We start from the raw sequence: 115343 nt of genomic DNA on the forward strand, positions 1-115343 counted from the left end.
TACTAACACTGTAGAACTGGCTACAGAAGTGTAATTTAATGATTCAAACCATAAAATAAAATGAAATGATAAAAATACCCCTGCGATTGATGAAAAGATCCAATCGCGTTTTGACAGCACTTTTATTTCATTTTTATATTTCATCAAAAACCACGGGAGCATAATCATTATCGAAAACAGCATACGGTAAAAGGCAATAACTCCAGCATCTGCACTTGAAAGTTTTACAAAAATCGCAGAAAGGGAAACAGAGATTACCCCAATAATAATAGGGATATACGGGTGGATTGGTGGTTTTTCCACTAAAATCCCTTCTTTCTATAATATATTATCTAATACGAAATATTTTGCGATACCTCATATCACATTATCAAACTATACCTTATTAAGAATTATTTTTCGAGAGGATTTGAATTCCATTTAACATGAAGGAGATGTTTGGATATGGAATGGTTAGCGAATGATAAATTTACGTTAGAAATTTTATTAAAATTATTAATTGCGGCTACACTAAGTTTAATTATTGGTATCGAAAGGGAATTGAAAAAGAAGCCAGTCGGTCTAAAGACCAGTTTAGTTATTGCAACGTTTAGTTGTTTACTTACGATTATCTCAATTGAGACTGCCTATTCAACACCTGCACGAGACGATATTAACATTACGATGGATCCATTGCGATTAGCTGCACAAATTGTAAGTGGTATTGGTTTTTTAGGTGCTGGTGTTATTTTGCGTAAGGGGAATGACAGTATAACGGGTCTTACAACAGCAGCAATGATTTGGGGAGCAGCCGGAATCGGAATTGCCGTAGGAGCTGGCTTTTATATTGAAGCTTTTATTACTGTGATTATTGTCGTACTGGGCATTGAACTACTGGCACCTTTTCTGTTTAGATTCGGTCCAAAACGTCTAAGAATGCGTGAAGTATCTTTAATTATCAATACCGACCAAGCAGATAATATAAAAAATCTCGTGGATTATTTGAGGGAGCATGATATGTATATTGATAATATTTCAATCAGGGATGTACCATTTTCTGATAAGCTGTTGCACGAAATCGATATACGATTGTCGACCGTCGAAACGAATCATACAATCGAACTTTACAACCGGCTGCGAAAGTTGGATTATGTAAGAAATATTAAAATAGAATATTTAGATTAACGGAGGAAAACGCAATGGGAGAACTATTTAAATTACTCAAGGATGGTAATAAACCGTCATTACTCGCTGCATTCGTCAATACATTTTTAGGAACGATTAAAGGAGTTGCGTTCTTCTTTACTGGAAATGTTGCGATGTTCGCCGAAATGATGCACTCTTTCGGGGATGCTGCAAACCAATTTTTCGTATTCATAGGCTCTGCCCTAGCAAAAAAGGCTCCTACTCCAAAATTCCCGAATGGTTACGGACGTATAGTTAACTTAGTCTGTTTGGGCGCCGTTTTAATTGTAGCAATCCTTTCATATGAAACAATTAAAGAAGGATGGCATCATTTTATGCATCCTGCAACGGAATCTTCAGGAGTTTTGATTGCTCTTGGTGTATTGGCAATTGGTATTATTCTAGAAGGTTTTGTTTTAAATAAAGCCGCAAAAGAAGTGCTTCATGAAGTTAGCGTAGAACCTAAAGGGATAATAATATTCCAGTCTGCAAAATATTTAAAGCGTGCAAAACCAGCGACAAAGCTTGTATGGATGGAAGACTTAGTGGCGACTTCAGGTAATGTCCTGGCGTTTTTAGCAATTATTATAGCATATTTCACCGAATTTTACCGATTAGAAGGATTTATTTCAATGGTAATCGGTTTAATGATGTTTTACGTAGTTGGCCGTGTCTTTTTAGATAATGCACGTGGGGCAATTGGAGAAACTGATGAGGAAATGCTTGTGCATATCGGAAATCTTGTGATGGAAGATCCTCATGTAACAGATATCGCACGACTTGAAGTAATTAAAGAAGGCGAATTCTTACATGTTGAACTTATTGCGGAAACAGATCCAAGTTTGTCTCTCGCCTATTTAGATGATGTACGCGATCATTTAACTACACTGCTGTTAAACCAAAAAGGTGTGACAAAAGTTACGTTGGCGTTCGATGAGGATAATGGAGAACGCAGCTGGACACATATCGCTACAAAACCCGAATCAGAAAAAGGCATGATTTAATTGAATCAAGTAAAAAGGAAGCTGGTCCCACTATCCGACCGCTTCCTTTTTTTCAAGTTCTTATAAAGACATTTCTAAAATTTTGCGTACATCCTCTGCTTCAAGTTTATTGAAGTTGCCGAATGGACCATATACTAGGCAATGCTCAACCATTTCTTCGAAGTGTGTAGCATCAATTTCATAGTCAGCTAAGCGATTCGGGGCACCAAGAGATGTCCAAAACGCTGATAATGCTTCAATACCTTCCAAACCAACTTGTTCCTCTGATTTGTTTGTCGGATCAATATTGAATACATTTACAGCTAATTTTGCAAAACGGGAAGGATTCACCTGTAAATTATGCTTCATCCAGTTCGGGAATAAAATAGCTAAGCCGCTTGCATGTGCAATATCGTAATATGCTGATACCGCATGCTCAATATTATGCGTTGCCCAGTCACCGCGTGAGCCTAATGCCAGGAAACCATTTAGGCCGATTGTTCCTGCAAGCATTAATGTTTCACGATGCTCATAGTTAGACGGATCTTTCAATGCTTTCGGTGCAACATCGATCAGCGTACGTAAAATCCCTTCGCTCATTTCATCTGTAATCGGTGTGTTTGTAGCATTGTTGAAATACTGTTCAAAGATATGAGACATTGTATCAACAACACCATTTACCGTTTGGTTTGCCGGCACTGAATAAGTATAGGATGGATCTAAAATCGAGAATTTCGGGAAAGTTGCCGGGCTACCCCAACCATACTTCTCTTTTGTTTCTAAGTTCGTAATAACCGAACCTGAGTTCATTTCAGATGCTGTCGCTGCTAATGTCAGGACTGTTGCTAATGGTAATGCTTCAGTTGCCATAACTTTTCTAGTTACGATATCCCAGGCATCCGCCTCCACTTTTGCACCTGCTACGATTAACTTAGAGCAGTCAATGACCGAACCGCCCCCTACCGCCAACACGATATCAATCTGATTTTCTTTACAAATTTCAATACCTTTACGTGCTGTTTCTACACGAGGGTTTGGTTCGACACCTGATAACTCAAATACATTCATGTTCAAGTCATTTAAAATGGCCATAATATCATCGTATACACCATTCGATTTAATACTTCCCCCACCATACACGATTAATATATTTTTTCCGTATTGCGGAAGTTCTTTTCTTAAATGTTCAATACTCCCTTTACCAAAATGAATTTTTACTGGATTATAAAATGAAAATTCGTTCATCATTAGTTCCCCCTATTTTCAAAAAAGTCCCACTCCAATAATAGGAGTGAGACTTAATAATATAATGTTTATACCCATCCACGGAAGCGAGAGGCCTCGGCAGTGCGGCGAACACCAACCATATATGCAGCCAAACGCATGTTAATATTACGGTTTTGAGCTGTTGTATAAACATTTTCAAATGCAGCAATCATTTTTGAATATAATTTTTCACGTACTTCTTCTTCCGTCCAATAATAACCCATATTGTTTTGTACCCATTCGAAGTAAGATACCGTTACACCACCAGCAGACGCTAAAACATCCGGAACAAGCAAAATACCGCGCTCTGTTAAAATTTTAGTTGCTTCAGCTGTAGTTGGACCGTTCGCTGCTTCTACAACGATGTTTGCTTTAATTTGATGTGCATTGTCCGCTGTAATTTGATTTTCAATAGCAGCAGGCACTAAAATATCGCAATCCAGTTCCAAAAGCTCTTTGTTTGAAATTGTATTTTCAAACAATGTAGTAACCGTTCCAAATGAATCGCGACGATCTAATAAGTAATCGATATCCAAACCGTTCGGATCATGCAACGCACCGTGTGCATCTGAAATACCAATAACTTTCGCACCTAAATCACTCATAAACTTCGCTAAGAAACTACCTGCGTTACCGAAGCCTTGAATAACCACTCGTGCGCCTTTAATATCAATATTACGTTTTTTTGCAGCTTCTTCGATCACAATTGTAACACCTTCTGCAGTTGCACGGTCGCGACCTTGTGAACCGCCAAGAACGATTGGTTTACCTGTAATGAATCCTGGCGAGTTAAATTCATCCATACGGCTGTACTCATCCATCATCCAAGCCATAATTTGAGCATTTGTAAATACGTCTGGTGCCGGAATATCCTTCGTCGGGCCAACTACTTGACTAATGGCACGAACATAGCCGCGGCTTAATCGTTCAATTTCACCCATTGACATTTCGCGTGGGTCACAGATAACGCCACCTTTCCCTCCGCCATATGGAAGGTCAACAATACCGCATTTTAACGTCATCCACATCGAAAGCGCTTTCACTTCCTCTTCCGATACCATCGGGTGGAAGCGTACGCCACCTTTTGTTGGACCTACTGCATCATTATGTTGTGCACGGTAACCAGTAAATACTTTTGTCGTACCGTCATCCATTTTTACAGGAATACGCACAGTCAACATACGAAGTGGTTCTTTCAGTAATTCATACATTGCTTCGTCATAGCCTAGTTTATTTAATGCCTCATGAATTACTTCTTGAGTTGATGTAAATAAGTTCAAATTTTCAGCCATTTTATAATTCGCCTCTTTAAATTTTGATGTATTTGGGTCTTTCCGCCAACATTGTAACATACTTTATTCAGAGTTTGTTAAATATTTAGCCACATTTTATACACTTTTAACAATTCCTTTGATAATTAACGAAGAAAGCGCTTTTTTCATGAAATTTGCTCAAAACTGACCTATTGTCTCCATATAAAAAACATGTCCAACTTATTAAAAATAAATTGAACATGTCCTGCTTAATGTCCAGATTGTTCGATCCAATCTTTCAATTTTTCCTTTAAAATTTGAAATCCATCCGCATCCACTTCATCGACCCGATCTTGTAAAGAACGCCGTGGCGGCATATCCCTTCTTCGGTGGAACGGTACTTCCTGCAGCTCGCGTATCGATAAGCTTATTTTTTTTTGATCTGTATCCACATCCAGAACTTTAACTTCTATTTCATCCCCGACGGATAAAAAATCACTTACATCCTTCACAAAACCGTATGTGATTTCAGAAATATGCACAAGTCCCTGCGTATATTCATCTAAAGCAACAAAAGCTCCGTATGGTTGAATTCCTGTCACTTTACCCGTTAGCACGTCACCCACTTCAATTTTTTTTGTCATACGTTGTTCCTACCTTCTTTTCGTATATACGTAAATGTCATGTTAAATTATAACATATGAGACGAGCTGTAACAAAGAATCGCTTTAATCTAGCGTTTTTAAGTCATTAAATAAGAGTCTATCTAAAAAAATGTAAAAATTTCTTCTCCTTCAATTTGCAGATTCAATAAATTCAAAAAACTTTTTGCTAAATACGTGAATCGTACTGTAAAATGAGTACTTGCATATATATGAGGAGGGTTTTTTTTGTCATCTAGAGATCAATTTACATCTAAGATAGGATTCATACTTGCGGCAGCAGGAAGCGCAATCGGTCTTGGCGCGATTTGGAAGTTCCCCTATATGGCGGGCACGAATGGCGGTAGTGTATTTATTATTTTGTTTGTTCTATGTACTATTTTAATTGGTTTACCGATATTAATTGCAGAATTTATGATTGGACGACGAGGTCAAAAAGATCCGATCACATCTTTTAAAGAGCAGGCTCCAAATAAACCATGGTTTATGATCGGTTGGATTGGCCTTGTTGCATGCGGGTTAATATTATCCTTCTATAGTGTTGTAGGTGGTTGGATATTAAGCTATATACTTCGGGCTGTTAGTTTTTCACTTACAGGTCAAGGGGTAAATTTCAGCACTTTGTTCACGGATATTATTTCAAACCCATGGGAAGTATTAATCGCACAGGCTGCTTTCATGCTTTTAACATTATTCATTGTACAAGCTGGAATAAAAAACGGGATTGAAACAGCAAGTAAATGGATGATGCCGATTCTATTCTTATTTTTCATTTTACTGTTTATTCGTTCTATTACATTGGATGGTGCGATGGAAGGCGTTAAATTCATGTTCGTTCCGGACTGGTCATACCTAAGCGGCGATACTTTAATGTTAGCGTTAGGTCAAGCGTTCTTCTCTCTTAGTATTGGAGTTGCGGCAATGATAACATACGCATCTTATTTATCTAAGAAAGAAAAAATTGTAACTTCCGCTGTAAATGTTGCGAGTATGAATATTGCGATTTCTTTATTGGCAGGCCTTGTTATATTTCCTGCAGTATTCGCATTAGGCTTTTCTCCTACAGAGGGACCTGGCTTAGTATTTATAATGATCCCAGCGGTTTTTGAACAATTGCCATTTGGCGGATTTTTATTGCTGGTATTTTTCATCTTACTCCTGTTTGCAACAGTTACATCAGCGATTGCATTACTGGAAGTGGTCGTTTCAATCGGTATTCGAGAAAAAACAGCTCAGCGTAAAAAAGCCTCTTGGTTATTAGCATCGATTATTTTTATTGTCGGTATCCCCAGTGCTTTGTCATTCGGAATTTTATCGGACATCACCATTTTCGAACGGTCTATTTTTGACTTTGTTGATTATGTAACAAGCGCGATTTTAATGCCGATCGGTGCCTTTTTAACTTCTATTTTTGCCGGATATTATTATTCAAAGAAAATTTCTCGTGAAGAAATGCAGGCATCCCCAATTGTTTATAATTGCTGGTTGTTTATTGTACGTTATGTAGCCCCACTTTCAATTGCGGCTATCTTTATTAATAAAGTTTTCTTTAGTTAAACTTGAAAAACTTGTCCGATTTAAAAATCGGACAAGTTTTTTTTATAATTTAGAGGACTTTATAAGTTGTTGTTCATATGATAGTAAACATATACGGGGAGGAGATGGGAAATGAAATTGCAGTTTCAGGAACAGATGAAAACTTTACGTTCGGAAAAGAATTTATCAATTGAAGAGCTTTCATTACGAACACAAATCAGTATTGAAAAACTGACAGCCTACGAAAACGGTGAGCAAATTCCTTCAACCCAAACCATACTAATTTTATCAACTATTTTGGAAGTTCCGGTTTTGAACTTAATTGACGGACTACATTAAAATGCGGGCGACCTCAGCTTACAGGTCGCCTGCTTTTTATATAATACACTTCGCTTCGAATTTTACGGCAATTAATTTATAAGCGATTGCAACACATTGCTCGAATGGAATCCATTGTTCAAAAGAGTATTCATAAACTCTTTGAATGACTTTTGCCAATGTTGTTGGATCGTCAATATTTTGAAGTGCAGCGACAACATCTGCCGTTTCAGTAGAATAACTATCGGTACCGTAGCTAAAAGGGTCCCACTGTTCCAATAAATGTACACATTTTTGATTCATTTCAATATTATCCATTTGATTCACCTAACTACCTCTTATAATAGTAAGTATGATACCATAATTTGAAAGAAATCATAAGAAAAGAGGATTCAAATGTCTATTTTTAATAAAGTTCATGATCGTCGCGGTTCCGCATCTGTAAAATGGGATATGATGAATGTCGTTTACAATCTGAAAGATAATACTACAGAACTACTGCCGATGTGGGTAGCAGATATGGACTTCCCTCCACCTGCAGCTTTAACAGAAGCACTAAAGGCTCGATTGGAGCACCCTATTTTTGGCTATACATTTGCTGACAACGATGTAAAAAATGCAATTGTTCATTGGTATAAAACGCGCCACCAATGGACGATTGATCCTAACACAATTATTTTCCAGCCTGGTGTTGTGCCAGCAATCGCGACCATTATCGAAACCTTTACAGAGGTTGGTGATAAAATCGGTATGTCCACTCCAGCATACCCACCATTTACCAATGTACCGGCTGCTCAGAAACGTGAAGTCGTAACATGTGAATTAACTGAACAAAATGGTCATTATACGATGGATTTTGCTGAGCTTGAAGAAATATTCCGCGCCGGTATTAAACTATTTGTTTTATGTAATCCGCATAACCCGATCGGTATTGTTTGGAGCCGTGAAGAGCTGGAGCAGTTAGTCGCACTATGTGTTCAATACGATGTCTATCTATTATCCGATGAAATTCATGCGGATATTTCAATACAAAAATCATATACGCCTGTATTAACGTTAGCGAATGCAAACGAGGCAAAAATTATCACATGTATTGCACCAACAAAAACGTTTAATATTGCCGGAATTCATGCCGCAATGATTGTTGCATCAGACCGTAAACTATTTACGGCAATCGAGAAAAATACACAGGCACACGGTAATTTAGGTTTAAATACATTTGCTTCGACTGCTGTAAAGGCTGTCTATTCAGAAGGAGCAGCGTGGTTGGACGATCTTCTTGTTTATATAAAAAACAATATGGAATATGTTGCGAAAGAATTGAACGCTATTGAAGGACTTGATGTGGAAATTCCCGATGCGACGTATTTAATGTGGATTGACTATCGTAAAACAGGGATTGAAGAAAAGGAACTAATGGCACGACTTCTATCAGTAGGACTAGTTGCGCTAGATCCAGGGACAAAATATGGGGAAGCAGGAAGAGGCTTCTTACGTATCAATGTAGCTTGTCCATTCGAACTGTTGCAGGACGGGGTTGAACGCATTAAAAGAACGATGGCAACATTTGAATAATGAATCAAAGGGGCAGCCTGGAAATATTAATTTCCGGACTGCCCCATTTTTATTACATCATTTTGATTATTGCTTTTGATATTCCTCCTTAGCGTTTTCTTTAGCGATACGCGCATCACGTTCTTTTAATGCGCGTTCTTCCAAAATTTTAGCCTGTGCTGCTTGGCGAGCAGCGATGCGGCGGATGAACCGGAATGTAACAAAAACAATAATCAGTAATATAGCGAATTCAATTGCAGCTGGAAGATAAAGTGATTTGTCTTCCGGGAAATATAAAAAGCCACCAGAGAAATTCATTAAAAATTGGTTCACTAGCCCACACGTCCTTTAAAAATTAGTCAATTACTGTGATTGACTCAATCTTAACATCTTCTTTAGGCTTATCGTGCATATTTCGGTCAACTTTAACAATATTGTCAACAACATCCATACCTTCAACAACTTGGCCAAATACTGTATGTTTGCCGTCTAACCACGGTGTACCGCCGTTTTGTTTGTAAAATTCTACTTCATCTTTTGACCAGCCGCGCACTTCCATCTGTTTTAACATCGATACTTCAACTTGTGGTGCTTGAACGATAAAGAATTGAGAACCGTTCGTACCAGGGCCCGCATTTGCCATAGATAATGCGCCGCGGATATTCATTAACTCAGGCACACATTCATCTTCGAATGTGCCGCCCCAAATAGACTCGCCGCCCATACCAGTACCAGTTGGATCGCCACCTTGAACCATGAAGTTCGGAATTACACGGTGGAAAATAATACCGTTATAGTAACCTGATTTTGCATGACCTAAAAAGTTTTCAACTGTTTTTGGTGCGTGCTCCGGGAATAATTTAATTTTGATTGAACCCATAGTTGTGTTCATTTCTACCATTACTTCACCTGGATTTAGTTCTTTCGATAATTGTGGAAACATTTTTGTCTCTCCTTTAAATAAAATGTGGAATGGATGGGTATAGGTATAGAACCAAACTTCCCCTTTAATACCAAGTCCCAGTTTACCATAACTCTAATATTTTAAGCCACTATGTTGCGAAGGACTTCCTTCGTATTACGAAATAAGCTATACTATATTTTAATAAAAAAGGAAGAATGTGATACTTTTGAAAAATATGCGACATAATTTCATCATCATTTTAGTAGCAAACTTTATTGTTGCAGCGTCTGTTACGATGATTATGCCGTTTTTATCTTTATATATTGATACGCTCGGTGATTTTTCCGATGACTATGTCCAAACATGGGCGGGCATAATCTTTGCGGCTACATTTATTACCGCATTTTTAATGTCCCCGATTTGGGGGAGAATTGCTGACAAATACGGGTACAAGCCTATCATGATCATCAACTGTTTTGGTGTGGGGTTAAGTATCTTTTTAATGGGCTATGTTCAAAATGTCGAGCAGTTTTTTGTATTGCGACTTGCAATGGGTGTTGTAACAGGCTTTATCCCTACTTCCATTGCATTTATCAGTAAACATACCCCAAAGGAAGTTGCCGGAAAGACGCTTGGGACATTGCAGATGGGAAGTGTCGGCGGGACATTATTCGGTCCTGTATTAGGAGGCTTGATGGCAGATACTTTTGGCTTTAAATATACATTTCTCATTACCGCAGTCACAATTACAATTGCAGCAACTATTATCATTTTCGGAATTCATGAACCGGCCATTATCCGAAAAGTTAAGAATGCCATTTATTCACGGAAAAACGTAATTTGGGCCATTTTCCATCACCGCCTCATATTAAATGTTATGTTCGTAACTTCTCTCATTCAGATCGGGAACTTTAGTATTCAGCCATTGCTGTCCCTATACGTATCTGAACTTACCCCTTCTCAGGAAGTAGCAATGCTCGCTGGTGTTACATTCAGTGCTGCAGGGCTTGGTAATATATGTTTCGCTAGATTTTGGGGGAAATTAGCTGACCATTATGGTTATGAACGGATTTTATCGTACTTGTTAATATTGGCTGTTATTTTCATCATTCCGCAGGCTTTCGTTACAGAGTTATGGCAGCTGATCATACTACGGTTCTTATTCGGAATTATATCCGGCGGTCTAATCCCGATTACATCCGCGCTTATTCGCCGTGAAGCACCGATTGAAGTACAAGGTGAAATTATGGGCTATAACCAGAGTTTCCGTTTCCTTGGCAATATAATCGGGCCGGTATTAGGCGGGGTTGTAGCAAGCCTAGGAGGAATCCACTCCGTATTTTATACGACCGGCCTGCTATTTTTTATCGGCTTTGTCATTATGTCTTTTTTGAAAAAGCTCCCAGTTCAGTATATGGACGAGATGTTAAAAAAACATGGTTAAATGTTCAATGTTTATATGGTATCCTTAAAAAAACAACAGATGATTACGCATGATACGTTTTCATTTTGTTGTTTTTATTTTGGACAATTTTATTGAAGATCCTAGTTAGGGGCCAATCATCCATGAAACAACTTTTCGGCTACATTGTCATTTTATGTAGCATTCCTATACTTCTCCTAATCGGTAATGCGGCTTGGAAGGAAATGGCGAAAGCGGAGCAGTATGAACAATTAATCAAGCGATCTATTGAACTTCCTGAAGTAACTTCTACATCGCCCATCACTTTATATGATGCAAACAGTAAAATTTTTAGTGAAGAATATACTGAATGGTCACAGCCACTTGCGCTGGATGAAATTCCTGAAATCGCAAAACAGCTATTTATATTCAGTGAAGATGAAAGTTTTTATCAACATATCGGTTTTGATGTGAGTGCAATCGCCCGTGCACTCATCGCAAATAAATCGGAACAGTCAATCCAACAGGGCGGTTCCACCATTACACAACAGCTTGTCCGCATGCGTTATTTAACAACAGACAAAACATATGAGCGGAAATTAATGGAGCTTTTTTACGCCTACGAAATTGAAAAATCTTTTTCAAAAGACGAAATCTTTGAAATGTACTTAAATGAAATGTATTTCAGCAATCAAGTATATGGAATCGGCGCTGCGGCAACTTTTTATTTCAATCGGCCGTTATCAAAACTTTCTATTGCCGAAATCGCTTTTATCTCGGCTATTCCGAACAATCCCTCATTATATGATCCGGTCGTGCATTTTGAAAATACAAAAAGCAGGCAGGAACGATTAATCGATAAACTAACCGAACATCGGGTTATTACAGCGGATGAGGCAAATACATTTAAAAATGAACCGATCCAGTTAAATATAAAGCAAAAAGCCCAGCAATATCCGAGTTACAGTACATTCGTTTTACAAGAACTGAAATGGCTGATTGCCGAACAAACGGGTTACCGTGAAAAAATCGACAATACGTCAGATAAATTGGAAAAGGAGTTTCTACAGTTAGAATTGCAGAAAAAAACAGAAGCTATTTTACGTCAAGGAGTTCATGTATATACTGCGCTACAACCTGATAAACAGCGGCAGGACGAGGCAGCCATTAATCAAATTTTACCGAAAACGGATTTACAGGCGAGCGCAACGATTATTGATAATGAAACACGCGAAGTGATCAGCATTTTTGGCGGAAAGAATTATAGAAAGCATGACTTGCACCGTGCATTCCAATCACCAAGACAGCCGGGTTCTGCATTTAAGCCGATCAGTGTGTTTGCTCCTTACTTTGAAGAAACTTCCGCTACGCCTTATTCGATCGTAAATGGCGGTCCGTACTGTGTCGGGAATTTTTGCCCGGACAACTATGGACGCATTTGGTACAACAACATTACAGTGGAAACCGCATTCAAAAACAGTATTAATACAAGTGCTTTACGTTTGTTTAATTCCATAGGGGTTGATACAGCATTTCGTTATATTAACCGCTTCAATTTCGAATCGATCATAGAAAAAGACCGGACATTTGCCGCAGCATTGGGCGGATTAACATATGGTGTGACTTCACTGGAAATGGCCGATGCATACTCCAGCTTTATCGATGGCTATTACCTGCCTGTCCATAGCATTCGGAAAGTAACGGATTTAACAGGGGAAACGATTTTTAGCTGGTCGCACAAACGGGATGAAATATGGTCTGCATCGACAACGAAAACGATGCGCAGCCTTTTGAATGAAACGGTGGCTACCGGTACCGGGCGAGGTCTTTATAGCTCATCCGGCTATATCGGAGCCAAGACCGGAACGACGAATGAATTTAAAGATTATTGGGTTGCCGGGTTGACGAATGATTATACGGCAGCTGTATGGATCGGTTATGATCAGCCTCGTTCAATGGAAGCAATCGAACGCGCAAAAATTCATTTTTCTATATTCAATGCAATAACAGAATAAAAAAAAGCTTGTTAGTTTTAAATAGCGCACCTCCCCCGCTAAATCCTAACAAGCTTTTTTTATACTATGCGAACGGTAAGCTCGCGAGAATCCCGTTGTACAGCTTAATAACGGCATAGACGACAAGAGCCAGTAAAAGAAACCAGGTAAGTACTTCAAAAAAGATTAAACCGATCACACCTGCAATGGACATGTACTGACTCTTCTTATAAACGTTATAAATAAAATAACAAAAAATCGTGAACACAAAAATGCCGACTAAAATTAGTAAGGATTGACTTCCAATTACCGAAGCAAATGCTCCAAAAAAGAAGATGACATATCCACCGCGTGCTGCATGGATCGTTTGCCCTTCTTTATCTTTTGAGAAGAACAGCATTCCAAGCTCATGAATCGTTTCCCCGATCAGCTTCAATGCTGAAAAAATCATGAAAAATAGTAGTACAAATACAATCAGTAATACGAAACGCAGCTCCAGATCCGATAAAAATTCACGCATTCCATTATAGACGCCGATTGCATGAAGCAATTGTAGTGATTCTGATATGGCTAACATACTGAAAGAAAAACTGAATAAAATGATTGTAATGAATGGTAAGTAGCCATATAAATATGGATTTTTCATAATTTTGGTCCCTCAAAACTCGTAATATTTCTCTTTCTCATCATAGCTAACTATGAGGGGACGAGCAAGCCTCTCCTTATCAACTTCCGCATACTTACCAGTAGCGTCTCGGATAGCGCGGATAATAAGGTGGATAGTAGTAATTAGGCGGATACGGTTGATAATACGGCGGATATGGTCCGTAACGATTATTCAATGAACCTCCTAAAAAACCTCCTAAAAAGCTCCCTAAAAACGGAACCCCAAATGGATATCCGAATCCAAAACCTGGATTATAGCGATTAACCATGTTCATGTCCTCCTCCCTTATGAATAGTGTATTCATAATTATGAGAGCCGCTAGTCACCCGCCTAAAAATGAAAAAGATGCTTTGCAAGTTTTTCCTTGCAAAGCATCCAGGAGGATTAATTAGTTATCGCGTAATTCTACTAATGCTGCCAAAGTACGTACCATTGCGCCTGTGCCGCCTTTTGGTCCTAATGCATGCGGTGCATCCGCATCAGATGTCCCTGCTATATCAAGATGAACCCAAGGCGTACCCTCTGCAAACTCTCCAACAAAGCCACCGCCGAAAATCATATGGCCGTCACGACCCGGCGAGTTATTTAAATCTGCAACTTCCGATTTACGGATACGCTTTTTATCGCTTTCTGTTAATGGTAAGCGCCATACAAACTCGCCTGTTTCAAGCGCCGCACCCATAAACTCTTCGAAAAATTCCTCGTTATTTGTTAAAGCACCTGTTTTATCTTTCCCTAATGCTACAATTACGCCACCAGTTAATGTTGCAACATCGATTAAATAGTTGGCACCTTGCTGCTTTGCATATGTCATGGCATCTGCCAATACTAAACGGCCTTCTGCATCTGTATTTAATACTTCCACTGTTTTGCCGTTGTACATTGTAATGACATCATCCGGCTTAAATGCATCCCCTGATACCATATTGTCTGTAGAACCGATGACAGCAACGACATTTTGTTTCGGACGAGTTTCACCGATAATGCGCATTGCACCAAGAACTGCAGCAGCACCGCCCATATCACCTTTCATGCCAACCATGCCTTCACGCGGTTTTAATGAGTAGCCGCCTGTATCGTATGTTACCCCTTTTCCGACAAAGCCGATGACATCTTCCCATTCAGGTTTTCCTTGGTATTTCAGTGTAATTAAACGTGGCTCTTCTACAGACCCTTTATTGACAGATAAAATACCGCCCATACCCAATTCTTCCATTTGGGCTTTATTTAATACTTCGACTTCTAAGCCATAAATATGGGCAAGCTCTGTTGCATAGTCTGCTAAGTCACTTGCTGTCAGTAAATTAGGAGGTAAGTTGATTAATGTACGCGCTTCATTTACAGCATCCGCATAAATTTTCCCGACTTCAAAATTTCCAATGACATCTTCCATATTTGCTTCTGTCACAAATTGAATTTGATCAAAATACGTATTCGGCTCATTTGAAGACGTTTTATAATTTTGTACGGAATAATAACCTAAATTCAAACCTTCACCAGCTAAATACGCGACTTCCGCTTCTTCCAACTGATCTGTTGTAAAAGATTCTACCCAAACTGCCGCGTCGCTTACTTTTGCCGCTTTCAATTCTTTACCAACAGCTGCAAATACCTCACGTAATTCGTTTGCTGTTATATTTTTGCGTTCACCGATACCGACAAAGTAAATACGTTTAAGTGAAGAATGACTGCCCGAATACGGCAATTTCGTAATTTTTTTAACGTCCGACGAAATTTCGCCTGCATGAAGCCATGTGTCAATGACATCTCCATAAAATTCACTAAACGCTGACCAGTTTTTCATTTGCTCACGATGCTTTTGTACTCCGATAATCAATGTTTCAGAAGTTTGTGTTTCAAATGTTTTAGCTGCTGATTCAATATTCATAGTTTAAAACCTCCTAATGTATAGTTTTATTATATACAAAACTGTTTAATTCGGGTAACGAAACATCCAATAATTTTTATTTTTCTGTGAGTTTAAATTCAAACGTATGTAGGGAAAATGATATAATTATAGCAATGAGGAGAAAGTAGGTGTAATTATCGAACTTCTACAAAATACGCCACTTTGGCTTGGGGTTTTTGCGATTATTTTTGCGCAAGTTTTAAAAGTACCGATTCATTTTATCATAACGAGAAAAGTGGATTGGAGCTTGTTGACATCTACTGGCGGAATGCCGAGTTCCCATTCTGCAGCTGTGACAAGTGTTGCTACGGCAGTTGGTATTGAGACCGGATTCGATTCACCGACTTTTGCTGTTGCAGCGATGCTGGCAGGAATTGTCATGTACGATGCGAGTCATGTACGCTTTCAGGCTGGACAACATGCTGCGGTTTTAAACGAACTGCGCCACGATCTTCGGTTGTTTTTTGATGAAATTAAGCGCTGGCCGGAAATGAATGAGCAAGAAAAAATAGAGGATTTAAAAACATTATTAGGTCATAAAAAAAGTGAAGTATTCGTCGGAGGATTTGCAGGGATTGTTTTTGCTGCTTTATGGTACACCATTCAAATATTATAAAATAGGAGTTATGTTAAAGGTCAAACCGGCTTTAACATAACTCCATATTTTTTTGCAGGCAATCCGCTGAAGTAACCTAAAACATGCGATATCCTGCTTTTCGCAGTGCAATCATGACAAAGCCGGATACGATTGCCCCGCCAAAACCACCTGCTAAGATGATGATATCAACGAGCTGTAATGCCTGAATTTTATCGATTAAAGCCGGAAATGCTGTCCCCGCTTTAAAGAAATAATCTAAAAAACTTACTTCATCAATGATAAAAACTACGACAACCGGATAGACAATTGCCATCAACCATGTCATCCGCAATAACATATTCAATAAAAAGCCGATTCCGAAAAACATGACAAAAAATAATACGACGGAAATGATTACTTGTACTAACGAAACATCATTCATGTTATGTATACCCCCATTAATCTATCATAATTTTACATGATATAACGGGTCCTTTCAATTCAACATCCAAAATAACGTATAGAATACTAATATTGTCAAAATTCCTTCATAAAGTAAATAGTTTTATTTTTTGAAAAACAGATGATATTCGCTATAGCCAAATACATCTCCCGGGTTCACACCTTCAATAATCGGGTGAATATGTTGTGCTGCATGCTGGTTAGCCATTTCTCTGAGCATGACCGATGACAGTTCATGATGGATAATCTCATTTGGTGCCATCCAGCATGCTTCACCGATTTCTCTTTCCTGCAAAGTAAATGGCTGGTCATTACCGACTGGCTTACAATAAAAAATCGCCATATTGTCACTAATATCATTCAAAATTACACCGGAACGGAAACCCACTAGTCCCTTTACTTCACAAACAATTCCCGTCTCCTCCAACACTTCACGCGTGACAGCATTCGTAACGGTTTCGGCTGGCTGGACAAATCCTGCCGGTAGGGACCATGCCCCTTTTAGTCCCCCATATGTTTTTTTGACGAGCAGCCACTCTCCTGCTGAATTTTCTACAATTGCAGCCACTCCAAGCCATACTTTTCCACGATCCTTTTTCATTAACATCAATCCCCTTTGCTATGCTGATAAGGTCCGGTATCTAGTCTCCCGCTTATCCTTTTCTCCCGGTTTAATAATTACTACCTGAATGTGGGATAAAAAAACTTGCAAAGGATGCGTTATACACTCGTTTGCAAGTTTGAAGTTTGTTTATATAAATTTAAATTTCCCTTTTTTCAATGTTAAGCCGACACCGCCGACTAAATATAATGCGCGGTCGTCTACGACTTTCTTTAACGCGGATGCAGGTTTACCTGTAAATTTACGACCGAATGCTGTTCCGATTGCATCTTCCTGACCTAATGAACAAACAGCCCCCTTATCATCGTAAACAAATACTTCTGTCGGTTCATCATTCATTATATGTTTAATATTTTTCGCAATAATAGCACCTTGTTGCATCGCAATTTGAGCTGTTGGCGGATAAGGTCTGCCAGTTTCCTCATTCAGTAAAAATGCACAGTCTCCTACGATAAAGACATCGTCAAAGCCCGGTGCGCGCATATCTTCATGAACTGCAATACGTGCACGGTTTGATTCAATACCGGAAGACTCGATTAAAGCATTTCCACGTACTCCCGCAGCCCAAACAACGGTACCGGCTTTAATGAATTCCGTGTTTCCTTCATCCTTTTTAATTTTCACACCTTCTGCAGTTGCTTCCACAATAGGTGTACCGATTAAAAATTCCACACCTTTTTTACGTAACTGTTCCTGTGCATAATTGACTAACTCCGGATCAAATCCTGGTAATACAGTCGGTGCTGCCTCTACGCAAAGAAGGCGTACTTTTTCCTGTGGGATATCAAATTCTCTGCATAGTTCAGGAATCCGGTTACCGAGCTCCCCTAAAAATTCAATTCCTGTAAAACCGGCACCGCCTACGACAATCGTAAGCTTACTGTCGTCTTTTACTTCACCCAAAATCCAAGAAGCAAACTGATATTCGATATGCTCACGGACTTGGCGAGCGGTATTAATATTCGTCAATGATAATGCATGTTCCTTCAGGCCGGGAATTCCGAATGTTTCCCCTTCGAATCCTAAGCCGATCACTAAATAATCATACGTAAACTCACCGGCAGATGTCTCTACTTTCTTTGTGTTGACATCAATGTTTTCTACATTTGCGATGACAAACGTTACATTGTCATTAATCACTTTTGAAATCGGATAACGTGCTTTATCCGGTGAAATCGTACCTGCCCCTACTTCATGCAGCCAAGTTGTTTCATAATGATAGTCGTTTTTGTTCACTAAAATAATTTCTGCTTCGTGTGTATTGATTAACTTTTGAAGATTTACAATTGTAGTTAATCCCCCGTAACCCGCGCCTAATACTAAAATAGTCGGTCTCTTCATTCAATCAAACCCCTTCATTTTAATGAACCGGCGCTATAAATCTATTGGCTATTTTTATAGAACGCCAGTAAACGGTTTATTACTGAAATACTAACATAATAGTAGCGTTTTTCCTGCGTGATTTCAAACAAATGGATATGATACGTTCCGTCAATTTACAATATTATATTCATATAAATAATCGTATTTAATGTCAATGAACAAAAATTCTTCATTCGAAATGGCCATTGAATATGTTCGTGTCAACTCGCCTGTTTCAATATCACTGTATACAGAGGACAGCTCGCCTTTATTGTCTTTTGTCATTTTAATAATGTTCAACAGGAAATAAGGACGCCAGCTCCAGTTTTTTCCGATAATTTCTTCTTGCTTTTCCCATTGTTCGTCTTTCCAACGGATATTCGGAGATGTTTGGAAACCATTACTGTCGCAAATATAAATACGAAACGCGCATTTTTCCAAAGCCTTTGCCAGCTGCATTAGTTTATCAATTTGTGAAGTGGATGGATTGATCTGATCGACTGTTGAACAAATTGTCCGTTCAAGACGCTTCATTTCCTCATATTTATGCAGAAGCAGCTTTTTCTCCGTTGCTATAAACTGCACACACTCTTTGCGGAAACGTTCTTTTAAAGAATCGCGCACTTGCAGCTCCTTATGCGGCAGTTGCAAATAAGGGCCTTTGAAATAACGAGTCCCGTTTTTCCATCCATGCTGTAACTGGTACACCGTTTCAATATTTTCGACTAATAATTGCGTACCCATCTTTACAGCGAGTGTTCGGATAGTTGAAAACGCATGGTTTTGCGAACCCCATAAATTGTAGTTCAACTGACCAACATTGATTTTAAGAATAGCAGGTTCGAGTAGTAATATATTTTCAAGCTGAGTTTGCGAGCCGACATCTGCCAATGCAATTTTAACACCGTATGTTTTGATATATCGAATTAAATGCTGAAGCTGGTTCAACTCCCCCTCAAAAAGATGTTCCGTCATGACTAACGTAATATTCGGAAGATTCGATTCAGCAACTGTTTCTTTCAGCATCGAAAAATAACTTTCTCCAAAATCCAGCAAAAGCAGTTCGGGATTGCATGGGATATATAAACCGACATCATCAATTAAATGAGCAACATTTTGTAATGATCTGCGGACAAAGATTTGCTCAATTTCTGCTCTAATTTCTGCTGGTACGTCCTTTTCATATGTAAACTGCTCGATATTAATCATTTCTTTTTCATTTTCACTTTCCACTTGGCCTATCGCTTCATAAGCCACGATGCGATGTCCATCTGCACTATAGATTGGCTCATATAAAATTTCGATTTGATCTAGCTTATCCAGTAATTCTAAAACACTCATTTAAAAAAGCCCCCTAGCAGTATGGTGATAACTCTATAATAATTCAAACCTTATAATAATACAAAACGACATATTAAAACATAGTTATTTTATAGGAAATATAAGTTTTAATAGTTAAAATAATTTAATTTCATACGATAGTGAAAAAATTTCATTTTAAATACTAAAGGGACACCCTAATTCGGATGATACTATATAAATAAAATTTAATAATGCAAACGTATTCCTGTTATGTTAGAGTTAAGCAAACTAAATGAGGTGCTTACTTGGATGAGCTGGCGAGAAGGAAATGTTTAGAGGAAATACGGCTCCATAAGGTACGCACTAAGAAATTACGAATATTGATCACTAATACTGATAATATTGAAGTTAAAATGCAGTTAACTAAAGGATTACTTTGGCATATTAAGCGAAAACGAGAGTTAAGAAAAATGCTGATAGATGATATTGGTTCAGATTCATAAATAGGTTGATCGGTAAGTTCCGTAATATAAAAGCAGTTTTTTTATTTACTACATATAACTTTCAGAGAGAACACAAAGAAGCGACCAACAACGAGAATAAATCGTTGTTGGTCGCTTTGTGTTTTTTTATGCTAAATAAATTTAAAGTTTAAATTCTCTTACTAATGTATTAAGTTCTTCTGCTAAATTGGCAAGATGTTTCGAACTTCCTGCTACCTCTTCCATTATACTGCTTGTTTGTTGAACAGAAGCGGATGTTTGTTCAATGCCCGCTGCAGATTCTTCAGATACTGATGCAATTTCTACAACAGAACTGTTCATCTCCTGTGTACTTGCTGAGATTTCTGATAAATTTTTACCGATAGTTGTAATACTATTTACCATTTCAGTTACAGCAACACTAATTCCTTCGAAAGTTTCTCCCGTTGACTCAATTTGTGTTTTCCCGAGTTCGACTTCTTTATACCCAACTTTTAGTGAGTCAGACACAATAAAAGTTTCTTTTTGTATATTGTCTACAATTCCTGTGATATCTGTTACAGAATTGGATACTTGTTCAGCCAGTTTTCTTACCTCATCAGCAACTACTGCAAATCCTTTTCCATGTTCGCCAGCCCTTGCAGCTTCAATAGCAGCATTTAAAGCAAGAAGATTTGTCTGATCGGCTACATCCTTAATGACGGTAACTAGATTAGATATTTCCTGTGATTGCTTATCCAACCCTGCAACCTTTTCGACGGATTCATTTACAATGGAATGAATTTTTTCCATCTGTTGAATCGATTGTTTCATTAACTCTGCTCCGTCATTGGTCATACTTAGAACGGCTTTTGAATTTCCTTCTATTCGTAACCCACTTTCATTTGCCTCTTGGACTGTTTCTGCAAAAGTATTCATTACCGAAGCTAAATCACTTGCATTATTAGCCTGTGTTTCAGAACCAGCAGCTAATTCTTGAACAGTAGATGCCACTTGTTCTGATCCCATTTTCACTTCATCGGCAGATTGAGATAGTTCTTCACTATGACTAGTTAATGTCTCTGAAGTTTCGGAAACTTTTTTCATTGAATTTCTAAGATTGTTATGTAATAAATTCATAGCATCTGCCAATCTACTTATTTCATCTTTTGATTTAATGAGCAATAGTTCTTTCGTTAAATCACCATTTGCAAGATAAGCCATCTGTTCAGTTACTTTTATAATTGGTTTAGTAATTAGATTTGCAGAGAACCAAATGATGATAACTCCTAAAATGATTGAAATACCACTAACAATAAGAATAATATTAAACAACTCAGTAGCAGGCTGATTAAAATCCGTCATATAGGTACTGGCGGTCACTACCCAATCCCAGTTTGGATCCACTTTCGAATAGGAAACCTTCTCTTCAATTTGCTCTTTATTATTTGGTAATGCTGAATTATAAAAAGTAAAACCACCGCCGTTATTGGCTATTTTAATCATCTCTTGAGCAAATTTTATACCGTTTTCATCTTCATCATCCCATGCACTAGCGCCCTCTTTAGATGGATGTGCAATTCGAGTTCCTTCTTGACTATATACAATCATATAGCCATTTTCACCTAGATCTATAGAAGCATTAATATTTCGGGTCCCATCCCCATTCTTCTCACCTAGAATAATCCCCTTTACTTTCTCTTGAGCACTTTCAAGGGAAATTGTTCCTTTTGAAACTTCCGAATTGTATGCTTCGATTGTTGCAAGTGTAAATTCAACACTGTTTTGCAAGTTTGTTTTACCTATTTGCTCTAAACTGGTAGAGCTTTTCTGGTAACTTGTCATTCCTATTACTATCATTGGAACTATCAATAGTAAAATAGAAATTCCAATTAATTTTGATTTAATAGATGAGTGAAATTCAGGTTTAGATTTAGCTTGTTTTTTCAATTAATATACACCCCTTGTATTTATAGAACTATCATTTCATTTTGTTTTGCAACTAATTAAATCCCCCTATTTATAGCATTAATTGACTATTAAAATCCCCCCAAAGAAGAGTATTAATTACTTCTCCACAACTAAAAAACATGGAAAAAAGTACTATTTATAATTCCCGAATGTTATTTTAACCTAAATTTTTACTTAATCCAACATATTTTTACATAATATACTCTTTCAGATGTTTATTTTCTTTTTTAAGCACAAAAAAAGCCTCCTTGATTTGTCATGTTTAATAACATCACAAATCAAGGAGACTTGTTATTCACAATCCATTATTCACATGGTTGCTCTACTGCAGGACGTGCTGCCGCTTTAAAGCTTGTGCCGCAGCCGCATGAAGCAAGTGCGTTCGGGTTGTCGATTGTGAAACCGCCACCCATTAATGATTGTTTAAAATCGATTTTCGTGTCTTGTAAAATACCCGCATCTTCTTTTGATACGATAATTTGAATGCCGTGTTGGCTGTCTACGAAGTCGTCATCATTAATTGTTTGCTCGAATGCCATTCCGTATGAAAGTCCACTACAGCCTCCGCCTTTTACGGCTACACGCAGGCTCGCATTTTCTTCTTCGTTTTGAACCATCATTTCTTTGACTTGAAATGAGGCCGCTTCTGTTAAAATGATTACTTGTTTTTCACTTGCCATTCCAGTCACCTACTTTCTTTTATTTATCATATCAATTGTAAAACCTATCTGACAACAAAACTGCTCTACCTGATTATATTCCTGCATTGAGTAAAAACTTTCAAGGAAAAAATACCTAAAAATTTCACATCAATTCGGTATATTAATCACATTTTTAAATTTTCCTTGCTATAATAAAGGAACATAATTAAATGAAAGGTATGAACCTTTATGGAAATTTCCCCATTTTACGAAAAGACAGTGAACTGTATTCATTGCAAGAAAAATTTTTCTACACTAAAAGTTCGTACCAAGTCCATAAAAATAGAGCATACAGCATCCGACTTTCAACCAGTCTATACAGACAATTACGTGAATGCATTATATTATAATGTATTTGTTTGTCAGCATTGTGGGTTTTCGTTTACGGAAGACTTCAGTAAATATTTTGCTCCAGGTGTGAAAGAACAAATCAATGAAAAAATTTGCAGTCATTGGGTACCGCACAGTTTCAGTAATGAACGTTCTATTTTTGAGGCCATTCAAACATACAAACTGGCATTGTTTTGCGCAACAATAAAAAAAGAAAAATTTGTTATTACATCAGGCTTGGCATTGCGGTTGGCGTGGTTATATCGATCATTAAAAAATAATATACAGGAACAGCGCTTTTTAAAAATGGCACGCGATCATTATATGGAAAGCTATTCGACGGAAGATTATGCTGGCTCAACAATGTCCAGTGTACGGATAGTGTATATGATCGCCGAGTTGTCCCGTCGCCTTGGCGATTATGAAAATGCAACACGCTTCTTTTCACGTGTAATTGAAAGTCAACGTGTAGGCGGAGAAGCTAAACTCGTTAATATGGCAAAAGAGCAATGGGAATTAGTTCGTCAAGAGCGCGGTAAAATAGCCCAATAAAAAAGAGCTGCCAAGTAAGTAAAAACTTTCTTGGCAGCTCTGTAGTCTTGAATTAGAAAACTTGTTCTACTTCGACGATACCCGGCACTTCTTCTAAAAGAGCACGTTCGATACCTGCTTTTAATGTGATTGTAGAACTTGGGCAGCTACCGCATGCGCCTAATAAACGCAATTTTACGATACCTTCTTCAATATCTACCAATTCACAGTCTCCGCCGTCACGTAATAAAAACGGACGTAATTTATCTAAAACTTCTTGTACTTGTGCATATTGTTCTGTTTCTGTCATTTTGCTCGACTCCCTTCATTAAAATCATTATAATGTGAAGGAGCAAAAAAATCCATTATTGAATCACGAAAGGTTGGAATTCCTATGTCACAATCTCATCCAGTTATAGAAGTATTCGGCGCTGACATCATCTGTGCCAGCTGTGTAAATGCACCATCTTCCAAAGATACATATGAATGGCTCCAAGCTGCAATTTCACGAAAATATCCGGAACAGCCGTTTACTATCCGCTATATCGATATTGAAGGTGTAATTGATAATGAACGTGATCAAGATTATGCAAACCGTATTCATGAAGATGAATTTTTCTACCCTTTAGTTTTAGTAAATGATGAAGTAGTTGGTGAAGGCTATGTGCAGATTAAGCCTGTATTTACAGCGCTAGAATCGGCAGGCTTTGTACCAACTGAAGAGTAAAAATATTAACATAACAAAAAATTCAATTTTCTCCTCGAGGAAATTGAATTTTTTGTTTTAAAGTCAAATTGAATTCCTTTACAGGGATGATCAATTTTTAGTTTTCGTTTTGCTTTTTATAGTACCAAAGCAGACCCGACTTCATAAGGCGTGCAATGCGTCCTGTTACCGTTGTATCCGCCAGATGAACGAAGCCTTGCTTTTTCCCAAGGGAGCCCATAAAGCCTTTCATTTTGATTTCTGAAAGCTTTTCTGGAAGCGGCTCGCCTTTCCAGCGCATTTTTAAGACTTTAACGATACGTTCGCCTTGTTCTTCTGCCAATTGCGCTGTTGGAGGTAAATGTGAAGAAGCACAATCTCCAACTACAAATACATTTTCATCCCCAACTACATGATAATGATCCGTAATAATCGGACGATTGAATTTATCTTTTTCAACATCCAGTTCACGAACGATTTTCACAGGCTGTACACCAGCTGTCCATACGATTACGTCAGCTTCAATTACTTCATCATGGTTGTATAAACGTCCTTCTTCAACGCGCGTAATATTCGATTCTGCGATTACATCGACGTTATGTTTAATAAACCAGGACTTGATATACTCACTTAGCTTTTCCGGGAAATCACGTAAAATACGGTGAGAACGGTCAAATAATTTAATTTTTAAATCAGAACGGCTTTCACGTAGTTCACTCGCAAGCTCGATTCCTGAAAGACCTGCACCAATAATGGCAACCGTTGAACCTGGAGCCAATCCGCATACTTTTTCGAAAGTTTTACGTGATTTGGCGATTGTTTGAATACTATATGTGAATTCATCGGCACCCGGCACTCCATGGTATTTATCAATACAACCTAAACCAATTACAAGCTGGTCATAGGAAAGCTCCTCGCCGTCACCTAAATAGATTTTTTTATCTTCACGGTCGATACGTACTACTTCTCCGTAAACGCATTTTAAGCGCTCATGTTCCGGAAACGCAACTCGGATTTCCTTATCTGTTGATGTACCTGCAGCAAGTGCATAGAATTCTGTTTTCAAACTATGGAATGGTGTACGATCAACCAATGTAATTTCTACATCCGCTGGTAAGCTTGGCAATAGACGAAGTAGAATTCGCATATTTCCGTATCCGCCACCTAATAATACTAACTTTTGCATAGCATATTCCCTCATATCTGTAAGTAATCAATTACGAAGCTGCTAGGCATCATAATTGTGTTCACAAAGTTTCCATAAGTATTATAACTGTTTGTGATAAGTTTCACAATATATTAAATGATATTTTGTGAATAAATTCACATAAGTTAATGATGCCATTTCATTATAAAGGATCGCAAGGATTTTCAAACATCAGCCGAAAGTTATTAAATCAGAGAAATTGACGTTTTCAGCAAAAAAAAGTAGGATTGCTAATAGTGAGGTGACAACATGTTAAATCCATTAGTCGAATTTTGCATTAGTAATTTAGCAAATGGTGCGCAACAAACATATGAACAACTGGAGCAAGATCCTGATATTGATGTATTGGAATATGGCTGCTTAAGCTACTGCACAAAATGCGCCGAAAACTTTTATGCTGTTGTGAACGGGGATATAGTTGAGGCGGATACTCCAGAAGAGCTGACGAAGCGCATTTATGAATATATAGAAGAAAATCCGATGTGGTAAACGACCCACACCGGATTTCTTTTTGTTTATTTAATAAGTTCCAACAAATTTTCTACACAATAATTAGGCAACTTTGCTTGTTTTTTTACAATCTCAGTAGGCGTAACACCCGTATTGACATGAATTGTATCACAACCGAAGTTTATCCCACACAAAATATCGGTATCATAGTTGTCCCCGACCATGACCATTTCACTCTTTTCAAAGTGATGCTCTTCAGCAATGATTTGCAGCATTACCGGTGATGGTTTCCCAACAAAGGTCGGTGTAACCCCGGATACATTTGCAACTAATTGAACAAATGATCCATTCCCGGGAGTAAAACCGGTTTCGTTCGGAAATTTAATATCGCCATTTGTTCCAATAAGCTGTGCGCCATTCTGGACATAGTCACATGCTTTTACAAGTTTCTCATACGAGATTTGACGGTCAATGCCCATTACAAGAACATCGCTTTGTTCATCGGTAATTTCTAATCCTTGCTCGATTAAAGCAGTACGAATGCCCAATTCACCGACTACATTTACTTTTTTATTACTACTCATTTTTGCAACATAGGCTGCCGATGCAAGTGAACTTGAATAAATATGATCAAGGGGTGCATCCACGCCAATATCTTGTAAAACTTGCTGCAGTCTTTCACGGGTTTTCGATGAATTGTTCGTTAAATAATACGGCTCAATTCCCTCGCTCTGCAGTAAATGAACAAATTTTACGGCAGAATCGATCGCTTCTTTCCCACGATAGATTGTCCCATCCAAATCAAAGCAATACGCTTTATATAGGAACATTATGCCTGATCCTCTGGTAAGAATGCTGAAACTGGTCCTAATTCATTCGTTAAGTAATCGTGAACTTTTGGTGAGAATTGCTTTAGTATATTTAAGTTTGCTGTTAATACATTTAAAATTTCTTCACTATCTACAGCGATAAATTCACGAACGATCATTTTGCGTAAGCCGACAACCGTTTTTAATGGTGCATCCATCTCTTCTGTAATCACTTTTTCATCAACGAAAATATCGATAATGTCTTCGTAACTTCCAGGGTCACGCATAATAAAACCGTCAATCACCAGGTTTCCTACATCCATCATCGCTTCCATTACATTATGGGCGATACGCTGTAATGCCAGCTTATGAATATCATCTGCCAACCAGTTTTCTGTCGATTCAAAGATTGCCAATAATTCGTCCAAGTGTGCTAAGTTGTTTGTAATTTTATTTCTATCTACGAAGTACATAGATAAAGCCTCCATTCAATCAATAAAAGTTGATAGTGTTTTCCTTTATATAGTACCATATTCTTTAGAGATGGAAGGGGTACAAAACAAAATGGAAAGATTTTTCTTATATGATGATGTAGAAGATACAAAAACGCGCTTCGTCAGCTTTGCCGGAAAAACACAGCGTTATGATTTAGCCATATTACAAAGTAGTCGCTTTTTCGGAAAAGTGCTCGTCCTTGATATTCAGTTTGGGCGTTTTGCCATCATTGGAGCAGATGATGTGGAAGAGCCAGGTTATTTAGAGCATGTATATAACCGTACAGAAGAAGAGACGGAAGACTTACGAGAATACTTGCGTGAACTATTAAGCTAAAAAAGAGGGGGCGCTATACAACGCCTCCTCTTTTGTTCGTTATTCAACTGTTTCTACTGGCTCTTCTGCCTCAGTTTGTTGTGCGATTATTGGTTCCTTCTTTTGCTCTGGTGCACGGCCTGTTTTATGAACTATAAAATAGGCGCATCCAAAATTACAATATTCATACAAATAGTCTTGAATCGTGCTAATTTTTGTATCAAACGTGGATTTTTGATTTTTGTCATCAAAAAATCCTTTTAAACGTAGCTGACCGTAACCCCAGTCCCCTACAATATAATCATATTTCGTCAATATATCTGAGTATCGTGCGATAAATGCATCTTCTTGAAAGCCTTCCCGCACATTTTCGATCACTTCATAAGCATACCCATCTGCAATAATCAAACTAGACACCACCTATCTATTTCCATGTTAATGAATATTGAAGATGAAAGCAATATTCACAACAAATTTTGTAGGTAAATATGGTGAAATCAGCAATAGTCCGTCTTTCACCAAGTATTATTATACTCGCCAAAATAAGTTGAACGTCTATTTTTTACAATGTAACACTTGATTGTTTTGCTGCATTCACTTGTTCATCCGCATGGTAACTACTGCGTACTAATGGACCTGCCTCACAATGACTGAAGCCTTTTTCCATAGCGATTTTACGCAGCTTGCCAAACTCGATCGGAGAGTAATATTTTTTTACTGGCAAATGTTTTTTCGTAGGCTGTAAATATTGACCGATTGTCATAATATCAACATTGTTTGCACGCAAGTCATCCATTACTTCATAAATTTCCTCTAATGTTTCTCCTAAGCCAATCATTAAAGAAGATTTTGTCGGAATAGTTGGCTGCATTTCTTTTGCTCTGCGTAAAAATTCCAGTGAACGGTCATATGTCGCTTTTGCCCGAACACGTGGTGTCAAACTGCGTACTGTTTCGATATTATGGTTTAAAATATCCGGCTTTGCATCCATCAGAATGCGTAAACTTTCTTCACGGCCGCTTAAGTCGGATGGTAGTACTTCAACAGAAGTTAACGGACTTTTACGGCGAATTGCACGCACCGTTTCCGCCAATACTTCCGCGCCCCCGTCTTTCAGATCATCACGTGCTACCATTGTAATAACAACATGTTTTAAGTTCATTAACGCAACGGAATCTGCAACGCGTTCCGGTTCCGCCAAATCCAATTCATTAGGCAATCCTGTTTTAACTGCACAGAAACGACATGCCCGCGTACATACAGAACCTAAAATCATCATTGTTGCTGTACGACGCTCGCCCCAGCATTCGTGAATATTCGGGCAGCGAGCTTCTTCACATACCGTATGCAAATTATTGTCTCGCATTAATTTTTTTAATGCTTTGTATTCGTCATTGGTATTTAGCTTAATTTTTAGCCACTCTGGTTTGCGTAAGTGCTCTTCCCTCGGATTAGTTGGTTTACAAGATGTCATGTCATTTACTCCCCTCACTCAAATGCTACGATGTTTCTGATGTCAGATTATCATATTAACTACTTTCCAACAACAGAGTATTCTTATAATTTTAATTTATCATAATTAAGTTACTATTCGTAAGGGATTGGTACTTCAATAGACGGCTGTGCTCCTTCACCTGCACTGTAAATATGCGGCACTGTCCCTCTTACTAAACCGATTGCAATTGGAATTTTCTGTTCGACCGATGCAGACTTACTGGCAAATGGTACAATAATCTGGACATTAACACCAATCAGTAAATTTACTTCTACAATTGCATTATTTATGCCAAATTCACTTACTGTTGACTCAACATTACTATTTACATTACCAATAATGTGAAAGCGAATCGGTATTTTAGGTCCTAAATTTCCGATAATCGGAAGGTTTAATGCCTGCCCTAACGGTACGAAAAATACGATTCCGTCTCCTGCTTCCATTTTACCTACGTCATATTCCACATTTTCCAAATTTGGCAAATGTGATAAATCTCCATTTTCGGCCTGTTCTAAATACTCTTTTACTAATGTTGTCGTTTCTGCACGCACTTGGTTAATTATTTCCGTATTAAATTTTGTCGTAATCATATCGTCTGACTGTGTGGGTAAATCAACGATGACATCATTTACATCAAGTACACTGGATGTTCTGGAATTAATTGCTTTACTCACGACATACGAAGCTACTTTATGCGTTTGGACTTCCGCGTACTGCAAATAGGTTGGCATTAATCTGCCGTTCATGACATATATACTAAGACAAACCATGCCGATAATACTGACGATGACGATCGTTACGACATTATGCATTTTGCCTTTTTTCCTGCCATAGGAATTCCACTTTCTTTTACGAAAACGCAAAAAAAATCCTCCTTCCCATAAAATATGAGAAGAAAGATTTTTTATTCAATATTTCCCTCAAAATCCACATCAACTTTTTTAATATCGATTGTCGGGTAATCACTTAAACATAGTTCATATGTAGCGCCCAGCATTTTGCCGTTTTCTTGAAAAATACGGATCCAAGGTCGTGTCACATCAACAAGATTTTGCTTCGATACAATTCCACGTCGGCCATCTGTGAGCAACACAATTGTACCATTTGCATAGTGGACTACGCTCCGTCTGAATGCCTCCATTACCTTTGCATCAAAAAGCTTCCCATCACCTTTGTCAATGATTGCAATCGCTTCTGAAGGCAACATTTTCTTTCGGTAAATGCGATTCGATGTCAATGCATCAAATACATCTGCAACAGCGATGATTTTTGCAAACGGATGAATTTCATTGTTAATAATCCCCCGTGGATAACCGCTTCCATCGATTCGTTCATGGTGTTGGAAAGCGCAATGTGCTACGAGCAATGATACTGAATGTAAGTTGCGTAATAAATCAAATCCGTAGCGTGCATGATTCTTCATCTCTTCATATTCTTCATCCGTTAAGTTGCCCGGCTTTAGTAAAATATCAGGTGAAATAAGCAGCTTCCCCACATCATGTAAAATTGCCCCAATTCCAATTAATCGTATATCTTCGTAAGAATAGCCCATTTCTTTAGCAATTGCGATTGAATACAGTGCTACTTGGAATGAATGCTGATAAATATATTTATCATATAAATACGCATCTGTCAGCACCATTAATACTTCCTCGCTATTTACGATGGCATTCATAATATCATCGACAATTAAGCCAATCACTTTGGACTGTTGATCCAGTACATAGGATGCCTGATCCCGTTTAGCTTTTTTTACATTTTCGAATGATTTAGTCATATTTTTTACGGCTTCCATTCTTTTTAACGGAGCAATCGTTTCTTCTATTTCAATTCCTGCTGATAGTTTATCATCAATGTATAAATAATGAATATTCAGCTCTCGCAGCCTTTCAATAATTCGGCTTGTTACAACGACGTTTTTGTGAAGCAGTGGATGGCCGGCTTCATTCCAGATAGTCCTGCCGACTGTCATACCTTCTTTCAAAACATTTATCGATATTAATCGCATCTATATTTATTTCTCCATTCTACTATTACGTTCATTATATAATTGGAAAGAGGGGTTTTGGAAGATTACTGAAACTTTTTCATACAATAATTTTTAAAAACATCCCGGATAAATTCCGGTAGAAGATATTGTTTTTTGGCATATTTAAAGCTAGGGAAAAAATACCCGAATGTAAAGAGATCCAGTGTTGCTAAACGGTAGATCCGATCCGGTTCCATAAGTTTCCCGTTAATATATAATTCGCGCTGCTTCGTCATCTCAATACCATAATTCAATATTTTCCCGAAAATAACGCCTCTAAAGCCAAGACCTTTTAATTCAAGACGTGGCCAATCTTCGTTTTCGGATTGAGTAAAAATTTCTTTTAATTCATTACCTGTTATTTGCACAACACATATATTTATCGGATGGGGAAAAATTTTATGAATATCATATGTAGAAATTAGCCCTTTGCGTAGTGGTTCGACAAAAATTCCAGCATTGAACATGACACAATCCGCTTCTGTATAATCATACATACACTCTGCAAATAAATCCGATAATTGGGAACGATGGAACCATTCTTTATTGTAGGGTTTCGTTAATGTAAAAATAGGTTTTTCCAAAATAGCCTTTGCTTCTTTTTGAAGATTGGACAACCACTGTTCTTCTTCTTCAACTGTTGGTAAAAGAGCGTTTTCAAATAGGCGATCCGATTTTTCTACTACCTTCCGGGACGCGTGGTCAAATTCCACCGTTAACTGACCAGTATACTGGCCAAATTTCCCGCCTCCTGTTAAAAGGACGTTATTTTCCACTTGACCTTTTTCAAACACATGATGTGTGTGCGAACCGAAGATCACATCGATAATCGGACATTCCTGTGCCAGCAATTCATCTTCAGTTATCCCTAAATGTGATAAACAAACGATTATATCCGCCTGTTTTTTTAATTCAAAGGCCAGCTTTACAAGCTCTGTACGCGGGTTTGTTACGTTCCACCCAAGTTCCTTATAGAAAAGATCAAACGGGGCTGTCGCAGCTATTACGGCTATTTTCGTGCCGTACTGGGTAGTCAATATTGTGTATGGCTTCATCCAACTTGGATTTTCTTCTGACTGGGAATATAGATTTGCGACAACTACTTCGAACTGTGCGTCATCATATAATTGATAGAGCAAATTATAGGAAAGCGTTATACCTTCATTGTTTCCAATTGTCACAACATCATAATCAGCATCGTTTAACATTTTGATATTACCTTTACCTAGTGTTGCCTCTGTATATAAATTCGAACGATCCAAATGATCCCCTAAATCGACCAGAAAGCTCGTTTCGCCTTTTTCGGCCAGTATTTGACGTTGTATTTGAATAAACGACTGACTGCGCTTCCAGTACGTAAAATGACTATGCAAATCATTCGTATGGAATATATGAATTATTTCTCGCACTTTTGCATTGCCACCTCACTCTTCGTTATTCTTCAAAAAGACCTAATTGCTTTGGTGCTAAACCATCAAATTCAAGATCAAGAATTTGCTGCATTCGTTTTGCGTTTTTTGCGGCATGCCCTCCGGAATTATTATTAAATAATACGAAGACATGTTTTGATTGGCGAGCCAGAAATTTTATTTCTTCTGCAAGTTTTTGCAGTTCTTCTTCATTATAATCATATAAAAAACGTACTTTTCGCCAGTTCTCTCCATGGCCTATATTTCGCCAGCCATGTACATTGCGCCCATGGATACGTATGAGCACTTTCTCATCAGTAGCAATTGGAACAAAGGGGACCGAGCCGCTTCCTGCTTGCGGTTCATCACAGACTGTATGAATCAATTGATGGTCTCTTAAAAATTGCACTGTCTTCTCTCTCATTTGAGGGCTGTACCAAGTTTGATTGCGAAACTCAATAGCAATAGAATACCCTTGTAATTGTTGCTTTATATATCGGATATATTGAACATTTTTACCTTGGCAGTCAAACCAAGGAGGAAATTGAACAAGAACCATTGCAAGCTTACCATGCTTTTTAAATGTATCTGCACAATTCCGGAATGCGTTGAACATATCATTTTTCGTCTCAAATGGCAGTTCATCGCGTAAATGACCTGTCATGCCCTGATAAGCCTTCACGACAAATTGAAAAGTATCCGGGGTATCCTTGCACCATTTCTCAACATTTGCCGGTGATGGTATTGCGTAAAAGGATGTATCTAATTCTACGACAGGGAAATGCCCGCTATAATCAAACAATTTATCTTTTGCGGCAGTAACTTCACTATATACTTCCGGGTGATCTCCCCAACCAGTTAAGCCGATTGAAATCATCGTTCTTCACCTCTCTAGCATTGTATAATACCTTACCCGTTTCGATGTTCATTCATTGCAAAACACTACATTTCCTATCATAATAATAGAAAAAAGGAGGACAAGTTTATGCATATTTTACAATCAACTGAGGAATTTGAGCAATTTAAAAGCAGTACAGCCGTAATTTTCGAATTTACAGCGGACTGGTGCGGGGATTGCCGTTTTATTGATCCGTTTATGCCGGAAGTTGTAGAAAAATTCCCGGAGTATACATTTGTTAAAGTAGACCGCGATAAGTTTTTAGATTTATGTATTGATTTAGGAATTATCGGCATTCCTAGCTTTTTAGCTTATGAAAACGGCATCGAGCTTGGACGTTTCGTCAGCAAAGACCGTAAAACTCAACAGGAAATTGAAAGTTTTATTTCTAATTTAAAATAGAAAAAGCTTCAAACGCATTAATAGTCGTTTGAAGCTATTTTAATATTATTTAATAATACCTTCATGCTCTTCATTTTTCATAACCTTACCGTTCTTCTTTTCCCCTAAAGCCCAAAAAGTGAGTACTACCGCAACTACCACTACAGTACCAGGAACCCCTAAAGCTATTGGCCAAAATAAGTTTTCCATTTTGTCGCTCCTTTATATCATTCTCTAAATCCATTATTCCATCTAATACAATTATTGTAAATGAATACTCCACGCTTTCTGAAATCTTTCTAGTAAACCTTTGTATTTCTTCACGAATTCAACACAATTATATACAAAAAAAGCACCTGACTCCAACTTAGGTTGGAGACAAGTGCCTCATAGATTATTATCCGATTGAACCTTCCATCTCGAACTTGATTAGACGGTTCATTTCTACTGCGTATTCCATTGGTAATTCTTTTGTGAAAGGCTCGATGAAGCCCATTACGATCATTTCTGTCGCTTCTTCTTCAGAAACACCACGGCTCATTAAGTAGAATAATTGCTCTTCAGATACTTTTGAAACTTTCGCTTCATGCTCTAAAGATACATTATCATTTAAGATTTCGTTGTATGGAATTGTATCAGAAGTAGATTCGTTATCCATGATTAATGTGTCACATTCGATATTCGAACGTGCACCTTTTGCATTTTTACCGAATTTTACTTGACCCATGTAAGTTACTTTACCACCTTGCTTAGCAATCGATTTAGAAACGATTGTTGAAGATGTGTTTGGTGCTAAGTGAATCATTTTCGCACCAGCGTGTTGGTGTTGGCCTTTACCTGCAATGGCAATTGATAATGTCATACCACGTGCACCTTCACCTTTAAGAATACAAGCAGGGTATTTCATCGTTAATTTTGAACCGATGTTACCGTCGATCCATTCCATTGTACCGTTTTCTTCAACAACTGTACGTTTTGTAACAAGGTTATAAACGTTGTTTGCCCAGTTTTGAATCGTTGTGTAACGGCAGTAAGCGTTCTTTTTAACGATGATTTCTACTACAGCCGAGTGTAGAGAGTTTGTTGTGTAAACAGGCGCTGTACAACCTTCTACGTAGTGTACAGAAGCATCTTCGTCTACGATGATTAGCGTACGCTCGAATTGACCCATGTTTTCAGAGTTAATACGGAAGTATGCTTGTAATGGTGTATCTAATTTAACGCCTTTAGGCATATAAATAAATGAACCACCAGACCAAACTGCAGAGTTTAATGCTGCGAATTTGTTATCTGTATAAGGGATTACTGTACCCCAGTGTTTTTTGAAGATTTCTTCGTTTTCTTTTAATGCTGAGTCAGTATCTTTGAAGACAATCCCTAAATCTGTAAGGTCTTGCTTCATATTGTGGTAAACTACTTCAGATTCATACTGAGCAGATACACCTGCAAGATATTTTTGTTCAGCTTCCGGAATACCTAATTTATCGAATGTCGCTTTGATTTCTTCAGGTACTTCATCCCAAGAACGTTCTGTTGCTTCAGATGGTTTTACGTAATACGTAATTTCATCGAAGTTTAATGATGCAAGGTCACCACCCCATTGTGGCATTGGCATTTCATAGAATTTTTCAAGAGCTTTTAAGCGGTAGTCAAGCATCCACTGTGGCTCTTCCTTCATACTTGAGATTTCACGAACGATATCTGCTGTTAGTCCACGTTCAGAACGGAAAATTGATACGTCCTTATCATGGAAGCCATACTTGTAATCGCCGATTTCAGGCATTTTTTTAGCCATGTTGTCTCCTCCGTTCATCTAATGAGAAGTGCTAAAATGTGCATGACACACACTTTAGCCTTACTACTATTTATTTCTTTTCGTTGTTAACGCCTTTTTCCATTGCTTTCCAAGCTAATGTAGCGCATTTAATACGTGCCGGGAATTTTGCAACACCTTGCAGTGCTTCGACATCCCCAAGATCATATTTTTCATCGTCAAAGTCTTCGCCCAGCATCATTTTCGAGAAAATATCCGCCAATTCCAAAGCTTCGTCCAATTTTTTGCCTTTAACGATTTGAGTCATCATCGATGCTGAAGACATGGAGATTGAACAGCCTTCTCCATCGAACTTTGCATCTTCCACGACACCATCGTTCAGCTTCAATGTTAAATGGATACGGTCACCGCAAGTAGGGTTATTCATATCGATTGTCACACTGTTTTCTTCAAGAGCCCCTTTGTTACGAGGGTTTTTATAATGATCCATTATTACGGAACGATAAAGTTGATCTAAATTATTAAAAGACATCGCCAAAATACTCCTTCGCTGAGCGCAATCCTGCAACTAAACGATCAACATCTTCTTCATCATTATACATGTAGAAGCTTGCTCGAGCTGTTGCTGTTACTTGAAGCCATTTCATTAAAGGTTGGGCGCAATGATGTCCCGCACGAACTGCGATGCCACTCATATCCAATACTGTCGCTACATCGTGAGGATGCACGTCATCAAGATTGAATGTCACGACTCCGCAACGTTTCATCGGGTCACGTGGACCGAAAATCTGAAGACCATCAATCGTTTCCAATTGATCCATTGCATAGCCTGCCAACTTATGTTCATGCGCTGCAATATTGTCTAAACCGATTTCCTCTAAAAAGTCGATTGCAACACCTAAGCCTATTGCACTTGCAATAATTGGTGTGCCGCCCTCGAATTTCCACGGTAACTCTTTCCATGTTGATTCATATAAACCTACGAAATCAATCATTTCTCCGCCAAACTCTACTGGTTCCATTTCTTCAAGAAGCGCTTTTTTACCATATAGTACCCCAATACCAGTAGGGCCACACATTTTATGTCCTGAAAATGCCGCAAAGTCAACATCCAAATCTTGAATATCTACCTTCAAATGCGGAGCTGCCTGCGCTAAATCCGCAACAATTACCGCGCCATTTTCATGAGCAATTTGTGCAACTTCTTTAATCGGGTTAATTGTACCTAATACGTTCGAAACATACATCATAGAAACAATTTTCGTTTTTGGCGTTATTGTTTCACGTACTTTTTCTAATGAAATTGTACCGTCTGCTTCCAGGTCGATATATTTCAATACCGCCCCTTTTTCTTTTGCAAGCTGTTGCCATGGAATAATGTTTGAATGGTGTTCCATGTACGTAATGACAATCTCATCACCTTCTTGCACATTTTGACGACCATAGCCTGCAGCAACCGTATTAAGTGCTGTTGTTGTACCACGAGTGAAAATTACTTCTTGTGTTGAACTAGCATTAATGAATTTACGAACTTTTTCACGCGCACCTTCATAAGAATCCGTTGCACGATTTCCAAGTGTATGCACACCTCGGTGAACATTTGAGTTATCTAAATTATAGTAATTTGTGATTGCTTCAATTACTTGAATCGGCTTTTGAGATGTAGCCGCACTATCCAAATAAACTAAAGGATGTCCATTGACTTCCTGATTTAAAATTGGAAAATAACTTTTAATATCATTAGGTATCATTATCGAACTTTCCTTTCGATAACCTCCGTCAGCTGCTTTTTAACGCCTTCGATTGGCAATTTAGCAACAACTGGCGCAAGGAATCCGTGAATTACAAGGCGCTCTGCTTCTGCTTTAGAAATACCACGACTCATTAAGTAGTAAAGTTGAGTTGGGTCAACGCGTCCAACAGATGCAGCGTGTCCTGCTGTTACATCGTCTTCATCAATTAAAAGAATTGGGTTTGCGTCACCGCGTGCGCCTTCAGAAAGCATAAGTACGCGAGACTCTTGTTCTGCATTTGCTTTTGTACCACCATGCATAATATGACCGATTCCATTAAAGATTGACTGTGCTGAATCTTTCATTACACCGTGTTTTAAAATTTGACCGTCGGAATTTTTACCCCATTGACGGATTAATGTTGTGAAGTTAAGTTTTTGATCTCCGCTACCTACAGTTACCATTTTGAAATCTGAAGTAGAGTTATCGCCAATTAAGTTCGTTGTATTTTCATAAATTGTATCTGAGTTTGTCATTAATCCTAATGCCCAGTCAATTTTTGCGTCGCGCTGTACATGTCCACGGCGGTTTACATAAGCAGTATAGCCATGAGCCAAGTTGTCTACTGCACCGAATGTTACTTGTGCATTATCTTTTGCGATTACTTCTGTTACAACGTTTACTTGACCATGTGCTTCGTCAAATGTAGAAATATAAGTTTCAACATAAGTTACAGCCGAAGATTCTTCAGCTACTACTAACACGTGGTTAAATAATGAAGCTTCTGCATTGTCATTTAAAAATACAACTTGAAGAGGTGCTTCAATTACAACGTTGCGTGGAACATATATGAAAATACCACCATTTACTAGTGCTGCATGGTAAGCCGTTAATTTATGCTCATCCACTTTTACAGCAGTTGTCATAAAGTATTTTTCCACTAAATCTTTATGATCGCGGATTGCTGTTTGGATATCTGTGAAAATTACACCTTTGTTTTTCAGTTCATCTGAAATTTTAATAAACGCTGGTGTGTTGTTGCGTTGGATATACAGGTTTTCTTGTGTTTCAGTATCTACTACTGATTTCACCTCTACAGGTAGCTCTTCCAAAGAATTGAATGGAGCACTTTCTACTGTATGGTTTGCGAAATCAATGAAGTTCCACTTGTTAATGTTCGTTCTGTCTGGTTTTGGTAAGTCAAGCGCAGCAGCTTTTTCCATTGCGCTCACACGGAAATCAGCAAATGATGCTGGTTCAGCATGTTTTTGCGAGAACGAGCGTACTTCTTCTGCTGATAACGCTAATTTTGTTTCAACCGTCATCTTCGTCGTCCTCCTTTATTATGCTTCTGTTACTTCTTCTGTATCTTCAATACCTAGTTCAGCTTTAATCCACTCATAACCTTCTGCTTCAAGGCGTTGTGCTAATTCAGCACCACCTGATTTTACAACTTTACCTTGCATCATTACGTGAACATGGTCAGGTGTGATGTAGTTTAATAAACGTTGATAGTGAGTGATCATTAAGCAGCCAAAGCCTTCGCCGCGCATTTCGTTAATACCTTTAGAAACTACTTTTAATGCATCGATATCTAAACCAGAGTCGATTTCATCTAAAATACCGAAAGTTGGTTTGATCATCATCATTTGTAGAATTTCGTTACGCTTTTTCTCACCACCAGAGAAACCTTCATTTAAGTAACGTTGTGACATTTCTTCAGGCATTTCCAGGAATTCCATTGTTTTATCTAATTCACGGATGAATTTCATTAATGAGATTTCTTGTCCTTCTTCACGACGAGCGTTAATCGCTGAACGTAAGAAGTCTGCGTTTGTTACACCAGGAATTTCAGATGGATATTGCATAGCAAGGAATAAACCAGCTTGTGCACGCTCATCTACTTCCATTTCTAATACGTTTTCGCCATCAAGGTAGATTTCGCCTGATGTTACTTCATATTTTGGGTGACCCATAATTGCAGAAGCTAATGTCGATTTACCAGTACCGTTAGGACCCATGATCGCATGTACTTCGTTTGTATTGATAGTAAGATTTACACCTTTTAAAATCTCTTTTCCGTCGATTTCAACGTGAAGATCTTTAATTTCTAATGTTGACATTAAATTACCTCCAAATATTCATTTGCATACTTTCTGTACGCCAAATTAAGTTCATTACCAATCTTACCCGAAATGAATGTTGGTTGCAAATAGTTTAGAATGATTTTAATTAAAAAATGTCTATCATTCTTGTAAAACGCTTTACTGCAGTTTATTTCTACTATTTAAATAGTAATAATTCAGCTTTCCATTTTTTCAATAGCAATCCATTAATTGAGAATCAATTTCACTTATTGAAATGATTGATTCTTCTTTTCTCCAAAAAAATATATAAAACACCATTCTGCTTTCAAAATGGTGTTTTATATCATCCTATTAACTTTTTACTAACATTTCATTTAAATAATAATGAACACTAGCAGCAACTCCGCGTCCTTCTTTAATCGCCCAAACGACAAGACTTTGGCCACGGCGTGCATCACCGGCAGCAAATACGCCTGGAATATTTGTTTCATAGTCTTTAACCGATGCACGGATGCGGTTATTCGTTAGTTCTACTCCGAAATGTCCAGGTGTTTCTTTTTCGGCACCTTCAAAGCCGATTGCGACAAATACATGCTGCGCCGGCCATACTTTTTCAGTTCCAGGCAATTCTTTAAAGTAATGAAAGCCATCTTCGCCCAGAATTTTTTCCATTTGAATAGTATGAAGCGCTTTTACATTCCCCTTACTGTCTTTCTCTATTTTCGTAGTTTGAATACAATATTCTCGCGGATCACGGCCAAATTTCGCACCAGCTTCGGCATAAGCATAATCCATTGTATAAATGTTCGGATCTTTTGGCCACATTGTTTCATCTGTACGTGTTGTGGCTTGTTGCGGATGTTTCCCGAATTGGTATACAGATCGGCATTTTTGGCGAAGTGCTGTTGCTACACAGTCAGCACCTGTATCTCCGCCACCAATTACGATGACATCCTTCCCTTCCACATTTAACGCCTGATTATCCGCAAAGTCGGAATCCAGCAGGCTTTTCGTAACATCCGTTAAATAATCCATTGCTAAATGAATGTTGCCAGCATCGCTTCCTTCTAAATGAAGTACTCTTTGTTTTTGTGCTCCCGTACATAAAATAACAGCATCAAAATCAGCTTGTAATTGCTCCTTCGTTATTTCTTTTCCGATTTCTGTGTTGGGCACAAAATCGATTCCTTCTAATGATAATAAATGGACACGTCTTTCAATCACATCTTTTTCAAGCTTCATATTCGGGATTCCGTACATTAATAATCCGCCAAATCGGTCGGAACGTTCGAACACCGTTACTGAATGACCTAGTTGGTTCAGTTGGTCTGCTGCTGCTAAACCTGCAGGACCCGAGCCGACAATCGCCACTTTAAAGCCCGTACGCGATGCAGGGATACGTGGTGTGATCCAGCCATTTTCAAATCCTTTATCAATGATCGTACGTTCAATCGATTTAATCGCGACAGCTGGATCCGTAATAGCAAGTGTACACGACCCTTCACATGGAGCAGGGCAAACACGGCCAGTAAATTCAGGGAAATTATTCGTCATATGCAAACGTTCCAACGCTTCTTGCCATTTCCCTTTATAGACTAAGTCATTCCATTCAGGGATGACATTTTGAATCGGACACCCTGCTGCAGTACCGCGAATTTCAATCCCCATATGACAAAATGGCGTTCCACAATCCATACAGCGTGCACCTTGTGTCTGTAATTTTTCATCAGATAACCTGCTTGCATATTCGCCCCAATTTGAAAGTCGCTCTAGTGGTCGTTGCTCCTGAACTTTCTCTCGTTTAAATTCCATAAAACCCGTTGCTTTTCCCATACTAGAAACCCCCTCTTATTTTGTGCTCACAAGCTTTTTCTGACTAGTCGTCACTTCCGTAAATGCCTGCATTGCTGCATCGTCTTTTGTAGAACCAGTTGCAGTGTAGTGGTTTATTTTATCAACCATAATTTTATAATCTGTTGGCACAACTTTAACGAATTTTGGAACAAACTGCTCCCACTTTGCTAAAACGTCCAATGCGTAGGAACTATCCGTTTCTTCCAAATGTTGAATAATTAATTGGCGGACAGATTCAATTTCCGCTGGGTCTGTCAGTTTTTCAAAGTGAATCATTTCCGTATTGCACTGCGCTTTGAACTTTTCCCCATCACTCGGCAGAATATAGCCGATACCACCGGACATTCCGGCACCAAAGTTTTGACCGACATCCCCTAATATAACGATTTTACCGCCTGTCATATACTCACATCCGTGATCCCCAATTCCTTCAACAACGATTTCAGCACCTGAATTACGAACACCGAATCGATGGCCAGCACGCCCATTAATAAATGCCTTACCGCTCGTTGCTCCATATAAACAAACATTTCCGGCGATAACGTTTTTCTCCTGTTCACCTTTAATCGGTGCAATCGCTGTCACTTTTCCTCCTGACAATCCTTTACCGAAGTAATCATTGACATCCCCAACTACACGCATCGACATTCCTCTTGGGATAAAGGCGCCAAAACTTTGACCAGCATGGCCTGTAAACGTTAAGTTAATTGTGTTATCCGGCAGACCTGCTTCACCGTATTTCCGGGAAATTTCACTGCCGACAATCGTTCCCATTACTCGGTCTGTATTTTTAATCGAATAATTTAACTCGATTCGCTCGTTTCCTTCGATTGCTTTTGAAACTTGCGGTAATAACTCTTGTAAATCAAAACTTCCCTCAATATTATGATTTTGCTGATGCTGTTTAGTGCGTGTTCCTTGGATTTGATGAAGCAGTGCCGTTAAATCGAGCTGACTTGCTTTCCAATGTTTTGCTGTGCGATCTGAAATTTGCAAAACATCTGTACGACCTACCATCTCTTCCACAGTACGGAATCCTAGAATACTCATATATTCGCGCATTTCTTCAGCGACAAAACGCATATAATTGACGACATGATCAGCTGATCCCATAAATTTCGCACGGAGTTCCGGGTTTTGCGTTGCTACACCTACCGGACAAGTATCCAGATGACAGGCACGCATCATGACACAGCCTAATACGATTAACGGTGCAGTCGCAAAACCGAATTCCTCTGCCCCTAAAAGTGCTGCCATCACGACATCTTTTCCCGTCATTAGCTTGCCATCCGTTTCCAATGTCACTCGGTCTCGAAGTCCATTGAGCATCAATGTTTGATGCGCTTCCGCTAAACCAAGCTCCCACGGTAAGCCCGTATGCTTAATCGATGTTTTCGGCGATGCCCCTGTACCTCCGTCATAGCCAGAAATGACGATGACGTCCGCTGCACCTTTTGCAACACCTGCAGCAATTGTACCAACACCCGCTTTTGCTACGAGTTTCACAGAAATTCTTGCATGACGGTTTGCATTTTTTAAATCATGAATTAACTGAGCCATATCCTCGATTGAATAAATGTCGTGATGCGGCGGTGGTGATATTAAACCAACCCCAGGAGTGGAACCGCGCACATCTGCTACCCAAGGATAAACTTTATTGCCAGGCAGTTGCCCGCCTTCCCCTGGTTTCGCCCCTTGCGCCATTTTAATTTGCAGCTCATCGGCATTCACTAAATAATGCGATTTCACACCAAATCGTCCTGATGCAATTTGTTTTATTGCACTGCGCTTGTTATCACCATTTGGTTCGATTGTAAAGCGGGCCGGATCTTCCCCACCTTCACCTGAATTCGAACGTGCACCTAGACGGTTCATCGCTACCGCCAATGTTTCATGCGCTTCTTTCGATAACGAACCAAATGACATGGCCCCTGATTTAAATCGTTTTACGATGGAATCCACTGATTCAATTTCTTCCATAGGGATTCGGCGTTCATTCTTTTTAAAGTCGAATAGATTACGTAAAAATCCAATTCGTTCTTCATTAGCCATTTCTGCATACATCCGGTACAATCCAAAATCATTTTTACGAGTCGCCCATTGGAGTGTATGGATAGTTTTCGGATTAAACGCATGATGCTCTCCGTCCGCACGCCACTGGAAATCCGAACCTGATTGCAGTTGGGCTGACATCGATTGCATCGCTTCCTCATGGCGGCGTTTTGCTTCTTCTCCGATTGTCTGTAAGTCAATGCCGTCAATTTGTGAAGCCGTACCTGTGAAATACTCGTCGATCACTTCTTTTGAAATCCCGACTGCCTCGAACACTTGGGCACCGCGATAAGATTGAACTGTTGAAATTCCCATCTTCGACATCACTTTAACGACACCATCCGCTGCACCTTTTCGGAATTTTTGAATCGCTTTTTCAAACGGTACAGATAAATGACCATTTTCAATTGCCTCATGAATTGTTGCATATGCTAAGTACGGGTGAATGGCGTCAACACCGAAGCCGATCAATGCAACAAAATGATGAACTTCCCGAACTTCCGCACTGTTCACAATAATGCTCGCCTTCGTACGTAGACCGATTCGCACTAAATATTGATGGATTGTACTCGCTGCTAGAAGAACGGGCATTGTTAACTGCTTAGCATCATCCATATAGTCAGACAGTACAATAATTGTCTTACCTCCAAAAATAGCAGCTTCCGCTTCCGTTTTGATTCGGTTAAGTTCACTTTCTAAATTTTCGGTAAATTTTAACGAGATTTCCGCTACTTCAAAATGTTCTTCGTTATTATTTACAATCTGCTCATATTCTGCAGTTGTTAACACCGGCGTTTTCAGCAGGAGGCGACGTGCATTTTGCGCATTCGGCTGTAATAAATCACCTTCCGCTCCAAGCAACGTCATTGTCGATGTCACGACATGTTCGCGAATAGAATCAATCGGCGGGTTTGTCACTTGTGCAAACAGCTGCTTAAAGTAATTAAATAATGATTGTGGTCTATCTGAAAGAACAGCTAATGGGGTATCGTTCCCCATCGAGCCAAGCGGATCTTTTCCTTCATTTGCAAGAGGTACAATATATTTTTGTACATCCTCAAATGTATAGCCGTGAATTTTCTGGCGTAATGTCAGCTCATTTATTTCAGGTAACTGCTCACTCTTCGATTCAAGTTTGATCATATTTTCTTCCAGCCATGCTGCATAAGGTTTTTCTGCTGCAACTTCGGATTTCAGCTCCGCATCCGAAATAATTTTCCCCTGCTCTAAATCAATCAACAGCATACGACTTGGACTTAATCGATCTTTATAAAGAATGTCTTCTTCAGCATAATCGACAACCCCAGTTTCGGAAGAGAAAATAACATGATCGTCTTTCGTCACATAAAGCCTTCCTGGACGCAAGCCGTTACGGTCTAAAATGGCCCCAATCTGTTTGCCGTCCGTGAAGCAAATAGCAGTCGGTCCATCCCACGGTTCCATCAAACTTGCATGATATTGATAAAACGCTTTACGGTCTTCATCAATGCGCGGATTTTCTGTCCACGGTTCCGGAATCATCATCATCGCTGTCTCAGCCGGTGAACGTCCAGCCAATACAAAAAATTCAAATGCGTTATCAAGCATTGAAGAATCAGATCCCGTTGTATCGATTATCGGTAAAAGTTTTTCAAGGTCCTCTCCAAACGCTTCAGATACGAACTGTTGCTCACGTGCACGCATCCAGTTAATATTGCCACGCAATGTGTTAATCTCCCCATTATGGATAATATAGCGATTCGGATGGGCCCGTTTCCAAGATGGAAATGTATTCGTCGAGTAACGTGAATGCACGAGTGCCAATGCGGATACGAAGCTTTCGTCCTGCAGATCCACATAAAATTCACTTACTTCTTCTGGTGAAAGCAATCCTTTAAATACAATCGTCTGACTTGAAAGACTTGGAATATACAATTCGTACTGCTGCTCTGTCGCCCAATGTTCGAGCTGTTTGCGAATGACATACAGTTTTCGTTCGAACGCCTTATTGTCGTTTTCGTTAGAACGAATAAATACTTGGCGAACAACCGGGGCAGTCGATTTAGCAATATCACTTAAATTTTCTTTATTTGTCGGAGCAGTTCGCCAGCCGATCAGTTGCTGATTTTCCTGTCCAATTAATTCATTCATCTTTTCTTCAATTTTTTGGCGTTCGTTTTCATTTTCCGTGAAAAAAATTTGTCCTACACCATATTCACCCATTTCAGGTAAATTAAGTTCCGCGCAGTTTTGTTGAAAGAAAGCATGTGGGATTTGAACTAACAGCCCTGCTCCATCACCTGTCTTGCCATCTCCGCCACGTCCAGCACGGTGTTCTAAACGACATAACATTTCTAGCCCTTTTTTTACAATCTGATGTGAAGGTATTCCTTTTATATTTGCATACATGCCAATTCCGCATGCGTCATGTTCAAATTCAGGATTATATAACCCTTGCGCTTCTGGTAACTGATGAAAACTCATATCCATTCCCCCTCATTCTTTCAATACCGTATTTACATTTTAAAGTTTTCGAAATAATATAAACAATATATAGTTTGGATATAAACAATCTACTTTTTAGATGAATGGGGTGGAAATAGTGGAATTAAGACAGTTACGTTACTTTGTAGAGGTGGCAGAACGCGAGCATATTTCTGAAGCTGCGGAGCATTTACACGTTGCCCAGTCTGCAATCAGCCGACAAATTGCCAACTTGGAAGAAGAACTTGGAACACCGCTTTTTGAACGAATCGGGCGTAACGTAAAGTTGACGCCAGTTGGGAAGATTTTCTTGGAACATTGTATTACCGCACTCAAGGGAATTGATTTTGCTGCAAAGCAGGTAGAAGAATATTTAGACCCGGCAAAAGGTACGATTAAAATAGGTTTCCCTACAAGTTTGGCAAGCTATGTATTGCCGACCGTCATTTCTGCATTTAAAAAAGAATACCCGGAAATTTCTTTTCATCTACGCCAAGGGTCCTATAAATATTTGATTGATGCAGTCAAAAATCGCGAGCTGAATTTAGCTTTGCTTGGACCATTACCACCAAAAGACGAAGCAATCAATACAACAGTGCTGTTCAGCGAAAACATCCATGCTTTGTTGCCCGCAACACACCCACTAGCGAAAAAAGAATCGATTAACCTTGTTGATTTGCGTCACGATCAATTTGTACTCTTTCCTGAAGGTTATATTTTAAACAAAGTTGCCGTTGATGCATGCCGCTCTGTAGGCTTTATGCCGAATATCACTACCGAGGGAGAAGATATGGATGCATTAAAAGGGCTTGTGGCTGCAGGAATAGGTGTGACACTTTTACCGGAAAGTTCACTCTATGATTCAACACCGCGCATGACCGTCAAAGTGCCGATCACCATACCTAATATAAGACGTACAGTCGGCATTATTGCACCAACATCAAGAGATCTTGCCCCATCCGAACAAGTATTTGTCGACTTTATATCAAATTTTTATTCACGATTAACACGATTCCAATAAAAGGCTTGGATAGAAGTAGAAGTTTCATTGGATATGGAGAAATCCCATTTTAGGAAAGATAATTTTATGAAACGAAAAAACCATTTTCTCCCCAATGGAGAAAATGGTTTTTGGATTATTTTTATTCGCCTGAAACTGGTACTACAGAGCCGCCCCACTCTTCGACGATAAAGTCTTGAACTTCTTTCGAGCGTAATGCATCTACTAATGCTTTAATTTCTTTTGAATCTTCATCGCCAGATTTTACTGCAATGATATTTACATAAGGTGATTCACTAGACTCGATTGCGATTGAATCTTCCAATGGATTAATGCCGTTATCGATTGCGAAGTTTGAGTTGATCAATACCGCATCCCCTTCTTCATTTTCGTACATTTGCACTAATAATTCAGCCGCAGTGTTTGCATCGAATTCGAAGTTTTTCGGATTATCTACGATGTCTTTTATCTCTGCTTTTGTTTTATCAATACCTTCTGCTAATGTAATTAAACCTTGTGCTTCAAGTAATGAAAGCATACGTCCATGGTCTGCCACTGAGTTAGAAAGTAAAATCGTTGCACCTTCAGGAAGTTCTTCTAAAGATGAATATTTTTTAGAGTAAATACCGATTGGCTCGATGTGAATACCGCCAGCATTTGCAAAGTCATAATCGAAATCTGCTTTTTGTGCTTCGAAGTATGGAATGTGCTGGAAGAAGTTCGCATCTAGATCACCGTTATCTAAATCTTGGTTTGGAAGTACATAATCTGTATAAGGTTCGATTTCAAGCTCAATACCTTGTTCCTCTAATATCGGTTTAACTTTTTCAAGGATAACTGCGTGTGGTGTATTCGATGCACCAACTACTAATTTTTCATCTTCTCCTCCACATGCTGCTAATGCAAGTACTGAAGCTCCTAAAATAACGCTTGATAATAACTTTTTCATTTGTTTTACCTACCCTTTTTTATTAGTTTGTTTTCGGCCCATCGAAACTTTTTCTATATTCTGATTATTTTTCGTATAGACGCGCACTTTTATAAAAGTTTGCGTCCATATTGTTTCGATGCACCAATATTTATAATTACGGCCTTACGAGCCACTAACTATCGTTTGTCCACTCTTGCTGTGATGAAATCCCCAATATATTGAATGATGAATACGACTACTAAAATCAATACAGTTGCCATTAAAGTCACATCTGTTCGGTTACGCTGGAAACCATCAAGGAATGCCAGGTTTCCTAAACCACCCGCACCAATGATACCGGCCATTGCTGTATACCCTACTAAAGCGACAGCTGTAACAGTAATACCTGAAATTAATGCCGGTAAGCTTTCCGGAATCAGCACTTTCCAAATAATCGTAGAAGTTTTCGCTCCCATTGAGCGAGCCGCTTCTATAACACCTTTATCAATCTCTCTTAATGCAATTAACACCATGCGCGCATAAAACGGTGCTGCACCGATAATAAGCGCAGGTAATGCTGCATTGGCACCACGGATGGTTCCAAGTAAAAACTTCGTAAATGGAATTAATAAAATGATCAAGACGATAAATGGAATCGAGCGGAAAATATTCACGAATGACCCTGTCAAAAAGTGTACAATTTTATTTGCCCATAATTGATTGTCGCTCGTTAAGAATAAGACAATACCAATTAGAAGTCCTAGTATAAATGTGATGACTGTCGCAACAGCCGTCATATAAATTGTTTCATATGTTGCTTCGAGCATTTTACCCCAATCTACGTTCGGAAATAATTGATTAAACATGCTCAATCACCTCCGCCTGAATTTCTTGCTTCGCTAAAAAGCTTAATGCTTCCGCGACTGCTTTTGGCTCGCCATCGATATGAATAAACAATGTACCAAACGAACCGCCCGTTGTATTTGAGATTTTGCCATGCACTATATTAACAACTACGTCAAATTGCTTAATCATTTGTGAGATGACAGGCTGTTCTGTCGTTGCCGCTGCAAATGTTAATTTAGCGATTTTGCCTTCTGGATAATTGGCTAAAATCTGTTCCAGTGATGCTTGCGTTTCTTGTGTTTCACCAGAAGCTTGCGACACGAAGTTTTTCGTAATCGGTGCTTGCGGATGTTGGAACACTTGTAATACATCTCCCTGTTCCACTACTTTTCCGGCTTCCATAACAGCTACTCTGTTACAGATTTTACGGATAACATGCATTTCATGTGTAATGAGTACAATTGTAAGTCCGATGTTTTTATTAATATCAAGCAACAATTCCAAAATTGAATCCGTTGTTTCAGGATCAAGTGCTGAAGTCGCTTCATCACATAAAAGCACTTCCGGATTGTTTGCCAACGCACGGGCAATGCCAACACGCTGCTTTTGACCGCCTGAAAGTTGAGAAGGATACGCTTTCCCTCTTCCTTTTAAACCAACAAGTTCAATTAACTCTTCTACTCGTTTTTCACGATCAGCTTTTGAAACACCTGCTATTTCAAGTGGAAATGCGATGTTTTCTTCAACGGTACGTGACCAAAGTAAATTGAAGTGCTGGAAAATCATACTTATTTTTTGACGTGCTTCTCGTAATTTAGCCCCGGAAGCTTTTGCAATATCCTGACCACCTACAATGACAGAACCTGTCGTTGGCTTTTCCAAACCGTTCAATAGGCGAATCATTGTACTTTTACCGGCACCACTGTAGCCGATAATACCGTATATTTCTCCTTTGTTGATCGATAGGCTTACATTATCAACTGCCGTAAGCTTACCATTTTTCGTGTTATACACTTTTGTAATATTTTGTATATCAATCATCGGTTGTACTCCTTCTAAATTGAAATAACCTTCCTGCTATTTCAAAATCATGTTCTTTTTTTCATCCAAAACATCCGCTGAATGAAAAAAACCTTTCTACCAAGACAAGTAGAAAGGTTTCACATACATTTATACGGTAAACCGTTCTCTCATCTTTCAAAGTTTACACTTTGTGTGAATTGGCACCTTTGCGTAATCGCTGGTTGCCGGGCTTCATAGGGCACTTCCCTCCACCTCTCTTTATAAGAGCAACGTTATTAAGTTTTATTATTATGAATGTTACTTTATCACGACAAAGTGACTACGTCAATTACTTTTTTAATATTTCATACAAAAACGGTACGGATTTAAATGCATAAATTTTATTCGTTAGTTCTCCGTTGTCTGAAACGATTAAACAAGGTACACTTTCAATTTTCAGTTCATAAGGTAAATCCCCTAAATAATTGATATTTGCCATACCAAGCGGGAGATCTGGTAGTAATTTCTCAATTACTTCCAACATTTTTTCCGATACTTCACATGTGCCGCACATAGGCGTATATAGGAAAAATGCTGTCTGATCATATTGTTGTACGTTTTGTTCCCATTGCTGTTTCGTCCATTGTTCCATTATACTGTCATCCTTCTTTTACTAAAAATTTTGCCCGTAGTAAAATATCCCTTAAGATTTTAGTAGGTGTTTTTTCTACTTCAAAATATTCGTGAGGTATGATTAGCTGTTGTGCTTCAGGATATGCACGGTTCATCAGTTTACGTAACTTTTCACCGTTTTTATCTGCATCAAACATAGTGATAATTTCATCTTGCTCATAACCTTCCAATAAATCAATCAAATTGACTTCGCTTATTGTGCCATTTGTACAAATAATTGTCACGTCCTCTGCTAAAATCGGGATTAATCTCAACTTATCGGCACGTCCTTCGACAACAAGGCATTTTCCCATACGTACACGCTTCCTTTCAAAGTCACCTTTATGTATAGAATAACAAAAAAACACTAAAACCTTACTATAGAAGGCTTTAGTGTTTCATATTATTGTTCGATTAATGCAGTGTAAGCATCTGCGTCTAATAATTCTTCAACTTCCGCTTCACTTGTTAACTCAACAGTAACCATCCATGCATTTCCGTATGGAGATTCATTAACGTATTCTGGGTTGTCCAGTAATTCTTCGTTAATTGCAACTACTTTACCAGAAAGTGGTGCATATAGTTCAGAAACTGTTTTTACAGACTCTACACTACCGAATGGCTGATCCTTTGAAATCTCATCGCCTACTTCAGGTAATTCTACGAATACGATATCACCTAATTCAGATTGTGCGAAATCCGTAATACCGATTGTTGCCTTACCGTCTTCAATTTTTACCCACTCATGCTCTTTTGAATAACGTAATTCTTTTGGTGTGCTCATTCGAAAACCTCCATGTTATATGTAGTACATTCAAGTTCATTTTGCCATATTTCGTTCGGAAATACAATGTGAATAACTGTTTATTTCCAAGTTTCTAAGAAGTCAGACTCCTTAAATCCTAAAGTTAATTTTTTTCCATCTGTTACGATCGGTCGCTTAATTAACATACCATCTGATGCCAATAGCTCTAATTGCTCATCCTCGGACATTGTCGCTAATTTATCTTTAAGACCTAATTCCCGATATTTCATACCAGACGTATTGAAGAATTTCTTTAATGGCACTCCACTTGCTTCATAAATTGCTTTAATCTCCTCTTTAGATGGTGTCTGTTCTACGATATGAATATTTTCATAGTCCACACCTTGCTCATCTAGCCACTTTTGCGCTTTTTTACACGTTGTACATTTTGGATATTGAATGAATTTCACTGTCATGTAAGTACTCCTTTTGCCCTGGATTTTCCTATATTGTAACGGATATAGAAGGACAAATCAAAAATGTGTTCGTATTATTGGCGTTTTTATGAATATGGGTTTTATTAGAATATTTGTGTCGATATTAGAACATGCTGGTCGTATTTTAGAAGAATGGTTTCGTTTATTTGAAACTTTGGCGATCATATTAGAAGAAAGGAAACTTATATTAGAACTTCCGAGATATATTAGATCATGTAAAATATATTAGAACATTTTACATTATATTAGAACAACATAGAAAAATCGGGTGCAGTGTCATGCACCCGACTATAGTATTTTATTAAACTACATACTTTTCTGCTTCAATTAATTTCACTGAAGCTTCACGTTTTTTCGGAATTAAGTTGTAAGGATTGTTGCGCGTTAATTTACGTAAAGCCGATAAAATCATACGTGCATCGTCACCTTCAACAGAAGCGATTAATGTTTCTTTTGCTTCTTTTTCGATTTCTGCGAATGCTTCCTGACAGAAAATTTGAGTGTAAAGGATTTTTTGTGCTGCTTTTTCTTCTCCGTCACGCTCGATTGCTTTTTGTGTACGGATTACTGCAGATTCCATTGCGTATAATTGGTTCGCAATGTTCGCGATGTTCACTAACAGCTCCTGCTCGGCATCCAGTTTTGCACCGTAGCGTTGTGCTGCTGCACCTGCTGCAAGTACTGCAATCTTCTTCGCATTTTTCACTAAATATTTCTCTTGCTCTAAAGCACCTTGGCCGATTTCTTCAGGCATAAGCATTAATAGCTCGTTTTGCAGTTCTTGTGCTACTTGTAATAGTGGTAATTCACCTTTTAATGCTTTTTTCATAAATGTGCCCGGTACGATCATACGGTTAATTTCGTTTGTACCTTCGAAAATACGGTTAATACGAGAGTCGCGGTAAATGCGTTCTACTTCGTACTCAGCCATAAATCCGTAACCACCGTGTAACTGAACCGCTTCATCCGCTACGAAATCCAGTGTTTCAGAACCGAATACTTTTGCGATTGAGCACTCAATAGCATACTCAGCGATTGCTGCTGCAATTGATTTGCCGTCTTTTTGCTCTTCATCAGATAACTGGCTTAAACGGTCTTCGAAGTAGCCAACTGTACGATAGTTTAAAGATTCTGATGCATAAATGTGAGAAGCCATTGATGCGATTTTTTCTTTCGTTAAGTTGAAATCCGATAATTTCGTTTTGAACTGTTGGCGTTGGTTTGTATAAGCAACTGCTAATTCAAATGCACGTTTTGATGCACCTACAGTACCTACTCCTAATTTATAACGCCCGATATTTAAAATGTTGAATGCGATAATATGACCGCGGCCTACTTCACCTAATAAGTTTTCTACAGGCACTTCTGCATCTTCTAAAATTAATGTACGAGTAGAAGATGATTTAATCCCCATTTTCTTCTCTTCCGGACCTACAGAAACTCCTGGGAATGAACGCTCAACGATGAATGCAGTAAATTTATCGCCATCGATTTTTGCGTATACAACGAATACATCCGCAAAGCCTGCATTTGTAATCCATTGTTTTTCACCATTTAATACGTAATGTGTACCCGCTTCATTTAATTTAGCAGTTGTTTTTGCGCCTAATGCATCCGAACCTGAACCTGGCTCTGTTAATGCGTATGCTGCGATTAAGGCACCTGAAGCTAACTTCGGTAAATACTTCGTTTTTTGCTCATGGTTACCGAATAATACGATTGGTAATGAACCGATCCCTACATGGGCACCGTGCGTGATTGAGAAACCGCCAGCCGGTGACATTTTTTCTGCGATTAATGCAGAAGAAATTTTGTCTAAGCCTAGGCCTTCATATTCTTCAGGTACGTCAGCTGCCAGTAAACCTAAATCACCTGCTGTTTTTAATAGACGTACCGAGTGTTCGAACTCATGGTGCTCTAAGTTTTCAACTACCGGCAATACTTCGTTTGTTACATATTCCTGTGTTGTTTGAGCAATCATCTTTTGCTCATCTGTGAAATCTTCCGGTGTAATTACTCGGTTAATTTCCACGTCCTCGATTAAAAAGCCGCCACCTTTAATAATGCTGTTTGTTGTTTGTGCCATTATAAATTCCTCCCTAGTTTCCTTTGTGATTTATTATTTCCCCAGACAATTAAAGAACTTCAAATACCCCTGCTGCGCCCATTCCGCCGCCGATACACATTGTTACAACACCGTATTTACCGCCGCGGCGTTTTAATTCGTTGATTAACTTCACTGTAAGAATCGCACCTGTTGCACCTAGTGGATGACCTAATGCGATAGCCCCTCCGTTAACATTCACTTTCTCCATATCAATACCAAGCTCACGAACTACTTGGATTGACTGTGATGCGAATGCTTCGTTAATTTCCCACAGGTCTACTTGATCTTGTGTAATTCCTGCAATTTCAAGTGCTTTCGGTACCGCAACGATTGGTCCGATACCCATTACTTCAGGTGGAACTCCGCCGACAGCAAATCCTAAGAATTTTGCCAGTGGCTGCATTCCTTGTTTCTCCGCTTCTTCACGGTCCATCACAAGTACTGCTGCTGCACCGTCAGAAGTTTGAGAAGCATTCCCTGCTGTTACAGATCCTTTTACGTTGAATGCTGGACGTAATTTTGCCAACGTTTCTACCGATGTACCTGGACGAACCCCTTCATCTGTATCAAAAATTGTAACTTTTTCTTTTAACTGATTGTTTTCATCGACATAATACTCCGTCACTTCAACTGGAACGATTTCGTCTTTGAATTTACCTTCTTTAATTGCTTTTTCAGCCAATTCATGCGAACGCACTGCAAAAGCATCCTGCTCTTCACGTGTCACATTATAACGATTCGCTACTTCTTCAGCTGTGTGACCCATACCGATATAGTATTGTGGTGCTTCTTCAGCAATTTTTGGGTTTAGACGAACTGTATTACCAGTCATCGGAATCATACTCATCGACTCTGTACCACCCGCAACGATTGCTTTTGCATGGCCAAGCATAATGCGCTCTGCTGCATAGGCAATTGTTTGTAGCCCTGATGAACAGAAACGGTTAACTGTTAATGCTGGTGTTTCATCCGGTAACCCAGCCAATGCCCCAACTAAGCGGGCAACATTCATCCCTTGTTCTGCTTCTGGCATTGCACATCCCATAATTAAATCATCAACCGGACCTTCATAGCCCGCACGTTTTAATGCTTCTTTTACTACTACTGCACCAAAATCATCTGGACGAGTGTTCGCAAGTGATCCTTTTTTCGCACGTCCGATTGGTGTTCGTGCTCCTGCAACGATAACGGCTTCACGCATAATGATGTTTCCCCCTTGTGATTAGCCAGCAAGTAAACTCGTAAGCTAGTTGCCGGCAAAATATTTCAACTAATACAACGTTTTAAAATAAAGTCTGTCGCTTTTTGCAATCACGGACTTCTATTAGTTACGTAACGGCTTCCCTTTTACAAGCATGTGCTGCATACGCATTTGTGATTTCTGATCTGCAACCAGTTCTAGGAATGCTTGTTTTTCCAGGTTTAATAAGTACTCTTCCGACACTTCTGTTCCGTATGGTACTTTTCCGCCTGCGATTACATAGGCAAGTTTTTTCGCGATTTTCAAGTCATGTTCTGTAATAAAGCCTGAATCGAACATTCCTTGAGCCCCTAATAGCAATGTTGCATAACCTGGTGCACCTACTACTTTCACCGGTTTTTTCACTGGTGCTGTATAGCCTGCATCCGCAAGTGCAAGTGCTGCTTGTTTTGCATCATAGATTAAGTGATCCGGATTTACCGAAATACCATCCGCAAAGTCCAGGAAATTATTTTCACGTGCTTCTTCACCAGAAGTCGAAACTTTTGCCATTGCAATTGTTTCGAATACTTTATTTGCGATTTGCTGATAGTCTACATCCACGCCATTTGGCAAGCCTTTAATGAACTTTTGGTAAAGACCTAAGTTACCGCCGCCACCTGGGATTAATCCAACGCCTACTTCTACAAGACCCATATACGTTTCAGCTGATGCTTGAATGTGTGCAGCCGGTAAACATACTTCCGCTCCGCCACCTAATGCCATTTGGAAAGGTGCCGCAACAACCGGTTTTGTTGAATATTTAATACGGCGCATTGCTTGCTGGAATGACTTAATAACAAAGTCCAATTCAAAAATATTATCATCTTGTGCTTCCATTAAAATCATCGCAAGGTTGGCACCGACACAGAAGTTTTTACCTTGGTTCCCGATTACAAGGCCTTTAAAGTTTTTCTCAACTTCATCAATGGCATAGTTGATCATTTGTACAATGTCTAAACCGATTGCATTTGATTTTGAGTGGAATTCAAGTAATGCGATTCCATCCCCTAAATCAATTAGGCTTGCACCTGAATTTGATTTAATAACACCATGTTTTTTCTTGTAACGTTTTAAGTCAATCGCTTTTTCATTTACAGGCACTTTCACATATTCCGAACCGTTATAGTAGGCTAAATCACCATCAATTTCAGAATAGAATGTTTTCAGGCCTTTCTCTAATAATCCATTTACGAATTCAGGAATTTCACGGCCTTCTTCTTTCATTTTAGAGACTGATTTTTCTACGCCGATTGCATCCCACATTTCAAATGGACCTTGAGCCCAGCCGAAGCCCCATTTCATTGCATTGTCAATTGCAACGATGTCATCAGCAATTTCACCTACTAATTTTCCTGAGTAAATTAATGTCGGTGCAAATGAATTCCATAATAGTTCCCCAACTCGGTCATTTGCATAAATTAAAACTTTTAATTTACCTCCTGGACCTTTTGCTTGTTTTACCATTTCTAATGATGGTGCTACAAGTTTCGTAGTCGGTTCATATTCAAATGTTGATAAATTCAATTGTAGAATTTCTTTCCCAACTTTTTTGAAGAAACCTTGGCCCGATTTAGCGCCAATCCAACCATTTGAGATCATTTTCTTTAAAATAGGAGATTCTTCAAATACTGCCTGTTCTTCACCGGTTGTCTGGTCATATACATTTGTTGCAACATGTGCAAAAGTATCAAGACCAACAACATCCAATGTACGGAATGTCGCAGATTTTGGACGACCGATTAGTGGGCCTGTTACCGAATCTACTTCACCTACTGAATAGTTACGTGCAATCATTTCGTTCATTGTCACAATTAAACCGTATGTTCCGATTCTGTTTGCGATAAAGTTCGGTGTGTCTTTTGCGATAACAACACCTTTTCCTAATACATCTTCGCCGAACGTTTGCATAAAGCTCACAACTTCCGGTTTTGTTGTATTAGCCGGAATGATTTCCAGTAATTTCAAATAGCGTGGCGGGTTGAAGAAATGTGTACCAAGGAAATGCCCTTGGAAATCTTCTGAACGCCCTTCCGCCATTGCGTTAATGCTAACCCCTGATGTATTTGATGAAATGATTGTGCCTGGTTTACGTACAGCATCAATCTTTTCAAATAAGCCTTTTTTGATATCTAATCTTTCTACAATTACCTCAATAATCCAGTCAACATCCTTCAGTTTTTCTAAATCATCGTCAAAGTTACCTGGTGTAATTAATGCTAGATTTTTTTTCGATGAAAGTGGTGCTGGTTTTTGCTTTAGTAATTTTTGCATTGCAGAAATTGCAAAACGGTTTTTTACAGGTTTTGAATCAAGTGTTAACCCCTTAGCTTCTTCTTCCTTTGTTAATTCGCCCGGAGCGATGTCTAATAACAATGTAGGAATCCCGATATTCGCCAAATGTGCTGCAATTCCTGAACCCATTACCCCTGAACCTAAAACCGCTACTTTTTCAATTTTGTAAGACACGAGCACTTCCCCCTTCTCCCTTGAATGAACAGTCATTCATTTTGAAATCAAAAAAAAACTTCAAACAGCTTTTCTGTTCTTAGTGTAGATTATTTTGACAATTTACGCAATAATTTTCTCGCAATTTTAAATAAATTTATTATTCTTATATTTTTATTGCTAGATGGTACATATATTAAGTTAAATTACTTTTCGTAAGCTGTCCAAATCGTGTACAATGGGCGTAAGGAGCGTGATTAATATGCAAGAAATTACAACAATTGAACAATTCACAGAACTAACTAGCAAGGAAAAACCAGTAATCGTGAAATTCTTTGCTGGCTGGTGCCCGGACTGCACACGTATGGATATGTTTATCGATCCAATTATTGAAGAGTACAATCAATATGACTGGTATTCAATCAACCGTGATAACTTCCCGGATTTAGCGGAGAAGTATCAAGTAATGGGTATTCCATCATTACTAATCTTCAAAAATGGTGAAAAATTAGCACACTTACATAGCGCTAATGCAAAAACACCTGCACAAGTGGAAGAATTTTTAAACGCACAAGCATAATATGTATTACGAATAAATCCAAAAGTTTACCACTTTTGGATTTATTTTTTATTTTTCATAAGCTAAAGCGCTAGTCATAATGCGGTTTTTTAATTACAATTGATTACGTGAAATTTTATTGTAAGAAAGGAAAATTTATGACTTCAGATCAACGAAAAAAACTTGCTTTACTTATGCTTAACATGTTCATTGCAGTTGGGAGTTTCGGGATTATCATTCCAATTATTCCTGCCTATTTAAAAGAAATCGGGCAAGGTGGAACAGCTGCAGGTTTAATCATTGCGATTTTTGCATTCGCGCAATTTTTAGTATCACCTATCGGGGGAAAATGGACGGATAAGTATGGTCGTCGCCCGCTCATTAATATCGGACTGCTTACTTTAGCTATTTCGATGTTTATTTTTTACTTCGCAGATTCCATTTGGCTGCTTTATTTATCACGTGCTATCGGAGGAATTGGCTGTGCATTCCTGATTCCTGCAATTTTTGCATATGTAGCAGATATTACAACGATGGATCAACGCGCAAAAGGTAATAGTTTTATTTCAGCCTCGATGTCACTTGGTATTGTAATCGGTCCTGGTATCGGCGGCTTTTTAGCGGATTTCGGACTTAAAACACCGCTTCTTGTTTCAGCGGTAGTCGGATTGCTTGCGTTTATCGTATCTTATTTTACTTTGGCGGAGAGCCAGGAAGAGAAAGTCGAAATTCTTCAAGACGAAAACTCTTCAATGATGAAAGATATTCTTTTATCTGTTAAAAAGCCATTCTTTATTCCACTGGTTATTACGCTGATCATGAGTTTCGGTTTAATGTCTTATGAAACCGTTCTTGGACTTTATGTAGATGATAAATTTGGTGCAACACCACAGGAAATAGCCTTCATGGTAACATCAACAGGATTAGTCGGTGTTATTATGCAATTATTTGTAGTTGACCGCCTTGTAAAAGCGATTGGCGAAGTAAATGTATTAAAATTATTTTTAGTCGTTACCGCTTCTGGCTTCTTCCTGTCGATTATCGCAGGAAGCTATACGATGTTCTTTGCGATTTCGTTATTAATATTCCTTGCGACATCAATTTTGCGTCCTGTATTAACGACATTAATTTCAAAAATGGCCGGGAATGAACAAGGGTTTGCAATGGGTATGAACAATGCCTATATGAGCATAGGAAATATTATTGGTCCTCTTCTTGCAGGCGCGTTATATGACATCGATATCCTATACCCGTTTATCGCAGGATTAATCATATTAATTTTCACTATTATTCTAACATTTATGTGGAAAGGTATTAAGATCCAAAAAGCATCATTAAAAGGAGGTCATTAATCGTGAAAATTATTGTATTCGGAGCAACAGGTGGCGTTGGACAGCATTTTGTTGAAATGGCTGTCGCCGCTGGTCATACTGTTACCGCATTTGTACGTACACCTGAAAAATTGAAAACTACAGATGTAACGATTGTTCAAGGTGATGCATTTAATGCAGAACAAGTGGCAGATGCGATTATCGGTCATGATGCGGTCATTTCATGTTTAGGTTCAAGTACTGGCATGAAAAAATCAAATGAGCTTGAAACGATGGGCAAAAACATTGCAGACGGTATGGAGAAAGCCGGTGTAGAACGTCTAGTATATTGCGCTTCAGCTGGAGTAGACGGAGAAATTCCAGGTGTGATGGGCAAACTGATGATGAAAATGCTCGCGAATCCATTAGCAGATCACCGAGCAGCGCTTAACTATTACAAAACTAAAGACATTTCGTACACAATCGCACGTCCAATGGGCTTAAAAGATGAACCGTTAAAAACTGATTATAAAGAAGCAATCGATACGGTTCCAAAAGGTTCAAGCTCGATTCCAAGAGCTTGCGTGGCCCATTTTATGGTGAAAGCATTGGCTGATGCACAATACGAAAACAAATCAGTTGGTTTGTGCAGCTAAATTTAAACAGACGAAAACTACCCCGAATGGTCGAGGTAGTTTTCGTTTTTTCATTGTTTATAATTTTCTATTCCGGATAATAATCATCAAAATTAACAGGTACGGTATATTCAATCCCTTTTTCATCTTTCAATATGCGCGGAGCCGTTCGGGTTAATGTCCAGCTAAAGCCATTATCACCCGTAATGAAATATTGATCGTCCTTCGTTTTAATTTGGATGTTTGTGTAGGTTTCCTCGATTAATTCTCCAGAAAGTGAATTGCCTCGATAATGGATTGTATTATCATTAAAAATATATATGAGCTGGTCATTATATCGATTGGCAATTGACATATCAGTAAAATGTTCTGGTTTCGCTTCAAGCATACCAATCCTACGGTAGTCTAGTAAAACATCTTTTGCAGTAAATTGGTAATAAGTAGAAGTTTGTTTTGAGTCTTCAACATACTCAACTAATAAGTGGGTACCCATTCTTTCTGCATGATAAAATACCTGTGGGTTTGTGAGTTCTGAATGTTCAAATATATCTGCATATAGGAGATGCCCTTGTTCAATTGTAATGACTTTCGGCGTGCTACCACTCATAAACAGTACAGGTTCGTCATGAAAATCATCGGCAAATGTCATTACGTTTGTACCTTCAAGCTGCCCTATTACAATTTGGTAATCCCCTGTTTTATTTCGATAAATATACATTGTTTCATTTGTTTTACTATCGATAATATAAAACTGATCATTAGTACCGGTAATCATCACTGTCGGTTGATCACTTGCAACATTTAAGTCTAGACGTTTTCCTTCCGGTGTTTCAAATACTCGCCAAGTTCCCTCTTCCGTTGGGATTTGATACAATATATGATCATTTACCTGTTTAACTTCTGCTCCAGCTAAATTCAATTCCATATTTTCTAAAACCGGAGCATATGGTGCTTCTTTATATTCCAGCAAAAACTCTTTTGGCAATTCGATATTTTCAGTGTAAAGAACCATCGATTGCGTAATATCCAATTCAATCATTTCGGATTCTTTATTAATGACGAGCTCATCTAAATAGTCAATGTCATTCGCTTGAAGCTTCAGAAAAAGGGTGATTGATTTTTCAGTATCAATTGTTTTAATCACTTCAACAGGATTATCGAATTCAAATATAGAATAACGTTTGTAAGCCTGTTCACTGTTAACCGGAGATAACTTTGCTAATGCTTTTTTATCTTCCTGAATAATCGCTTCGTAAAAATCAGCAACTAACTGTTGATTATTCTCCTCCAAGTATGTAGATTCGATTTCAACAGCCTGTATAGTTTGATTCGGAGTAAAATACAGCACCGCACCAACCGCAAGCATTAACAGAACAACTAAGGCTGGCTGCAAAAATGGCAGCGGTTTTTTACGTTGCTTTTTTTTCATTACTTTTTGTACAAATGCTTCATCCATCAACGGTTCGCTGCCAATTGTTTCATCAATTGCTTGCTTCACTTGAGAATTCGCCATGCCATTCACCACCTTTTAATTGATCTCTTAACTTTTCACGTCCACGCCTAAGTCTCGTTTTCACGGTATTGTCCGAAACCGAGAGTAAATGTGCAATTTCATCGATGTTCAGTTCCTTGTAGTAATATAAAATTATAATTTCACGGTACTTAACCGGAAGCTCGAGAACTACTCTTCCCAGCAATTGATTTTCGCTTCTCTCAAGCACATACTGCTCTGCAGATTTGGTTCCTTTAAAAATATCCTGAATTTTATTTGTTAAAATGGTATTTTTGTAGCTCCAGCTGCGTAAATAATCATAACTACGATTGATTGTCATTCGATATAAATACGTCCGGTAACTCGCATCGCCACGAAATTGTCCACGCTGCTCATATGCTTTTAACAGTACATCCTGTACAATATCTTCTGCCATTTCTTTATTTTTCACATATGTATAGGATAGTCGAAGTAATTCCTCGCCATGTGTTCTTATAAACTCTTCAAGCTGCATTTTCTTCCCCCCTCTTCTCCAAATGCCAACAGTTAGACGGAGCTGTTTTATTTTTAGTTTCAACTTTAAATGTTTATTTTTTTTGAATGTGGGTATTAAACTACTTTATAACAATTTGGAGGTTTTTAGTATGCGAGTATTATTAAATGTAAATGGCAGGTCACAATATAGTTCGGATATCCGGCCTGAATATCAAAACTCGGCATGCGGCCCAACGACTGCACATGTTATTTTAAATTACTTATGTGAAGATGAAACAATCCGCACGAAAGATGTAAATGAACTTTATAAATTTTTAGGTGGTACAAAAATCGGACTTTTTAAATGGCGGATGATCAGAAACTTACGTCGACTACTCGGAGATGACTGGTGTATTGAAGAATGTACATTAACTCAGGCGATTGAGCAATTACGCTTAGGTAATCCGGTAGCGATGAAATTTGATGTGTATTTTACCGGGCAGTTCTTAAAAAATTATACCCCTCTCTATAAATACCACTGGGTACCGTTAATTGGCTATGAAATAAAAGACAATGAACTTTACTTAACGATTCATGATAATGGCGGCCGCAATCGAGACAGCCAGATCCGAACTTTTAAATATGATGACAACCGCAAAATATTAAGCTTTGTGAAAATCGAAAAGGAAAAGCATTAGCATTCGCTAATGCTTTTTCTATTTGAATAAATGATAAGCTAATTGGCTATTACTGTAAATAAAACTGCGAGGATATATTATGAAATCAGTGAGATCTATAAGTCTCTTACATATTATCTTTTTAACAATGACATTCATCGGGTTAAAAAACCATGTCACGATTATTCCATCCTTACTAAATGGAGCAGGTCGTGATGCTTGGTTTTCTGTTATTTTTTCAATATTTTTGATGATTCCCTGGTTAGTTCTTCCTTTTATCACATTAAAAAAACTTAAAGAAGAATCTCTTCGTATGTATTTACTAAACAATTACCCTAAGCTGGGTAAAGTGCTTATTTTTATCATTGGTTTTTACTTACTTCTCATGGCCGTTATTACAATGCATGAAACACTACAATGGGTTTCAACAACCTTTTTGCTGCAAACGCCGCCATTGCTTTTGTTTTTCTTTTTTACGGTTGTATGCTTTTTACTGGCAACATCCTCCATATTAACGATTACGATGGTCAATGTTGTCGTCTTGTTTGGTGTTGTCGTCCTTGGCTTCTTTATCGCCTTTGTTAATATTCAAGTGAAAGATTATGCATTGCTGCAGCCATTTTTCGAGCATGGATTTACACCGGTTTTCACATCTATGGTATACCCTGCTTCCGGCTTTATTGAGCTTTATTTGCTCGTATTTATTCAGCAGCACTTTAAATCAAAGCTTAAATTTCGGCATTTATTAATAATGCTCTTTATACTATTTGGATTAACACTAGGTCCCTTATTGGGGGCAATTGCCGAATTCGGACCAACTGAGGCTGCTAAACAGCGCTACCCCGCATTTGAAGAATGGCGAATTGCCACAATCGGAAGCTTTATAAACCATATTGATTTCTTTTCTATTTACCAGTGGCTTACAGGAGCATTTGTCCGTATTGGTTTTATATTATTTATAGCAGTCGAGCTATTAGGGCTCACTGGTCAAAAGAAGAAAGTTTGGGAATATATTTTTCCGCTCTTTGTTTTTTGCTCACTGCCTCTTTATTTACTCGATGACAGTATATTTAGCAAATGGAAGGGGCAATATTTTCTAATAAGTACTACGTTATTCTTTTTCGTACTTTCAATTATTCTCTTTATATTAGTAAATCGAAAAACAAAGCGAAAGTTGGAATATAATGATTGAATACGCTGCCTTAAAAAAGCAATTTGATAATTGTGCTGATATTCGCTTTCAAACATTTGACTTCCCTGCAAGCAACGTTATGCTCATCACCTGTGAAGCGATGACAGATAATCATTTATTCAATGAAGTAGTCGTACCCCGATTAAGAATGGCATGCCAACAAAAGGAACAATTTGATGAGGCAGTTTTAATACAGAAATTGCATCTTCCGCAGCTACTGAAAATTGAAGATTTGCAAGAAGCTGTTACGAATGTATTTAGCGGATTTGTTCTTATTTATATCGAGAATTTAAATATACTGTTATGCAGCAATATTGAAAACAAGCCTAATCGAAGCCCTGAGGAATCAAACTTAGAAGTAACTATTAAAGGTCCACGTGATAACTTCATTGAAGACTTAGGTGTAAATATTGCTCTTATCCGCAAACGTCTGCCTACGAATTCATTAAGTGTTGAGAAGATAACGTTAGGAGCACGCTCAAAAACAAAGTTAGCTATTTTATATTTTAATGACATTGCAGATTTATCTATCTTGAAACAATTAAAAAAACAACTCTCTGAAATCGATACAGATGTTATTTTAAGTGGTGAATTAATAATGGAACGGATGAATAAAATTTCATATTTAATTCCTTTAAATGATTCGACAGGTCGTCCTGATTTTGCGATGCAATCACTCGTTACCGGACGCTTTATCATTTTAGTAGACGGAATTGCATACGCAATTATCACGCCCACCAATATATTGGCATTATTAAAGTCCGGAGAGGATAATGATTTTCCATCCATATTCAGCTCGTTAGAAAGATTATTACGTTTATTCTGCATATTAATAGCACTTTTACTACCGGCTTTTTGGCTTGCGTTAACAACATTCCATCAAGAGCAGCTCCCAATTCAATTACTTGCGACAGTTGTACAAGCCAATACGGGCTCCCCACTGCCTGCAGCTATAGAAATGCTTGGAATGCTTTTTATGTTTGAGTTATTTCGTGAAGCGGGATTACGCTTACCGAGTATTTTAGGTGGAACGATCAGTGTTGTAGGAGGATTAATTATAGGTGATGCAGCCATTCGAGCTGGGATTACAAGTCCGGCAATGATTGTTGTCATAGCCATTTCAACGATTGCTACCTTTACACTTGTCAATCAGTCCTTCGTTACGACGATCAGCATGCTGCGAATTGTATTTATTATTATTACATCGATTTTAGGACTTTTCGGTTTCTTCTTATCAATCTATATTTGCCTTGTTTATATCGCAAATATCCGTGTATTTGGTGTTCCTTATTTAAATATAGCAGTCAATTTGAGCTGGGATAATATAAAAATGACCCTTTTCCGTCCACCAGCAAAATCAAACACTAAACGACCGGAAGTATTAAATGTTAAAGATAAAACAAAGGAAAAAACAAAATGAAAAAATTGCTTTTACTTCCATTGTTACTTTTAGTTGCTGGCTGCTGGGATACAAATCAGCCTGAACGTATGTATTATTTACTTGGCCTGGGAATCGATTATAAAGATGATCAATATGAAATTTATAGTCAAGTTGTTGCTTTTACTAATATTGCTAAAAGCGAACAGCCGAACCCGGAAGCTACGCAGGCTGAAGTTGGGATTGCCAAAGGAAAGACTTTTGATGAAGCATTTTTTAATTTATATCAAACGATGGATGAGCGCTTCTTTTTAGGGCATTTAAACTATGTTCTCTTTTCGGAAAATATCGCAAAGGAAGGTAAAGTAGAACCTGTTATCAATTCCCTTATCCGATACAGGGAATGGAGGTATACAACTTGGGCTTATATTACAGATTCACCACTCAAGGAAGCTTTGCTCATCACACCCATTATCAATAAATCCATAACACTTTCAAAGGTATCCGACCCGCTTAGTTCATTTAATCAGTCATCCCGAGTCCGTCCTATACAATTACGGGAACTTATGATTCATTTTAATGAACCTAGTCATGAAGCCAAAATACCATTTATCGAAATTAGCGAAAACTGGTCAAAGGAAGATGGACCGGATCCAGTCTATTCATTTAAAGGCATAAGCATTATCGGTAAGAACTCTGGTTTAAAAGGGAACTTATTAGGCGACGATTTAAAAGGTGTTCAATGGCTAGAGAATGAAACAGACCGCTCAGATATTACCGTTAAAACGGAAGAGTTTGAAGAGTTATATACAACGACAACCGTTGACGAAGTGCGTTCTAAAATCACACCAATTGTTTCCGAAAATAATGTGCAATTTGATTTACAAGTGCAATTGGTTGTTCAAACAAATGAAATTCTTAATGAAAATAAAATGGATTTATTAAAAAATAAGATTAAGCAGCAAGTAAAAAAAGAAATCGAGCAAACCTATAAAGCTTCATTAGAATTTGATGCCGATATTTACCGGTTAGCTGAGGTATTGTATCGAAAAGATTTGAAAACCTGGAAAAAGTATGAACAAGATGGAAATATTCCTCTTGACGAGTCTACTATTCGGAAAGTGGATGTGGAGCTTGTAAAAGTCAAAGGTGAACGTATCATTTCCCATTAAAAAGAGGTTGTGCAACTGTGCACAACCTCTTTCGCATTTTATTTGTAAATCGAACGAGCATGTTTCGCGATTAAGCGATAGCCTTGCTGTTCAATATGATTAAACAAATCCGGAGCATAAGGGGATAAAGCTAAGTGTTCCAGCTCCACGTCAATCGGTACATCACAATGGATTGTAGCTAATTGATGGGACAAACGTAACATCGCTAAATTTTCGCTGATTTTAATGCGTTGTCCCGGCTTTAATGTCGGCAATGCTTCTAATACGCCATCAATGGAACCGTGATTTTGAATAAGCTGTAATGCTGTTTTCGGACCAATTCCCTTTACACCCGGGTAACCATCACTCGTGTCCCCCATAAACGCTTTCACTTCCGCGAATTGTTTGGGTGCAATGCCATATTCCTCTACAAACCGGCTTTCTGTATACACATCGTACTCTGTATAGCCTTTTTTCGTAAATGCGATTTTTGTAGAAGGGTTAAGTAATTGCAGTAAATCTTTATCTCCGCTAATGACAGTAATTTGGGCATCGTCTTTCCATTTTTTAATCATTGAGCCGATTAAATCATCTGCCTCAAGACCTTGCGTACCAAAGTTTTGCCACCCGATCATTTCAGATACTCTTTTAGCCATATCAAATTGCGGCAACATTTCCTCCGGTGGTGCAGGTCGATTCGCTTTATAGCCATCGTATAGGTCATTGCGGAATGTAACCGCGCCCATATCCCAGCATACAGCTAAATGTGTCGGCTGCATCAGATTTTGTGCTGTCAATACATGACGGGCAAAGCCTTGAACACCATTTGATGGCGTCCCGTCATCTAAACGTATAAATTGATTCATTGCAGCTGACGCAAAAAATGAACGAAACAATAGCGCCATCCCATCAACGATTAATAAATGTGGTTTTGTCATAATAAATCTCCTCTTTCTACTAAACACTTATTATAACAAATGCACCGGTAGAATGTAGCTGTCAATACTTACCCATTCGGTTTCAAGTAGTCGATAATATGATTTACGTCCTTGCTGAAAATACGATCCTCTGTCATGGCAGGCGCTAAGTTGCGAATGTCTTTCCACTTATCATAAAGATTTGGCGACATGTTTGCTACACCCCGGTATTCCACTGCCTGTGCTGCACAAAATGCCTCGATAGCCAATACATTTCTTACATTGGCAATAATCATCCGCGCATGGCGAGATCCTGTCGTCCCCATTGATACGTGGTCTTCCTGATTTGCTGAGGACGGAATGGAGTCGACCGAAGCAGGATGTGCCAAAGTTTTGTTTTCCGATACTAAACTTGCGGCACTGTATTGCAAAATCATTGCACCTGATTCAAGCCCTGGATTCGCGCTTAAAAATGCAGGCAGCCCTTCATTTAACTGCGGGTTTACTAATCGTTCTATCCGTCGTTCTGATACATTGGCCAACTCCGCCATACCAATTTTCAGAAAGTCCATCGCAAACGCAATCGGCTGTCCATGGAAGTTTCCTCCTGAAATGACTAAACCGCCGTCATCAAAAATGAGCGGATTGTCTGTTGCCGCATTCATTTCGATTTCGAGCTTTTCTTTGACATAGTTCAATACTTGCCAGCTTGCCCCATGAATTTGCGGGATGCAGCGAAGCGAATACGGATCCTGCACACGCTTTTCACCTTGATGTGTAATGAGCTTACTGTCCTTCAGCCAATCACGCATACGCTCTGCAACAGCCATTTGTTCCTGCATGCCTCGCGCTTCATGGACAGCTGGATGAAAAGCATCGATAATCCCGTATAAACTTTCCAACGTCATTGCTGCAATCCATTCACTCGCATAAGCCAGTTTCTCCGCTTCCAAGTAATTGACGACCCCTTGTGCAGTCATCGCCTGGGTTCCATTGATTAAAGCAAGGCCTTCTTTCGCCTGCAGCTCAATTTTCGGCAGTCCCCGACGTTCGAATACTTCATGTGACGGGCGCATGACACCATTCACATATACATCGCCTTCTCCAATAACCGCCAATACTAAATGAGAAAGTGGCGCTAAATCTCCGGATGCCCCGAGTGAACCTTGCTGTGGAATAACTGGAATGACCTCTTCATTAATCATCCATAACAAGCGTTCCAGTACTTCCAGTCGAATACCCGATAGCCCTTTTAATAAAGCATTTAATCTTAGCACCATCATCGCTTTTGCAACATGTTCCGAAAAAGGCTCCCCAAACCCGCATGCATGGGAACGAATTAAATTTACTTGCAGTTTGCTTACTTCGTGCTCTGCAATTTTTACATCGCTGAATTTTCCAAATCCCGTGTTAATCCCATATACTGTTTTATCTTGCTGAACAATTCTTTCCACTGCTTCACGGCTTTTAACAACTCGTAACTTCGCTTCTTCAGCTATCTCTATTTTTTCCCCATTATATAAAATGTTTCCCAATTGTTCGATCGATAAATTTTGTCCGTTCAACTGAATCATTTCCCGCACCCCTTTTAAATATTGTTACTCTTAAATTTATTATTGTTTAAATAGCAGTTAATTGCTACTAATATTTCACCCTTAAAATCATAGTTCAGTTGAAAACGCCTGTATTAAAGGCTTTGTGCGTTTTATTTCTAAAAAAATGTTCACCTACTAATACATTAACCTTCTAGTGATTTAGTATTTTATTATAGTAAAGTGCTAAAGCGAAGAAGGATAAAAAGCTTAGAAAGCAGTTGTAATTTAATTGAAAAATAAAACTCTTAGTGAGAAATGGGCAATATAATAAAATTGATTGGAATGGAGGGCGACTCCTACGGGAATAGCACGACGCCTGAGACTACAGGCTCAGGCCGTGCCCATGGAAAGCGTCCAGGAATGGAAATCAATTTTTACGCACAGCAAAAAATGCCATTTTCCTTAAAAAGAAAAATGGCATTTTGGATTATTTTAAGCCTCTACTTTGTTCGCTTCATATCTCGGATTGCTTGAATCGATAATCGCACGAGCAAAATCGCACATAAAAACAAGCCTAAATACGCAGCAGTATTCAAATAAATTGCATAGGCATTATGAATAAATTGCGAGATTGCGAGCAATGCCACCGATATAATCCCAAATGTAATCCCAACCATCAGCAGAACAAACCGTGAAAACAGCTGAGTGACAAACATGGAATTCGCTTTATCAGAAAAAATATCATGATGCAAAATAATTTTCCCGCTCTCCACTTTCCTGAACAGCTGATCAAGACGACGCGGTATTTTCCGTATATTCGGTAATAACAATGCGAGTTCTTCTTCAATTAAGTCTTTCGTCTCGCCCGGATGTTTGAACGGTTTCAATAAGCTTGATTTCAAATAATTATTGGAGAAGTCTTTTACTTCACTGAAAATCCTAAAGCCTGGGCAAATCACAGACAATGTACCATCCAATGTAACAATCGCCCGTAAAGCCACATTGACGGATGGGTAAAAATGGAGTCCAAATTCACGCACTACAGAAAAGATAGAGTACATTAGTTCATCTGTAGGGATTGTCGACACATAATTAATTTTCAACAGGATTTGGCTAATCGCCTGCTCCATTTCATGCCGATTGATTTGTTCGGCATTTTCCACAAGCTGGGCAATACCATCAACAACAAGTGCTGCATCATTTTGATGAATTCCGACTAGGAAATATTTTAACCCTTCCTGCTGCAATTCAGCTAAACGGCCGACAGCCCCATAATCGAGAATTGCGACACGCCCGGTTGTTTCCTCAATATAAATGTTTCCCGGATGTGGATCCGCATGAAAAATTCCGGAAATAAGTGTTTGCTCTAAAAACGAATACAATAATGTTTGTGCAAACTGATGGCGGTCAATGCTCAAATCCGTAAATAATGCATTTCCTACTGTAACGGATTTCCCTTTTATATATTCCATCACCACAACATTTGAATTACTGCATTCTCGGTATACTTTCGGCACTTTCACATCGATACTGCCACGTTCGACAATTTTGGCAACCTGTTCCATGTTGCGAGCCTCAATAATAAAATCAATTTCTTCCTTTAACGCCATGCTGAATCCTTTTGCCAAGTCGTAAAAGCCTAAGTTTTCAGCCCATTGCGATTTACTGGAAATCCATCTGGCAAACTCCATTAAAATCGATAAATCATCCTGCATAATATTTTTGACATCAGGCCGTAAAAACTTCACAACGACAGGTTCGTTCGTTTCCTTTAACACCGCTTTATGTACTTGACCGATTGAAGCGGAGGCTAACGGAGTTTTACTTATATAAGAAAAGATTTGTTGCGTACCTGCATTGAAATTTTCTGCAATTATTTGGTCAACTTGCTGCTCGGTAAGGGGTTTCACATGTTGCTGAAGCTTTTCAAGTTCCTCAATAAAAATGGGAGACAAAAGCTCTTTACGCGTTGACAGTACTTGTCCAAATTTAATAAATACCCCGCCGCACTGTTCCAGCGTATCCCGTAATGCTTTTGCCAGTTCACGTTCATCTTCGCGGGCACGGGCATATTTCATCGTTCTTGTTACCCCGTTCGTTACCGCGATTCCTACAACTTCGCGTAACCGTTTTTGACGCTTCCAATACGTAATAAGTATCTTAAAATAGGAACGTCTGCCGACAGGTGTGCCATTTTCATTCAATTCTATCGAATCAAACAGCTCAAAAAACAGATAAAGCAGCATCGAAATCAGAAGCATACTGCCGAGCCAGATAAGTGTTGTAATGTTGACTACATTCGAAACGATTCCTTGGTCATAATAGTCCGATCCTCGTAAATATGTATACCAAAATACAAATGTCGTAAGGGAAACACTAATTAACACGGATAATATTCTTTTCATCAGACTTATTTGTGAGCCGATTAAACGGCCGCTAATGAAGAAAACAAGCACGGATGCAATAAGTAATTGAAGTATAGCTGATATGAAATCCATTCAAATCGCCCCTTTAGGTCAAAGTTAAATGTGTATGCACTTCTACATTCCCTTTTAACGCTTTACTAATCATACAAGTTTCCTCTGCCTTATATGCATAGCGCTCCGCTATACGACGGGCACGTTCATCTTCCTTATTTTGCAGGTCAATGTCGACATAGTGATGGATCGCTTTATAAGTAAAAACACCATTTGTCACATCAACAAGCCCTTCTGATTTCAAATTCAGCTTTGCATCAATTTGGCTTCGTTCAAGCATTGCCGCCAGTGTAATTAAGTAACAGGTTGCTGCAGCACCGAGCAGCATTTCATCCGGATTTGTCCCAATACCAGGTCCATCCATTTCAGGCGGAATCGAAATTTGCGTCTGCAATCGTTCGGTTTTTAAGTCACCAACCGAATTTCGTCCCCCTGGCCAGTCAATCGTTAATGTAAAAGTATGTACCGTCATTACTATTCACTCTTTTCAATTTTCTTTAACTATAACATTTTTCCCTTAGGATGTTCAGCTAATGAAAACAGCCGACTAACAGAAAGCTCCTGTTAATCGGCTGATGTTTACCATACGTTTTGTTTATATTTTTTATAGTAGTTAACCTGACGGATGAACATGTAGATTTTACGTTTAAAATGCTTGTCCTGTTTATAGAACAACGGATTCACAATTTTCTTTTCCAGAATCAATCGGCGAATATCCTTTTTCACCGCTTCATCGTAAACGAATTTTTTTAATACAATTTTCGGCACGACTGAAAACAGCACATCCCCTTTTAAATACGAGCATGGTTTCGGAATATCGTAAATTAGATCTTCAACAAAGTTGCGCGCCAAATTATGACCCATTGCATTAATATAATAACTTGAACGGCCTTGTCGAATATTTACTTCAAACACTTTAAACTTCCCGTCACGCTCATCATATTTTAAATCAAAGTTTCCGTAACCACGATAGCCGACCGCTTCCAAAAAGCCGCGCAGTTTCGTCATTACTTCTTCGTTATAACGGGAAATAAGCGCCGTGTAATTGCCAATCGCCGTTTTCGTATGTTCCTGAAGGACAACTTGTGCAAACGATACGAGCTGTGTTTCGCCTTTTAAATTGACATAAACAACCGAATCCCACATTGCTGTATCGTCACCGGGAATATAATCCTGAATAATGAGTTCTTCCTGGTAGCCGCTGTTTTTAATCATATCGATCACTTGTTGGACTTCTTCTTTGTTTTCTACTTTGAAAACTTTCGCCTGTCCTTCAAATGGATGACGGCTATACTCAATCCCGTTACTCGGTTTAATAATAACCGGATACATCATCTCGGTTTCGAATTGACCATCATTTTTGCAATCATAAAATACCGTCGTCGGAATATCGATTCCATATTGTTCGCAAAGTTTATAGAAATTGGATTTAATCTGTAAGTCATTCATTAACGTTTCGTCGATATAGTTAAACACAAAGTAATCTCTTAAAATCGCGCTGTTTTCAATAATTAAACGGACGTATAAATCATTTGTGCCGATTAGAATCAGTTTTTCTGCTTCTTTTTCATATTTTTTCGCTACGCTAATTAAAATTTTGGCAAACTGGTCTGGTTCACCAAGTTTTTTGTCATACTCAATTGCACGTGGAATATTACTTAAGTTCGTAAAAGGTAAAACACCTTTCCCTACTAGAATCGGACGGATCTTATATTCTTCATGGAAAGATATCGCCATGTTGTATGCATTAATATCAGTACCGACAATAATCGGTAAAAATGGTTGTCGAGTCATTACTATACTTCCTCTCAATCTGTTCAACGGTATTCTTATTTGATTTATCACTTATTTATCATACAATACTCTATCGATTTATGCTGTATTTTGTAAATGGTTTTTATTATTTCCCGAATATTTTAATGAAACTTCTCCTCGTTTAAAACGTACGTATTAAGTAAGAGGTGATCGGGATGAATGCTCAATTACAATTATTCTTCACAAACATTGATAAAATCGTTTTATATTTTGGGGCAGATGCAAAATATTTTTATATTGACCTTGCACTAAAACTGACTGTCCGCAATATTGTATTTAACTATGAGGATTATGAAAGCGTGCGTCAACAAATTAAAAACAATACAAAATGGTATAACTTTGCTCGCGTTAATACTCAGATTATTAATACATATTATGTTCATTATGCAAATGAACCTGAAAAAATCGGTGAGGTTATAAATCTCCATAAATTATTGACGAAGCAGTTTAGCCGCCATGAAGACAGCTATATAGCGGCTGCCTATTTAAACTCGGAAGAACATATCGAGCGAATCGGTCTGTTAATTACAGATTTAATGGACAAACAAAGCGTAAAATATGCGCCTTTAAAACTTTCCACTAGTACGATGCTTGCCGGGCGTGTGGAAGATACTAAAGTATTGGCAAATAGTGTGGAAAAGTATTATCAGGCGCTTGTGTCTATCGGATATGAACGAACAAAGGACACGACAAATACAGCTGTCATTTTAACAATCGGAACAGGGGATTTTCATAATGAAACCTTTGCCCGATTAAAAGAGCTGACGACTTTTATTAGAAAAACAGAAAAAAAACTTACACCGTACCATTACAATACGATTGCCCTGCTCTCGCTTGCGAAGTTCGAAGTGCACCAATTCCCGGCACTACATGATATGCATGAAGAAATTTGCCGCTTTTTAAAGGTGGATCGAAGCCAGTTTAACTCATTGCTGGTAGCCACTCAAATTTACACATCGACTGAATCTATCGGTGACTTACCCTCATATGATGTAGATTTCTCCACAATTATTTTCTCTGCTGCAGAGCATTCAAATTCTGGTCGTTATGAAAGCGACCTTCCTGCTGGCGGTGCTGACTGAAAGAAAAATAAAAAAACTGTGCTGAACCGGAAGAGACTCCATTCAGCACAGTTTTATTAATTTTGTTTACGTTCTTTTGCATATTCAGCAGCTGCCGTAAATACGATGTCCGTTGAAGAATTCAATGCTGTTTCACAAGAATCCTGGACTACACCGATGATAAAACCAATTGCCACGACTTGCATCGCAATATCATCTGAAATCCCAAATAGGCTACATGCTAACGGAATCAGTAATAGCGACCCGCCTGCAACACCGGAAGCACCAGCAGCCGATACTGCAGCCATTACCATTAAGATGACCGCAGTCAGGAAATCAACTTCGATACCTAATGTATGAGCAGCTGCCATTGTCAGTACGGAAATTGTAATCGCAGCCCCGCCCATATTTATTGTTGCACCTAAAGGTATCGATACAGCATATGTATCTTTATTTAATTTCAGCTTCTCTGCCAATGCCATATTGACTGGAATATTAGCCGCTGAACTACGTGTGAAAAAGGCTGTAATTCCGCTCTCTTTTATAGATGTAAAAATAAGCGGATACGGATTTCTGCGTGCTACTGTATATACAATAAGTGGATTTACAACGAGCGCTACAAAGAACATTGTTCCTACTAAGATCAGAATTAGACGAGCATATTCCCCTAATGCTGAAAGGCCTGTCGTTGAAATCGCTTCAAATACTATTCCTAAAATACCGAATGGCGCTAAGTTAATAATCCATTGCACAACTTTTGTAATCGCATCCGAAAAATTCGCCATAACACTTTTTGTTGAATCATTCGCAGCTTTTAAAGCAATCCCTAAAACAACTGCCCAAGCTAAAATGCCGAGATAATTTGCGTTCATAATTGCACTTACCGGGTTTGTCACGATATTGAATAATAATGTTTCAAACACTTCTAGTATCCCGCTAGGCGGAGCCACATCCTGTGCTTCTGTTTTTAATGTTAATACTGTCGGGAAAATAAAGCTTGCAATGACGGCAACAAATCCTGCCGCGAATGTCGCAACTCCGTATAAAGCTAGAATCATTTTCATATTTGTTGCTTTGCCGCCAGCATGTGAAGCAATCGCATTAATAACAAGCACGAACACCAAAATCGGTGCAACTGCTTTTAAGGCTGAAACGAATAGAGTTCCTAGAATGGTAATACCACTCACCGCTTCCGGTATCGTCAGTGCTAAAATAACACCAATAATTATACCAATAATAATACGGTTTACTAAGTTAATGCTGTTCCATTTTTCGAACAATCTTTTCATAATTTCCCCCGCTATTCTAAGATGTTACATTGCTTCTGGATGTTTGAGAACGAGTAAGTGATTGGATCTGATCAATGCACTACAAAATTCTCCGGCTGAAGCTACTTTTCTATATAACACTTCAAAATTTAATAATTTACTATAGACCAATAATACAATGTGCGACTAAATAACACAACTGTATTTTTCCACAGTACAATGTTAAGAAGCAACTTTAAACTGCTTCAGAATTTTTTTGGATTATTTTATAAAATATTGAAGCTAAAACTTGCTGGAATAACATCCCGAAAACGACCGGCATCGCTACTTTTGACGGAAAATATGTGGTAGCGATAACGACCCCTACCGCAATATTCCGCATTCCTCCATTAAAAACAAATGTCGCCTGATCAGCCTCTGATTTCCATAACAGCCGACCAAGTACAAGGGAGAATACATAGCCAGAAACTGCCAAAAACAGGACAACAGCAATAACTTTCGCAAGCTCCAAGTCAATCGTTTTTACATAAGGTGCAATTGCACTACTATTAATCATAATAATGCCGAATAAACAGAGCTTTGAAACTAAAGACATTGGTTTTCCATATTGTTCGAATAACTTCCCTTTCGTCCATTCGTTTACAAGGATACCCAATATAGACGGTAAAACAATCATCCAAATAAGATCAAAAATAAGTGCTGATGTATTTAGTGATATCGATTCCCCGACAACTAAATGCAAAATTAATGGCATAAGGATCGGAGCAAGCAGAGTATCAATCAATATAATGGCGAGAGATAAAGGCAAGTTTCCTTTACTGATCGTCACCCAAATGACGCTCGTAACCCCTGTTGGTACGGCAACGGATATTAGAAATCCAATCGTTAATAAGCGGTCATCGAATATGAGTTCCGCCAGAAAGAACGCCCATAAAGGCATGAGAATATGTAGAAAAGCGATGACAAATAAAATCGTTTTAGGGTATTGTTTAAACACTTTTATATCGCGAAATTTTAGATTCAAGCTGCTGATGAATGTCATCACGGCAAATAATACCGGGACTAGAAAAAGAAAATGTGTTCCGATTTTTTCGAGCAGCACACCGATGACTAAACTGAGGGGTGTTAATACCGGCATCCACTTTTGAATAAATTGATTGAGCAATTGAACCATGCATTGTGCCTCTTTTCTTGAATTTATATTCCTTACCGAATTGTATCATAAGCGGATTACGTCCGGACCAGAATGAAATTCAACCATCAATTTAGTAAAGCAACCGTTTAAATAGATAAGTTTGCAAAGATTATGGTATTTTTATGATAGGTATTTAAGGAGGTTATTGCATTGTCATTATCTAAAAAGGGCTATCTTGTCTTGTTTGTCGGGATACTTTTATTAATCAGTTCTATCTTTTTCACAACTAACTGGAGCATTACTTCATGGCTTGTATTATTTATCGTCAGTCTGCTATTTTGTACAGTCGGAATCATTATGTTAATTGTACATTTAGTTAAACAAATAAAGTTGGAAAAGCAGAATAAGTAAAACAAATGAAAAATGAGCAACCGTATTGTTGGTTGCTCATTTTTATTTTTCTTCCTTTACGGATAGGATGTTAACGGCTTCTTCAAATTGAATACGTACTGTTTTTCTCGCACGTACGGATGATTTTGCTTTCACTTGAACTTGTTTTTTTTCGCCATTATGCTCAATTTCCACTAAAAAGCATTTTGCACCACATTGCATTTTCAACAGCTCCTTGCTTTAATTATAGTGACATTTGCCCTTATAATCTATTAGCTCAACTTTCGATAATACTAAAAAAAGCCGCAAATAATTGACAATATGTCCATCATTTACGACCTTTTCTTATCCCGCATTAACGGACCGTGGGGATGAAAAATACCCCAACCAATTGGAGTTTCACTTTATGTTGAGGGAACGATAATTTCCCCATCGTCTTCATCTTCAATTTCTCCAACAATTTCTGACAATATATCTTCCATTGTCACAAGACCGATTGTGACACCTTTTTCATCTGTAACAATCGCCATATGGTTGCGCGATTGCTGCATTTTTAAAAACACGTCTTTTATCGCTACTGTTTCCTTATAACGGGGAATCTCACGAATATACGTACTGAAATTATTCTTCCGTCCCGCAGCTATATCTGTCAGCATTTCCTTCGAGTTAATGAAACCGATAAAGGCTGCTGTATTTTTACTGCGATCAATGACCGGATAACGCGTAAATTCGTACTCGTCAATAACAGCAAGAATTTGCTCTAATGTATACGTTTTTTCGATTGTAATTATTTCATTGCGCGGAATCATTACTTCCCGTAATTCCCGTGTATCAAAAGCAAAGATATTTTCTAGATAGGCAAGCTCTGTCTGGTTGATTTCTCCACCTTCATAACTTTGCGTCACAATCATTTTAAGCTCTTCTTCCGAGTAAACTGTATCGTGACCAGCCGGTTTGACACCAAAGATTTTGAGCAGCCCACGAGCAGAACCGTTTAATATCGAGATAATCGGTCCTGTAATTTTACCGAACCAATAAAGTGGCGGTGCCAATAATAGTGTCATTTTTTCTGCATATTGGATGGCCAATGTCTTTGGCATTAATTCACCAAGTACTACGTGTAAAAAAGTAACAACCGATAATGCAATAACATAAGAAAGGGCTGTTGCAACCGCCGCTGGAATGCTGAAGTAGTCAAAAACAGGCTCAAGCATTTTCTCTACGGTCGGTTCCCCGAGTGCACCAAGAATTAACGCTGTAATCGTAATTCCAAGCTGACAGGCTGACAAATAATAATCCAAATCCTGTGTTACCTTTTTTGCCGTGACGGCTTTTTTATTGCCCTCTGCGATCAGCTGATCGATTCGTGACATACGCACTTTTAAAATTGAGAATTCTGCTCCAACGAAAAAGGCTGTTAACAAAATAAATACTGCAATTAAAATTAAATTTATCATTATAATACTGTCCAATTAATTCCCCCGAAATATGAGGGATTCACCTCCAAGACATATAAAGTATCGATCATTTACTGCTGAAGTTTATATTGTCTTAATACAACTTCTTTAATTTGATAATTGTCCATATCCGAAATGACCCAAATATGGTCGTCGAATTTAATTTCATCACCGATTTGAAGCTCTTCACCGTTTTTGATTGAATCGATGTTCGTATGCTGAATCCAGCCGCCAATTGTATCTATCTCTTCACTGTCCTCAAACTCAAAACCGAAGCGATCTTCCAGTTCATCGAGCAGAACACGACCATTAATCGTATATTCGTTTTCTCCTGACTTACGGATATCATCTACTTCATCCTCGTCAAATTCATCCCGAATCTCTCCAACCAGCTCTTCCAAAACGTCTTCCATCGTTAATACTCCGGCTGTACCGCCATATTCATCGATAATGACCGTCATATGCACTTTCGCCTTTTGCATTTTTAATAGTGCATCCTGGATACTAGTCACACCTAAAACAAATGGTACTTTCGTTAAAAACTGCTCGAGCTGTACTGTTCGATTTGAAACGATATAGCTAAGAAGCTTGTTTGCATTAATCACACCAATAATGCGGTCTTTATCATTATTTTCAACAATCGGATAACGTGTATAGTTATGTTCATCTAAAATTTGGATAATCTCTTCGGCGCTCATATCTTTGTCGATTGTAACTAAGTCTGTTCGAGGCACCATAATATCTTTTGCAACACGCTCATCAAAAGCAAATACATTTTCTAAATATTTCAGTTCTTGTTGGTCAATTTGTCCGCCCTGGAAACTCTGTGCCATAATAATTTTCAGTTCTTCTTCAGAATAGGCCTGCTCTTCACTTGCTGATTTAACACCAACTGCACGTAATAGTAACCGAGATGTTCCATTTAATGCCTGAATAAACGGATACATAATTTTACCGAACCAATAAAGTGGTCCTGCAAGCATTAAAGTTACTTTCTCGGAAAACTGAATCGCTAACGTTTTTGGCGCCATTTCGCCAATTACTACATGCAAATAACTTACAATAGCTAGTGCAATTACATAAGAAGCAGCCGAAGCTACAACATCCGAAACATTTAACCAGTCAAATACAGGATATAGCAGTTCTTTTACATACGGCTTCGTAAACGCTCCTAAACCGATTGCTGTAATGGTAATACCAAGCTGACAGGCAGATAAATAATAATCTAGGTCTCCTGCTACTTTTTTTGCAATGACTGCTTTCTTATTGCCTTCCAAAATCAATTGGTCAATACGGGATTTACGAATTTTAACAACGGCAAATTCAGCTGCAACGAAAAATCCAGTTAAACCTAAAAAAATAATTAATAAAATGATGTTTAATATGGTGTTTACGTCCAATTACTTCCCTCAGCGTGAGGGATTCACCTCCAAAAATAATTTAATAGTAATTCGGTCTTTCTGATATGTACCCAACTATCCTATTGAACATGCTAACTATAATGGTGAAGTTACTAATTCTTATAGAAGAATTATTGCCCTCAAAACCATCACGTTACAGTTTATAAAAATTATATAGTTTTTTTTATCAAATCACAATAAATTGTGCCCAATAAATATAGAACTATAAAAAAAGCTTTCAACTTTGAATAATCAAAGCTGAAAACTTTTAATAAATTTATTCTACATCCATTGAAGATTTTAAAATTTCGCCATTATATAATTGAACTTTTTCATATTCGTCTTTCTCCACTTGGAGAACGAATGTATGAGGGACGCCTTCATCTTCACATTTTTGTCCTACATTGTCGATTAATTGAACTGCTAAGTAATTACCGTGTTTGTAAACATTATCGACTGAAGTACCACAGCTACCCGAGTAAGTAACTATAAATACGGCCATATATTTATCCATATCAAGCGTGAAATTGTCTACATCAAAGCGAGCTTGCAAGGATTCAAACTGTCCTTGCGTATTTGCATAAGCAATATGCGGTACGAGCGTCTCGTAAATCGGTGCAATTTTTTCATCATACTTAATAATTTCAAATGGTACTGCCTGTTTTTCGGTAAATTTAACTTCTGTATTTTCTCCATTACTACAACCTGCCAACAACAATAAGATTATAGCGAACAAATATTTTTTCATCATAAATTCCCTTCTCTTTTACATCTTCATAGTGAATTTTAGTTTACTTTCAAACAATTTTCAAATCTTCAACCTTACTTTAAATAATTGTCCATTTGTTAACACTTCCCCTTAGTCCAATATGTAATAAAACATATTAAACTAAATTTCTGGGCGAAAATTATAATCACTACGGTATTTTGACTCATATTAGGCGAATTCCTATTGGCGTTTATCCACATTTACATACATTACAAAGAATACTTAAGAAAGAAGGTATGCTTGTTGTATCAAAATCCGTTTGAACGCTTTGATGAGAGCCCTGCAGGACAACCATTTCAACAACAGTTTTTCCCAGCCCCACCCGGTCAAGGCCCGGGAGGTTTTCCAGGAGGACCTGGTGGGTTCCCTGGCGGACCAGGATTCCCTGGTGGAGCACCGGGATTCCCTGGTGGTAGTCCAGGTGGGTTCCCTGGTGGCCCAGGAATCCCTGGTGGTGGTCCTGGCAGTCCTGGTGGAGGTCCTGGTGGTAATACCCCAATGCCAATGGGTCCGCCCCCTACCTTTACTCCCCAAATGCAACAATTATCTGCTGGCCAGTCACAGCAAGGTTCCAGTGGTATAAGACGTTGTATTTTCCGTAATACGTTTATTTGGCAACGAAACGGAAATAGTTTCTGGTTCTTCCCGACGTTTGTTACGCAAAATATCATTTTAGGCTTTAGATGGAGTCGTTTCGGTTGGGTATACAGTTCAGTAAACCGTAACTCAATCCTGACTTTCCAATGTTTCTAGGCTAAAGGTAAATACAAAAGCTCTTATGCGGTAGTATTCATACTACCGCATAAGAGCTTTTACTTATTGTTGGGCTGCTTCTTTTACAGTTTGATTTTCATGTAATTTTCTCATTGCAAAGCTTGCCATTGAAGTCGTCTGTTTGACCAACAAATTTAGGCATAATTTTACCTACTAGAGGACCCGCTACTAAACGTACAAGCAATACGACGATAATCAACATAATCGGTAAAATTTTTAACGTATAAAAATAGACTTCCTTAGTAAAACCTCGCTCAAATCTCATAATGAGCGGGGTTGCTAAATCTTTTACTTCTTTTTGCAACAGAAAAAGCAATGACAACGATATATGCCATTGCTTCGCTAACTGGTTAAATAAATTCAGACGTTACAGCTTCAGTTCCTGCGGTTCGCCATCATTCATTAATTTGATTGTGATTGGATCGAATTGAAGTGTCACCATATCCCCGTCTTCTGAAGTAAAAACGTCTTTAAAGAAGTTTGTAATTTTCAGCTTTAATGTATCATCTTTTACTTCGCTTAGTTTTGCTGTAATTTCTAAATATGGGGCATCAAGATCTTCCTTAGTATAGCCCAGTAAAATATGAGTGTAGGGATTTTCATTTAAATCGTACACTTTTTGGGAATCCTCTGTTGTTGTCGCATATAGTGTGAAGTCTTCATTTGTAAATGTCATGTAACGAACATAAGGGTGACGTCCGTTTAATGTAGCCATTGTTCCAATTTTATGATCTTTAATAATTGAAAGTACTTTTTCCTTTAATGTTTCCATTACGATACCTCCCTTAGTATAGTTGAATTTCTTCCTGGTTTTTTCCGTTTTTATTCATAATTCTCATTCTTGTCGGCGTAACTTGAATGAGCACAAAGTTCCCGTCCGCATGCTCTGAATATTTTTCAAGCAGCTGCTGCTTTACAACATCATTTAATGTTGTCGCTGCATTGCCTTCGATTTCTAAAAATGTTTCAAGTATGCCATCGCTTTCATAGCCTAATAAAATATGGGTACCGCCATATTCCTTAATTTCACGGACGACATCGGAATCTTCCTTTGCCACGGTATACAGTTTTGATTCAACATAGTGAAATGTCATGTAGCGTGAATTAGGCACACCGTTATTATTTGTGGCCATAACGCCAATACTGTTTTCATTTAAAATTTGTAATGCAATTTCTTTATTACTCATATTTTCACTCCTCCGGTAAATTAAGTTCCATTATTCGTGAGATGAGAAGCACGTCCAACTTGATAGAAGCCAATTTGCATAATTGCTGATGTGCTGATGCTTTTATAATTCCCCTAATAAATTTAAATAAAACAACTTTCTTCATATTCAACGCAGCTTATAGTCCTCTCGCTTTTCCTCGTTTTAAAAATGACCACGTAAAAAACTCATTTATATTAATTACTAATCTGTAAAAAATTATAAGATATAGGGATATTTGTTTGAATATTAAAAAATTTGTAGATAAAATGAAATTGGAATAGATATCCTTTATTCTGCATGACAAAGAAAAACTATATGTAAGGAGGACATTGGATGAAAAGATTTACTTGGCTTTCTCTTATTCTCACAACTCTTTTATTAGTTTTGGCTGCGTGTAGCGACGCCGAAGAGACGACAAATGAGTCAACGCAAGGCGATAGCGGCACGACAGAAGGTACAACAGAAGAAAAAGCTTCCGGCAAGCTCGTCATTTACACAGGGCGTGATGAAAACATGGTACAGGGTGTTATTGAAAAATTTAATGAGCGTTACCCGGATATTGAAGTGGAATATATGACAATGGGTGCCCAGCAAATTTTAGAGCGTGTCCGTGGTGAAAAAGCCAATCCACAAGGGGATTTTTGGTGGGGTGGTACACAAGCTGCGATGATGGTTGCCGCAAATGAAGATTTACTTTTACAGTGGGATCCTTCATTTATCGATGCGATTGACCCTCTTCATAAAGATGAACAAAATCGATGGGTCGGTGAAATGCTATTACCTGAAGTCATTATGATTAATAGTGATGTCATGTCACCAGAAGAAGGACCTCAGGATTGGGACGATTTACTTGATCCGAAGTGGAAAGATGAGATTTTAATTCGCGGTGTCCTTGCTTCAGGAACGATGCGGACAATTTATTCTTCTATGATTTTCCGTCAAGGTGCTGATGATCCGTCAAAAGGCTATGAATGGTTGAAGCAACTGGATGCGAACACGAAAGAATATACGCAGGATCCTAATGCATTGTATTTGAAACTGGCACGTCAAGAAGGTTCGATTTCATTATGGAACTTGCAGGATATTTTACTGAAAAAACATACAACGGATTACACGTTTGACTTTATTTATCCGGAAAGTGGTGCACCGATTTTAGTCGATGCAGTCGGTATTGTAAACAATGCGAAAAACGAAGAAAATGCGAAATTATTTATGGAATTCCTGTTCGATCAGGAGACAATGATTGAGCTTTCAAAAGAGTATTACCAAATTCCAACACGTACTGATATTGCAGCGGATGCTATGCCGGACTGGTATAAAGAGCTGGATTTGAAATCTTTGGAGATCGATTGGCAAGTTATGGCCGATAAAGAAGCGGAATGGATGGAATATTGGGATACAAACATTAAAGGTAAAGGTAAATAGTAGTTATAGACTGACCTCTGAATTAAGAGGTCTTTCTTTTCATAATTTGTCGGTGTGAAGGGAGTTGGATTGGATGAAAGCTGTTCATATTAACGACGTTTCAAAAAAATTCGGTGATGTCGTAAGTGTCAAAGATTTAGAGTTGGATATAAAATCGGGTGAGTTTTTTACATTTTTAGGACCTAGCGGATGTGGCAAGACAACTACATTACGGATGATCGCCGGATTTTACTACCCTTCTAAAGGAAAGATTTATTTTGACAATCAGGATGTCACAACATTGCAGCCTAATAAACGTAATATCGGAATGGTGTTTCAAAACTATGCACTCTTCCCGCATATGACCGTCAATGAAAATATCGCATTCGGTCTGGAAATCCGGAAATATGATAAAAAAACAATTAAAGAAAAGGTTGACCGGATACGAGAGCTCGTTCATTTAGGACCATATGGCACACGTAAGATCAATGAGTTATCAGGTGGACAACAGCAGCGTGTTGCTTTGGCACGAGCACTTGTTATTGAACCTGATATCTTGCTGCTGGATGAGCCATTATCCAATTTGGATGCAAAGCTGCGTGAGGAAACACGCATTGAAATTAAACGAATTCAGTCAGAGCTGGGTGTGACGACAATCTACGTTACCCATGACCAGACTGAAGCAATGGCAATGTCGGATCGGATTATGGTAATGGAGCATGGTGTCGTTAAACAAATTGGTACACCACAGGAAATATACCACCGTCCAAACAACCGCTTCGTCGCTACTTTTATCGGAGAAACAAACTTGCTTACAATGAAAGTTCAATCGATTGAGGACAATATTATTACTGTTACAAATGAGAAAGAACTTGAACTCCAAGGCCTGACAGAAAACTTGGCACCGGGTCTTCAAGTATCAACCGGTGACGAAATTTATGTATCAATCCGTCCTGAAGCATTTGAAAATGGTCCTGGTGAAAACACCGTTACAGGTATCGTTGAGCTGATTGAATTTACTGGAGTCAGCGTAAATTACTTTATTAAATGGAATGATACAACATTAAAAGCAATGATAATTAGTCGGGGTACTGTAATACTGCAAGCTGGCGATATGATTGAATTACATATCCCTAAACAAAATATTTATTTTCTAGGAGAATAAGAGAGGAGGCACACAATGAGCAAAAAATCCGTTGACACATACGAAGCGAGTTGGTGGTCTCGTCTTACACAATCACGCTATTTTGTCTATATTCTCATCTCCCCGCTGTTTTTAATTTTATTTGCCTATGTCATTTATCCATTTTACTCAACATTTATTCAAAGTTTTGCAGGCGACAATCAGCTAGCAAACTATCAGAAGTTTTTCAGTTTGGAAAGTACAGCCAATTTAGAGGCACTTTGGAACAGCTTTTATATATCGATTATTAGTGTTATATGCTGTGCTGTTGTCGGGGTAATGATGGCCTTTTTACTGGAGCGCTATGATTTCCCGGGTCGTAGGCTGCTCTCCATTTTAGTACTTGTCCCGATGGCATTGCCCCCGTTAGTCGGGGTGTTATCCTTTACATTTTTATATGGCGAAAGCGGCATTTTCCCGCGCTTATTTCAGCAGATGTTTCAATTGGAAGATGTACCGTTTGCATTGAAAGGGATTTGGGGTGTTATTGTTGTTCATACGTTTACTATGTATACGTACTTTTATTTAACTGCTTCTGCCGCAATTAAAGGGCTTGATCCTTCTCTGGAAGAAGCCGCAACAAGCCTTGGTGCAAGCCGGATCCGTGTTTGGCGGAAGATTATTTTGCCGATGCTTACCCCTTCTTTAATCGCATCTTCCCTGCTCGTTTTCATGGTGTCGATGGCATCCTATACCGCGCCGCTTATGTTCGGGGTTGAACGTACGATGACAATGCAAATTTACTTATCACGGACAAACGGCAATCTGGATATGGCGGCAGCACAGTCAACCATTTTATCGTTCGTATCTATCACCTTTTTACTTATAATGCGTTGGTACCAAAACCGACGCAATTATCAAAATTTAAGTAAAGGCATAAGTGTTCACCGCTCTGAAGTGAACTCGAAGCCTTTAAAATATTTAGCGGTCACACTGTCATTCATCGGTACATTAATTTTAATTCTGCCGATTTTGGTGCTGATTTTAATTTCGTTTTCTAAAGATGGTGCTTGGACAATTCAAATTTTACCAACGGAATATACACTCGACCATTACAAAGCGCTCTTTACTGATGAGCGGACATGGCGTCCAATTTGGAACTCGCTGCAGATGGGCTTCATCGCAACAGTCGGCAATATTATATTCGGTGTTGCTGCAGCATATGCCATGGTCAGACTTAGTTTCAAGGGGAAAACAGCGCTCGATATTTTAATTACGATTCCTTGGGCATTGCCAGGTACAGTTGTAGCCGTCAACTTAATCGCAGCCTTCTCTACAGAAAGTGTATTTACATTCGACCAAGTATTGATCGGTTCATTCTGGATTTTACCGCTTGCGTATTTTATCCGGCATTTGCCGCTTGTCTTCAGGTCAACATCAGCATCCCTCATGCAGCTGGACCAGTCTGTAGAAGAAGCTTCCCGGAGTTTAGGGGCATCATGGTGGTACACATTCAGAAGAATTGTCATTCCCCTAACTTTATCCGGCGTTCTTGCCGGGACATTGTTGGCTTTTGTCCAAAGTATAGGGGAATTCGTCGCATCGATTTTAATTTATAATACGTCGACTATTCCATTGTCGGTTGCAATTTTCCAAAAGTTGTATGCCTTCAAGTTTGGGACGGCGTGCGCGTATGGTGTGCTGCAGATTATTTTAATCCTGATTGTACTGATTATTTCAGAACGATTATCGAAAGGTTCTGCAGGAAGCGCAATATAGCAAAAAAAAAGTAAAAGCATAAAAACTGCTTTTACTTTTTTCTTTATTGCTATAGCTCTTTAACCATCCAAACTTCATCATAATAGTTACCGTCAACTTTCAATGCATGTCGTTCCAATGCATATTGCTTAAATCCTAAAGATTCATAAAGGGCAATTGCCCGTTCATTCGTTGATTCCACTGTTAGATGCAGCTGTTCAAGACCCTCGTTTTCTCTTAATAGACGCAGCAACTCCTCTACCAAGGCACGCGCAACGCCCTTCTCTCTTTCTTCTGGCATAACATACATACCTACAAGAAAGCCTTTATGATTTAATTTTGCGTTTGTTTCCCTTTTAAATGTCGCAATTGCGATCAGTTGGCTCTCTTTAAATGCCCCAAGTGTAAATTTATCGGCTTGCGGGCGAAGTCGTTGTTCAATTTCCGGAACCGTATAATTATTCTCATGTTCATAAGACGAGCTAAAAAATGTTGGATAATTTAAAAGTCCATGCAATCTGACTTTATGATATTGTTCCGCATCTTTATAACCTAATATTCTAATATTCATCTTTTCACCTCTTAAATTTACGTCCCTTATTATATACCCCGTTTCTTAATCTTTTACACTATTTCGCTAGTATCGCTAATTCTATTTCGCTACGTAATAGGGCTGGCGCATCGGCATAAACCCCAATATATTTTGCCTTTTTTTCATATCCGCCAACTAATTGGATTGATTGCAATTGCTTCATTTCAATTACAAAAGCGGGCTGTTCATCTGTATTACCTAATACTTTAAAATGATAGACATTTTTATCTTCTTCTATCGACTTATGAAGGTGTGCAATATTAGTCACATCAATTTTTGTTTGTTTCAATAAGCCATTGGATAGATATAGATTTCCGTTTTCAATACGAACTGGATTTAGCGTTAATGCACGAAAATCTGCAAGTAAGAATACGAGTCCATAAAGTGATAGAACTGTATGGCCCCAAGCTAAAATTGGTAGCCGATCATGAAAGAACCAATGAAATGCGATTCCTTCAAACAATGCCGCATGAAAAATCATTACTAAAAAAGGTACATACATCGTATTTTTGTAAACGGAAAATCCGGTAGGCTGTTTTTTCTTCCAACTGCAAAACGCATAATAAAAAACTAGCATTTCTGAGCAAAGTACCCTAATGAGAATGTTATCTTTCACTTTCTCCGCTACGATTCGAGGAAACGCAAAAATAAGTTGCTCCTGCTCTAATTTAACTGCCCGAATAATGCTTGGTAAATATTTGATAAAAATAAATAAAATGAATAATTCTATAAGAACCAACCCAGCTTCTACAGCGATTGCAGAAAGTGTTAAATAACGGAAAGGTTCCATCAATCCATCAGGGATTACTAGTCGAGCAAATAAAATACCGGCAGCGATAAAGACAACGAAATTTTGGACTGTCCATTTGCCCTTTTGCAGCAAAAGAAGCGCTGGTGCCACAACTGCACAGTCAATTAGCGAACCGATCACCATCCCACGCGCTTGCCCATCTGAAAGTGTGGAAACAAACGATAACTGATAAACAATCATATTACCCATTAAAATGATACAAGCAATCAGGAGCCATTTATAATCAAATACTCTTTGGAAAACCATCGCAATCCCCTTCCTTAAATGCATTACATAAATTCCCATAAATCTGGTATTTCCATTATAATCTAATGTTACCCTTCCATCATTAAAAAACGCAGAAGTTCACATAAACTTCTACGTTTGGATTTATTGTATTTAATCGTTATTGTATTAGCCATTCACAAGGATATCCTTCATCAGTTCCCGGTTGCGCTTTTCGAACACTTCGTTATGCGAAGAAACTTTTGCATACTGATCTGCTGTCGGTTCAAGACTAATTTTGATGGCGTTGATCGCATTGACAGCATCCTGGAATGTACCGGTAATTAAATATACTTTATTATCATATTTGGAAATATCGCCAACAGCATAAATACCGTCAACCGATGTAAGTCCTTTACCGTCCGTCAAATAATAATAGTCATAGTCTTTATCTTTTTCCGGAGAGAGTGCCGCATCAAAAGAAAATGAAGAATCCCGGTCATAGCCGTGATTTACTAGGACATCATCTACAACGATTTTCGATGTTTCCTTTGTTACGACATTTTCCAAAATGACTTCTTCTATTTTTGTTTTTGTCTCATTTGCTACAAGTGTTTTTATCTGTGTATTTGTAATGATGGGAACGCCATTATCCTGCAAATGTCGGATTTGTGCTTCGTGCGCAGATAGCTTTTCGCCTCTGTAAATGACGGTAATCTGCTTGGCAATACCGATCAGATCCTTCGCCCAGTCAATCGCCGAATTGCCGCCGCCTGAAATTAGCAGTGACTTGTCCTTAAAGCTTTGAATACCTCGAATTGTATAATGCAAGTTCGATACTTCATACTTTTCCGCACCTTCAATATGCAATTTAATCGGACTAATAATGCCGCCGCCTACTGCAACGATCACTTTTTTCGAATAGTGTTTTTCGCCTGAACTTGTCTCAATCACAAATAAATATTCTTTTTTCGTGATGAAATCGACTTTCGTATTTAGACATACAGTTGGCTTAAATGTCAGTCCTTGTTTAACCAGATTTTCAATGACTTGCTGTGCAGGAGTTGCAGGCATGCCGCCAATATCCCAAATAATTTTTTCAGGATAAACATGCAGCTTACCGCCAAGCGTAGGCTGAAATTCAATGATTTTTGTTTTTAAATCTCTCAACCCTGCATAGAACGCACTGTATAATCCACTTGGACCACCGCCAATTATCGTTACATCATAAATATCGTTCATTCGAAACACTCCATTCTTTTCATTATCGGTCAATTACACTTTTCGCGAAATTGCAGCCGGATTCCATTGACTAAGTTGCAGCTAAACGAGCATTCCGGATTTCGAATGGTGTCTTCCGATTGGTACTACAGAAGGCGAATCCGAAACAGGATCTTGTGTGACCACACAGTTTAGATTAAATATATCTTTGATTAATTCACTCGTAATCACGTGTGCTGGTGTTCCCTCCGAAACAAGTCGACCTTTATGTAAAGCAAAAATATAGTCGGCATAGCGGGCGGATAAATTAATATCATGGAGTACCATTACAATTGTCGTACCATGTTTACGATTTAAATCCGTCAGCAAGTCCAAAATCTCCACTTGGTAGGTAATATCCAAGTAGGTTGTCGGTTCATCTAGAAACAAAATATCGGTTTGCTGTGCAAGTGCCATGGCAATCCATACACGTTGTCTCTGCCCTCCTGACAGCTCATCGATATGACTGTCTGCAAGTTCGGTAATATTCATCATTTCCATCGCTTCCGCAACTGCATCATAATCCTCTGTTGACCAGCCTTTTAACAAGCTCTGATGAGGAAATCGGCCCCGTCCAACTAAATCGGCTACCGTGATGCCTTCCGGTACGATCGGTGATTGCGGAAGAAGTCCTAAAACACGTGCAAGCTGCTTCGGCGGGATTTTGTTAATTAATTTATCATCCAACAATACTTGGCCGGAGATTGGCTTGATTAATCGTGCCATCGTTTTTAAAAGTGTTGATTTCCCACAGCCATTCGAACCGATAATAATGCTGATTTTGTTGCTAGGAATCGCTAGACTTACACCGTGTAAAATCGCTTTGTTGTCATAGCCTGCAACAAGATTTTCCGTTTGGAATGTATGTGTCGATTTCATCATAAATCTCCTTTCCGATTAATACGGATTAATAAATAAATTAAGTATGGTGCACCGATTATCCCTGTAATGACCCCTACCGGATAGCGTGTCTCAAAAGCAAACTGTCCGATAAGATCTGCTGCCAATACTAAAATGACCCCGATTAAACCCGCAGGAATAAGACCTGAAAATCCGACACCGACCAATTTTTTTGCAATGGGACCTGCCAGGAAGGAAATAAAGGCAATCGGACCCGTTGCAGCAGTCGCCAATGCAATCATGAGCACCGACTTAATAATAAGGATCACTCTCGTTTGGTTTGTATTGACGCCTAGAGACGTTGCCGCCTGTTCACCAAGCTCCAGCATTTCCAGACGCTTTGCAAAGTACATCAAGATCGGTGTACATATACACACGACAAGAATTAACGGGTATAAGTTAGTCAATTTTGCACCGTTTAAACTACCGCTCAGCCATCTCATTGCAGCGGGAATATCATGTGTATTTCCGATTAGCATTAAATAGTTGATAAAGGCCGTCAGCATCGCCTGAATGCCGATACCGATTAAAATTAGTCGACCAATCGAAAAGGATGTGCCTTTCGCCAGCAGATAGATAAAGATAGCTGTTGCAAGCCCTCCGATTACAGCTGCGATGGATACAACAGTATTGCTTGCATTTAATACAATGATACAAAATACTGCCGCAGCACTTGAACCTGTTGTAATTCCGATTACATTTGGATTTGCCAGCGGGTTGCGCAGCATTGTCTGGAATATGTAACCCCCGACACCAAATGCAAAGCCTGCAAACAAACCGGCTACCATTCTCGGGAAACGAATTGTATTGACCGCAAAAGATGCTCCCTTCACTTGTTCACCTAGTAAAACCTTTATAACATCTTGCACCGGATAAATCGTGTTGCCAAGCATAAGCATCAAACCGCAAAGTACGAGCGAAATAATTGCCATCAAGGAAGTCATCAATATAAACCGGCGTTTTCTTTTTAATCTTGACGTTTTAATCATCTTCATCGTTTCATTCATCATATTGCACGCATTTTCGCTTTCATCGTAATTAAAATTAAAATCGGCGCACCTATAAAGGCCGTCACAATTCCAACTTCGAGCTCACTTGGACTGCCAAGAAGCCTTCCGATCACATCGGAAAAGGTTAAAATAACCGCCCCCGACAATGCTGACATCGGAATAATATAACGTAGATCAGGACCTACTACGAGACGTACGATATGTGTAGCTAATAAACCAATAAAGCCGATTGGACCTGCCAAAGCAGTCGCAGCACCACATAATAATACGCCACCTAATGCCGCTACAATTCTTACTGTACCTGTGCGAACCCCTAGCCCTGTCGCGACATCATCACCTAATGCCAACGCATTTAATGCCGGCGCTGTAAAAAAGGCAATGAATAGTCCTACCGCGATAAATGGAATAAATAAAGTAATTGTATCCCAGCTTCCTGACCCGACACTCCCTACTTGCCAAAATCTGAATTGATCCATTACATTCGTTCGCGGAATCATAATGGCAACGACCATTGAAGATAAAATAGCGCTCGTAGCTGCACCTGCCAAAACGAGCTTTAATGGTGTCGCCCCGCCTCTTCCCATTGAACCGATTCCAAATACAAAAATAGCGGTAATAAAAGCTCCCGCTATCGCAAGCCAAATATACTGATTTGCAGAACTGATATTCAAAAAGGCAATACCGCAAACGACAAAAAGGGATGCCCCTGTATTTACACCTAATATACTTGGATCTGCAATAGGGTTACGTGTAACCGATTGCATAAGCGCTCCGGAAACACCTAATGCTGCGCCGCATAATAAACAGAAAATCGTTCGTACCACACGCTGTCTTACTACGTTCGCTTCATGAGACTGAGCTTCTGAATGGAATAACCCATTCAGAAGCTCTGTCCAGCTAATCATCCGCGAACCAAATATAAGTGATGCAAGTATACATAGTCCGAGTAAAATCGTTAAAAGCAATAATACTTTTATAAAATTACGCGGCATTATAATTTGCTTCTTTTCTAAAACGGATGGACTTTTCATATTACTTTAACTTTTTCGCAACTTCCGAAATTAGTGATACGTATTCATCAATTGTGTACTGAATTGATAATGGGTTCGGGTTTCCTGCTGCAGCAAGTGGTGTGTTGTCAGGAATAATTAAAACCGTACCATTTTTGATTGCAGGCACTTTGCCTAAAATCGGATCTGCCTGAAGTGCTTTTAATGTGTTGTCATCACCATAGGCAATCAGAATTTCAGCATCGTTTAAAGCATCTGCATTTTCTGCACTTAACTCGATATAGAAGCTGCTTTCATCCTGAACTTGCGCTTTAATGCTTTCCGGATATTCCATACCTAGCTCTTCCAGTAATTCACCACGTGGGTCAGCTGGTGTATAAATATAGAACTTGGATAAATCTGTAGCATTAAACATACCGAACGCCGCTTTTTTACCTTTGATTTCAGGGAATTCGTTTGCTTTATCTTGAATTAATTTTTCTGTATCAGCGATTAATTGTTTACCTTCTTCTTCCATACCCATACCTTTTGCATTGAATAGGATTTGGTCACGCCATGTAATAACCCATGGAGTTTCCGGATATGCAACGACTGGTGCAATCTCGCTTAATGTATCATACTCTTCTTGTGTAAGACCTGAATATGCTGCTAAAATAACATCCGGATTTGAATCTGAAATCGCTTCAAAATCTATGCCATCTGTATCTTGGTAGATGTTCGGATTTTCTTCACCAAGCTCTTTTAATTTTTCTGCTGTCCATGGAAGCATACCGCTTTCATCCTGCACTCCGTAGTTTGCTGCTGAGAAACCTACTGGTACTACACCTAGAGCAAGTGCCACATCATGGTTTGCCCATGCAACCGTTGCTACACGCTCCGGTTTTTCTTCAATTACTGTTTCACCTAATGCATGTTTGATTACGATTGGATATTGCGTTGCTGAATCTTCAGAATTCGAAGAGCCTGTTGTTTCATTTGAATTCTCATCTGTACTTGTTTCTTTATCTGAGCAACCCGCAACAACTAGTAAGCCTATTGCTACGAAAAGCATTGCCATTAAAGAATAGAACTTTTTCGTTTTCATCTAATTAACGCCCCTTAAAATTGATTGATAATAATTATCATTATCGCTAATTAGAATAATAAAGCTATTTGATAATGATTGTCAATGAGATTATTACTTATTGCGGATTATTTTTTATATAGGAGGATTTTAAAATGCTTTTGTAGCCTATAGCGCTATTTTGGTTTACCAATTACTACGTTATTACAAAAAACTACCGAGAGCAGTTTCAAACCTTTGCTTTCGGTAGTTTATAATTTTTAATATTAAATAGTTTCAAATTTTTTCTCAAATCGAGCGACTATTTCCTTCCCGATTTCAAGGGATGCAGTTGCTGCTGGTGAAGGGGCGTTTAGCACGTGGATGCTGCGCTTACCCGGAATGAAATAAAAGTCATCTACCATTGAGCCATCACTTTTTAAAGCTTGAGCCCGTACTCCTGCTCCTCCGGGTTCTAAATCATCTGCTTGGATTTCTGGAATAAGCTTTTGTAAACTTTTTACGAATAGCCCTTTGCTATATGAACGGGCCATCTCATTTAATCCTTCTTTCATATTTTTCCCGGCTAACTTCCAAAACCCTTTGTATGTTAACGTCTCGGCGATATCAAATAAGTTAATATCTGTTTTTTTATAGCCTTCTCTTTTAAAGCTTAGAACAGCATTTGGACCAGCTTCTACTTCCCCGCCAATCATGCGCGTATAGTGTACACCTAAAAACGGAAAGTCCGGGTTTGGTACAGGATAGATTAAATGATTGACTAAACTACGGCTGCTTTCTTTTAGCTTATAGTATTCCCCACGGAAAGGTACGATTTTTAAATCGGCAAAATATCCTGTCATTTTTGCAATCCGGTCACTTTGAAGTCCTGCACAGTTAATCATTACTTTTGTTTCAACTGTACCTTTTGAAGTTTCAATTGACACTCCATTTTCATGCTCATTAATAGATTTCACTTCTTCGCCGCAACGAATTTCGCCACCGTTTGCTTCTATTAACTCCCGGATTTTTTCTGACACTTGCTGGTAGTTGACAATCCCGGCTTGTGGAACTCGAATGGCTCCAAGACCCGCTACATGCGGCTCAATTTCTTTAAGTTGTTCTGCATTTAACATTTCTATTTCAAGCTCGTTTTGTATACCGCGCTCGTATAAGTTTTGTAATAGCGGTAGTTCGTGTTGCTCAGTTGCTACAATAACTTTCCCGCAAATGTCGTATTCAATGCCATGTTCTTTACAAAAGGCCACCATCGACTGACTACCTTGCTTTGCGAAACGAGCCTTAAAGCTACCAGGTTTATAATAAATGCCTGAATGGATGACACCACTATTATTGCCGGTTTGATGCTTCGATACCGAACTCTCCTTTTCTAAAATGACTACTTTTTTATCCGGGAAGCGTTCCGTTAAAGCTAGACCGACAGATAAGCCAACAATCCCTCCACCAATAATAACTACTTCTAACATCTATTTTCCCCCTTACGCTTCTATGCCGCATGCTTCAGCTAACAGCTCGACAAGATGCACAACTCGAACTGTTTCAGCTAACCCTTCACGCTCTACACCTAACTTCATTTGTAAATGACAACCTGGGTTTGTCGTAACTATCACATTTGGCCGTTTTTGTAATAACTTCACATGCTTCATCTTTTCATCTAATATTTTCATAGAATGGTTATATCGAATGATGTTATATATCCCTGCGGATCCACAACACATATGAGCATCAGGCAATGGCATTAGTTCAATACCAGGAATACTGTTTATCATATGAAGTGGTTCATTTACTCGTTTTTGTACGTTTGTCATATGACAAGACGGTTGATAAGTAATTACATAAGGCAAACTTTTCTTTAATGGTAGCGGTAACTTACTTAAAATAACGCTAATATCTACAGATTTTTCAGAAAATTTTATTGCGCGTTTTACCCAATCAGCCTCAGTTGCTAAAAGTTGAGGGTATTCCCCTAACATAGCACCACAGCCACCGATACTATTTACTACGAAATCAAAATCATACTGTTCAAATGCTTCAATATTTTGTTTTGCTAATTGACGTGTCTTATCTGTTAAACCGCTATGTTGATGAAGCGCACCACAACAACCTTGTTCTTTAATAACGGTCACATCACAGCCTGCTTGCTGCAATAACTTCATGCTAAGTGTATTAATCGATGAAAACATCGTATCCATAATACAGCCAACGAAAAAACCTACTTTAAATACTGGGTTTTGAGATTGTACAGCATAATGTGTTTTTCTTTTATTTCGTTTAATAGGTCCTTCAATGGTTGGTAATATCGTTTCAAAAGAATGGAGATTTTCCGGTAAAATGTTTAATATTTTTGTTTTTTGTGCGACTTTTTGTATACCACTTTGTTGATATATGGCTAAGCCAGTACCAAGGACTTTTTGAATATTTTTATTCGGTACAACTTGATTGAACAACATTGATTTCACCGTTTTCATACGATTTTTCATTTGTTGTTCTTTATGAACTGTTAATACTTCAATTGCCGACTCCAAAATTTTTCCGTATTGCACATTTGTGGGACATACTGTTTCACATGCACGGCAACCTAAACATAAGTCAATTGAATCGGATATTTCGTCATACGTAATTTTCCCTTCTGCAGCCATTTTGACTAAATTTATACGGCCACGTGGTGAATGGGTTTCTTTTTGGAATGTTACATACGTTGGGCAGGTTGGCAGACAATAACCACATTGAACACAGCTGAGCGTCTCTTGATATGCAAGTTCAGTCATTTGTTAACACAAACCTTTGATTTGGTTCCGGGAATATTTTCCCTGGGTTTAAAATATCGTTTGGGTCCCAAGCTTGTTTAATCCGTTTCATCATATCGACTCCAACTGCCCCGAGCTCCATCTCCATAAATGGCGCTTTTAATGTACCGATTCCATGTTCTCCCGATAATGTACCACCCAGTTCAATGGCTGTACGGAAAATTTCCTCTACTGCCTTTTCAACACGTCTCATCTCTTCTGCATCGCGCTCATCAGCAATTATATTCGGATGTAAATTCCCATCGCCTGCATGACCAAACACCACTAGATCAACTTTATATTTTTCACGTATTTCTTTTAAACGTTGAAACATTTCCGGAATTTTGCTACGTGGTACTGTTGCATCTTCAGAAATCTTTGTCGGCTTCAGACGTACAATTGCCGGGGATACAAGTTTCCTTGCTTGCCATAGTTGGGCTGCTTCTTCTTTTGTTTGCGCAATTTGAACTGCACGGGCGTTTTCTTTAATACAAACATCATTTACTCGTTTAATTTCATCTTTAATTGCCTCGGGATGTCCATCTAATTCAATCAAAATTAGCGCATCAATATTGGTCGGCAGCCCTGATGGACGATACGCTTCAACTGCTTCTACTGAGGCTTTATCCATAATTTCAAGCTTTGCCGGAATAATCCCCGCACTTAAAATACTGGATATAGCTCGACCAGCATCGACAATGTCATCAAACTGCGCCATTAATGTTTCCGTTGCTTCTGGCTTTGGGTATAAGCGTAAAATGGCCTCTGTAATGACACCCAACGTTCCTTCAGAACCAACAATAAGTTTTGTTAAATCGTAGCCAGTTACATTTTTCATCGTTTTACCACCAGTCCGAATGACATTTCCTTCAGGCGTAACAACTTCCAAGCCAATTACGTAATCTTTTGTTACACCATATTTTAATCCTTTAGGTCCTCCAGAATTTTCAGCTAAGTTCCCCCCGATTGTTGCAATATTCATACTGCTCGGATCAGGAGGATAAATTAGGCCATGTAGCAATGCAGCATCATTAATAGCTTGTGCTGTAACCCCAGGTGATACTATTGCCAACATATTTTCCGCATCAATTTCTAATTTCGATGTCCATCGGGAGAGGTCAAGCACAATCCCCCCACGAACCGGCAAAGGACCGCCGCTTAAGCTTGTCCCTTGTCCGCGTGGATAGACAGGAACCTTATGAGTATTCGCCAGCTTTATAACAGCGGCTACTTCTTCTGTTGTTAAAGGCTGCACAACGTATTCAGGCATATACGAACCGAATGAAGCATCAAAAGAATAGCTTACTAAATCAGCCTTTTCAGTAAATATGCGTGCATCATCTTGAATGTTTTGTTTTAAAAGCTGTAGGATTTGATTCATCTCGTTCCCTCCACTGTCCGCTAACTTCTGACCGCGATAGAGAACGTAATCGAAACGTTACTCTTCCGGTAAGTTGAGAATTTTTTGGCGTGCATTGATTAAATGTTCTCGCATTGCTTGTCTAGCGCCTTCGCAATCTTTCTTTGCGATCGCTTGAGCAATTAGCATATGCTCCTTTGCGACTTCTTGACGTTTCTTGTCCCATCCTAAATTATGGGATAATGAAAACTTTAAAGCACGTAGATGCAGATCACTTAAGTTGCTAATTGTTCCAGATATAAAATCATTTTTACTCGCTTTCATAATGAATTGATGGAACTGATAATCTTCTTCATGACCAATCGCCTGGTTGTCTTTCATTAAATTCTGGAAGTGCTCAACTAAGTTTTGAATCTCAATCAGCTCGTCTTCTGTCCGTCGTTCGGCAGCAAGAGCAGCCGCTTCACTCTCTATAATGATTCGAAATTCCAACAAATCGAGCACTTGTTTTTTATGAATAAGCTGGAAGCGAACAGGATCGAGTAATTCAGCTAAAGATACTTCTTTAACTAAACTTCTTCCACCTTGTCTGCTTTCGATGGCACCTGCCACTTCAAGTACTTTCAATGCTTCTCGAATCGGTGCTCTACTTACACCAAAGCGAGTTGCTAACTCGTTTTCAGTAGGTAATATTGTATTCTTTTGTAATTCACCAGTACGCATCATCTCGATTAAAAAATCTAAAACTTGATCCGCAACTTTTCTACGTTCTACTTGCATATGAAAACTCCTATCTTTCAACAGATAAATTATTAACTTGGGCATTCGCCTTTTTACCGCGTGGAATATGAATTGCTAATACTATTATAATAAGGGCGAGTCCGATTGCACTTGTAATTAATTCCGGAATAATAAGCAGAATTGACGCAATCCCCATTAGCATACGCTCCATCATATTCATACCTGTCGTAAAGAAATTAAATACTGCTGTTGATAATGCAAATACACCTAAAATGGATGTTGTAAATGCAAATGCTATTTGAAATATTGCATCTATACCTGTTGCATCTGTCTGCATGACAAGAGCCGGGTTGTATACAATCATGAACGGTAATAGGAATCCTGGTAAACAGAGTTTTACCGCTGTCCAAGATGTTTGCATCGCATCGGCTCTTGCTATACCTGCCGCTGTATAGGAGGCTAGTGCTACAGGTGGTGTAATATTTGAAAGTGCACCGAACCAGAATACAAAGAAATGTGCTGCAATCGGATTAACACCAGCTTCAATTAGGGCTGGCGCAGCTGCTACTGCAACGACAATATATAAAGCCGTTGATGGTAAGCCCATACTTAACACAATACTAGTCACCATGACTAAGATTAAAATAATTGCTAAATTATTCCCCGAAATTTGAATAATGTTGTAGGCAAGAGTTGAACCTAAACCTGTCATCGTAATTACTGCAATGATAATCCCTACTGTTGCACAGGCTACCGCTACTTGGATAGAACCTCGTGCACCCTCAATTAATGCGTTTACAATTGATTTTATTCCAATACGGAATTCTTTGTCTTTCGTTAACCAGCTTGCTACAATACAAGCGAAAATCCCTGAGAAACCAGCTAATAGTGCTGTGAAACCTGTCATTAAAGTCACAATAACAATAACAATCGGTAAAATTAACACTCCGCGCGCTTTAATCACTTCGATAACATCTGGTATATTATCTTTACTAATCCCTTTTAATCCTTGCTTTTTCGCTTCAAGATCAATGGCAATTATGAGTGAAGCATAGTAAAGAATTGCTGGTATAATTGCTGCCAAAACAATGACGTTGTACCCTACACCTAAGAAACCAGCCATAATGAATGCAGCAGCTCCCATTATTGGAGGCATAATCATCCCACCTGTTGAGGCAGTTGCTTCAACAGCTGCAGCAAAGCGTGGTTTTAAACCGATACTTTTCATTAATGGAATTGTAAATGTTCCCGTAGTGGCAACGTTCGCTACAGCCGATCCGCTTAACATTCCTGTTAATGCTGAAGATAATACAGCTACTTGGGCTGGGCCACCACGTCGTTGGCCCGCTATGGATAATGCTAGGTCATTAAACAGACGTGTAGCTCCACTCGCATTTAAAAAAGCACCAAATAAAATGAATATTACAATATAGGTCGTCGCAATCGAGAAGGTCATTCCGAATATACCTTCAGTTGTCATGTATAAACGGTATAGTAAACGTTCGAAGCTAAACCCTGCATGTCCAAACATTCCTGGAAACCACGGACCAAAAAGTGCAAAGAATAAAGCAATTGCAGATAATATTGGAATAAATAAGCCAATCGTACGCCGTGAAACTTCAAGTAATACAACAATAGTAATAAATGCAAATACATAATCAATAAAGGTTGGCTCTGAGAATTTTACATTATGAATATTTGAGTAATTTAATAGGATGTAAGCTCCCCCAGCAAAACCAAATGCCGCCCATATATAATCTACAACTGTGATTTTTGTTTTACTCGATTTTTTAGTTGCTGGATAAAGTAAAAATGTCAGCACTAAAATAAATGTCAGGAAGATGGCATTACGGTATATTTCCTGGATATTCATTAAACTGTTTACGTATACCGAGAAGAATGCCAGTGCAAACAATAGTGCTGAAATAATAAAGCCAGTCTTACCTGTAAACGTACGTATTGCTCCACCAGCTTCTTTATCGTTTTCTAGTGTCTCTGCTACATCGAACTCTTCTACTTTTTTCTTAAAAATCATCATTACACCCCCATAATGGATTCTTATTGTTGATCTTCTGCTGCTTCAGGTGGAACTAAATGTTCCGGTATGTCTAAGCCAGCCTCCACAAAATATTTGTATGCTCCGATATGAAGTGGTGTTGGAAGACCATTTAATGCCGATTCTAATTGAATTTCAGTCGCTGAATTATGGATTTGATGTACTTTATCTAAATTTTCATAAATCGCCTTCGTTAACTTATAAACAAGATCCGCATCCATTTCTGCTGTTGTTGCTAAAAAGTTTGGCTGAGCAATCGTGTTAATTTCTTTATCAATTCCAGTGTACGTACCTGCCGGAATAACAAAACGGAACCATGTATTAAAAATACTGTTAATGCTATCAAGCTGTTCATCTGTGACATCAAGAACAGACGCTTTAACACCTGACGCAGCCATATCCATTATTGATGAAACCGGTACACCTGCCGGTAAAGATCCTCCATCTAATCGCCCGTCGCGCATCGCTGAAATGGTGTCATCATACCCTAAATATTCTGGCGTGATGTCTTTTTTCGTTAAACCAAGTCCTTCCATAATAACGATTGTTGATTGCTCCGTTCCGGACGCTTGCGGACCTACAGAGAATGATTTCCCGTCAATATCTGAAAGCGTTCCTGTGTCTATTTCCTTATCCATTAATACGAAGTGCTCAACATTTGACCAAAGCATGGAGATTGAACGTAAATCCTTATAAGGTCGACCTTCAAAGTTTCCTCCACGCCCTTCATATGCTTGCGCACCTATCAACCCTTGAAGGATCGCTACTTTTGCTTCTTCATTCTTTAATAGCTGGATATTTTCTACTGAACCTGCTGATGATTGACTTGTCCCCTTAACATTGTCTTCAACTAAGATTTCAGTCCATAAATTTCCTAGTCCAACCCCAATTGGATAATAAGTTCCCCCTGCTGATGCAGTTGCAATTGTTATGAATTCACGTCGTTCAATACACCCTGACAACACTAATGTTAGCGCTACCAAAAATAATAAAAGAGACTTTTTCATTTCATTCCCCCCGTTTATGAAAAGTTTTAAGCTTGTATGACAAGTTTACAAGTAGAATATTATATTATCAATACTAAATATTCAGAATTTTAAATTTACCCAATTTTGCCTAGTAGTTAGTAAATATTATTTATATTTTAAAGACAACTTTCTAAAGCAAAAACCCATTCCTGTCTTTAATAAATATTTTTTCTCTTTTATTCTTTATTTCTCTTTAAATTGACGTTAACGTAAATGGTATACTTTCGCCAATGGGGGTGCCTTATATGAAATCCATTAAAACGATCGCTAAAGAATACGCACTCACAACGAGAACATTGCGCTACTATGAAGAACTCGGGATTTTGAAACCGACACGACCTCATAATGGAATGCGCCATTATTCCAAACGAGAGGAGGCAAAGATCAAGTTAATTATCCGCGGAAAAAAGTATGGCTTTTCTATGGAAGAAATCAAGGAAATGATTTTGCTTTTTGACCTTGATCGTACTGGTATTAAACAGTTGGAGCGGACAATCGAATACGGTCAGCAAAAGTTAAGGGAAATTGATCAGAAGATTCAAGAGTTGTATGAAATCCGTCAAGATATCGAAAGGACGGAAGCTATTTTTCGGGAAAAACTAATTCTATTATTGGAGGACCAATCATGAATATTTCTAATCTGTTAGCTCGTCATGCAAGAAAGTATCCGAATCAAATTGCTGTCATTAGTCTCGGTCAGGAAACGACGTATCAACAATTGGATGAACAAGTAAATAAAATCGCCGGCTCATTGCGTGCAAACGGAATTGTTAAAGGTGATAAAGTCGGGATTTTCATGCCGAACGTGAAAGAGTTTGTCGCACTTTACTTTGCCATTCAGCGTATTGGTGCAGTTGTAGTTCCGATTAATGCCAAGTTTGTCACGCGTGAAATTGAATATGTGCTCAATCATAGTGATGCAAAGGCGATCTTTGTACATGAGCTGATTTTCGAACAGGCTGCTACGATTATATTCAACGGTCTGAAAGTAAAAACAGGTCCTGTCATTCATGATTGGCAAAGCTTCAATCAATTTGAGGCTGAAGGTAATGAGGTTGTTTGCTGTGATTTAGTGGAAGATGATCTTTCTACTTTACTTTATACTTCGGGCACAACCGGCAATCCAAAAGGTGTTTTACTGACAAACCGCAATGTACTTGCTGTATCGCATATGATTGCCATTGAAATGGAAGTAAAACCTGAAAGCCGAATGCTGATTATGATGCCGTTAACTCATTCTGCTCCATTGAATTTATTTTTAGTTACAGCTGTTTTAGTCGGGGCTACCGCTGTACTCACACCAACGTTTACGCCTGACTTATTAATAGATACAGTAGAAAAATACAAAACGACACACTTCTTCGGCGCACCTGTTGCCTATCTTTTAACTGCTGGCTCACCGCGCATCGCAAACGCGGACCTTTCGTCAATGAAATGGTGGGTTTACGGAGGGGCACCGCTGTCTGAAAAAGAAGTCGTCTATATTCAACAGCAGTTCAATACCGAAAATTTAGTATGTGTGTACGGTTTAACGGAAGCGGGTCCGAGCGGATCGATTCTACACGCAGCCGACCATCCTCATAAAGCAGGCAGTATCGGAAAGCGTGCACCATTTGGAACAGAGCTGCGTGTTATTAATTCACTCAATGAAAATGTTGCTCCAGGTGAAATTGGTGAAATCATTTTATATGGTGAAGGTAATATGAAAGAGTACTATAATAACCCGGATGAAACTAAGAACATTTTCATCGATGGCTGGGTACGTTCAGGCGATTTAGCCCGCATTGACGAGGAAGGCTATATTTACATTGTTGACCGTAAAAAAGATGTAATTATTTCCGGCGGCGTCAATATTTATCCGAAAGAAATTGAAGATCAATTATTGCAGCACGACGCTATTTTTGAAGTTGCGGTGTTCGGCGTGCCGCATCCTGAATGGGGTGAAACAGTAAAAGCGGTTTACTGTGCAAAAGTCCCTGTTTCCGAGCAGGAAATTCGAGAGCATTTAGAAAATAGACTTGCCGCGTTTAAAATACCGAAAATTTTTGAACAAGTTGAAGCACTTCCTCGCAATGCTTCCGGAAAAATATTAAAACAACAGCTAAGAGGTGAAGCAAATGCAAGTGTTAGCCAATAAACATGAAAAAAGCCAAAATTTTTACGAGTTTGATCAAACATTGCAGCAGCTACTACAGCAAAAGCTTTCTCCGTCTTTTTACCGTTATGCCGATGAGCAGCTGACAGCATTCGGTGCACTTTGTGCAGGACCAATTGATGCCCGTGCCAAAGTGACAGACCGTGAAGGTGAACCGAGATTACGCCGCTATAATGCATACGGCGATGAAGTAAGTGAAGTCATTGTAAACGAAGGTTATAAACAAACGGTTGCCGAAACTTATGCAACAGGAATTGTTGGCTATGTGCATAAAGACATTCCGGAATTAGGTCATAAAGGTAATTATGTATACAGCTTTGCGCAAGGTTATTTATTGTCGCAAACTGAGCCCGGCTTTTACTGTCCTGTTACATTGACGATGGCGACTGCGTATTTATTGGAGCACTATGCATCAGAAGAGCTGAAACAAAAGTTTATGCCGCACATCTGTGCAACAGGCGATACGGAGTTATTTGAAGGGGCTACGTTTTTAACAGAACGTCAAGGTGGATCTGATGTCGGTGCGAATGTAGTGGAAGCGCGATTGGATCAAGGGGAATGGCGTTTATACGGTGAAAAGTACTTTGCGTCGAATGCGGGTATGTGCGGAGTGGCAATGGTACTTGCACGCCAAACGACCAATTCCAAGCAAGGCTCGAAAGGCTTAACATTGTTTGCTGTACCGTGGCGTGAAGACAATGGTGAGCTTAATCACATTACAATCCGCCGTTTGAAAGATAAGCTTGGCGTAAAAGCGGTACCATCAGGTGAAGTTGAATTTAACGGTGCGAAAGCATATGTTGTCGGGGATCCGTCTAAAGGGATTTACTATATGCTCGAAGCACTCAACTTATCACGTATTTGCAATGCTGCAGCATCGGTTGGCATTATGAAACGTGCCCTTGATGAAGCAGTCCATTATACAAACGGACGTATCGCTTTTGGACAGACCGTTGCCGAGTTTCCGATGGTGCAGCATTCATTAGGCGCATTGCACGCAAAATGGCATGCATCACTTGTCGCGTTATTTGATTTAGTATCGCGCTATGATGAGGTTATCGGCGGTAATGCATCTGAAGACGAACAGCAAATCGTCCGCCTGTTAATTGCGTTAGTAAAAAAGGAAACGGCAGAATGGGCGATTGAATTTACCCATGAAGCAATTGAGCTACATGGCGGCAACGGCTATATCGAGGATTTCGTACTCCCCCGTTTACTTCGGGATGCCCAGGTATTAACCGTTTGGGAAGGAACTGCGAACATATTGGCACACGAGCTCATTCGTCTTGTGCAAAAAAATGCGCATATTACGCTCCTTCATGAACTACAGCAAACGAGCCATCCGTATTTGCAGCAGCTTGCCTCTGTCGTGGAGCAGCGTTTTGCAGTGTTTGTCACACTAGATCCGGCAATGCAAACGCTCGAAGCAAAACCGCTGATGCAACAGCTTGCTCGTCTATACGAAGCAGTTGTCGCAGTAAAGCATGCTGAATCGGCCGGTGAACGCGAGCAGATGCTGGCGGAAATTTATATCGAAGAACAATTTGATCAAAAGCCCTTTGGTGAAGTGCCGTTAGCGGTGAAAGGGTTTAAATTGTTGAATAGCGGTTATTGATTGGTTGAGTGGAACGCCTTGGTTATGTAGTTACCGGGCGTTTTTTGTTGGGCTGGATTATGTTGCCGGTGATATGCGCCGGGGTGCACTAGAGTTTGGCCGAGTATTCTAATATAGTTACAGAAATTCTAATATCATTTTATTTGTTCTAATAAAGTTGCGATTTTCAAATTTATTCTCCAGTTGTTCTAATAAGGAATCGGTTTGTGAGGTTAGTATAAAAAATGGACACGTCTTAAGAGACACTTTAAGATTAAGATATCTAAAAAAGGACGTGGAACCGATGAAAGAAAAACAAACTCGTAAGCGATTAGACGCACAAACAAAAGAATACATTTTAAAGTCTGTTTTAGAAGATGGCGCAAAAGTTTCAGATCTGGCATTTAAGTTTGAAATTGGGTCTTCAACGATCCATAAATGGATTAAAGATTATCGTGAATCGAAAAATCAGGATGTCACACGATACTTTACTTCTAGCGAAGTAGATAAGTTGCAGGCAGCGTTTGATAAGAAGTTACGTGATTTGGAAGAAGAGAATGAAATTCTAAAAAAGGCTATGCACATCTTCGCGAAAAACCCCGAGTGATTTATGCATTCATTGAAAAGCATAAAAACGACTTTGGCATTGCGATGATGTGTAAAGTATTGATGGTTTCAAAAAGCGGTTATTATGATTGGCGTAAAAAACAGATACAGCCCTTATCGGAAAAAGAAGTACGTGATACAGAAATTGCCTATCAGATTCATCGATCGTATGCGAGGAGTTTTGGTACATACGGTAGCCCTCGCATTGCGCAAGACTTAGCGAGTTTAGGTTATGTCTGTTCGCAAAAGAAAATTGCGAATATGATGCGAAACCTTGGGTTAAGTGCCGTAATCCCGAAAACTGTTCAACGAACAACGGATTCCAATCACCATCAATTTATTTATCCGAATCTAGTCAAACGTCAATTTCAAGTAAAAGAGAAAAATAAAGTATGGGTCGCAGATATAACTTATATTCGAACACTGGAGGGGTGGGTGTATCTTGCGTCCATCATGGATTTATATTCTCGTAAAATCGTCGGCTGGGCCATCGCAGATCATATGGAAGAAACATTAGTAGATCAAGCCTTGAAGCATGCATTAGCAGTTCGAAAACCCGAGAAGGGATTAGTTCATCATTCAGATCGAGGCGCACAATATTGTGCCACAAGCTATACAAGAACTTTAAAAGAACATGGGATTAAAATTAGCATGAGTCGTAAAGGAGATCCCTATGACAATGCGTGTATTGAATCCTTCCACGCCACAATCAAAAAAGAATGGATCTATCGTCACCGTTTCGAATCCAAAAAAGAAGCACGAAAGAGCGTGGAGTCATATATCGTAAACTTTTACAATGAACGACGACGTCATTCAACAATCGGTTATTTATCACCAAACCAATTTGAGAGAAATCAACAGGAGTCAGTTTGTCAAAATGCCTCATAAAGTTCTCTTACAGGGTTTTCATCCCTCCATGCTCAGGTCTGGGCATGGAGGGATGAAAAACAGAGCAACCGAAGGGCGGTAGCAAAAAAGTCTCTTAACGCGTGTCCGAAATATTGACAGAAGACCATTTGTTCTAATATCACCTCCAGACTTTCCAATATCGGGTTGAGTTTTTCTGAAATCGTGTTCAATTGTTCTAATAAAAAAAGTGCGAGGAAAAAAGATTCCTTTTTTTAACTTTCTGTTGTCTAGTTACATAGTTTAATGGGTATGAGATTTTAGATAGGATATGGAGGATGGAAAATGATTCGATTATTAAAGAAAATGAACGGCGACACACAATTTTGGCAAGCCTGGAAAATGAATAAGCAGATTCATATATTATCCGGGACATTAGGTGAGCAAGGTCAGGAGGAGGAACTGCCTTTAGGATTTTTTCAAAGTTCTAAACGCGTCATGGAAAAACTGGCGGCAGAGAAGGTCAATCAAGGTTATGAATATGTAGATCCCGGTTCTTTAATTAAAATTTCTGTTCAATACCGTTATGAACAGGAAGAGCAGTTTGAAGAAGCGGAAGAAAGAAGCCTGTTCGTGGAGGATTTATTAGATGATATTTTGCACGAAACTGGAAACGGCGAGCTTTATGGCTCCGAAATCGGGGATGGTGCCGGCATTACGTTCTGCCTCATTGTTGATTTAGGATTAGCACTGAGATCAATCTTAACAGTACTAACCGAACATCAAGTAATTGATGGAGCGGAAATTGCCTATTTAAATGATGAAGAGACCTATATTGGCATTTATCCTGAAGGCATAGTGTTTGAGCTCGTATAAATAAAAAATAAGGGTGTGAACCATATAAAACACTGTCCACACCCGTTATATCTTTAAAGTTTACTTCGCTTCTTCAATCGCTTCCATTAAAGCAGGAAATAACTTTGCATCGTCTGCATCTTCATCTGTTACTTCATTTAAAATCTCAAAATCATCTGCATCGATGACAAATAGGCTCATGCCTTCTTTTAAAAATTCATCGGCTTCTACTTCGCCTTCGTAATATTGATACGTTGCTAAAACGATGTTTGAACCTTCTTCTTCATCAAAGAAGAAATAAAGCTTTTCCGTGTTGCCGTATACTTCTTCTAACACATCTTCCAGTGCTTCCGTACCTTTACTCCACTTCACTTCATTATTTATTGTCGCTGCCACGAGCGATTCTAATAGTTCGTCTACTGTATTTGTCATAATAAGCCTCCAACTCCGCTCTATTTCGCGGTTAGTATTCCCACTGTAACATAAATCTAACATTAAAACGTTAAAGGCAGAATATTATTTGCTCACGATTTGTTCATTCACCTCGTAATGCGCTGCGAATAACTTTTCGATCGTCAAATCCAGTAGACCGACTAATGTTTCAAATGCAAAATCCGCGTCCAGCCGTTCCGTCCATTTATGCGGGTCTCTCCCTACCGGACCGATGTTCAGCACCGGTACATTCAGCTTTTTCATATCCCCGATCGGCAGCGAGTAGCCTTTATCCCAAACCGGCATATTGTTTATAAGCGACGCAATCGAACTGTTTTCATAGTTTAGTCCTACATAGCTTAAATCCGATATTCCGGCAAAGTAGTTTTGAATAGTAAACTCCATATTAAAAGTTTCATGCGTGTATTGCTTCAACTCATTTACAAGGTTGCTGATGAGTCCATTTTTGCCCGAACTGATTGCAGGATAAAATGGCGGCGCAAAGAAAATGACAATCATCGGTGCCAGTTCATTACATAACGCAGCTAATTGATCGACTAGATCAATTGTTCGTTTCCGATCATCTTTTTCGCTTTCCCGATTTGATAGAAGCCCTTCAACTTTTTCCTCACCGTATTTCTCCAGCGCATATTCATAAATTTCCTCATACGTCATGACCTTCACTTTTAATTGCTGCGGTGTAAATTCCGTATGCTGCGAGTACTTCGTAGCTTTGTTCATATAGGACTGTTCAATTTCATTTGCCGCTTTGATCGCTTTTTGCTGGAGCAATGAAACAACGTCTGTCATGCTTCTTTCAAATAAAAATAAATTAAACAGCGTCACAGCCCGGTGTGAAATTTGTGTGGAATACTCCGTTTTCAAGTCACGGTAAATTAAATTTGTTGGTGGCGGTGTAATTTCCTCGTCCACTTTTTCACAAAAGTCCGTATTTAATTCCATTTCAGCTGTGATTACCGATGCCATATAATTTGCATTTAATCCACCAAAAGGTTCCCCGACATGGGCTTCCTTCCCGTAGCATAAAAAGCCCGGCAATGCTTTTCCGATAGATCCGGTATAGAAGTAATTATTTTTATCGCCAGGAAAATTGCTGAACATCGGCTCTGAATTTAAAATTGTTGTATATTCAAGATTATGCTCTTCCAGAAGTTGTACAAGTTTTGGAACCGCTGCTCGCATCCCTTCAGAGTTTACTTCCTCATCAGGAACGGTCAATAAAAGAATGTTGCCGTCGTACTCTCCGAACGTCGCTTGTTCAACAATGGACATATGCAAGGCAAGCCCGCATTTCATATCCATTGTCCCTCTGCCGAAGAGCCAGTTTCCGCTCTCCATATCAACTTGCACTGCTTCAGGCAAATCATCTTTGATCGAGTAAAATTGTTCCGTTAGCTTCTCAGGATCAAAAGCATATTTTTTCCATTTTCCGTAGTCCTGCACATCCACTACATCAAAGTGACTAATTAATACAATTGTTTTTTTAGTATCTGGAGATTTTTTGACCAATGCGCTAATAAAACTGCGCCCGTCACTCAAATATGTTCGATTTAAATGGCCAGGGTTTTCTTTGAAATAGGCCAGCTCCGACAGTTTATTCACTACAATATCAGGGAATTCCTTTTCTGCCTGTGAACCTGAAACACTTTTTACTTGTACAAGTTCACATAATAATTGCCTTAACTGCTCTTTGCTCTTCCATTTAAACACAACATACCCTCTCCTTTGTCTAATTCTAGCTGTCTCTCTATGTCGCCTCATTTTCCTCAGTGTAAATAAATGTGAATATTCAGTCAATCATTTGTTTAAGACTATACTATTCTTCGAGAGTTGAAATTGGTGTTGGGTATAAAGAAAAAGTTGAAGTTTGCTTAAGGATTAAATACTCTCGGTAAACGAACATACCTCTATGAAGATAAAAAATCCCGCTAACATAAAAGATAGCGGGATTTGTTACATACATCTAAGCTTATTTCTTTTCTTTACCCATTGAATGGAATAATTGAATTGAAGATAATGCGTTAAATGGCATTTCTAAGTTGTTGTTAATGCTTTCTTCGTAAGTTGCTTTTAAGTCTTTTTGTAAGACTGCTAATGCTGTGTCTGCAGTCCACTCAGATACATCTGACCAGTTACGTGCTACCCAGCTGTCGCCAGTACTTACTTGTAATAACTTAATAATTTCTTCATGTGGTAATCCGTAGTGGTTACCTAATTTTAAGCCTTCTGCAATAGCATTCATGTTGATACCTAAGATCATGTTGTTCACCAATTTCGCTACTTGGCTGTTGCCTGCTTCAGAACCGTAGTAGAAAGTGTTTGAACCCATAGCATCGAAGTATGGAGTGAAACCTTTCACGATTTCTTCTGCACCTGAAGTCATGATTGATAATGTACCAGCAGCTGCACCTGATGCGCCGCCGGAAACTGCAGCACTGATTAATTTTAAGCCGCTTTCCGTTTCAACACGGTTGCCTAATTCGTTCATAGCATCAGGAGAAAGAGTACTCATAACGATTACCGTTTTACCAGCAGCGTTTTCAGCTGAAAGGATACCGTTATCACCGAAAATAACGTCTACGTTTTGTGCATAGTCACGAACCATTGAGATGATTGCCTCATCTGCTAATTCAGCAACTTCTTTCACTGTATCTACCATTGTGAAACCAGCAGCTTCAGCTTTTTCGTAAACACCTTTCCAAGCGTCAAAGCCGATTACTTCGAATCCAGCTTTCTTTAAGTTAGCCGCCATTGGGAAGCCCATAGTTCCTAATCCGATAAATCCAATTTTTTTAGCCATTACAAATTCCTCCAAAAAATATATTTGATAAGACGATGATTTATAAAATTCAACTTCTTTTCATACTTAATTCATCAACTTCGCATCAGCGGACACGCCCCTGAATGAAAATAAAGCGTTTTCAAAAATTCACTTTGCTTAAGCTAAGCCCATTACCGCCATAATAACGACAATCGCCATTGCTACCCAGTGTGTGACACAGACAGAAATGAAACCATTTTTAAACGACTCTTTCATCGATAACCCTGTGATTCTGTTGAAAATCAGCAAGAATCCAGAATAAGGAACGATGGAAAGTGACACGGAACCAATTGCAACTGCACGGTGAATTGTTTCTGGATCTAAGCCTAGTTCTAAATAATATGGTACAAAGTTTGCGATCGAAATGCCGATTGCCCCTACAGCAGATGCTGTAATACCACCGATTAAACCAGTACCTACCATTAAAGAAAGAACTGGTGGTCCAGGAATCGACTGAATTAACGAGAAGATACCTTTGAATGCTGGTACACCTGTTGCAATACTACCGAATGCGATTGTACTACCTGTTGTAATTGTTGAACCAACAGATTCATTTGCACCGTCACTAAGTAATTCTTTTTGATTCTTAATTTGTTTTCGGAATAATACAGCACTTAAAAGAATCGCGATAATTAATGCAATAAAAATAATGTAGTTTACTTTACTGAAGATTAGGATTGTACCTAATAACACAATGATTGGCAGTAAACTGATGAAGAATGACGGAAGTTCACGTTTTTGTTCAGTAGGAGATTCTACTGCAGCAAAGTGATCTTCAAATACTTCATTTTTACTTAAGCTGCGGTTCAGAACAATTTTCATAAATACTAAAATGAAAATGATTGCAGCGATAGAAGTCACAATACCGATTAATGGTGCTGCCGTTAATGTTGTACCTAAAGCTGTTGAAGGAACAATGTTATGCAGTGAAGGTGCACCAGGAAGCATCGTCATTGTGAATGTTGTCGTACCGCCAAACACCGGAATAATAACCAATTTCCATGAAATATTTAATTGCTGGAAAATCGGTCTAGCCATTGGAACTAAAGCGAAAATAATAACGAATACGTTAATACCACCGTAAGTTAAAATGGCAGAAATAATAAATAATGCTACTAACGCGTTATATGGGTTTTTCGTACCAACTATTGACAAGATTCTATTTGCAATCGATACAGTGGCACCACCCACATCCATGTACTTCGCTAAAATCGATCCTAATAGGAAAATCGCGAAGTTCGATGCAACGAAGCCGGCAAGGAACGTCATGTACGAATTTTCTTTACCAAATACCGATTCAAGTATCGGCACATCGTTAAACAGTAGAAGAACAATTGTAGCAATTGGTGCTGCAACAATAATGTTGTGCTTCTTAACGATAAAGAGAATAACTGTTAGAATCCCTAACAAAATCCCTATAATTCCTAAAATATTCATTATGATTAACCTCGTGTTCTATTATAAATTTTTTAGATTGTGCATTTGATTAATGCAAGATGTTTGCCTTAATGACCTCCTTAATAATTAATGGGAATGTAAAAAGATAAATCTCGAATTAGTAGTTCAATTCGAGATAAAGTGAATGGTAAAATGAAAATTTATTGTAAATTACAATAAACTATTAACATTTTCGAACAAGGTGGAAAAATATTCACAACTCGTACACATTTAGTATACAACCGCCCTTATATTGAGTAAAATTCATAGTTAGAATGGAAAGTATGCATAAAATTCATAGATAGGAGGAGACGTACTAAATGGATATTCGCCAACTTACTTACTTCATTGAAGTTGCAAAGTATAAAAGTTTTACAAAAGCTTCAAAGTCTCTTCACTTATCCCAGTCAACACTGAGTAAAGTAGTGAAAAGTTTGGAGGAGGAATTGAATGTGGAGCTGATTGACCGCTCTGCAAAGAAGATTAAGTTAACGGAAGCCGGAGAGATTATATTGGCGGAAGGCGAAAAGATCATGGAATCATTGGATGATATATCCGTTCATCTATATGATCTGATGAATTTGAGAAAGGGGAAAATTAGAATGGGAATTCCCCCCGTTATCGGTTTTTTATTTTTCCCGAGAATTATTAAAGAATTTAATGAACTATATCCCGATATTAAAATTCAAATATTCGAGGATGATTCAAAAACGGTCAAACAAAATGTTATGGAGGGCAGCTTGGATATTGGTGTTGCGATGCTGCCGGCAAATGAAAAGGAATTTAATGTCGTACCGTTCCTTAGTAACGAACTTTCGCTTTTCGTTCACCATACACACCCTTTAGCGGACAGGGATCAAGTGAATTTAATCGAGCTCGAACATGAAACGTTTATATTGATAAAACAAAAATTATTTCATGAGCTTATAATCCAGCAATGTTTGCATGTCGGGTTCCATCCGGAAGTTGCTTTTGAAAGTTCGGAGTGGGAATTTATCAGCGGTATGATCAGCGAAAATTTAGGTGTTTCAATTTTACCGAAGCCGATGGAAACGAAAGTTGATCATAAGCTGATCAGTTCGATTCCAATTGTGAATCCGAAACTCCCTTGGAACCTCGGTCTCCATACAAATAAAAAGAAAAACCCCTCCCCGGCTGTTCGTGCTTTCCTGAAGTTTATGGAAGAGAAGCTGCCATATGAGCTGTAGCAAAAAAAACGCTTAATCGAGGCCTGCCGGAGATTTTCCGCACATGCCAGGATTAAGCGTCTTTCTATTATATAACTCTAAAATCTGTTGGTAGCCAAATTCAATGAGCAATAAATTGTTTCCATTTACTCTTTTAATTCATAGACATTAGTTATCCGAATAGAATATTTCTGTTGCACATTATTATTATTGATAAGTTTTCCTTCATATAGTAATGTACCTTGTTCAATATCAAAAATCTTGAGTACAAAATCATTATTCACTTCTGTCATGACGTAGAATTTTCCGTTTAGTGCTATTGTGCTGTTAAGTTCAGGATATAACATTTTTACAGGATACGGTTCAGTAATCGGTTCAAGCCATCGCTGCTGTCCGATATTATATCTGTAAATGACTATTTCCTCTTTTGTTGAATAGGCGATAACTAAATAATTATCATCCACCTCAATACTTTGCAGGTTCTGATCTAAACCTTCCGGTAACTGAATATCTGTTATTTCATTCGTTTCCGTATTTAACGCACTGAACTGATGTGAAATCAGATCTTGTTCAGGACTATTCAAATCAAAAGAATTTATAGAATAGACATGGTATTTTTCATGACTTAAATATGAATACGAATTATAGGAATCAATACTTTTTCTTGTCGCTTCATCCGTTGTTGCTTCTTCAAGTAAAGTTTCACTCAGCAACTGCTGTTTTTTCATATCAATAATTACATGATACAGTTTTTCGCTTGCGTCATTATCAACTTGCTTTGCAATAAGTTTAAGCTCATTATCAACAACCGTAATGTCACTGTAAAAAACCCAGTTATATCTATTTTTCAGCTGTGACTCGATAGTAAATGAAGTTTTCTCATCCTTCACTTTATCCAGTACATCAATTTCATAACTGTACGGGTTCCCTTCTTTTACCTTCCAGCCTTCTTCAGGTTCCTTCACATAAATAAGCTTCGTATCATCCTCAAAAAAGTTATTTGCAATTAATGCTTTACCGCGCATAAAGCTTTTATGTTCATCTATAAGTCTTTGAAACATTATCGGCTCTCTAAGGTTATGGGTAGAATCGATTAATGTGGATTCATCTTTACTAATAAGAAGTGAATTGTAGCCTATCCCATATTCATAACTTGTTTCGAACATCAATGAATCTATATATTTATCATCACCTGAAATTTTTTCGAATGTAAAATCGTACTCTTTGGTTTTTGCGTTCACTACTTGTATATAGTGCACTGTAAATGTTACAACGATTATTCCGGCAATTAATAGAAGTTGCCAATATTTTTTCATGTCATTCCCCTCCTCTACACATTAATCTTTCGTTTTAATAAATAATCTGCCAAATAAATCGCAAGGGCAGTTGTTAAAATACTGAACCCAGTCACTAGTAAATAAATTTCATTCATATAAAAATAATCGGTAATCGTTTGAATGATTACTGGAACCATTACAAGGACTACTGAAATTACACTATAGATTAATGCCAGGAAAATCCCTTTAAGATGATAGCTGCGTTCAAGTAAAATAGAGGTGAAAATTATTGCAACAGCTGTAATGCCAATTACATAATAGAAAACAAATAACAACGGTGATTGTGGATACAATAAATTCAGTATTTCAGTAGAATA

The 115343-nt window shown here is 38.6% G+C and carries 112 protein-coding genes, 1 pseudogene and 1 riboswitch (2 of these 114 only partly in view); of the genes and pseudogenes, 34 read left to right on the plus strand and 79 right to left on the minus strand.

The features are described from left to right. Positions 1–303: the 5' end (the start) of a DMT family transporter gene (locus MHB58_RS14930; RefSeq protein ID WP_065216285.1), read on the minus strand. 588 nt of this gene lie to the left of the window's left edge; the window shows 303 of its 891 coding nt (coding positions 1–303); its start codon is at positions 301–303; the stop codon falls past the left edge of the window. A 141-nt stretch (positions 304–444) separates the two neighbouring features. Here MHB58_RS14930 and MHB58_RS14935 point away from each other — a divergent pair, with 141 nt between their 5' ends. After that, a complete protein-coding gene (locus MHB58_RS14935) occupies positions 445–1164 on the plus strand; it encodes an MgtC/SapB family protein (protein WP_008408857.1) in 720 nt (239 codons plus the stop codon). A 14-nt stretch (positions 1165–1178) separates the two neighbouring features. Beyond that, positions 1179–2168 (plus strand): cation diffusion facilitator family transporter, encoded by a 990-nt coding sequence (locus tag MHB58_RS14940; RefSeq protein ID WP_340735469.1) that lies wholly within the window; start codon positions 1179–1181, stop codon positions 2166–2168. Positions 2169–2228: 60 nt separating this feature from the next. Here MHB58_RS14940 and MHB58_RS14945 read toward each other — a convergent pair whose 3' ends face one another. The 3 genes from MHB58_RS14945 to yugI form a co-directional block, all read right to left on the minus strand. After that, positions 2229–3392 (minus strand): iron-containing alcohol dehydrogenase, encoded by a 1164-nt coding sequence (locus MHB58_RS14945; protein ID WP_340735470.1) that lies wholly within the window; start codon positions 3390–3392, stop codon positions 2229–2231. Positions 3393–3460: 68 nt separating this feature from the next. After that, positions 3461–4705, minus strand: a complete 1245-nt coding sequence (locus tag MHB58_RS14950; RefSeq protein ID WP_008408851.1) for a Glu/Leu/Phe/Val family dehydrogenase — start codon at positions 4703–4705, stop codon at positions 3461–3463. Positions 4706–4935: 230 nt separating this feature from the next. Beyond that, on the minus strand, positions 4936–5310 hold the full coding sequence (gene yugI, locus MHB58_RS14955; RefSeq protein WP_008408849.1) for a S1 domain-containing post-transcriptional regulator GSP13: 375 nt from the start codon (positions 5308–5310) through the stop codon (positions 4936–4938). A gap of 246 nt (positions 5311–5556) precedes the next feature. Between yugI and MHB58_RS14960 the strand changes: the two genes are divergently transcribed. Both MHB58_RS14960 and MHB58_RS14965 read left to right on the plus strand, forming a co-directional pair. Continuing rightward, positions 5557–6885 (plus strand): sodium-dependent transporter, encoded by a 1329-nt coding sequence (locus MHB58_RS14960; RefSeq protein WP_008408847.1) that lies wholly within the window; start codon positions 5557–5559, stop codon positions 6883–6885. 111 nt (positions 6886–6996) lie between these two features. After that, positions 6997–7203 carry a helix-turn-helix domain-containing protein gene (locus MHB58_RS14965; protein ID WP_008408845.1) on the plus strand — a complete coding sequence of 69 codons (207 nt, stop codon included), beginning with the start codon at positions 6997–6999 and terminating at the stop codon, positions 7201–7203. Positions 7204–7239: 36 nt separating this feature from the next. Here MHB58_RS14965 and MHB58_RS14970 read toward each other — a convergent pair whose 3' ends face one another. Next, entirely contained in the window at positions 7240–7500 is a 261-nt protein-coding gene (locus MHB58_RS14970; RefSeq protein WP_173364534.1) for a YugE family protein, read from the minus strand. 78 nt (positions 7501–7578) lie between these two features. Here MHB58_RS14970 and MHB58_RS14975 point away from each other — a divergent pair, with 78 nt between their 5' ends. Continuing rightward, positions 7579–8757 carry a MalY/PatB family protein gene (locus MHB58_RS14975; RefSeq protein ID WP_014823050.1) on the plus strand — a complete coding sequence of 393 codons (1179 nt, stop codon included), beginning with the start codon at positions 7579–7581 and terminating at the stop codon, positions 8755–8757. 66 nt (positions 8758–8823) lie between these two features. Here MHB58_RS14975 and MHB58_RS14980 read toward each other — a convergent pair whose 3' ends face one another. Both MHB58_RS14980 and MHB58_RS14985 read right to left on the minus strand, forming a co-directional pair. Next, complete coding sequence (locus MHB58_RS14980; protein WP_008408841.1) at positions 8824–9069, minus strand: hypothetical protein; 246 nt, start codon at positions 9067–9069, stop codon at positions 8824–8826. Positions 9070–9091: 22 nt separating this feature from the next. Beyond that, positions 9092–9679: a peptidylprolyl isomerase gene (locus tag MHB58_RS14985; protein WP_008408840.1), complete on the minus strand. Its 588-nt coding sequence runs from the start codon at positions 9677–9679 to the stop codon at positions 9092–9094. A 187-nt stretch (positions 9680–9866) separates the two neighbouring features. Between MHB58_RS14985 and MHB58_RS14990 the strand changes: the two genes are divergently transcribed. Both MHB58_RS14990 and MHB58_RS14995 read left to right on the plus strand, forming a co-directional pair. Continuing rightward, complete coding sequence (locus tag MHB58_RS14990; RefSeq protein WP_014823049.1) at positions 9867–11084, plus strand: MFS transporter; 1218 nt, start codon at positions 9867–9869, stop codon at positions 11082–11084. A 122-nt stretch (positions 11085–11206) separates the two neighbouring features. Further along, positions 11207–13057: a transglycosylase domain-containing protein gene (locus MHB58_RS14995; RefSeq protein WP_340735471.1), complete on the plus strand. Its 1851-nt coding sequence runs from the start codon at positions 11207–11209 to the stop codon at positions 13055–13057. A 64-nt stretch (positions 13058–13121) separates the two neighbouring features. Here the strand turns inward: MHB58_RS14995 and MHB58_RS15000 are convergent, their stop codons facing one another. From MHB58_RS15000 to MHB58_RS15010, 3 genes are all read right to left on the minus strand, one after another. Continuing rightward, positions 13122–13682, minus strand: coding sequence for a YufK family protein (locus MHB58_RS15000; protein ID WP_008408837.1), 561 nt, complete (start codon positions 13680–13682; stop codon positions 13122–13124). Between the two features lie 94 nt (positions 13683–13776). Then, a complete protein-coding gene (locus tag MHB58_RS15005) occupies positions 13777–13971 on the minus strand; it encodes a hypothetical protein (protein ID WP_014823047.1) in 195 nt (64 codons plus the stop codon). Between the two features lie 120 nt (positions 13972–14091). Beyond that, positions 14092–15591: a leucyl aminopeptidase gene (locus tag MHB58_RS15010; RefSeq protein ID WP_340735472.1), complete on the minus strand. Its 1500-nt coding sequence runs from the start codon at positions 15589–15591 to the stop codon at positions 14092–14094. Between the two features lie 157 nt (positions 15592–15748). On the opposite strand from MHB58_RS15010, the gene MHB58_RS15015 reads away from it, so the two are divergent. Further along, a complete protein-coding gene (locus MHB58_RS15015) occupies positions 15749–16228 on the plus strand; it encodes a divergent PAP2 family protein (protein WP_081483423.1) in 480 nt (159 codons plus the stop codon). Positions 16229–16304: 76 nt separating this feature from the next. On the opposite strand, the gene MHB58_RS15020 is transcribed toward MHB58_RS15015, so the two are convergent. The 6 genes from MHB58_RS15020 to MHB58_RS15045 all read right to left on the minus strand — a co-directional run bounded on the left by MHB58_RS15020 (position 16305) and on the right by MHB58_RS15045 (position 23049). Next, the gene (locus MHB58_RS15020; protein ID WP_008408831.1) at positions 16305–16631 is read right to left on the minus strand and encodes a YuiB family protein; all 327 of its coding nucleotides are present in this window, start codon (positions 16629–16631) and stop codon (positions 16305–16307) included. Between the two features lie 123 nt (positions 16632–16754). Continuing rightward, entirely contained in the window at positions 16755–17252 is a 498-nt protein-coding gene (locus MHB58_RS15025) for an NUDIX hydrolase (protein WP_340735473.1), read from the minus strand. Positions 17253–17402: 150 nt separating this feature from the next. Then, positions 17403–18614, minus strand: a complete 1212-nt coding sequence (locus MHB58_RS15030) for an NAD(P)/FAD-dependent oxidoreductase (protein ID WP_340735474.1) — start codon at positions 18612–18614, stop codon at positions 17403–17405. 150 nt (positions 18615–18764) lie between these two features. Then, complete coding sequence (locus tag MHB58_RS15035; RefSeq protein WP_340735475.1) at positions 18765–19976, minus strand: EAL-associated domain-containing protein; 1212 nt, start codon at positions 19974–19976, stop codon at positions 18765–18767. Positions 19977–20581: 605 nt separating this feature from the next. Beyond that, positions 20582–22348: a methyl-accepting chemotaxis protein gene (locus tag MHB58_RS15040; protein ID WP_340735476.1), complete on the minus strand. Its 1767-nt coding sequence runs from the start codon at positions 22346–22348 to the stop codon at positions 20582–20584. A gap of 326 nt (positions 22349–22674) precedes the next feature. Continuing rightward, complete coding sequence (locus MHB58_RS15045) at positions 22675–23049, minus strand: HesB/IscA family protein (RefSeq protein ID WP_008409036.1); 375 nt, start codon at positions 23047–23049, stop codon at positions 22675–22677. A gap of 210 nt (positions 23050–23259) precedes the next feature. On the opposite strand from MHB58_RS15045, the gene MHB58_RS15050 reads away from it, so the two are divergent. After that, positions 23260–23952, plus strand: a complete 693-nt coding sequence (locus MHB58_RS15050; protein WP_340735477.1) for a DUF2225 domain-containing protein — start codon at positions 23260–23262, stop codon at positions 23950–23952. A gap of 52 nt (positions 23953–24004) precedes the next feature. On the opposite strand, the pseudogene MHB58_RS15055 reads toward MHB58_RS15050, so the two are convergent. Continuing rightward, a pseudogene (locus MHB58_RS15055) lies at positions 24005–24297 on the minus strand (NifU family protein). Between the two features lie 28 nt (positions 24298–24325). On the opposite strand from MHB58_RS15055, the gene MHB58_RS15060 reads away from it, so the two are divergent. Beyond that, positions 24326–24658, plus strand: coding sequence for a YuzD family protein (locus MHB58_RS15060; protein WP_340735478.1), 333 nt, complete (start codon positions 24326–24328; stop codon positions 24656–24658). A 97-nt stretch (positions 24659–24755) separates the two neighbouring features. Here the strand turns inward: MHB58_RS15060 and MHB58_RS15065 are convergent, their stop codons facing one another. After that, positions 24756–25823 (minus strand): NAD(P)/FAD-dependent oxidoreductase, encoded by a 1068-nt coding sequence (locus tag MHB58_RS15065; RefSeq protein ID WP_065216297.1) that lies wholly within the window; start codon positions 25821–25823, stop codon positions 24756–24758. 270 nt (positions 25824–26093) lie between these two features. Here MHB58_RS15065 and MHB58_RS15070 point away from each other — a divergent pair, with 270 nt between their 5' ends. Then, complete coding sequence (locus MHB58_RS15070) at positions 26094–26333, plus strand: YuzB family protein (protein WP_008408654.1); 240 nt, start codon at positions 26094–26096, stop codon at positions 26331–26333. 26 nt (positions 26334–26359) lie between these two features. Here the strand turns inward: MHB58_RS15070 and MHB58_RS15075 are convergent, their stop codons facing one another. Continuing rightward, positions 26360–27124, minus strand: a complete 765-nt coding sequence (locus MHB58_RS15075; protein ID WP_340735479.1) for a TIGR01457 family HAD-type hydrolase — start codon at positions 27122–27124, stop codon at positions 26360–26362. After that, a complete protein-coding gene (locus MHB58_RS15080) occupies positions 27124–27576 on the minus strand; it encodes a DUF86 domain-containing protein (protein WP_340735480.1) in 453 nt (150 codons plus the stop codon). The genes MHB58_RS15075 and MHB58_RS15080 overlap by 1 nt, the downstream gene beginning before the upstream one ends. A 91-nt stretch (positions 27577–27667) precedes the next feature. Between MHB58_RS15080 and MHB58_RS15085 the strand changes: the two genes are divergently transcribed. Next, positions 27668–27934: a DUF3055 domain-containing protein gene (locus MHB58_RS15085; RefSeq protein ID WP_008408657.1), complete on the plus strand. Its 267-nt coding sequence runs from the start codon at positions 27668–27670 to the stop codon at positions 27932–27934. A gap of 39 nt (positions 27935–27973) precedes the next feature. Here MHB58_RS15085 and MHB58_RS15090 read toward each other — a convergent pair whose 3' ends face one another. The 6 genes from MHB58_RS15090 to MHB58_RS15115 form a co-directional block, all read right to left on the minus strand. Continuing rightward, a complete protein-coding gene (locus tag MHB58_RS15090) occupies positions 27974–28321 on the minus strand; it encodes a YutD family protein (protein ID WP_008408658.1) in 348 nt (115 codons plus the stop codon). A gap of 154 nt (positions 28322–28475) precedes the next feature. Next, entirely contained in the window at positions 28476–29387 is a 912-nt protein-coding gene (lipA, locus tag MHB58_RS15095) for a lipoyl synthase (RefSeq protein ID WP_008408659.1), read from the minus strand. A 113-nt stretch (positions 29388–29500) separates the two neighbouring features. After that, positions 29501–30271 (minus strand): sporulation protein YunB, encoded by a 771-nt coding sequence (yunB, locus tag MHB58_RS15100; RefSeq protein WP_008408660.1) that lies wholly within the window; start codon positions 30269–30271, stop codon positions 29501–29503. 41 nt (positions 30272–30312) lie between these two features. Next, complete coding sequence (locus tag MHB58_RS15105; RefSeq protein WP_340735481.1) at positions 30313–31416, minus strand: HD-GYP domain-containing protein; 1104 nt, start codon at positions 31414–31416, stop codon at positions 30313–30315. 65 nt (positions 31417–31481) lie between these two features. Beyond that, positions 31482–32846 carry a bifunctional metallophosphatase/5'-nucleotidase gene (locus MHB58_RS15110; RefSeq protein ID WP_339262833.1) on the minus strand — a complete coding sequence of 455 codons (1365 nt, stop codon included), beginning with the start codon at positions 32844–32846 and terminating at the stop codon, positions 31482–31484. Between the two features lie 25 nt (positions 32847–32871). Beyond that, positions 32872–33723 (minus strand): DUF72 domain-containing protein, encoded by an 852-nt coding sequence (locus tag MHB58_RS15115; protein WP_008408664.1) that lies wholly within the window; start codon positions 33721–33723, stop codon positions 32872–32874. A 69-nt stretch (positions 33724–33792) separates the two neighbouring features. Between MHB58_RS15115 and MHB58_RS15120 the strand changes: the two genes are divergently transcribed. After that, positions 33793–34146 carry a thioredoxin family protein gene (locus tag MHB58_RS15120; protein ID WP_420066685.1) on the plus strand — a complete coding sequence of 118 codons (354 nt, stop codon included), beginning with the start codon at positions 33793–33795 and terminating at the stop codon, positions 34144–34146. 45 nt (positions 34147–34191) lie between these two features. Here MHB58_RS15120 and MHB58_RS15125 read toward each other — a convergent pair whose 3' ends face one another. From MHB58_RS15125 to gltB, 8 genes are all read right to left on the minus strand, one after another. Next, entirely contained in the window at positions 34192–34335 is a 144-nt protein-coding gene (locus tag MHB58_RS15125) for a hypothetical protein (RefSeq protein ID WP_014823035.1), read from the minus strand. A gap of 187 nt (positions 34336–34522) precedes the next feature. Then, positions 34523–35920, minus strand: a complete 1398-nt coding sequence (gene sufB, locus MHB58_RS15130; RefSeq protein ID WP_008408669.1) for a Fe-S cluster assembly protein SufB — start codon at positions 35918–35920, stop codon at positions 34523–34525. A 70-nt stretch (positions 35921–35990) separates the two neighbouring features. Continuing rightward, positions 35991–36431 carry a Fe-S cluster assembly sulfur transfer protein SufU gene (gene sufU / locus MHB58_RS15135; protein ID WP_008408670.1) on the minus strand — a complete coding sequence of 147 codons (441 nt, stop codon included), beginning with the start codon at positions 36429–36431 and terminating at the stop codon, positions 35991–35993. Beyond that, a complete protein-coding gene (locus MHB58_RS15140) occupies positions 36421–37650 on the minus strand; it encodes a cysteine desulfurase (RefSeq protein ID WP_340735482.1) in 1230 nt (409 codons plus the stop codon). The genes sufU and MHB58_RS15140 overlap by 11 nt, the downstream gene beginning before the upstream one ends. Next, positions 37650–38957: a Fe-S cluster assembly protein SufD gene (sufD, locus tag MHB58_RS15145; protein ID WP_340735483.1), complete on the minus strand. Its 1308-nt coding sequence runs from the start codon at positions 38955–38957 to the stop codon at positions 37650–37652. The genes MHB58_RS15140 and sufD overlap by 1 nt, the downstream gene beginning before the upstream one ends. Positions 38958–38975: 18 nt before the next feature. Next, the gene (gene sufC / locus MHB58_RS15150) at positions 38976–39755 is read right to left on the minus strand and encodes a Fe-S cluster assembly ATPase SufC (protein ID WP_008408673.1); all 780 of its coding nucleotides are present in this window, start codon (positions 39753–39755) and stop codon (positions 38976–38978) included. A 315-nt stretch (positions 39756–40070) separates the two neighbouring features. Then, a complete protein-coding gene (gltD, locus tag MHB58_RS15155) occupies positions 40071–41552 on the minus strand; it encodes a glutamate synthase small subunit (protein ID WP_340735484.1) in 1482 nt (493 codons plus the stop codon). Positions 41553–41567: 15 nt separating this feature from the next. Continuing rightward, positions 41568–46088 (minus strand): glutamate synthase large subunit, encoded by a 4521-nt coding sequence (gltB, locus tag MHB58_RS15160; protein ID WP_340735485.1) that lies wholly within the window; start codon positions 46086–46088, stop codon positions 41568–41570. A 118-nt stretch (positions 46089–46206) separates the two neighbouring features. Here gltB and MHB58_RS15165 point away from each other — a divergent pair, with 118 nt between their 5' ends. Beyond that, entirely contained in the window at positions 46207–47109 is a 903-nt protein-coding gene (locus MHB58_RS15165; protein ID WP_008408676.1) for a LysR family transcriptional regulator, read from the plus strand. Between the two features lie 121 nt (positions 47110–47230). Here the strand turns inward: MHB58_RS15165 and MHB58_RS15170 are convergent, their stop codons facing one another. The 10 genes from MHB58_RS15170 to MHB58_RS15215 all read right to left on the minus strand — a co-directional run bounded on the left by MHB58_RS15170 (position 47231) and on the right by MHB58_RS15215 (position 57576). Then, entirely contained in the window at positions 47231–48037 is an 807-nt protein-coding gene (locus MHB58_RS15170; protein WP_014823032.1) for a MetQ/NlpA family ABC transporter substrate-binding protein, read from the minus strand. Positions 48038–48195: 158 nt separating this feature from the next. Next, positions 48196–48864 (minus strand): methionine ABC transporter permease, encoded by a 669-nt coding sequence (locus MHB58_RS15175; RefSeq protein WP_008408680.1) that lies wholly within the window; start codon positions 48862–48864, stop codon positions 48196–48198. Next, positions 48857–49885 carry a methionine ABC transporter ATP-binding protein gene (locus MHB58_RS15180; protein ID WP_008408682.1) on the minus strand — a complete coding sequence of 343 codons (1029 nt, stop codon included), beginning with the start codon at positions 49883–49885 and terminating at the stop codon, positions 48857–48859. The genes MHB58_RS15175 and MHB58_RS15180 overlap by 8 nt, the downstream gene beginning before the upstream one ends. A 146-nt stretch (positions 49886–50031) precedes the next feature. Further along, positions 50032–50134, minus strand: a riboswitch (SAM riboswitch). Positions 50135–50195: 61 nt separating this feature from the next. Beyond that, positions 50196–50498 (minus strand): thioredoxin family protein, encoded by a 303-nt coding sequence (locus MHB58_RS15185; protein ID WP_065216306.1) that lies wholly within the window; start codon positions 50496–50498, stop codon positions 50196–50198. Positions 50499–50505: 7 nt separating this feature from the next. Continuing rightward, entirely contained in the window at positions 50506–50832 is a 327-nt protein-coding gene (locus tag MHB58_RS15190) for a toprim domain-containing protein (RefSeq protein ID WP_340735486.1), read from the minus strand. 89 nt (positions 50833–50921) lie between these two features. Next, on the minus strand, positions 50922–51302 hold the full coding sequence (gene gcvH, locus MHB58_RS15195) for a glycine cleavage system protein GcvH (RefSeq protein ID WP_008408686.1): 381 nt from the start codon (positions 51300–51302) through the stop codon (positions 50922–50924). Positions 51303–51382: 80 nt separating this feature from the next. Further along, positions 51383–51739, minus strand: a complete 357-nt coding sequence (locus MHB58_RS15200; protein ID WP_008408689.1) for an arsenate reductase family protein — start codon at positions 51737–51739, stop codon at positions 51383–51385. 322 nt (positions 51740–52061) lie between these two features. Then, positions 52062–53846, minus strand: a complete 1785-nt coding sequence (locus tag MHB58_RS15205; protein WP_065216926.1) for an acyl-CoA dehydrogenase family protein — start codon at positions 53844–53846, stop codon at positions 52062–52064. Positions 53847–53895: 49 nt separating this feature from the next. Continuing rightward, the gene (locus MHB58_RS15210; protein WP_008408694.1) at positions 53896–55068 is read right to left on the minus strand and encodes an acetyl-CoA C-acetyltransferase; all 1173 of its coding nucleotides are present in this window, start codon (positions 55066–55068) and stop codon (positions 53896–53898) included. A gap of 123 nt (positions 55069–55191) precedes the next feature. Then, complete coding sequence (locus MHB58_RS15215) at positions 55192–57576, minus strand: 3-hydroxyacyl-CoA dehydrogenase/enoyl-CoA hydratase family protein (protein WP_340735487.1); 2385 nt, start codon at positions 57574–57576, stop codon at positions 55192–55194. Between the two features lie 241 nt (positions 57577–57817). On the opposite strand from MHB58_RS15215, the gene MHB58_RS15220 reads away from it, so the two are divergent. The 3 genes from MHB58_RS15220 (at position 57818) to MHB58_RS15230 (ending at position 60080) form a co-directional block, all read left to right on the plus strand. Then, positions 57818–58135: a thioredoxin family protein gene (locus MHB58_RS15220; protein WP_014823025.1), complete on the plus strand. Its 318-nt coding sequence runs from the start codon at positions 57818–57820 to the stop codon at positions 58133–58135. A 137-nt stretch (positions 58136–58272) separates the two neighbouring features. After that, positions 58273–59466, plus strand: a complete 1194-nt coding sequence (locus tag MHB58_RS15225) for an MFS transporter (protein WP_065216924.1) — start codon at positions 58273–58275, stop codon at positions 59464–59466. Positions 59467–59468: 2 nt separating this feature from the next. Next, positions 59469–60080, plus strand: a complete 612-nt coding sequence (locus MHB58_RS15230) for an NAD(P)-dependent oxidoreductase (RefSeq protein ID WP_065216923.1) — start codon at positions 59469–59471, stop codon at positions 60078–60080. Between the two features lie 67 nt (positions 60081–60147). Here MHB58_RS15230 and MHB58_RS15235 read toward each other — a convergent pair whose 3' ends face one another. Beyond that, positions 60148–61572, minus strand: coding sequence for a hypothetical protein (locus tag MHB58_RS15235; protein ID WP_340735488.1), 1425 nt, complete (start codon positions 61570–61572; stop codon positions 60148–60150). Further along, positions 61541–62065 carry a sigma-70 family RNA polymerase sigma factor gene (locus MHB58_RS15240; protein WP_340735489.1) on the minus strand — a complete coding sequence of 175 codons (525 nt, stop codon included), beginning with the start codon at positions 62063–62065 and terminating at the stop codon, positions 61541–61543. Before MHB58_RS15240 ends, MHB58_RS15235 begins: the two co-directional genes overlap by 32 nt. A 130-nt stretch (positions 62066–62195) precedes the next feature. On the opposite strand from MHB58_RS15240, the gene MHB58_RS15245 reads away from it, so the two are divergent. The 4 genes from MHB58_RS15245 (at position 62196) to MHB58_RS15260 (ending at position 66444) form a co-directional block, all read left to right on the plus strand. Further along, positions 62196–62723, plus strand: a complete 528-nt coding sequence (locus MHB58_RS15245) for a C39 family peptidase (protein WP_340735490.1) — start codon at positions 62196–62198, stop codon at positions 62721–62723. A 79-nt stretch (positions 62724–62802) separates the two neighbouring features. Continuing rightward, on the plus strand, positions 62803–63894 hold the full coding sequence (locus MHB58_RS15250) for an endospore germination permease (RefSeq protein ID WP_340735491.1): 1092 nt from the start codon (positions 62803–62805) through the stop codon (positions 63892–63894). Next, entirely contained in the window at positions 63887–65314 is a 1428-nt protein-coding gene (locus MHB58_RS15255) for a spore germination protein (RefSeq protein ID WP_340735492.1), read from the plus strand. The genes MHB58_RS15250 and MHB58_RS15255 overlap by 8 nt, the downstream gene beginning before the upstream one ends. Further along, entirely contained in the window at positions 65311–66444 is a 1134-nt protein-coding gene (locus tag MHB58_RS15260; protein ID WP_065216919.1) for a Ger(x)C family spore germination protein, read from the plus strand. The genes MHB58_RS15255 and MHB58_RS15260 overlap by 4 nt, the downstream gene beginning before the upstream one ends. 38 nt (positions 66445–66482) lie before the next feature. Here MHB58_RS15260 and MHB58_RS15265 read toward each other — a convergent pair whose 3' ends face one another. From MHB58_RS15265 to MHB58_RS15285, 5 genes are all read right to left on the minus strand, one after another. Then, complete coding sequence (locus MHB58_RS15265; RefSeq protein ID WP_065216918.1) at positions 66483–67361, minus strand: 5'-3' exonuclease; 879 nt, start codon at positions 67359–67361, stop codon at positions 66483–66485. A 68-nt stretch (positions 67362–67429) separates the two neighbouring features. Beyond that, positions 67430–68914, minus strand: a complete 1485-nt coding sequence (gene hutH, locus MHB58_RS15270) for a histidine ammonia-lyase (RefSeq protein ID WP_340735493.1) — start codon at positions 68912–68914, stop codon at positions 67430–67432. Positions 68915–69375: 461 nt separating this feature from the next. After that, positions 69376–71373: an ABC1 kinase family protein gene (locus MHB58_RS15275; RefSeq protein ID WP_340735494.1), complete on the minus strand. Its 1998-nt coding sequence runs from the start codon at positions 71371–71373 to the stop codon at positions 69376–69378. A gap of 13 nt (positions 71374–71386) precedes the next feature. Then, positions 71387–71824: an SACOL1771 family peroxiredoxin gene (locus tag MHB58_RS15280; protein ID WP_008405990.1), complete on the minus strand. Its 438-nt coding sequence runs from the start codon at positions 71822–71824 to the stop codon at positions 71387–71389. Between the two features lie 107 nt (positions 71825–71931). Then, positions 71932–73146, minus strand: a complete 1215-nt coding sequence (locus MHB58_RS15285; RefSeq protein WP_065216916.1) for a carboxylate--amine ligase — start codon at positions 73144–73146, stop codon at positions 71932–71934. A 176-nt stretch (positions 73147–73322) separates the two neighbouring features. Between MHB58_RS15285 and MHB58_RS15290 the strand changes: the two genes are divergently transcribed. Beyond that, positions 73323–74249 (plus strand): DUF4003 family protein, encoded by a 927-nt coding sequence (locus MHB58_RS15290; RefSeq protein WP_065216915.1) that lies wholly within the window; start codon positions 73323–73325, stop codon positions 74247–74249. Positions 74250–74305: 56 nt separating this feature from the next. Here the strand turns inward: MHB58_RS15290 and sstT are convergent, their stop codons facing one another. After that, positions 74306–75517 carry a serine/threonine transporter SstT gene (gene sstT, locus MHB58_RS15295; RefSeq protein WP_065216914.1) on the minus strand — a complete coding sequence of 404 codons (1212 nt, stop codon included), beginning with the start codon at positions 75515–75517 and terminating at the stop codon, positions 74306–74308. A 214-nt stretch (positions 75518–75731) separates the two neighbouring features. Next, on the minus strand, positions 75732–76670 hold the full coding sequence (locus MHB58_RS15300; protein ID WP_340735495.1) for a bile acid:sodium symporter family protein: 939 nt from the start codon (positions 76668–76670) through the stop codon (positions 75732–75734). 171 nt (positions 76671–76841) lie between these two features. Here MHB58_RS15300 and MHB58_RS15305 point away from each other — a divergent pair, with 171 nt between their 5' ends. Next, entirely contained in the window at positions 76842–77042 is a 201-nt protein-coding gene (locus tag MHB58_RS15305) for a hypothetical protein (RefSeq protein ID WP_008405995.1), read from the plus strand. A 42-nt stretch (positions 77043–77084) separates the two neighbouring features. Here the strand turns inward: MHB58_RS15305 and MHB58_RS15310 are convergent, their stop codons facing one another. The 4 genes from MHB58_RS15310 to MHB58_RS15325 form a co-directional block, all read right to left on the minus strand. Then, positions 77085–77243, minus strand: coding sequence for a hypothetical protein (locus MHB58_RS15310; RefSeq protein ID WP_008406002.1), 159 nt, complete (start codon positions 77241–77243; stop codon positions 77085–77087). 182 nt (positions 77244–77425) lie between these two features. Continuing rightward, a complete protein-coding gene (locus MHB58_RS15315; RefSeq protein ID WP_340735496.1) occupies positions 77426–78493 on the minus strand; it encodes a hemolysin family protein in 1068 nt (355 codons plus the stop codon). A gap of 56 nt (positions 78494–78549) precedes the next feature. Beyond that, a complete protein-coding gene (locus MHB58_RS15320; protein ID WP_008406006.1) occupies positions 78550–79878 on the minus strand; it encodes a hemolysin family protein in 1329 nt (442 codons plus the stop codon). 277 nt (positions 79879–80155) lie between these two features. Next, positions 80156–80629 carry a Fe-S oxidoreductase gene (locus MHB58_RS15325; RefSeq protein WP_008406007.1) on the minus strand — a complete coding sequence of 158 codons (474 nt, stop codon included), beginning with the start codon at positions 80627–80629 and terminating at the stop codon, positions 80156–80158. A 261-nt stretch (positions 80630–80890) separates the two neighbouring features. On the opposite strand from MHB58_RS15325, the gene MHB58_RS15330 reads away from it, so the two are divergent. Then, positions 80891–81400 (plus strand): hypothetical protein, encoded by a 510-nt coding sequence (locus MHB58_RS15330; RefSeq protein ID WP_340735497.1) that lies wholly within the window; start codon positions 80891–80893, stop codon positions 81398–81400. 97 nt (positions 81401–81497) lie between these two features. Here MHB58_RS15330 and MHB58_RS15335 read toward each other — a convergent pair whose 3' ends face one another. The 3 genes from MHB58_RS15335 to MHB58_RS15345 are packed head-to-tail and all read right to left on the minus strand — an operon-like array spanning position 81498 to position 82608. After that, positions 81498–81743: a hypothetical protein gene (locus MHB58_RS15335; protein ID WP_051032357.1), complete on the minus strand. Its 246-nt coding sequence runs from the start codon at positions 81741–81743 to the stop codon at positions 81498–81500. Between the two features lie 45 nt (positions 81744–81788). Then, positions 81789–82193 (minus strand): pyridoxamine 5'-phosphate oxidase family protein, encoded by a 405-nt coding sequence (locus MHB58_RS15340; RefSeq protein ID WP_014823008.1) that lies wholly within the window; start codon positions 82191–82193, stop codon positions 81789–81791. 13 nt (positions 82194–82206) lie between these two features. After that, complete coding sequence (locus MHB58_RS15345) at positions 82207–82608, minus strand: pyridoxamine 5'-phosphate oxidase family protein (RefSeq protein WP_008406016.1); 402 nt, start codon at positions 82606–82608, stop codon at positions 82207–82209. A gap of 354 nt (positions 82609–82962) precedes the next feature. Between MHB58_RS15345 and MHB58_RS15350 the strand changes: the two genes are divergently transcribed. The 3 genes from MHB58_RS15350 to MHB58_RS15360 all read left to right on the plus strand — a co-directional run bounded on the left by MHB58_RS15350 (position 82963) and on the right by MHB58_RS15360 (position 86935). Continuing rightward, on the plus strand, positions 82963–84054 hold the full coding sequence (locus tag MHB58_RS15350; protein WP_014823006.1) for an extracellular solute-binding protein: 1092 nt from the start codon (positions 82963–82965) through the stop codon (positions 84052–84054). 73 nt (positions 84055–84127) lie between these two features. Next, a complete protein-coding gene (locus MHB58_RS15355) occupies positions 84128–85198 on the plus strand; it encodes an ABC transporter ATP-binding protein (RefSeq protein ID WP_340735498.1) in 1071 nt (356 codons plus the stop codon). A gap of 15 nt (positions 85199–85213) precedes the next feature. Further along, positions 85214–86935 carry an ABC transporter permease gene (locus MHB58_RS15360; RefSeq protein WP_340735499.1) on the plus strand — a complete coding sequence of 574 codons (1722 nt, stop codon included), beginning with the start codon at positions 85214–85216 and terminating at the stop codon, positions 86933–86935. 49 nt (positions 86936–86984) lie between these two features. Here the strand turns inward: MHB58_RS15360 and MHB58_RS15365 are convergent, their stop codons facing one another. The 13 genes from MHB58_RS15365 to MHB58_RS15425 form a co-directional block, all read right to left on the minus strand. Beyond that, positions 86985–87485, minus strand: coding sequence for a GNAT family N-acetyltransferase (locus MHB58_RS15365; protein ID WP_014823003.1), 501 nt, complete (start codon positions 87483–87485; stop codon positions 86985–86987). 58 nt (positions 87486–87543) lie between these two features. Next, a complete protein-coding gene (locus tag MHB58_RS15370; RefSeq protein ID WP_339262860.1) occupies positions 87544–88563 on the minus strand; it encodes a hypothetical protein in 1020 nt (339 codons plus the stop codon). Positions 88564–88710: 147 nt separating this feature from the next. Further along, positions 88711–89763, minus strand: coding sequence for an NAD(P)/FAD-dependent oxidoreductase (locus MHB58_RS15375; protein WP_340735500.1), 1053 nt, complete (start codon positions 89761–89763; stop codon positions 88711–88713). Positions 89764–89844: 81 nt separating this feature from the next. Next, positions 89845–90660, minus strand: coding sequence for an ABC transporter ATP-binding protein (locus MHB58_RS15380; RefSeq protein ID WP_340735501.1), 816 nt, complete (start codon positions 90658–90660; stop codon positions 89845–89847). Next, complete coding sequence (locus tag MHB58_RS15385; RefSeq protein ID WP_340735502.1) at positions 90660–91691, minus strand: FecCD family ABC transporter permease; 1032 nt, start codon at positions 91689–91691, stop codon at positions 90660–90662. The genes MHB58_RS15380 and MHB58_RS15385 overlap by 1 nt, the downstream gene beginning before the upstream one ends. Further along, the gene (locus MHB58_RS15390; RefSeq protein ID WP_445683151.1) at positions 91688–92683 is read right to left on the minus strand and encodes a FecCD family ABC transporter permease; all 996 of its coding nucleotides are present in this window, start codon (positions 92681–92683) and stop codon (positions 91688–91690) included. Before MHB58_RS15390 ends, MHB58_RS15385 begins: the two co-directional genes overlap by 4 nt. Positions 92684–92723: 40 nt before the next feature. Beyond that, a complete protein-coding gene (locus MHB58_RS15395; protein ID WP_340735504.1) occupies positions 92724–93785 on the minus strand; it encodes an iron-siderophore ABC transporter substrate-binding protein in 1062 nt (353 codons plus the stop codon). A 245-nt stretch (positions 93786–94030) separates the two neighbouring features. Then, positions 94031–95230, minus strand: a complete 1200-nt coding sequence (lhgO, locus tag MHB58_RS15400) for an L-2-hydroxyglutarate oxidase (RefSeq protein WP_340735505.1) — start codon at positions 95228–95230, stop codon at positions 94031–94033. Positions 95231–95242: 12 nt separating this feature from the next. After that, the gene (locus MHB58_RS15405; RefSeq protein WP_339262872.1) at positions 95243–96532 is read right to left on the minus strand and encodes a (Fe-S)-binding protein; all 1290 of its coding nucleotides are present in this window, start codon (positions 96530–96532) and stop codon (positions 95243–95245) included. Further along, positions 96525–97931, minus strand: a complete 1407-nt coding sequence (locus MHB58_RS15410; RefSeq protein WP_340735506.1) for an FAD-binding oxidoreductase — start codon at positions 97929–97931, stop codon at positions 96525–96527. Before MHB58_RS15410 ends, MHB58_RS15405 begins: the two co-directional genes overlap by 8 nt. Positions 97932–97988: 57 nt before the next feature. Beyond that, positions 97989–98690, minus strand: a complete 702-nt coding sequence (locus MHB58_RS15415) for a FadR/GntR family transcriptional regulator (protein WP_008406032.1) — start codon at positions 98688–98690, stop codon at positions 97989–97991. A gap of 10 nt (positions 98691–98700) precedes the next feature. After that, positions 98701–100686, minus strand: coding sequence for a TRAP transporter permease (locus MHB58_RS15420; protein WP_008406033.1), 1986 nt, complete (start codon positions 100684–100686; stop codon positions 98701–98703). A 23-nt stretch (positions 100687–100709) separates the two neighbouring features. Continuing rightward, positions 100710–101714 carry a TAXI family TRAP transporter solute-binding subunit gene (locus tag MHB58_RS15425; RefSeq protein WP_340735507.1) on the minus strand — a complete coding sequence of 335 codons (1005 nt, stop codon included), beginning with the start codon at positions 101712–101714 and terminating at the stop codon, positions 100710–100712. 266 nt (positions 101715–101980) lie between these two features. On the opposite strand from MHB58_RS15425, the gene MHB58_RS15430 reads away from it, so the two are divergent. The 6 genes from MHB58_RS15430 to MHB58_RS15455 all read left to right on the plus strand — a co-directional run bounded on the left by MHB58_RS15430 (position 101981) and on the right by MHB58_RS15455 (position 107812). After that, positions 101981–102364 carry a MerR family transcriptional regulator gene (locus MHB58_RS15430; RefSeq protein ID WP_087618408.1) on the plus strand — a complete coding sequence of 128 codons (384 nt, stop codon included), beginning with the start codon at positions 101981–101983 and terminating at the stop codon, positions 102362–102364. Beyond that, a complete protein-coding gene (locus MHB58_RS15435; RefSeq protein WP_340735508.1) occupies positions 102361–103872 on the plus strand; it encodes a class I adenylate-forming enzyme family protein in 1512 nt (503 codons plus the stop codon). Before MHB58_RS15430 ends, MHB58_RS15435 begins: the two co-directional genes overlap by 4 nt. Continuing rightward, complete coding sequence (locus MHB58_RS15440) at positions 103853–105505, plus strand: acyl-CoA dehydrogenase family protein (protein ID WP_340735509.1); 1653 nt, start codon at positions 103853–103855, stop codon at positions 105503–105505. The genes MHB58_RS15435 and MHB58_RS15440 overlap by 20 nt, the downstream gene beginning before the upstream one ends. A 283-nt stretch (positions 105506–105788) precedes the next feature. Then, positions 105789–106091 (plus strand): transposase, encoded by a 303-nt coding sequence (locus MHB58_RS15445; RefSeq protein WP_014822792.1) that lies wholly within the window; start codon positions 105789–105791, stop codon positions 106089–106091. Continuing rightward, positions 106088–106978, plus strand: a complete 891-nt coding sequence (locus MHB58_RS15450; protein WP_081483418.1) for an IS3 family transposase — start codon at positions 106088–106090, stop codon at positions 106976–106978. Before MHB58_RS15445 ends, MHB58_RS15450 begins: the two co-directional genes overlap by 4 nt. 303 nt (positions 106979–107281) lie before the next feature. After that, positions 107282–107812: a hypothetical protein gene (locus MHB58_RS15455; RefSeq protein WP_340735510.1), complete on the plus strand. Its 531-nt coding sequence runs from the start codon at positions 107282–107284 to the stop codon at positions 107810–107812. Between the two features lie 60 nt (positions 107813–107872). On the opposite strand, the gene MHB58_RS15460 is transcribed toward MHB58_RS15455, so the two are convergent. The 4 genes from MHB58_RS15460 to MHB58_RS15475 all read right to left on the minus strand — a co-directional run bounded on the left by MHB58_RS15460 (position 107873) and on the right by MHB58_RS15475 (position 112502). Next, a complete protein-coding gene (locus tag MHB58_RS15460) occupies positions 107873–108223 on the minus strand; it encodes a hypothetical protein (RefSeq protein WP_008406042.1) in 351 nt (116 codons plus the stop codon). Between the two features lie 84 nt (positions 108224–108307). Next, positions 108308–109954 carry a M20/M25/M40 family metallo-hydrolase gene (locus MHB58_RS15465; protein WP_340735511.1) on the minus strand — a complete coding sequence of 549 codons (1647 nt, stop codon included), beginning with the start codon at positions 109952–109954 and terminating at the stop codon, positions 108308–108310. A gap of 259 nt (positions 109955–110213) precedes the next feature. After that, on the minus strand, positions 110214–111044 hold the full coding sequence (locus MHB58_RS15470; protein WP_340735512.1) for an NAD(P)-dependent oxidoreductase: 831 nt from the start codon (positions 111042–111044) through the stop codon (positions 110214–110216). 138 nt (positions 111045–111182) lie between these two features. Further along, positions 111183–112502: a GntP family permease gene (locus MHB58_RS15475; protein ID WP_340735513.1), complete on the minus strand. Its 1320-nt coding sequence runs from the start codon at positions 112500–112502 to the stop codon at positions 111183–111185. A gap of 320 nt (positions 112503–112822) precedes the next feature. Between MHB58_RS15475 and MHB58_RS15480 the strand changes: the two genes are divergently transcribed. After that, positions 112823–113710 carry a LysR family transcriptional regulator gene (locus tag MHB58_RS15480; RefSeq protein ID WP_340735514.1) on the plus strand — a complete coding sequence of 296 codons (888 nt, stop codon included), beginning with the start codon at positions 112823–112825 and terminating at the stop codon, positions 113708–113710. Between the two features lie 125 nt (positions 113711–113835). On the opposite strand, the gene MHB58_RS15485 is transcribed toward MHB58_RS15480, so the two are convergent. Together MHB58_RS15485 and MHB58_RS15490 are read right to left on the minus strand one after the other, a co-directional pair. Further along, a complete protein-coding gene (locus MHB58_RS15485; protein WP_340735515.1) occupies positions 113836–115005 on the minus strand; it encodes a hypothetical protein in 1170 nt (389 codons plus the stop codon). Positions 115006–115019: 14 nt separating this feature from the next. Beyond that, positions 115020–115343 carry the end of a hypothetical protein gene (locus MHB58_RS15490; RefSeq protein ID WP_340735516.1) on the minus strand. Its footprint extends 501 nt past the window's final position, so only the last 324 of its 825 coding nucleotides appear in the window; its start codon lies off the right edge, out of view; its stop codon occupies positions 115020–115022.

Source organism: Solibacillus sp. FSL K6-1554 (genome assembly GCF_038005185.1).
Taxonomy (GTDB): Bacteria; Bacillota; Bacilli; order Bacillales_A; family Planococcaceae; genus Solibacillus; species Solibacillus silvestris.

What these genes read in the sequence shown, in the direction of transcription:
- MHB58_RS15200 (WP_008408689.1), bottom strand. Translation starts at nt 51,739, where the DNA reads ATGACAGTGAAATTCATTCAATATCCAAAATGTACAACGTGTAAAAAA.
- MHB58_RS15080 (WP_340735480.1), bottom strand. Translation starts at nt 27,576, where the DNA reads ATGTACTTCGTAGATAGAAATAAAATTACAAACAACTTAGCACACTTG.
- MHB58_RS15240 (WP_340735489.1), bottom strand. Translation starts at nt 62,065, where the DNA reads ATGCAGCTTGAAGAGTTTATAAGAACACATGGCGAGGAATTACTTCGA.
- sstT (WP_065216914.1), bottom strand. Translation starts at nt 75,517, where the DNA reads ATGAAAAGATTGTTCGAAAAATGGAACAGCATTAACTTAGTAAACCGT.
- MHB58_RS15005 (WP_014823047.1), bottom strand. Translation starts at nt 13,971, where the DNA reads ATGGTTAATCGCTATAATCCAGGTTTTGGATTCGGATATCCATTTGGG.
- MHB58_RS15180 (WP_008408682.1), bottom strand. Translation starts at nt 49,885, where the DNA reads ATGATTGATATACAAAATATTACAAAAGTGTATAACACGAAAAATGGT.
- MHB58_RS15375 (WP_340735500.1), bottom strand. Translation starts at nt 89,763, where the DNA reads ATGAACGATATTTATGATGTAACGATAATTGGCGGTGGTCCAAGTGGA.
- MHB58_RS14985 (WP_008408840.1), bottom strand. Translation starts at nt 9,679, where the DNA reads ATGTTTCCACAATTATCGAAAGAACTAAATCCAGGTGAAGTAATGGTA.
- MHB58_RS14935 (WP_008408857.1), top strand. Translation starts at nt 445, where the DNA reads ATGGAATGGTTAGCGAATGATAAATTTACGTTAGAAATTTTATTAAAA.
- MHB58_RS15260 (WP_065216919.1), top strand. Translation starts at nt 65,311, where the DNA reads ATGAAAAAATTGCTTTTACTTCCATTGTTACTTTTAGTTGCTGGCTGC.
- MHB58_RS15440 (WP_340735509.1), top strand. Translation starts at nt 103,853, where the DNA reads ATGCAAGTGTTAGCCAATAAACATGAAAAAAGCCAAAATTTTTACGAG.
- MHB58_RS15395 (WP_340735504.1), bottom strand. Translation starts at nt 93,785, where the DNA reads ATGAAAACGAAAAAGTTCTATTCTTTAATGGCAATGCTTTTCGTAGCA.
- MHB58_RS15190 (WP_340735486.1), bottom strand. Translation starts at nt 50,832, where the DNA reads ATGGGAAAATGCCTTGTTGTCGAAGGACGTGCCGATAAGTTGAGATTA.
- MHB58_RS15390 (WP_445683151.1), bottom strand. Translation starts at nt 92,683, where the DNA reads ATGCCGCGTAATTTTATAAAAGTATTATTGCTTTTAACGATTTTACTC.
- sufU (WP_008408670.1), bottom strand. Translation starts at nt 36,431, where the DNA reads ATGTCTTTTAATAATTTAGATCAACTTTATCGTTCCGTAATAATGGAT.
- MHB58_RS15125 (WP_014823035.1), bottom strand. Translation starts at nt 34,335, where the DNA reads ATGGAAAACTTATTTTGGCCAATAGCTTTAGGGGTTCCTGGTACTGTA.
- MHB58_RS15460 (WP_008406042.1), bottom strand. Translation starts at nt 108,223, where the DNA reads ATGACAAATACAGTAGACGAACTATTAGAATCGCTCGTGGCAGCGACA.
- MHB58_RS15435 (WP_340735508.1), top strand. Translation starts at nt 102,361, where the DNA reads ATGAATATTTCTAATCTGTTAGCTCGTCATGCAAGAAAGTATCCGAAT.
- MHB58_RS15175 (WP_008408680.1), bottom strand. Translation starts at nt 48,864, where the DNA reads ATGTTTAATCAATTATTTCCGAACGTAGATTGGGGTAAAATGCTCGAA.
- MHB58_RS15480 (WP_340735514.1), top strand. Translation starts at nt 112,823, where the DNA reads ATGGATATTCGCCAACTTACTTACTTCATTGAAGTTGCAAAGTATAAA.
- MHB58_RS15345 (WP_008406016.1), bottom strand. Translation starts at nt 82,608, where the DNA reads ATGAGTAATAAAGAAATTGCATTACAAATTTTAAATGAAAACAGTATT.
- MHB58_RS15235 (WP_340735488.1), bottom strand. Translation starts at nt 61,572, where the DNA reads ATGGCGAATTCTCAAGTGAAGCAAGCAATTGATGAAACAATTGGCAGC.
- MHB58_RS14950 (WP_008408851.1), bottom strand. Translation starts at nt 4,705, where the DNA reads ATGGCTGAAAATTTGAACTTATTTACATCAACTCAAGAAGTAATTCAT.
- MHB58_RS15050 (WP_340735477.1), top strand. Translation starts at nt 23,260, where the DNA reads ATGGAAATTTCCCCATTTTACGAAAAGACAGTGAACTGTATTCATTGC.
- MHB58_RS15455 (WP_340735510.1), top strand. Translation starts at nt 107,282, where the DNA reads ATGATTCGATTATTAAAGAAAATGAACGGCGACACACAATTTTGGCAA.
- gcvH (WP_008408686.1), bottom strand. Translation starts at nt 51,302, where the DNA reads ATGAGCACACCAAAAGAATTACGTTATTCAAAAGAGCATGAGTGGGTA.
- MHB58_RS15425 (WP_340735507.1), bottom strand. Translation starts at nt 101,714, where the DNA reads ATGAAAAAGTCTCTTTTATTATTTTTGGTAGCGCTAACATTAGTGTTG.
- sufC (WP_008408673.1), bottom strand. Translation starts at nt 39,755, where the DNA reads ATGTCAACATTAGAAATTAAAGATCTTCACGTTGAAATCGACGGAAAA.
- MHB58_RS15245 (WP_340735490.1), top strand. Translation starts at nt 62,196, where the DNA reads ATGCGAGTATTATTAAATGTAAATGGCAGGTCACAATATAGTTCGGAT.
- MHB58_RS15445 (WP_014822792.1), top strand. Translation starts at nt 105,789, where the DNA reads ATGAAAGAAAAACAAACTCGTAAGCGATTAGACGCACAAACAAAAGAA.
- MHB58_RS15360 (WP_340735499.1), top strand. Translation starts at nt 85,214, where the DNA reads ATGAGCAAAAAATCCGTTGACACATACGAAGCGAGTTGGTGGTCTCGT.
- MHB58_RS15115 (WP_008408664.1), bottom strand. Translation starts at nt 33,723, where the DNA reads ATGATTTCAATCGGCTTAACTGGTTGGGGAGATCACCCGGAAGTATAT.
- MHB58_RS15000 (WP_008408837.1), bottom strand. Translation starts at nt 13,682, where the DNA reads ATGAAAAATCCATATTTATATGGCTACTTACCATTCATTACAATCATT.
- MHB58_RS15350 (WP_014823006.1), top strand. Translation starts at nt 82,963, where the DNA reads ATGAAAAGATTTACTTGGCTTTCTCTTATTCTCACAACTCTTTTATTA.
- lhgO (WP_340735505.1), bottom strand. Translation starts at nt 95,230, where the DNA reads ATGTTAGAAGTAGTTATTATTGGTGGAGGGATTGTTGGCTTATCTGTC.
- MHB58_RS15010 (WP_340735472.1), bottom strand. Translation starts at nt 15,591, where the DNA reads ATGAATATTGAATCAGCAGCTAAAACATTTGAAACACAAACTTCTGAA.
- MHB58_RS15045 (WP_008409036.1), bottom strand. Translation starts at nt 23,049, where the DNA reads ATGGCAAGTGAAAAACAAGTAATCATTTTAACAGAAGCGGCCTCATTT.
- MHB58_RS15310 (WP_008406002.1), bottom strand. Translation starts at nt 77,243, where the DNA reads ATGCAATGTGGTGCAAAATGCTTTTTAGTGGAAATTGAGCATAATGGC.
- MHB58_RS15475 (WP_340735513.1), bottom strand. Translation starts at nt 112,502, where the DNA reads ATGAATATTTTAGGAATTATAGGGATTTTGTTAGGGATTCTAACAGTT.
- MHB58_RS15420 (WP_008406033.1), bottom strand. Translation starts at nt 100,686, where the DNA reads ATGATTTTTAAGAAAAAAGTAGAAGAGTTCGATGTAGCAGAGACACTA.
- hutH (WP_340735493.1), bottom strand. Translation starts at nt 68,914, where the DNA reads ATGATTCAGTTGAACGGACAAAATTTATCGATCGAACAATTGGGAAAC.
- MHB58_RS15020 (WP_008408831.1), bottom strand. Translation starts at nt 16,631, where the DNA reads ATGAATGATGTTTCGTTAGTACAAGTAATCATTTCCGTCGTATTATTT.
- MHB58_RS15025 (WP_340735473.1), bottom strand. Translation starts at nt 17,252, where the DNA reads ATGAAAAAGGATCGTGGAAAAGTATGGCTTGGAGTGGCTGCAATTGTA.
- yugI (WP_008408849.1), bottom strand. Translation starts at nt 5,310, where the DNA reads ATGACAAAAAAAATTGAAGTGGGTGACGTGCTAACGGGTAAAGTGACA.
- MHB58_RS14965 (WP_008408845.1), top strand. Translation starts at nt 6,997, where the DNA reads ATGAAATTGCAGTTTCAGGAACAGATGAAAACTTTACGTTCGGAAAAG.
- MHB58_RS15220 (WP_014823025.1), top strand. Translation starts at nt 57,818, where the DNA reads ATGCAAGAAATTACAACAATTGAACAATTCACAGAACTAACTAGCAAG.
- MHB58_RS15265 (WP_065216918.1), bottom strand. Translation starts at nt 67,361, where the DNA reads ATGACAAAACCACATTTATTAATCGTTGATGGGATGGCGCTATTGTTT.
- gltD (WP_340735484.1), bottom strand. Translation starts at nt 41,552, where the DNA reads ATGGGAAAAGCAACGGGTTTTATGGAATTTAAACGAGAGAAAGTTCAG.
- MHB58_RS15030 (WP_340735474.1), bottom strand. Translation starts at nt 18,614, where the DNA reads ATGAAGAGACCGACTATTTTAGTATTAGGCGCGGGTTACGGGGGATTA.
- MHB58_RS15430 (WP_087618408.1), top strand. Translation starts at nt 101,981, where the DNA reads ATGAAATCCATTAAAACGATCGCTAAAGAATACGCACTCACAACGAGA.
- MHB58_RS14945 (WP_340735470.1), bottom strand. Translation starts at nt 3,392, where the DNA reads ATGAACGAATTTTCATTTTATAATCCAGTAAAAATTCATTTTGGTAAA.
- MHB58_RS15385 (WP_340735502.1), bottom strand. Translation starts at nt 91,691, where the DNA reads ATGATGAATGAAACGATGAAGATGATTAAAACGTCAAGATTAAAAAGA.
- MHB58_RS15340 (WP_014823008.1), bottom strand. Translation starts at nt 82,193, where the DNA reads ATGGAAACATTAAAGGAAAAAGTACTTTCAATTATTAAAGATCATAAA.
- sufD (WP_340735483.1), bottom strand. Translation starts at nt 38,957, where the DNA reads ATGACGGTTGAAACAAAATTAGCGTTATCAGCAGAAGAAGTACGCTCG.
- MHB58_RS15275 (WP_340735494.1), bottom strand. Translation starts at nt 71,373, where the DNA reads ATGGATTTCATATCAGCTATACTTCAATTACTTATTGCATCCGTGCTT.
- sufB (WP_008408669.1), bottom strand. Translation starts at nt 35,920, where the DNA reads ATGGCTAAAAAAATGCCTGAAATCGGCGATTACAAGTATGGCTTCCAT.
- MHB58_RS15070 (WP_008408654.1), top strand. Translation starts at nt 26,094, where the DNA reads ATGTTAAATCCATTAGTCGAATTTTGCATTAGTAATTTAGCAAATGGT.
- MHB58_RS15280 (WP_008405990.1), bottom strand. Translation starts at nt 71,824, where the DNA reads ATGACGGTACATACTTTTACATTAACGATTGACTGGCCAGGGGGACGA.
- MHB58_RS15415 (WP_008406032.1), bottom strand. Translation starts at nt 98,690, where the DNA reads ATGCAAGTAGAACGTAGAAAAGTTGCGGATCAAGTTTTAGATTTTTTA.
- MHB58_RS15170 (WP_014823032.1), bottom strand. Translation starts at nt 48,037, where the DNA reads ATGAAAAAGTTATTATCAAGCGTTATTTTAGGAGCTTCAGTACTTGCA.
- MHB58_RS15410 (WP_340735506.1), bottom strand. Translation starts at nt 97,931, where the DNA reads ATGAATCAAATCCTACAGCTTTTAAAACAAAACATTCAAGATGATGCA.
- MHB58_RS15250 (WP_340735491.1), top strand. Translation starts at nt 62,803, where the DNA reads ATGAAATCAGTGAGATCTATAAGTCTCTTACATATTATCTTTTTAACA.
- MHB58_RS14975 (WP_014823050.1), top strand. Translation starts at nt 7,579, where the DNA reads ATGTCTATTTTTAATAAAGTTCATGATCGTCGCGGTTCCGCATCTGTA.
- MHB58_RS15085 (WP_008408657.1), top strand. Translation starts at nt 27,668, where the DNA reads ATGGAAAGATTTTTCTTATATGATGATGTAGAAGATACAAAAACGCGC.
- MHB58_RS15355 (WP_340735498.1), top strand. Translation starts at nt 84,128, where the DNA reads ATGAAAGCTGTTCATATTAACGACGTTTCAAAAAAATTCGGTGATGTC.
- MHB58_RS15470 (WP_340735512.1), bottom strand. Translation starts at nt 111,044, where the DNA reads ATGGCTAAAAAAATTGGATTTATCGGATTAGGAACTATGGGCTTCCCA.
- MHB58_RS15105 (WP_340735481.1), bottom strand. Translation starts at nt 31,416, where the DNA reads ATGCGATTAATATCGATAAATGTTTTGAAAGAAGGTATGACAGTCGGC.
- MHB58_RS15325 (WP_008406007.1), bottom strand. Translation starts at nt 80,629, where the DNA reads ATGATGAAAAAATATTTGTTCGCTATAATCTTATTGTTGTTGGCAGGT.
- MHB58_RS15380 (WP_340735501.1), bottom strand. Translation starts at nt 90,660, where the DNA reads ATGAAATCGACACATACATTCCAAACGGAAAATCTTGTTGCAGGCTAT.
- MHB58_RS15370 (WP_339262860.1), bottom strand. Translation starts at nt 88,563, where the DNA reads ATGGTTTTCCAAAGAGTATTTGATTATAAATGGCTCCTGATTGCTTGT.
- lipA (WP_008408659.1), bottom strand. Translation starts at nt 29,387, where the DNA reads ATGACATCTTGTAAACCAACTAATCCGAGGGAAGAGCACTTACGCAAA.
- MHB58_RS14970 (WP_173364534.1), bottom strand. Translation starts at nt 7,500, where the DNA reads ATGGATAATATTGAAATGAATCAAAAATGTGTACATTTATTGGAACAG.
- MHB58_RS14995 (WP_340735471.1), top strand. Translation starts at nt 11,207, where the DNA reads ATGAAACAACTTTTCGGCTACATTGTCATTTTATGTAGCATTCCTATA.
- MHB58_RS15065 (WP_065216297.1), bottom strand. Translation starts at nt 25,823, where the DNA reads ATGCAAAAGTTAGTATTATTAGGTGGCGGATACGGAAATATGCGAATT.
- MHB58_RS15285 (WP_065216916.1), bottom strand. Translation starts at nt 73,146, where the DNA reads ATGACTCGACAACCATTTTTACCGATTATTGTCGGTACTGATATTAAT.
- MHB58_RS15485 (WP_340735515.1), bottom strand. Translation starts at nt 115,005, where the DNA reads ATGAAAAAATATTGGCAACTTCTATTAATTGCCGGAATAATCGTTGTA.
- MHB58_RS15225 (WP_065216924.1), top strand. Translation starts at nt 58,273, where the DNA reads ATGACTTCAGATCAACGAAAAAAACTTGCTTTACTTATGCTTAACATG.
- MHB58_RS15290 (WP_065216915.1), top strand. Translation starts at nt 73,323, where the DNA reads ATGAATGCTCAATTACAATTATTCTTCACAAACATTGATAAAATCGTT.
- MHB58_RS15205 (WP_065216926.1), bottom strand. Translation starts at nt 53,846, where the DNA reads ATGGCACAAACAACAAACAGCATTATTAAAGGTGGCGGCTTTTTAATC.
- MHB58_RS15035 (WP_340735475.1), bottom strand. Translation starts at nt 19,976, where the DNA reads ATGAGTGTTTTAGAATTACTGGATAAGCTAGATCAAATCGAAATTTTA.
- MHB58_RS15140 (WP_340735482.1), bottom strand. Translation starts at nt 37,650, where the DNA reads ATGATACCTAATGATATTAAAAGTTATTTTCCAATTTTAAATCAGGAA.
- MHB58_RS15185 (WP_065216306.1), bottom strand. Translation starts at nt 50,498, where the DNA reads ATGGAACAATGGACGAAACAGCAATGGGAACAAAACGTACAACAATAT.
- gltB (WP_340735485.1), bottom strand. Translation starts at nt 46,088, where the DNA reads ATGAGTTTTCATCAGTTACCAGAAGCGCAAGGGTTATATAATCCTGAA.
- MHB58_RS15365 (WP_014823003.1), bottom strand. Translation starts at nt 87,485, where the DNA reads ATGAATATTAGAATATTAGGTTATAAAGATGCGGAACAATATCATAAA.
- MHB58_RS15405 (WP_339262872.1), bottom strand. Translation starts at nt 96,532, where the DNA reads ATGACTGAACTTGCATATCAAGAGACGCTCAGCTGTGTTCAATGTGGT.
- MHB58_RS15060 (WP_340735478.1), top strand. Translation starts at nt 24,326, where the DNA reads ATGTCACAATCTCATCCAGTTATAGAAGTATTCGGCGCTGACATCATC.
- MHB58_RS14940 (WP_340735469.1), top strand. Translation starts at nt 1,179, where the DNA reads ATGGGAGAACTATTTAAATTACTCAAGGATGGTAATAAACCGTCATTA.
- MHB58_RS15075 (WP_340735479.1), bottom strand. Translation starts at nt 27,124, where the DNA reads ATGTTCCTATATAAAGCGTATTGCTTTGATTTGGATGGGACAATCTAT.
- MHB58_RS15255 (WP_340735492.1), top strand. Translation starts at nt 63,887, where the DNA reads ATGATTGAATACGCTGCCTTAAAAAAGCAATTTGATAATTGTGCTGAT.
- MHB58_RS15300 (WP_340735495.1), bottom strand. Translation starts at nt 76,670, where the DNA reads ATGGTTCAATTGCTCAATCAATTTATTCAAAAGTGGATGCCGGTATTA.
- MHB58_RS15210 (WP_008408694.1), bottom strand. Translation starts at nt 55,068, where the DNA reads ATGCGTGAAGCCGTTATCGTTGCAGGAGCACGAACACCAATCGGACGT.